General features: G+C 46.8%; 90 protein-coding genes, 1 rRNA gene, 1 pseudogene and 1 riboswitch (1 of these 93 running past the window's edge). Of the genes and pseudogenes, 62 read left to right on the forward strand and 30 right to left on the reverse strand.

Going from position 1 to position 115343, the window contains the following annotated elements; genetic code table 11:
- The 4 genes from rrf to ABIE27_RS14900 all read left to right on the forward strand — a co-directional run.
- Window positions 1–85, forward strand: a 5S ribosomal RNA gene (gene rrf, locus ABIE27_RS14885); the annotation flags it as partial.
- Window positions 86–321: 236 nt separating this feature from the next.
- On the forward strand, window positions 322–945 hold the full coding sequence (locus tag ABIE27_RS14890) for a deoxynucleoside kinase (protein WP_123062891.1): 624 nt from the start codon (window positions 322–324) through the stop codon (window positions 943–945).
- Window positions 942–1598 carry a deoxynucleoside kinase gene (locus ABIE27_RS14895; RefSeq protein ID WP_123062892.1) on the forward strand — a complete coding sequence of 219 codons (657 nt, stop codon included), beginning with the start codon at window positions 942–944 and terminating at the stop codon, window positions 1596–1598. Before ABIE27_RS14890 ends, ABIE27_RS14895 begins: the two co-directional genes overlap by 4 nt.
- Window positions 1599–1863: 265 nt before the next feature.
- Window positions 1864–2346, forward strand: a complete 483-nt coding sequence (locus tag ABIE27_RS14900) for a hypothetical protein (RefSeq protein ID WP_429350831.1) — start codon at window positions 1864–1866, stop codon at window positions 2344–2346.
- Between the two features lie 117 nt (window positions 2347–2463).
- Here the strand turns inward: ABIE27_RS14900 and ABIE27_RS14905 are convergent, their stop codons facing one another.
- The 4 genes from ABIE27_RS14905 to thiM form a co-directional block, all read right to left on the reverse strand.
- Complete coding sequence (locus ABIE27_RS14905; RefSeq protein WP_429350832.1) at window positions 2464–3207, reverse strand: MerR family transcriptional regulator; 744 nt, start codon at window positions 3205–3207, stop codon at window positions 2464–2466.
- A 317-nt stretch (window positions 3208–3524) separates the two neighbouring features.
- Complete coding sequence (thiE, locus tag ABIE27_RS14910; RefSeq protein ID WP_429350833.1) at window positions 3525–4190, reverse strand: thiamine phosphate synthase; 666 nt, start codon at window positions 4188–4190, stop codon at window positions 3525–3527.
- On the reverse strand, window positions 4190–5002 hold the full coding sequence (gene thiD / locus ABIE27_RS14915) for a bifunctional hydroxymethylpyrimidine kinase/phosphomethylpyrimidine kinase (protein ID WP_123062896.1): 813 nt from the start codon (window positions 5000–5002) through the stop codon (window positions 4190–4192). Before thiD ends, thiE begins: the two co-directional genes overlap by 1 nt.
- Entirely contained in the window at window positions 5002–5811 is an 810-nt protein-coding gene (gene thiM / locus ABIE27_RS14920; RefSeq protein ID WP_429350834.1) for a hydroxyethylthiazole kinase, read from the reverse strand. Before thiM ends, thiD begins: the two co-directional genes overlap by 1 nt.
- 186 nt (window positions 5812–5997) lie before the next feature.
- A riboswitch (TPP riboswitch) is annotated at window positions 5998–6100 on the reverse strand.
- A 230-nt stretch (window positions 6101–6330) separates the two neighbouring features.
- Between thiM and ABIE27_RS14925 the strand changes: the two genes are divergently transcribed.
- From ABIE27_RS14925 to ABIE27_RS14955, 7 genes and pseudogenes are all read left to right on the forward strand, one after another.
- Window positions 6331–7212: a radical SAM/SPASM domain-containing protein gene (locus ABIE27_RS14925; protein ID WP_123062898.1), complete on the forward strand. Its 882-nt coding sequence runs from the start codon at window positions 6331–6333 to the stop codon at window positions 7210–7212.
- A 246-nt stretch (window positions 7213–7458) separates the two neighbouring features.
- Window positions 7459–10299: an S-layer homology domain-containing protein gene (locus ABIE27_RS14930; RefSeq protein WP_429350835.1), complete on the forward strand. Its 2841-nt coding sequence runs from the start codon at window positions 7459–7461 to the stop codon at window positions 10297–10299.
- A 338-nt stretch (window positions 10300–10637) separates the two neighbouring features.
- Window positions 10638–11306 (forward strand): pectate lyase, encoded by a 669-nt coding sequence (locus ABIE27_RS14935; RefSeq protein WP_192895056.1) that lies wholly within the window; start codon window positions 10638–10640, stop codon window positions 11304–11306.
- A gap of 851 nt (window positions 11307–12157) precedes the next feature.
- A pseudogene (locus ABIE27_RS14940) lies at window positions 12158–13063 on the forward strand (HAMP domain-containing sensor histidine kinase); the annotation flags it as partial.
- A gap of 39 nt (window positions 13064–13102) precedes the next feature.
- Window positions 13103–13795, forward strand: a complete 693-nt coding sequence (locus ABIE27_RS14945) for a response regulator transcription factor (protein ID WP_123062902.1) — start codon at window positions 13103–13105, stop codon at window positions 13793–13795.
- Window positions 13796–13915: 120 nt separating this feature from the next.
- Window positions 13916–15427, forward strand: coding sequence for an S-layer homology domain-containing protein (locus ABIE27_RS14950; RefSeq protein WP_429350836.1), 1512 nt, complete (start codon window positions 13916–13918; stop codon window positions 15425–15427).
- 9 nt (window positions 15428–15436) lie between these two features.
- On the forward strand, window positions 15437–16138 hold the full coding sequence (locus ABIE27_RS14955) for an ankyrin repeat domain-containing protein (protein ID WP_429350837.1): 702 nt from the start codon (window positions 15437–15439) through the stop codon (window positions 16136–16138).
- A gap of 140 nt (window positions 16139–16278) precedes the next feature.
- Here the strand turns inward: ABIE27_RS14955 and ABIE27_RS14960 are convergent, their stop codons facing one another.
- Entirely contained in the window at window positions 16279–17241 is a 963-nt protein-coding gene (locus ABIE27_RS14960; protein ID WP_123062904.1) for a copper amine oxidase N-terminal domain-containing protein, read from the reverse strand.
- Window positions 17242–17519: 278 nt separating this feature from the next.
- Between ABIE27_RS14960 and ABIE27_RS14965 the strand changes: the two genes are divergently transcribed.
- From ABIE27_RS14965 to ABIE27_RS14990, 6 genes are all read left to right on the forward strand, one after another.
- Window positions 17520–19943, forward strand: a complete 2424-nt coding sequence (locus ABIE27_RS14965) for a PQQ-binding-like beta-propeller repeat protein (protein WP_161556852.1) — start codon at window positions 17520–17522, stop codon at window positions 19941–19943.
- Between the two features lie 154 nt (window positions 19944–20097).
- Window positions 20098–20925 carry a methionine ABC transporter ATP-binding protein gene (locus tag ABIE27_RS14970; protein ID WP_429350838.1) on the forward strand — a complete coding sequence of 276 codons (828 nt, stop codon included), beginning with the start codon at window positions 20098–20100 and terminating at the stop codon, window positions 20923–20925.
- Window positions 20922–21593: a methionine ABC transporter permease gene (locus ABIE27_RS14975; protein WP_123062907.1), complete on the forward strand. Its 672-nt coding sequence runs from the start codon at window positions 20922–20924 to the stop codon at window positions 21591–21593. Before ABIE27_RS14970 ends, ABIE27_RS14975 begins: the two co-directional genes overlap by 4 nt.
- 51 nt (window positions 21594–21644) lie before the next feature.
- Complete coding sequence (locus ABIE27_RS14980) at window positions 21645–22481, forward strand: MetQ/NlpA family ABC transporter substrate-binding protein (protein WP_429350839.1); 837 nt, start codon at window positions 21645–21647, stop codon at window positions 22479–22481.
- Between the two features lie 199 nt (window positions 22482–22680).
- Window positions 22681–24669, forward strand: a complete 1989-nt coding sequence (locus tag ABIE27_RS14985) for a methyl-accepting chemotaxis protein (RefSeq protein WP_429350840.1) — start codon at window positions 22681–22683, stop codon at window positions 24667–24669.
- A gap of 377 nt (window positions 24670–25046) precedes the next feature.
- Window positions 25047–28130, forward strand: a complete 3084-nt coding sequence (locus tag ABIE27_RS14990; protein WP_429350841.1) for a response regulator — start codon at window positions 25047–25049, stop codon at window positions 28128–28130.
- A gap of 19 nt (window positions 28131–28149) precedes the next feature.
- Here the strand turns inward: ABIE27_RS14990 and ABIE27_RS14995 are convergent, their stop codons facing one another.
- Both ABIE27_RS14995 and ABIE27_RS15000 read right to left on the reverse strand, forming a co-directional pair.
- The gene (locus ABIE27_RS14995) at window positions 28150–28824 is read right to left on the reverse strand and encodes a response regulator transcription factor (protein ID WP_123062910.1); all 675 of its coding nucleotides are present in this window, start codon (window positions 28822–28824) and stop codon (window positions 28150–28152) included.
- A gap of 73 nt (window positions 28825–28897) precedes the next feature.
- Window positions 28898–29746: a helix-turn-helix transcriptional regulator gene (locus tag ABIE27_RS15000; RefSeq protein WP_123062911.1), complete on the reverse strand. Its 849-nt coding sequence runs from the start codon at window positions 29744–29746 to the stop codon at window positions 28898–28900.
- Between the two features lie 148 nt (window positions 29747–29894).
- Between ABIE27_RS15000 and fabF the strand changes: the two genes are divergently transcribed.
- Window positions 29895–31133: a beta-ketoacyl-ACP synthase II gene (gene fabF, locus ABIE27_RS15005; RefSeq protein ID WP_429350981.1), complete on the forward strand. Its 1239-nt coding sequence runs from the start codon at window positions 29895–29897 to the stop codon at window positions 31131–31133.
- An 81-nt stretch (window positions 31134–31214) separates the two neighbouring features.
- Here the strand turns inward: fabF and ABIE27_RS15010 are convergent, their stop codons facing one another.
- Both ABIE27_RS15010 and ABIE27_RS15015 read right to left on the reverse strand, forming a co-directional pair.
- Window positions 31215–32447: a nitrate/nitrite transporter gene (locus ABIE27_RS15010; RefSeq protein ID WP_123062912.1), complete on the reverse strand. Its 1233-nt coding sequence runs from the start codon at window positions 32445–32447 to the stop codon at window positions 31215–31217.
- 34 nt (window positions 32448–32481) lie between these two features.
- The gene (locus ABIE27_RS15015; RefSeq protein WP_429350842.1) at window positions 32482–32685 is read right to left on the reverse strand and encodes a hypothetical protein; all 204 of its coding nucleotides are present in this window, start codon (window positions 32683–32685) and stop codon (window positions 32482–32484) included.
- Between the two features lie 319 nt (window positions 32686–33004).
- Here ABIE27_RS15015 and ABIE27_RS15020 point away from each other — a divergent pair, with 319 nt between their 5' ends.
- The 5 genes from ABIE27_RS15020 to ABIE27_RS15040 all read left to right on the forward strand — a co-directional run bounded on the left by ABIE27_RS15020 (window position 33005) and on the right by ABIE27_RS15040 (window position 43949).
- Entirely contained in the window at window positions 33005–35314 is a 2310-nt protein-coding gene (locus ABIE27_RS15020; RefSeq protein WP_429350843.1) for an FAD-dependent oxidoreductase, read from the forward strand.
- Between the two features lie 41 nt (window positions 35315–35355).
- Complete coding sequence (gene nasC, locus ABIE27_RS15025; protein ID WP_429350844.1) at window positions 35356–37482, forward strand: assimilatory nitrate reductase catalytic subunit NasC; 2127 nt, start codon at window positions 35356–35358, stop codon at window positions 37480–37482.
- A 318-nt stretch (window positions 37483–37800) separates the two neighbouring features.
- Window positions 37801–38220: a hypothetical protein gene (locus ABIE27_RS15030; RefSeq protein ID WP_123062916.1), complete on the forward strand. Its 420-nt coding sequence runs from the start codon at window positions 37801–37803 to the stop codon at window positions 38218–38220.
- A 36-nt stretch (window positions 38221–38256) separates the two neighbouring features.
- A complete protein-coding gene (locus tag ABIE27_RS15035) occupies window positions 38257–43230 on the forward strand; it encodes a DUF4132 domain-containing protein (protein ID WP_429350845.1) in 4974 nt (1657 codons plus the stop codon).
- Between the two features lie 266 nt (window positions 43231–43496).
- Complete coding sequence (locus tag ABIE27_RS15040; protein WP_123062918.1) at window positions 43497–43949, forward strand: GNAT family N-acetyltransferase; 453 nt, start codon at window positions 43497–43499, stop codon at window positions 43947–43949.
- Window positions 43950–44190: 241 nt separating this feature from the next.
- Here ABIE27_RS15040 and ABIE27_RS15045 read toward each other — a convergent pair whose 3' ends face one another.
- The 6 genes from ABIE27_RS15045 to ABIE27_RS15070 form a co-directional block, all read right to left on the reverse strand.
- Window positions 44191–44982, reverse strand: coding sequence for a formate/nitrite transporter family protein (locus tag ABIE27_RS15045; RefSeq protein WP_123062919.1), 792 nt, complete (start codon window positions 44980–44982; stop codon window positions 44191–44193).
- Window positions 44983–45232: 250 nt separating this feature from the next.
- Window positions 45233–45646, reverse strand: coding sequence for a hypothetical protein (locus ABIE27_RS15050; protein WP_123062920.1), 414 nt, complete (start codon window positions 45644–45646; stop codon window positions 45233–45235).
- Window positions 45646–46167 (reverse strand): hypothetical protein, encoded by a 522-nt coding sequence (locus ABIE27_RS15055; protein WP_123062921.1) that lies wholly within the window; start codon window positions 46165–46167, stop codon window positions 45646–45648. Before ABIE27_RS15055 ends, ABIE27_RS15050 begins: the two co-directional genes overlap by 1 nt.
- Window positions 46168–46193: 26 nt before the next feature.
- Window positions 46194–46412 (reverse strand): bacteriocin immunity protein, encoded by a 219-nt coding sequence (locus tag ABIE27_RS15060; protein WP_123062922.1) that lies wholly within the window; start codon window positions 46410–46412, stop codon window positions 46194–46196.
- Window positions 46413–46463: 51 nt separating this feature from the next.
- Window positions 46464–46766 carry a hypothetical protein gene (locus ABIE27_RS15065; RefSeq protein ID WP_429350846.1) on the reverse strand — a complete coding sequence of 101 codons (303 nt, stop codon included), beginning with the start codon at window positions 46764–46766 and terminating at the stop codon, window positions 46464–46466.
- A gap of 84 nt (window positions 46767–46850) precedes the next feature.
- Entirely contained in the window at window positions 46851–47843 is a 993-nt protein-coding gene (locus ABIE27_RS15070) for a zinc-binding dehydrogenase (RefSeq protein ID WP_429350982.1), read from the reverse strand.
- 223 nt (window positions 47844–48066) lie between these two features.
- Between ABIE27_RS15070 and ABIE27_RS15075 the strand changes: the two genes are divergently transcribed.
- The 4 genes from ABIE27_RS15075 (at window position 48067) to ABIE27_RS15090 (ending at window position 51540) form a co-directional block, all read left to right on the forward strand.
- Window positions 48067–48912 carry a LysR family transcriptional regulator gene (locus ABIE27_RS15075; protein WP_429350847.1) on the forward strand — a complete coding sequence of 282 codons (846 nt, stop codon included), beginning with the start codon at window positions 48067–48069 and terminating at the stop codon, window positions 48910–48912.
- Window positions 48913–48926: 14 nt separating this feature from the next.
- Window positions 48927–50066 carry a threonine aldolase family protein gene (locus ABIE27_RS15080; RefSeq protein WP_429350848.1) on the forward strand — a complete coding sequence of 380 codons (1140 nt, stop codon included), beginning with the start codon at window positions 48927–48929 and terminating at the stop codon, window positions 50064–50066.
- A 90-nt stretch (window positions 50067–50156) separates the two neighbouring features.
- Entirely contained in the window at window positions 50157–50630 is a 474-nt protein-coding gene (locus tag ABIE27_RS15085; protein WP_123062926.1) for an SMI1/KNR4 family protein, read from the forward strand.
- A gap of 34 nt (window positions 50631–50664) precedes the next feature.
- Window positions 50665–51540 carry a LysR substrate-binding domain-containing protein gene (locus tag ABIE27_RS15090; protein WP_429350983.1) on the forward strand — a complete coding sequence of 292 codons (876 nt, stop codon included), beginning with the start codon at window positions 50665–50667 and terminating at the stop codon, window positions 51538–51540.
- A 6-nt stretch (window positions 51541–51546) separates the two neighbouring features.
- On the opposite strand, the gene ABIE27_RS15095 is transcribed toward ABIE27_RS15090, so the two are convergent.
- Both ABIE27_RS15095 and ABIE27_RS15100 read right to left on the reverse strand, forming a co-directional pair.
- Window positions 51547–52536 (reverse strand): aldo/keto reductase family protein, encoded by a 990-nt coding sequence (locus ABIE27_RS15095; protein WP_342554343.1) that lies wholly within the window; start codon window positions 52534–52536, stop codon window positions 51547–51549.
- A 106-nt stretch (window positions 52537–52642) separates the two neighbouring features.
- Window positions 52643–53674, reverse strand: a complete 1032-nt coding sequence (locus ABIE27_RS15100; RefSeq protein ID WP_123062928.1) for a PocR ligand-binding domain-containing protein — start codon at window positions 53672–53674, stop codon at window positions 52643–52645.
- A gap of 367 nt (window positions 53675–54041) precedes the next feature.
- On the opposite strand from ABIE27_RS15100, the gene ABIE27_RS15105 reads away from it, so the two are divergent.
- The 7 genes from ABIE27_RS15105 to ABIE27_RS15135 all read left to right on the forward strand — a co-directional run bounded on the left by ABIE27_RS15105 (window position 54042) and on the right by ABIE27_RS15135 (window position 65297).
- Window positions 54042–55181 (forward strand): glycerol dehydrogenase, encoded by a 1140-nt coding sequence (locus ABIE27_RS15105; protein ID WP_090917434.1) that lies wholly within the window; start codon window positions 54042–54044, stop codon window positions 55179–55181.
- Window positions 55182–56951, forward strand: a complete 1770-nt coding sequence (gene dhaK / locus ABIE27_RS15110; protein ID WP_429350849.1) for a dihydroxyacetone kinase subunit DhaK — start codon at window positions 55182–55184, stop codon at window positions 56949–56951.
- A gap of 492 nt (window positions 56952–57443) precedes the next feature.
- A complete protein-coding gene (locus tag ABIE27_RS15115; protein ID WP_429350850.1) occupies window positions 57444–59591 on the forward strand; it encodes an alpha/beta hydrolase family protein in 2148 nt (715 codons plus the stop codon).
- Between the two features lie 561 nt (window positions 59592–60152).
- Window positions 60153–61334 (forward strand): alanyl-tRNA editing protein, encoded by a 1182-nt coding sequence (locus tag ABIE27_RS15120; RefSeq protein WP_429350851.1) that lies wholly within the window; start codon window positions 60153–60155, stop codon window positions 61332–61334.
- Window positions 61335–61354: 20 nt separating this feature from the next.
- Entirely contained in the window at window positions 61355–62698 is a 1344-nt protein-coding gene (locus ABIE27_RS15125) for a DUF1963 domain-containing protein (RefSeq protein ID WP_429350852.1), read from the forward strand.
- A 137-nt stretch (window positions 62699–62835) separates the two neighbouring features.
- Window positions 62836–63294 (forward strand): GNAT family N-acetyltransferase, encoded by a 459-nt coding sequence (locus ABIE27_RS15130; protein WP_123062933.1) that lies wholly within the window; start codon window positions 62836–62838, stop codon window positions 63292–63294.
- Between the two features lie 644 nt (window positions 63295–63938).
- A complete protein-coding gene (locus tag ABIE27_RS15135; RefSeq protein WP_429350853.1) occupies window positions 63939–65297 on the forward strand; it encodes an amino acid permease in 1359 nt (452 codons plus the stop codon).
- Between the two features lie 134 nt (window positions 65298–65431).
- Here the strand turns inward: ABIE27_RS15135 and ABIE27_RS15140 are convergent, their stop codons facing one another.
- On the reverse strand, window positions 65432–66412 hold the full coding sequence (locus tag ABIE27_RS15140) for an alpha/beta hydrolase (protein ID WP_429350854.1): 981 nt from the start codon (window positions 66410–66412) through the stop codon (window positions 65432–65434).
- Between the two features lie 16 nt (window positions 66413–66428).
- Window positions 66429–67043 (reverse strand): TetR/AcrR family transcriptional regulator, encoded by a 615-nt coding sequence (locus ABIE27_RS15145; RefSeq protein WP_429350855.1) that lies wholly within the window; start codon window positions 67041–67043, stop codon window positions 66429–66431.
- A gap of 104 nt (window positions 67044–67147) precedes the next feature.
- On the opposite strand from ABIE27_RS15145, the gene ABIE27_RS15150 reads away from it, so the two are divergent.
- The 4 genes from ABIE27_RS15150 (at window position 67148) to ABIE27_RS15165 (ending at window position 71758) form a co-directional block, all read left to right on the forward strand.
- Window positions 67148–67417, forward strand: a complete 270-nt coding sequence (locus ABIE27_RS15150; RefSeq protein WP_429350856.1) for an anti sigma factor C-terminal domain-containing protein — start codon at window positions 67148–67150, stop codon at window positions 67415–67417.
- A gap of 414 nt (window positions 67418–67831) precedes the next feature.
- A complete protein-coding gene (locus ABIE27_RS15155) occupies window positions 67832–69181 on the forward strand; it encodes a hypothetical protein (RefSeq protein WP_429350857.1) in 1350 nt (449 codons plus the stop codon).
- A gap of 15 nt (window positions 69182–69196) precedes the next feature.
- Window positions 69197–69676 (forward strand): hypothetical protein, encoded by a 480-nt coding sequence (locus tag ABIE27_RS15160; RefSeq protein ID WP_429350858.1) that lies wholly within the window; start codon window positions 69197–69199, stop codon window positions 69674–69676.
- Between the two features lie 327 nt (window positions 69677–70003).
- Entirely contained in the window at window positions 70004–71758 is a 1755-nt protein-coding gene (locus tag ABIE27_RS15165) for a methyl-accepting chemotaxis protein (RefSeq protein WP_123062939.1), read from the forward strand.
- Between the two features lie 103 nt (window positions 71759–71861).
- Here ABIE27_RS15165 and ABIE27_RS15170 read toward each other — a convergent pair whose 3' ends face one another.
- Entirely contained in the window at window positions 71862–72767 is a 906-nt protein-coding gene (locus ABIE27_RS15170; protein WP_429350859.1) for a LysR family transcriptional regulator, read from the reverse strand.
- A 141-nt stretch (window positions 72768–72908) separates the two neighbouring features.
- Here ABIE27_RS15170 and ABIE27_RS15175 point away from each other — a divergent pair, with 141 nt between their 5' ends.
- Window positions 72909–73952, forward strand: a complete 1044-nt coding sequence (locus ABIE27_RS15175; RefSeq protein ID WP_123062941.1) for a 2,3-butanediol dehydrogenase — start codon at window positions 72909–72911, stop codon at window positions 73950–73952.
- A gap of 195 nt (window positions 73953–74147) precedes the next feature.
- Here the strand turns inward: ABIE27_RS15175 and ABIE27_RS15180 are convergent, their stop codons facing one another.
- A complete protein-coding gene (locus ABIE27_RS15180) occupies window positions 74148–74663 on the reverse strand; it encodes a GNAT family N-acetyltransferase (RefSeq protein ID WP_123062942.1) in 516 nt (171 codons plus the stop codon).
- A 179-nt stretch (window positions 74664–74842) separates the two neighbouring features.
- A complete protein-coding gene (locus ABIE27_RS15185) occupies window positions 74843–75610 on the reverse strand; it encodes an AraC family transcriptional regulator (RefSeq protein WP_429350860.1) in 768 nt (255 codons plus the stop codon).
- 210 nt (window positions 75611–75820) lie between these two features.
- Between ABIE27_RS15185 and ABIE27_RS15190 the strand changes: the two genes are divergently transcribed.
- The 6 genes from ABIE27_RS15190 (at window position 75821) to ABIE27_RS15215 (ending at window position 83353) form a co-directional block, all read left to right on the forward strand.
- Window positions 75821–78139, forward strand: a complete 2319-nt coding sequence (locus ABIE27_RS15190) for a glycoside hydrolase family 127 protein (RefSeq protein WP_123062944.1) — start codon at window positions 75821–75823, stop codon at window positions 78137–78139.
- Between the two features lie 141 nt (window positions 78140–78280).
- Window positions 78281–78511, forward strand: coding sequence for a Uma2 family endonuclease (locus ABIE27_RS15195; RefSeq protein WP_345789250.1), 231 nt, complete (start codon window positions 78281–78283; stop codon window positions 78509–78511).
- A gap of 167 nt (window positions 78512–78678) precedes the next feature.
- Entirely contained in the window at window positions 78679–79065 is a 387-nt protein-coding gene (locus ABIE27_RS15200) for a hypothetical protein (protein ID WP_429350984.1), read from the forward strand.
- Between the two features lie 656 nt (window positions 79066–79721).
- Complete coding sequence (locus ABIE27_RS15205) at window positions 79722–80453, forward strand: hypothetical protein (RefSeq protein WP_429350861.1); 732 nt, start codon at window positions 79722–79724, stop codon at window positions 80451–80453.
- A gap of 12 nt (window positions 80454–80465) precedes the next feature.
- Window positions 80466–82154, forward strand: coding sequence for a vWA domain-containing protein (locus ABIE27_RS15210; protein ID WP_123062946.1), 1689 nt, complete (start codon window positions 80466–80468; stop codon window positions 82152–82154).
- 59 nt (window positions 82155–82213) lie between these two features.
- Entirely contained in the window at window positions 82214–83353 is a 1140-nt protein-coding gene (locus ABIE27_RS15215; protein ID WP_090917471.1) for a toxic anion resistance protein, read from the forward strand.
- Window positions 83354–83443: 90 nt separating this feature from the next.
- On the opposite strand, the gene ABIE27_RS15220 is transcribed toward ABIE27_RS15215, so the two are convergent.
- The 4 genes from ABIE27_RS15220 to ABIE27_RS15235 form a co-directional block, all read right to left on the reverse strand.
- A complete protein-coding gene (locus tag ABIE27_RS15220; RefSeq protein ID WP_429350862.1) occupies window positions 83444–84058 on the reverse strand; it encodes a hypothetical protein in 615 nt (204 codons plus the stop codon).
- Between the two features lie 111 nt (window positions 84059–84169).
- Window positions 84170–84484, reverse strand: coding sequence for a hypothetical protein (locus tag ABIE27_RS15225; protein ID WP_123062948.1), 315 nt, complete (start codon window positions 84482–84484; stop codon window positions 84170–84172).
- Between the two features lie 129 nt (window positions 84485–84613).
- On the reverse strand, window positions 84614–85651 hold the full coding sequence (locus tag ABIE27_RS15230) for a cupin domain-containing protein (RefSeq protein ID WP_429350863.1): 1038 nt from the start codon (window positions 85649–85651) through the stop codon (window positions 84614–84616).
- Window positions 85652–85741: 90 nt separating this feature from the next.
- Window positions 85742–86335 carry a TetR/AcrR family transcriptional regulator gene (locus tag ABIE27_RS15235; protein ID WP_123062950.1) on the reverse strand — a complete coding sequence of 198 codons (594 nt, stop codon included), beginning with the start codon at window positions 86333–86335 and terminating at the stop codon, window positions 85742–85744.
- Between the two features lie 195 nt (window positions 86336–86530).
- Between ABIE27_RS15235 and ABIE27_RS15240 the strand changes: the two genes are divergently transcribed.
- On the forward strand, window positions 86531–87289 hold the full coding sequence (locus tag ABIE27_RS15240) for an SDR family oxidoreductase (RefSeq protein WP_123062951.1): 759 nt from the start codon (window positions 86531–86533) through the stop codon (window positions 87287–87289).
- Window positions 87290–87518: 229 nt separating this feature from the next.
- Here ABIE27_RS15240 and ABIE27_RS15245 read toward each other — a convergent pair whose 3' ends face one another.
- Window positions 87519–88553 carry a LacI family DNA-binding transcriptional regulator gene (locus ABIE27_RS15245; protein ID WP_429350985.1) on the reverse strand — a complete coding sequence of 345 codons (1035 nt, stop codon included), beginning with the start codon at window positions 88551–88553 and terminating at the stop codon, window positions 87519–87521.
- A gap of 448 nt (window positions 88554–89001) precedes the next feature.
- Between ABIE27_RS15245 and ABIE27_RS15250 the strand changes: the two genes are divergently transcribed.
- The 4 genes from ABIE27_RS15250 (at window position 89002) to ABIE27_RS15265 (ending at window position 94128) form a co-directional block, all read left to right on the forward strand.
- Window positions 89002–90291 carry a sugar ABC transporter substrate-binding protein gene (locus ABIE27_RS15250; protein ID WP_429350864.1) on the forward strand — a complete coding sequence of 430 codons (1290 nt, stop codon included), beginning with the start codon at window positions 89002–89004 and terminating at the stop codon, window positions 90289–90291.
- A 60-nt stretch (window positions 90292–90351) separates the two neighbouring features.
- Complete coding sequence (locus ABIE27_RS15255) at window positions 90352–91707, forward strand: carbohydrate ABC transporter permease (RefSeq protein ID WP_429350865.1); 1356 nt, start codon at window positions 90352–90354, stop codon at window positions 91705–91707.
- Window positions 91704–92540 (forward strand): sugar ABC transporter permease, encoded by an 837-nt coding sequence (locus tag ABIE27_RS15260; protein WP_123062954.1) that lies wholly within the window; start codon window positions 91704–91706, stop codon window positions 92538–92540. The genes ABIE27_RS15255 and ABIE27_RS15260 overlap by 4 nt, the downstream gene beginning before the upstream one ends.
- A gap of 295 nt (window positions 92541–92835) precedes the next feature.
- A complete protein-coding gene (locus ABIE27_RS15265) occupies window positions 92836–94128 on the forward strand; it encodes an MFS transporter (RefSeq protein ID WP_123062955.1) in 1293 nt (430 codons plus the stop codon).
- 148 nt (window positions 94129–94276) lie between these two features.
- Here the strand turns inward: ABIE27_RS15265 and ABIE27_RS15270 are convergent, their stop codons facing one another.
- Window positions 94277–96433 carry an alpha-amylase family glycosyl hydrolase gene (locus ABIE27_RS15270; protein WP_429350866.1) on the reverse strand — a complete coding sequence of 719 codons (2157 nt, stop codon included), beginning with the start codon at window positions 96431–96433 and terminating at the stop codon, window positions 94277–94279.
- A gap of 501 nt (window positions 96434–96934) precedes the next feature.
- On the opposite strand from ABIE27_RS15270, the gene ABIE27_RS15275 reads away from it, so the two are divergent.
- From ABIE27_RS15275 to ABIE27_RS15285, 3 genes are read left to right on the forward strand one after another with little or no spacing between them, the layout of a single operon-like run.
- Window positions 96935–98332 carry an alpha/beta hydrolase gene (locus ABIE27_RS15275; protein WP_240036652.1) on the forward strand — a complete coding sequence of 466 codons (1398 nt, stop codon included), beginning with the start codon at window positions 96935–96937 and terminating at the stop codon, window positions 98330–98332.
- A complete protein-coding gene (locus tag ABIE27_RS15280; RefSeq protein ID WP_429350867.1) occupies window positions 98329–99753 on the forward strand; it encodes a hypothetical protein in 1425 nt (474 codons plus the stop codon). Before ABIE27_RS15275 ends, ABIE27_RS15280 begins: the two co-directional genes overlap by 4 nt.
- A complete protein-coding gene (locus ABIE27_RS15285) occupies window positions 99750–101102 on the forward strand; it encodes a class I adenylate-forming enzyme family protein (RefSeq protein ID WP_123062958.1) in 1353 nt (450 codons plus the stop codon). Before ABIE27_RS15280 ends, ABIE27_RS15285 begins: the two co-directional genes overlap by 4 nt.
- A gap of 364 nt (window positions 101103–101466) precedes the next feature.
- Here the strand turns inward: ABIE27_RS15285 and ABIE27_RS15290 are convergent, their stop codons facing one another.
- A complete protein-coding gene (locus ABIE27_RS15290; RefSeq protein ID WP_429350868.1) occupies window positions 101467–103239 on the reverse strand; it encodes an alpha-glycosidase in 1773 nt (590 codons plus the stop codon).
- Window positions 103240–103458: 219 nt separating this feature from the next.
- Window positions 103459–104034 (reverse strand): hypothetical protein, encoded by a 576-nt coding sequence (locus ABIE27_RS15295; protein ID WP_123062960.1) that lies wholly within the window; start codon window positions 104032–104034, stop codon window positions 103459–103461.
- A gap of 481 nt (window positions 104035–104515) precedes the next feature.
- Here ABIE27_RS15295 and ABIE27_RS15300 point away from each other — a divergent pair, with 481 nt between their 5' ends.
- From ABIE27_RS15300 to ABIE27_RS15340, 9 genes are all read left to right on the forward strand, one after another.
- Window positions 104516–105535: an ABC transporter substrate-binding protein gene (locus tag ABIE27_RS15300; protein ID WP_123062961.1), complete on the forward strand. Its 1020-nt coding sequence runs from the start codon at window positions 104516–104518 to the stop codon at window positions 105533–105535.
- Between the two features lie 96 nt (window positions 105536–105631).
- Complete coding sequence (locus ABIE27_RS15305) at window positions 105632–106645, forward strand: FecCD family ABC transporter permease (protein ID WP_429350869.1); 1014 nt, start codon at window positions 105632–105634, stop codon at window positions 106643–106645.
- Window positions 106642–107685 (forward strand): FecCD family ABC transporter permease, encoded by a 1044-nt coding sequence (locus ABIE27_RS15310; RefSeq protein WP_429350870.1) that lies wholly within the window; start codon window positions 106642–106644, stop codon window positions 107683–107685. Before ABIE27_RS15305 ends, ABIE27_RS15310 begins: the two co-directional genes overlap by 4 nt.
- A gap of 13 nt (window positions 107686–107698) precedes the next feature.
- Window positions 107699–108526, forward strand: a complete 828-nt coding sequence (locus ABIE27_RS15315) for an ABC transporter ATP-binding protein (protein ID WP_123062964.1) — start codon at window positions 107699–107701, stop codon at window positions 108524–108526.
- Between the two features lie 407 nt (window positions 108527–108933).
- Window positions 108934–109956, forward strand: a complete 1023-nt coding sequence (locus ABIE27_RS15320) for a hypothetical protein (RefSeq protein ID WP_123062965.1) — start codon at window positions 108934–108936, stop codon at window positions 109954–109956.
- A 140-nt stretch (window positions 109957–110096) separates the two neighbouring features.
- Window positions 110097–111452: a diaminobutyrate--2-oxoglutarate transaminase gene (locus ABIE27_RS15325; RefSeq protein WP_123062966.1), complete on the forward strand. Its 1356-nt coding sequence runs from the start codon at window positions 110097–110099 to the stop codon at window positions 111450–111452.
- Window positions 111446–112900 carry an MFS transporter gene (locus tag ABIE27_RS15330; protein ID WP_123062967.1) on the forward strand — a complete coding sequence of 485 codons (1455 nt, stop codon included), beginning with the start codon at window positions 111446–111448 and terminating at the stop codon, window positions 112898–112900. The genes ABIE27_RS15325 and ABIE27_RS15330 overlap by 7 nt, the downstream gene beginning before the upstream one ends.
- On the forward strand, window positions 112857–114590 hold the full coding sequence (locus tag ABIE27_RS15335; protein WP_429350871.1) for an IucA/IucC family protein: 1734 nt from the start codon (window positions 112857–112859) through the stop codon (window positions 114588–114590). Before ABIE27_RS15330 ends, ABIE27_RS15335 begins: the two co-directional genes overlap by 44 nt.
- On the forward strand, window positions 114565–115343 hold the start of the coding sequence (locus ABIE27_RS15340; protein WP_429350872.1) for an IucA/IucC family protein. 1252 nt of this gene lie beyond the right edge of the window; the window shows 779 of its 2031 coding nt (coding positions 1–779); it begins with the start codon at window positions 114565–114567; its stop codon lies off the right edge, out of view. Before ABIE27_RS15335 ends, ABIE27_RS15340 begins: the two co-directional genes overlap by 26 nt.

The raw sequence follows: 115343 nt of genomic DNA on the forward strand, positions 1-115343 counted from the left end.
ACCCATCCCGAACACGACCGTTAAGCCCTCTAGCGCCGATGGTACTTGGACCGCAGGGTCCTGGGAGAGTAGGACGCCGCCAAGCAAAGCAAAGACACACTTGATGGAAATCAGGTGTGTTTTTTTGTGTGGACGATTAAGCTTAAGCTAAGTGATAGAAGCAGTTCGAGTTATGACACGAAATAAGGCTGACGAAACATCCTTATTTTGACTTGTTTTATACATAAAATACTGTCTTTCCATTGTGCCAAGCTGTGATACAATAGGTGAGGTCTATATAGAAACGGAACACGCATAATTACGAGGAGGAACCGGAACACCATGAAATCAGCCCCGTTTATAGCTGTTGAAGGCCCAATTGGAGCGGGGAAAACAACGTTAGCTACGATGCTTTCCCAAGAATTGAATCTTCCATTGGTTAAAGAAATTGTCGAGGAGAACCCATTTTTGGCCTCCTTTTATCAAGATATCGACGAGTGGAGCTTCCAACTCGAAATGTTTTTTCTGTGCAACCGATTTAAGCAACTAGAAGATACCGGTGCCCAATTTATTAAACAGAACAGCCCGGTCATTTCGGATTATCATATCTATAAAAATTTGATTTTTGCTGAACGTACCTTGAAAGGAACGAAGCGGGATAAATATCGCCAAATTTATCATCTTTTAACGGATGACCTTCCGAAACCCAATCTGGTGCTTTACATTGAAGCTGAGCTGGATACATTGATGTACCGAATTAATAAACGCGGGCGTTCCTTTGAGCAAGATATGGCCCCTGCTTATATGGAGCAGTTGATTGCCGACTACAAAACAGGAATGGAGTATTTGGCCAATGGCATGAATCCTCCAGTTATTCTCAAGATTGATGCGGAGCAGCTTGACTTTGTGGAACATCCTGAGCACTTCAGACAGATTGTTAATCAAGTAAAGGAGCTTATCATATGAATAACTATGGCATTCCAGCGAATGCATTAATTACAGTAGCAGGAACGGTAGGGGTAGGGAAATCCACACTAACGGCAGCACTTGCAGATCGTTTGAATTTCAAAACGTCGCTTGAGCAGGTTGATCATAATCCGTATTTGGAAAAGTTTTACCATGACTTTGAGCGCTGGAGTTTTCATCTGCAAATTTATTTCCTCGCTGAACGCTTTAAAGAACAGAAAAAGATTTTTGAATTGGGCGGTGGTTTTGTACAGGACCGCTCCATCTATGAGGATACGGGCATCTTTGCACAGATGCATGCCGATCAGGGCACGATGTCTGCTACCGACTTTGAGACTTATAGCAGCTTGTTTGAAGCGATGGTGATGACGCCTTATTTTCCGCACCCGGATGTTCTAATTTATCTGGAAGGCAGTTTGCCATCGATTCTGAACCGGATTACCGAACGCGGACGTGAAATGGAGATTCAGACAGATCGCTCGTATTGGGAGCACATGCATGAGCGCTATTCCGTGTGGATTAACCGGTTTACAGCTTGCCCAGTACTGCGCTTGAACATTGATGAATATGATGTGCATGATTCGGCTTCAGTCGATGCTATTCTGGAGCAGATTGCGGCTGTTATTAAGCCTTCCAAAGAAGCACAGGTATAATTTAAGTATTTATCCTCTGTAGGACAAGGTTAGGAAAAATAGACATCTCTTTTACAGTGATTCAGGCTGTGGAAGGGGTGTCTTTTCGTTTTTTACATAAGGTGATTCAAATATAGGATTTTAGATGATCAAGCTATATTGGAATATGTATGTATATAGGTATTAAAATACAGAAAATTGTTGAAATTTGAAGCTTTTTGTGGTTTTATAGGAAAGGTGAATTATGGAAATATAGTATAAGCATGACTCAGGAGGGAAAGACATCGTGGAAGAAAAGCAAGGAGTAAAGATTGGAATGCCGATCATCGGTGGTTTGATTGCTGCCATACTGGGAGGTGTGGTATGGGCTGCGATTGCAGCTATGACGGAGTATGAGGTTGGTCTTATTGCGATACTGGTTGGCGTGCTTTGCGGGTACGCTGTCGTGTTGTTTTCAAACAAAAAAATCGCAACGGTGCACAAGATTATTGCTGTAGTTTTTGCGTTGGTGGGTATCTTGCTCGGTAAATACTTGACGGTGGTATATTTTACATCTGAATTGTTTACCGATGTGAGCTTGCTGACTTTGGTGTTTGACGAAGAAATGATTGGTGCGTTTACAGAAACGATCCAAGAATATTTTAGCGAGCCTACAGACTGGTTGTTCATCGTTTTGGCGATTGTATCAGCTTGGCAAATTCCAGGCCGTATGGCGAAAACAAGCATGGCATCCGAAGCATCGACTTCGGATCAAGCACCAAGAGCGTAAGCAAGGTGCGAAGTTCTCGGAGTGGACATAGATATAAGTATGGTTCACATTGCGGCCGGGATCGGTAGAGACGATCAAAAAGGACGTAACTCCTCAGGGGTTACGTCCTTTTTGATGCTATTGGTTTTGATCGGCAAAAACAGCCATGGCATTACACATGAATTGTGCTAGCCCCTCCCCAAACTGATCAATATTCCGCGTGAAACGCTCGTCATCTACATACATTTGGCCAAGAACTTTGAAGGCTTCTGGAGAATAGCTCCCCAATTGATTCAGAACCATGTACCACTGTTTAATCTCGGCCTGTGCTTCGGCAGATTCGGGTGCTGTGTGGCTGATGGCTGACAATCGTCTGAAAATATCATTCATCTGATCAGACAGTTCTTTTTGTTTGTCAGCAGGCGGGTCCTTTAATTTCTGGTGTGCCTCATTGACGGCATGGTCACCCCAGCGTTGACGGGCTTCGTGTTCGTACGGATTGTGACTAAAATCAAAGCCCTGAAATTGTTCTCTAGGGGTCATTTCAATCTCTCCTCTCAGATGTAGTACGGTTTTATCGATAGTGGCAATCATTTGATCCAGACGCTGTCGTTTTTCCAGCAAAATGAGTTTGTGCATATGCAATGCTTCCTCCGCATCAAAGGCGGAGTCATCTAAAATGTTTTTGATTTCTTTCAGCGAGAAGCCGAGTTCTTTGAAAAATAAAATCTGCTGAAGTCGTTCCAGATTGGCATCCGAATACATTCGATATCCGGCAGGAGTGATCTCATCTGGAACAAGCAGCCCGATCTCGTCATAGTGATGCAGTGTGCGCACACTGATCGAAGCAAGTTCGGAGACTTCTTTCACTTTCATGGCCATGGGTGAAACCTCCTTACACCATGAATTGTACAATGTCACGTTACGTGAGAGTCAATAAGTTAATTTTGTGATGGAGGTGACGTTTATATTCGAGGAGAAAGAGTATGTGAAGTCATGTTGGAATGGGAATGTGACGATGGAGTGAGCAGAGTGATGATATACATTTGGGCGAGACTGATGTGAGGGGGCGTGGGAAGGATGCAGAGAGCGTGCAGGAATGGAGAACGCACGAAATGAATAGCGGTAGAGATGAAGAAGGATGTGACACCAAGTGGTTGCATCCTTCTTCATGAGTGGGGCTTGGGAGCATAGCACGGCTATGCCTGCTCCGTGCGGGTGATCGCAGCGAGCTGTGCAGTCGCTGCGTGCACATCGGCCGCGCCCGCGATGGCGGAGATGACGGCTATGCCGTCGGCTCCTGCCGCCATCACGGCGGCCGCGGTATCGGGCGTAATGCCGCCGATACCGACCACCGGAACTGCGATGCCTGCGGCGCGCAGTTCCGCAACCCCGGCGGGGCCCAGCACAGCGTGGGCATCCGCTTTGGAGCGCGTCGGGTACATGGGCCCGACGCCAAGATAGTCTGCGCCCGCCTGCACGGCATGGCGGGCTTCAAGGGCGGAGTGGGCGGATACGCCAAGCATCCGCCCTTCGCCGATGCGGGCGCGTACCAGCGCCGCGTCCGCATCCTCCTGGCCGACGTGCACACCGTCGGCCTCTACCGCCACAGCCAGCTCGACATCATCGTTCACGATGAACGGTATCCTGTGCTGGCTGCACACCTCACGAAGCCGCAGCGCAAGCGCTAAGCGGGCTTCGCCTGTCAGGGCACCAGTTCCCTTCTCGCGGAACTGGAACAGCGTGATGCCGCCAGTGATCGCCTGGCGGAGCACCTCCACCGGGTCACGCGTCGTATTGACGCTGCCCATCACCAAATACAACTGCAGCGCGCGGCGCACCGCTTCCGCATCCCATCTACGCATCAGCGTTCACCCCGCTGTCTGCGTTGGTACGCAAAGTGATTCGTCGGCCCGTGGCCAGTCCCGAATCCCAGCTCATCTTCAATGGCTGCCTGAATGAATGCTCGCGCGGTCGTAACGGCAGCCAGAATAGGGGAACCCTTTGCCAGTTCCGCCGTAATGGCAGCAGAGAACGTGCAGCCGGTTCCGTGTGTATGACGTGTCATTACACGAAGGTTCTCCAAATAATGAAAGGAATGCCCGTCATACAGGACATCGATAACCATACCGCTTCCCGGATCATGTCCTCCTTTAATCAAGGCATACGTTGAACCCATCTGTACCAATTGCTTTGCGGCTTCCTCACGCTCACTCAGGTTCCGAATCGACCTCCCAATAAGCAGTTCGGCTTCAGGGATGTTAGGTGTGATAAGCAAGGCAAGGGGGAGCAAATCCTGGGTGAGTGCTTGCACAGCCTCCTGCTGGAGCAGGGGTGCACCGCCCTTGGCAACCATCACGGGATCAATCACCAGATTAGACCAGCTGTGCTGCTGACATTTTGCCGCAACAAGACGAATAATCTCGGCACTATATAACATACCTGTCTTGACGGCACGCGGCTGAAAGTCGGCTCCCGTTGAATCAAGTTGCTGGACAATGCCATCGTAATCAATCGGAAAGACGCCTTGAACCCCTGTTGTGTTCTGCGCGGCGATTGCAGTAATAACCGTCATCCCGTATACACCAAGTTCTTGAAAGGTTTTGAGGTCTGCCTGAATTCCTGCACCGCCCCCGTTATCGGACCCGGCAATCGTTAACGCTTGAGCAATATTCATCACATACCTCCACGAGTCTGACGAATTTGTGCATGCTCGGAGAACAGCGAAGGTGTCATCTGCGCCAGTTGATTTAACAATTCAATCTGGAAGCTGCCCGGCCCCTGATGAGCCGTTCGTGCTGCAGCCTGTTCAGCGGTTACACCGTAGGTTGTAACAGCCTCGACCACACTGTTCAGCATATCGTTTCCCGGCTTGGCGATTGCAACAAAAGCACCAATCACCGAGCTTAGCAGACAGCCTGCACCGGTAACTTGGGTAAGTAATGCATGTCCGTTGCTTGTTAGGAAAGTATGATATCCGTCTGTAATAATATCGTACTGGCCTGTAATGACGACAATACAGTCAAGCTGCTGCGCTGCCCGCTCGGCAATGCCAATCCGGTCCCCCTCGCCAACCCCGGCATCCACACCTTTGATATTCCATGGTACACCAATGACATGGGCGACTTCGGCGACATTACCTCTTAATACCGTAAGACGAAGCTCACGAACCAGCATTTGTACCGTATCCGTACGATATGCTGTGGCTCCTGCACCAACAGGATCAAGGACAACAGGCACATGATGTGCATTAGCCGATTGTCCGGCTAAACGTATCGCTTGAACGACCTTTTCATCCAATGTGCCGATGTTCAGAACCACCGCTCCGGCCATGCGAGCGACGTCAGCGACTTCTTCATGGGCATAGGCCATAAACGGAGAGGCTCCAAGGGCAAGCAGACCATTTGCCGTAAAAGGAGCAACCACAAGGTTGGTAATATTATGAACCAAAGGATTGAGTGAACGTACACGTTCAAGATAAGACATCGTCATTTCCTCCTTGTTTCGAATTTTATTTTGATTGGCTAGTTTCTCGGTCATCAAGCAACCAGCACATAAGTAACCACATCGCCAAAATACAAAAAAAGCCCCGCCCATTTCCGGAGAAATGAGCAGAGCTATACGTTTTAACTGAAGTTGATCCCCATCAAGGATAGAGATCCCCCACTGCCACTAAAAGCCGCTCCACTTCCCTCCGCTGGTATAACCCAGATCAGGTTCAAAGGGTCCGAATCGTCGTATTCGTCTCAGCCGCAAGGCTCCCCCAGTGCAAATGTACAAGATATGCAGTTATGTACTCAGCATATATCCATCTTGACTTAATGTAAATAGGGCGGGGACTTAAGTCTTGAAATGGGGATAAAAAAATACACTGGACTTTGTTACTGATCCGCTGTTCTGATTTACCTTAGCTCGTTAAACCGATATAATGAGGATTGGCTCATATGGCCGTACTACGAATGAGGGCAGGACCGATGTTCCTCCCGGCAGAATGGGGACCCTGAGTTGAAAACGTTCAAGAAAGTATATATTGAAATTACGAGCATCTGTAATCTGGCATGCAGCTTTTGTCCACAAACGAAGCGAGCCAAAGGATTCATCGACCCTGAAGTCTTTAATAATATATTGGATCAGATCAAACCACACACAAAACATATTTACCTGCACGTCAAAGGGGAACCGTTGCTTCATCCCAAAATTGACCTGCTGCTGGATATGGCTCATGCCAAGGGATTTAAAGTAAACATTACGACCAACGGTACGCTACTGCCGAAGACACAGCATAAATTATTGGGTAAACCTGCACTGAGACAGATGAATTTCTCGTTGCACAGCTTTGACGGTCATGAAGGTTCTACCGATCGTGACGGATACTTGCATAACATCTTGTCTTTTGTTCGTGAAGCCGTGAAACATAACGTCATTGTCTCGTTCCGACTATGGAATCTGACGCAGGATAACTTCACCAATGCTCAGATGAATCGAAATCGGGAGACGCTTGAGGTGCTGGAGCAGGAATTCAATCTGGATTTTCGCATTGAAGAAAAGGTTGTTCCGGGCAGCGGCGTAAAAATTGCACCCAACGTATACCTGAATCAGGATCATGAATTCCAGTGGCCAAGTCTCGATGCACCTGAAGATGATGGAAAAGGGTTTTGCCATGCACTTCGCAGTCAGGCAGCTGTGCTGGTCGATGGAACCGTGGTTCCATGCTGTCTCGATGGAGAAGGTGTCATCAACCTTGGAAACATCCATGAAAAGAATTTTTCCGATATTGTGGATGGAGAGCGTGCGAACAATCTGGTATACGGTTTTTCCAAACGGGAAGCTGTAGAAGAACTTTGCCGCAAATGCGGATACCGCCAGCGTTTTGGAGCAGGAGCCTAAAATCATACGACAGATAACTCAAGTGTGTTATTCGGTAATATTCCGAGTAGCACATTTTTTTTATTATTAGGAAATAATAGGCAGCATTCGATTCATGATTTCAACTATTATGTAAAATGATAGTCTATTAATCTTGTTTTTATAAATTTACATGGTATTATTATCCTATTGATCATAAAGGGGGAGTAGTACTAAAGTTACATTTTTTGTGTTAATAACGGACGTTTAAGAGGAGTGTGTCGAGTTTTGAATTCAAAATGGAAAAAGTTTAATCGAAAGTTGTCAGTAGTACTCTCTACATCATTGATTGCCTCTATGTTTTCTATGCAATTGCTAGCCTCGGCGGAAGTGACCTCATCATCTGTAACGTCATTTAAGGATCTTGAACAATCGTATGCCAAAACAGAAATTACGAAGTTAATTGAAAAAGGCATTTTATCTGGATTTGCGGATGGAACATTTAAACCCTCAGATTCAGTAACACGTGCTCAATTGGCAAAGATTATGGTGGGTGCGCTTCAATTAAAGCCTGACTCTACTGTAGCTAGTTCCTTTAAAGATGTGGACCAATCCAAATGGTACGCTGGCTATGTATCTGCACTCGTTCAATCTGGTGTTGCCCAAGGAACCTCGAAGGATACGTTTTCTCCAGATAAAAAAGTTACGAGAGAGGAACTGGCTGTATTCTTCGTAAGAGCATTCGGCTGGGAAACAAAGAATGCACCAACTCAAACAACGAAACCACAGCTCGCTGATATGGATAAAGTATCAGATTGGGCGAAGGATTCTGTGTCACTCGCATATCAATCCGGATTTATTAAAGGTATTGTTCAGAAAGACGGAACAACAACGTTTAATCCAACGGGTGTAGCGGATCGACAAGCATTGGCAAGACTTGCTTATGAGTTTGTCATGAATAAGTCTACATATGAACAATTTATGATTCCTGCGAAGACAGAAGAAGGTACGGACAATTCCAACCCCACAAAACCAGAAACAACGAAGCCTTCTGAAAACAGCAATAAAGGTAACAGTAGCAACAATAGCTCTACCGGGGATAATGGAAACAATAACAACACAGGTGGAAATAATGGAGGAGGTCAACAAACTTCCAGCAAAAACCTCACTTCTCCAGGCACATACACTCTGGGTAACGTAACTGGTAATGTCACGATTGGTTCTCAAGGTGTAATTCTGAAAGACACTAAGATCAATGGTAACCTTCAAGTTCTCGAGTCTGTAGCTAATGGTGATGTTACACTTGATCACGTTACGGTTACAGGAACAACTAGCATTAAAGGTGGAGGACCTAACAGTATCCATGCACTGAACTCTGTTCTTGCGACTGTAATTGTAGATAAGGCAGATGGAAGTGTTCGTTTGGTTCTGGAAGGTGCGAGTGATGTACAACAGATTGAAATCAAGTCTGGAGCCATCGTAAAGAATGATTCCACAGGCGATGTTGGTCCAATTGAATTAACAGACTCTATTCCACATAATGCTGCGGTAGTGTTGAACGGAACGTTTGACTCTATAATGGTTCATGCAGAGCAGATTTCAGTAGAGTTTGGAGACAACTCTAGCATCGGGAATCTCGAGGTGTTCCAACAAGCACTGAATACGGTTTTCAAAATCAATCAAGGTGCAACCGTAAATCGCGCGATACTGGACGCTATTGTACAATTCTCTGGAGCAGGTGCGTTAACTTCTGCACAAGTCAATGTAGAGGGAAGTGACTTTAGCGGGCTTCAACAGCATCCAAGAATTGAAGCAGACCCTACAGTGACTAGTTTGGTATACTTACCTGAAATTATTGATCTTTCAGCTGTAAATGCAACGAAACAAATTGTACTTACAGGTGTAACAGGCTCAGCGAACAAAGATGTGACATCTCTTGCAAGCTGGGAAGTGGAAAATAACGGCATTGTCACTGTAAATAACTCTGGTAAAATTCAAGCTGTAGCTAACGGTACAACCGTTGTGAAGGCTAAATATGGAGAGTATCAAATCCAAGTTCCAGTGACTGTTGCAGTATATAATGAATTGACACACCCAAGACTTGAAGGGGTTCAGGTTACAAATGGAAGTGCTAAACTGACATTTACCAATGGATTGGATGTATCTGAACTGACTGCTGAAGACTTTGTGGTACATGCATACTATAACGGTCAAGAGCGGGAACTAAGTAATTTACAGTATCACAATGGGGAATTTACATTTAGCCCTATCGATAGCTACGGTTCCACATTGTACATTACCGTTGATTCCAATACGGACAAGACTCAGTTTGCAGGAAGCCAAAGTGCTTCTGTAAAACTTACCGGATTCGGTGGACGTATTAAAGATGTCGCTGGAGCACCAGTAGCCAATTTGCAGATTTCTTTCAGAAAAGGTCTGGATAACAAAACGGGTGAGATTGTTGGTACGGTAACGACAGACACTTACGGTAAATATTACATCAATATGCAGCCAGGCATCTATACAGGTGAGCTTGGAGGCGGAGATACAAAGTACATTAGAACATATCTTATTGGTGTATCGGCAGTAAATGTAAATAACCAAAATGAAAATCAAACAGCTATTGAAATTCCGGCAGCTAATGAAACACGTTTTGTATTAACCTGGGGTAAAGATCCGGCAGACCTGGATTCACATCTTATCGGCCCAGCAGGTGATGGAGGAGTGTTCCATACCTACTACGCGGATAAACGTTATTATTATGATGACGAACTTATGGTAGATCTGGATCTGGATGATACTACATCTTATGGACCAGAGACAACCACGATTCGCCAATTGCTTCCGGGAACGTATACCTTCTACGTACATCATTATTCAGGCACGAGTACAATCAAGATGTCTGGTGCTAAAATTGATGTATTCCACGGAGCTGTTCCAACGCCAAGTGCAACCTACACGGTTGAAGAAGGAAGCGGAAATGAATTGTACTGGATCGTTCTGAAAATGATTGTTGCTGAAGACGGTACAGTGACTTATGAAACTGTGAATCAATTTACGAATGTTAATCCGCTCCATACGCTAACACCAGAATCTTCTTCCCAAGAAACAAACGAAGCAGGGGAATAAGATAATCTTTGGTTAGACGAAGTATATTTAGAGAACTCCCTGTTATTTTAAAAACAGGGGGTTCTTTTTTAGGTTAAAGATGATATCCAGACAATAAAGACGGCATATTCGAAGTTGATATCAGTGTATATCAATGTAAAAACAGAATATATAAGTGAGAACAATGTAGAGAGAATGCTAGAAAATGTAAATCTGATCTCAAGATTATTCCTGTAATATTCCTTTTTTTGTAGGATTAGTACAGGTTCCGGGATGCGAGGTTCTTTGCTTCTACGGTTCTGTGGGACAAGTCTGTGACTTGTAAACTAATCCATTCATATTAAGGGAGGATGTTAATGATGAAAAAAATGTTAACGCTATTGTTGTCCGCCGGTCTGGTCGCTTCCATATTTGGTGTTATGCCTGCAGCGGCTGCGCCAACGGTTGTAAACTCAACGATTGTTGTACCTAAGGGCACGACGTATGATGGACAGGGGAAAACCTTTGTGGCGAATCCTTCTACCTTGGGTGACGGTTCTCAAGCGGAGAATCAGAAGCCGGTCTTCCGGTTGGAAGCAGGCGCTACACTGAAAAATGTCATCATTGGTGCTCCAGCGGCAGACGGTGTGCATTGTTATGGTAACTGTAATATCTCTAATGTGGTATGGCAGGATGTGGGCGAGGATGCGTTGACACTGAAATCATCTGGAACGGTTAATATTACTGGTGGTGCAGCATATAAAGCGTACGATAAGGTATTCCAGATCAATGCAGCAGGCACAATTAACATTAAAAACTTCCGTGCCGATGATATCGGCAAGCTGGTGCGGCAAAATGGAGGCACAACATTCACGGTCAACATGACTCTTGATAATTCCAATATTTCGAATGTAAAAGATGCCATTATGCGTACAGACAGTAGCAGTTCACAAGGGCGAATTACGAATACACGTTATTCCAAAGTGCCAACACTATTCAAAGGATTTGCTTCGGGTAAAACGAGCCAGTCCGGTAATACGCAGTATTAAACTACACTGAACGAAATGCTCCAAACCATGTGGAGTGGATGCATTAACGGGGGTGTAGCTGTCGTAGAATAGTCGCTAAAGTCACGAATCTAATCATTTATGGATTTAACTATTCATCGTTTTAATACGTACGTTGCTTATTCAATTAAGCCATGTGCATCATACAGGGCGAAGCAGAGGAAATACTGCTTCGCCCTGTTTCTTTATGTTGAACGTAAAGTGACAATCTTATAGTTATCCTGATTTGCATATGGGCAATAGGAAGCATCTTGTGATAACATGTGCACTAACTGTACCAATCGCATGGTTAAGAGGGGATACATATGTCAATTCGCATCAAAATGCTACTTTCGTTTACAGGCATGCTTGTCATCAGTCTCATGTTTATTTTGCTTACAGCGAGTCTGTATACCATTGCGGCAACGGGGGATTTGCAAAGTTTTCGGGATATATACAAAGTTCATTATCAGATTAATCCTCTCACGGAGCAGGGAGAGGCGATCTTTCAAGAGATGAAGTTTACGGCGAAAAGTAATCCGGACGAGCTGCAGGACAAGGTGTTGCTCCGTGAGTTTGATATGAAGCTTCGAGCCGAGAAATCCGGGCTCTACGTAAGACGTGAGAACAGTCCGATCTTTGAATCGCGGACATTCCACCAACCCGGACTAGGACAGGCACTTCCTGCCTATGATCTGAACAACAATCAGATTCGAAGCACATTTAATATCGGTGAGCGCTTCTACGCGTACGCCAAGTTTGATTTTCAATATTCCGATGGAGAACGAGGCAGCATCTTTGTTATTCGGGAGAGAAGTCCCTTTGCAGAACTGACGCGCAAGCTGTTACCTGTGATGTCTCTTCTGTTGATTGGTGTCCTGATCATCGCTAACCTGCTTCTATTCCGCTGGATTACACGCAGTTTCATTCAACCGTTGCATCAGCTCCGAAGTTCGGCTGAACAGATCAAAAACGGTAATTTGTCTTTCAAGCTTGAACCGGCCTCCAATGACGAAGTTGGACAGCTTAGTGAGGCATTTGAGAGTATGCGGAATCAGTTGCAGCGATCCAATGAGTTGAGACAGCAAGATGAGATTAACCGCAGAGAGCTGATCTCCAACATTTCGCATGATCTTCGCACACCGATTACTAACATTAAGGGATATATTGAGGGGATTCGGGATGGGGTAGCGAACACACCGGAGAAGATGGACACTTACGTGAACATCATTCACTCCAAAGCGGTTAGTATGGATAAACTGGTGGATGAATTGTTCTTGTACTCCAAACTGGACTTGAACCAGGAACCCTTTGTGTTCAATCCGATAGATCTGGTTGATTTTATAGAGGATAGCATTGAGGAATTGCGATATGATCTGGAGGATAAGGACGTATCATTGGATTGGCATAACCGAACCTCAGGCTCCGTGGTGTCCGCTGTGGATCTCGATAAATTGCAACGCACAGTGGTTAACATCGTAGAGAATGCACTGAAATATATGAATGATGACGACAAACGACTCCGCATTATACTTGAAGCTGATCAGGAGTGGAACACCATGACATTCCAGGATAATGGGAAAGGGATATCGAAGGAAGATCTGCCTCATATATTTGAGCGTTTCTACCGAGCCGAGCAGTCACGCAACTCGTCTACGGGCGGAAGCGGTCTTGGGCTGGCCATTGCCCACCAGATTGTAGCTGGACATGGTGGTTTAATCTGGGCAGAAAGCAAGCTGGGCGAAGGCACCAGCATCCATATTCAATTGAAACGGCTCATAGATGAAAGGGGAGAAGCCATGACCGATATTCTAATCATTGAGGATGAAACGACTATTGCCGAACTGGAGCGGGACTATTTTGAACTCCACGGATTTACGGTCGAGCTGTGCCATAACGGGGATGAAGGTTTGCGCCGTGCTTTGGACGAGAACTATCGACTTGTCATCATAGATCTGATGCTTCCAGGTATGGACGGTTTCGAATTATGCAGACTCATTCGAGAGGAGAAGGAAGTGCCGATCCTCGTTGTTTCCGCGAAAAAAGAGGAGATTGATAAAATCCGCACGTTTAATCTCGGTGTCGATGATTTCATTACGAAGCCGTTCAGCCCAAGCGAACTGGTCGCAAGAGCCAAGGCTCACTTGACCCGGTATGAGAGATTGCTTGGCAAGAGCAGACCTGCCGAACAGGATGAGATCCATATTCGCGGACTTCACATCGACAAAGGATCACGCCGTGTATTTTTGAACGGAGAAGAGGTGGCTATCACCACCAAAGAGTTTGACCTGCTTGTATTTTTGGCGAGTCATCCGAACCGCGTGTTCAGCAAATCCGATCTGTTCGAACGAATCTGGGGCATGGAATCGAATGGCGATATTGCAACGGTGACGGTGCATGTTCGTAAGCTGCGTGGGAAACTGGAGAGTAATCCGAAACATCCGGAATATATCGAGACGGTCTGGGGTGCGGGTTATCGTTTCACCGTATAAGTTTAGAGAAAGATTCGACGCAGTTTATATTTTGTTAATATATTCGTCCTTTGGAGTTTCTTTTTATCCCCTACGCTATAGATAGATGCAACAACTACCTACAGAGGGGAAGAACATTTCATGAATCTTACAGCTCGTAAACTAGTAGCACTATTAACCATAACCGCATTGGGAACAGCGACGCTCCCATTCACAACACCTCAAGCTCAGGCAGCTGGCTTCACAACTTCGATTTCCGCTACGGCGACACAGCTTACTAATCAACAGGTGCAGGCGGCCATTAAAGAACTGAACGGTCTGGGGATCATGAACGGATATAGCGATCAATCGATGGGTGAGCTTCGGGCGATCACGCGTGCAGAGTTAGCTTCATTGATGTATAGAACATTTGATTTGCAGAACAAGACAGGAGACATTGCAGCAACGATAACGGATGTTCAGGCGAATGCTTGGTATGCACCGTATGCTCTGAAAGCAGTGGAGATGGGCATCATGCAGTCCGTGGATGGCGAGTTCCATCCTCAAAGTCTGGTAACTGATGCGGAGCTGGAAGAGGTCGTATCTAAAGCATTAAATCGGGATGTGAAGTCCGTACACCATTGGATGAGTGCTTTCTATGAAGAAACGGGCTCTGTGACACGGGGCGAAACGGCAGTGTTGCTGCAGAAGGCGTATCAAGCCATTCCTTCGGATCAAGTCCGCATTGAAAGTATCAAACCGTTGAATAACATGACGCTCGTGATCACTTTGGACAAGCCGCTTACGGCAGAAGATGAAGTGTTTGCCAAATCCCGAACAGACTTTGCACTCAGCGGGGGACTGACCTTAACCAATATGCCTCGTTTGAAAACAGGTTCTGTTGCTACATACATCGTGCCGACATCCGTTCAACAAGCTGGAGAAGCGTATACTCTGACATATAATGGTCAAGATGCTGGTTCATTCAAAGGCAGTGACGTTAAAGTAAATATGACTCAAGTGCGCCAGGTCACGAATGATACGTTTGAGATTGAAGCTTTAAAGGAAAACGGAGTAGTGGATTACGGTTATATTATTTCGGCATACAGCGCTGGTCGTGGGGCTAATGCCTTCATTCTGAACGATCAGGAGCAGGCAGACGGCAAAACATATCAAATTATTTCTTCCATGCAGGGAAGACAAGTTACAATTACGCCGGAAAATGGTGAACCGATCATTGCCAAATATGTTCCGTTTACTCAATCAACAGATGGCAGACAAGAACCCAAATTCCGATTGCCAGAAGGTCAGATTCTGAAACCAGGGGTATCTTATACTGTGACTTCTGAGTGGGCCAATATCGAACAAGCTTCGTTTACGGCGAAATCGTTTGATTCATTAGTCGTTGAGCGTGCCCAAGTTGCAGGGGAAACGGCCGTTGAAGTGACACTTGCCCAAGATCCGGGAGATGAACTATTCTCTGGACGGAGTGTTACCCTTACAGCGCCGGATGGGCATGTCCTGACAGCTACGTATAAATATTCGAGCCGGAAAGGTGCAACAGGAGTATTTGAACTTGCGAATGGAGAAAAGCTCATCTCTGGCACAACCTACACGCTGAACCCAGTTGGCGATTGGAGTGTCGCATCATCGGTTACGGTGGTACAGCAGTAAGGAGGACCCATGAACAAATCCTTGATGCTGATCATTCTGATTAGCAGTGTACTGTTCGTTCAAGGCTGTATGCTTAACGAAAAAAGTAACCCAAAGGAGGGAAGCCGTATGGCCTCACTAAATCAACAGTTATTCAGTGCAGCCGAAGCAAAAGATACCAAGAGTATCGAAAAGCTCATTCAGGAGGGAGCCGATGTTCAGGCTCGGGATCAGAGCGGAAGAACGGCCCTGATGATTGCGACGTACAATCGGGATACCGCATCTGTGCAAAAGTTGATTGAAGCAGGTGCGGATGTTAACCAGCAGGATGACATGTTGAATAGTCCGTTTTTATATGCGGGTGCTGAAGGGTATTTGGATATTTTGAAGCTTACTATTCAGGCAGGAGCAGACCCAGCTATCACAAACCGTTACGGGGGAACAGCGCTCATCCCCGCTTCGGAGCATGGATACGTCGACGTGGTTCGAGAGCTGCTGACCAATACCACGGTAGATGTGAACCATGTGAATAAATTAGGATGGACAGCATTGCTGGAAGCGATCATTCTAAACGATGGCAACGAACGGCAACAGAAGACCATTGAATTGCTTATTCACCATGGGGCTGATGTTAATCTGGCTGATGGCGATGGTGTGACTCCCCTCCGTCATGCTAGAGCAAAAGGCTTTAAGGAAATTGAAGCTATTTTGTTGCAAGCAGGTGCAAAGTAGTGACACGCTAGTGCTACGGGGCAAACTGGAATCTGCCAGGGAGTAACTGAAGAAACAAGAAAAAACAAGAAAAAACAAGAAAAAACAAGAAAAAACGGGATGGAGCAGCTTTGGCTGTCTCATCCCGTTTTTGTTGTGAATTATTTTTCCTCAGGCACCTCAACCATAACCTTGCCTTTGGCTGGAGCAGCAGAGCCGCTTGCAATAGAGCCTGCCTTGTTTGATATCTCGTAGGCAGTTTCCTCCAGCATGAGGGAGTACTTGAAGGATACGAGTGTTTTACCAGCGACAGAAGGACGGGTTCCTGCTTCGGAAACGGACTTGGTTTTAATAAAGAACAAATCGCCCAGAGTTCCCGCTTGTTTACCCAGATTAGCCTGCCATTTCAGCATGGCATTGCCGTTTGTAATTGTATAATAGCTGACCAGATCATTATCCTCAATCATGAAGAAGCGATCCTTTTTACCTTGTTCAAAAATATAAACTGTTGATGAATCTACTGGCCCGAGCGGATTTTTCACCTGTAGGCGCGGTTGGCCGAAACTTGAAAGCCGCGGCAGTTGCAACGCTGCTTCACGGGCTGCCGTCAAATCGGAACCGTTGTAATCCTTCACTACGGAAGCATTGGTGGTGTAAATATAAGCTTCCTTGGCAGCCTGATTCCAGCGCACTTGTGCGCCAAACGTTTCACCAATGGCACGAAGTGGAAGCATAGCTTTTCCTTTGACCAAGATCGGAGCCGAGGACAAGGAGACATTTTGTCCATTCTTTTTCATCGTTTTACTATCGGGTGTCAGCACGTATTGGTCACTGCCTGTTTTGATGCTGATTTGTTTGCTCTTATTATCATAACCGAAAGTGTAATCCCCGAGAAACTGCAGTTCAGTCAGGGCAATGTACGTGACTCCTTGGCGGATGACCACATCGTATTCTGCAGGCATATTGTTAATATAAGCCATAGGTTTTGTTGTAGCGGCTGCTTCAGCAACCGTAGGCGTGAACATTGCAGGAGCTACTCCTGCGGTCAGAATGGAGGCGGCCAGCAGCATTTTCCATTTTTTCTGCTTCCAAATTGAGTTGTGTGATAGTGTTGTGTTTTTCATAATCAATCTCCTTTCAGATCATTAGACGGACTGATTATCCCAAAAGTTGCATATTAATGGAACATCCACAAGATATTAACCTAATTCCTGTATATTAAACTGTAAAGTGAGGACGTAAAATAAAAGCTCAGTTTAAGGGAGGCACAGATCCTGTGAAGTTGGACATACAATAGAGTAGAGGGGATATGATTTTTCCAAAATTCATTCGGAAAACAGGTAACTTTTTAAAATTGGGAGCGTCTTATATGGAAATAACTTCAATTGGAGGATGAATGTGCGTGAAAAAGGAGCCTAATCAGAACATACGGGGTTATACTCGCTGCGTTACCTTAACGGGAATAACTGTGGTACTGCTAACAGGATGTATGATGCCAGATCCCCAAACGGATGCAATGGGCGGACAGGCTCAGGTCTCAACAACACAGGCAGCTGATACAAAAGCTCCAATTCAAGTCTCCGATACGATTTTTAACGACTTAGCGTTGCCCGATTCATCAACCTTGCTTTCAGCGGAGCAAATTTCCGCCAAGATCCCCTACAAAAAGGGAGAAGGAGTACCACTCAGAGAGGGCTTGCCTCTTTTCAGTGGCCGAAAGGATAACCGCGTTGCAGTAGATCAGATGAAGGTTACATATCTCACTATACCGAAGGAAAAGTATATTTTGACTGGGGTCCAGGGGGAGTGGTTGCAAGTCAAGAACCAGCAGCATGATAGCTACTGGCTTCCTGGATGGTATGCAATTAAACAGAGTAACGCCATAACGAAAATTGCCCCTCGTACATTCACTGTTCGAACCGACAGTAAACTATACCTCACCCCGGACAGTACTATAACTTGGCCTTCCGACGAGGCGCTATTGAAGAAGGCGCTCATCGTGGCTGAGTGGAAGGATTGGGTCGGCGTGTCCATTGCTCCCCGGATCTGGAGCAAGGAATGGACAGGTTATCATCATGTGCTGCTTTGGATCAAGAAAAAGGATGTTACAGGTCAAATGCCTGTTTCCGATGGATGGTTTGCAAGTGAACCATCGTTATCTATCGCTATGCTCCGCCATCTGGTAGATACCAAGCTGGATCAGACGACGACCACCAAGCAGGTTGCCGAGTGGTTAGGGGAGCCGGATTGGAAGGAGCGGTCCAGAAATCTGAATGAACCAGGTGATCCGATGCGGGTTAGACAGACCTGGAGATATGAGCGGCATGACGCACATCTATTGTTAACATTTAATAACAACGGCAAGCTGACAGAGATTCGCTGGAATATGCCAGCGAGTCAGGATAATGAGGCAGATATCCAAAGTTACGAGCGTATGGGCACGTTTACTTATTTCACTCAGGTTGCTGTAGGAAAGTCTCTCCCGCCAACGCTGCCCTGGAAACCGGAATGGGTGAATCAGGGAGATTTGAACTATACCTTTTTAGAAGCGGGTACAGATGATGTACTCCTCATGAAGGGAGATGATGGCGGGTTTAGCGGCATGCATTATGATGATTCCTACTATGCGCTGGATCGACATACAGGGAAAATGCTCTGGAGAGTGCATAACGGATATGGTCCTGCTCAAGCCGTTGTAAATACGAAGCGGGATGCCGTTACACTCTATACAAGTTATGACACGGATCGTAAGCAATATCTGGATCGTGTGCGCCATATCAACCTGAAAGACGGAAAGCTTCTATGGGAATATAAACCTGAAGTACGAGATAAACGGAATAACAGTTCAAACAAGAAAGATACAGCTGACGATACGGTATGGTTGAACGGCATCAAGGCTGCTCGAAACGTAGTTATTGTAGATATCACTGCGGCTGAAGGTTCCAGTAATGGGTGGATTCATGTGCTGAATAGCTCAAACGGTAAACGGTTATGGAGCAAGAAGTTAACGAAAGGATATCAATTAGTTAATCGAAGTGCCGATGAGCCTTATGTTCTGTATCAGGAGAAAAATCAGCTTGTTGCCGCAGATCCTTTAACGGGACGCACGGTTTGGCAGGTTGAATCTGAACCATCCGCGATAGATCATATCGAGAACGATTCCTATTTTGATGGCATCCATCGTTATGATCCGTTTGCCTCAGCCCCCCTTGGGCGCTGGATGTTGCTGGATGATCAGTGGGTGCTGCTTGATCTGACTTCTGGTAAGAAACGATCTCTAATTCCTGCACGTACAGGTCAGCAAATAGAAGTGCTGAATGATGGTATGGTGCTGATTCGTCAGAATCAAAAAGGAAATATGTACGGTGATTACGGCGAATATACAACCTCCTTATTTGATCTAGGTACAGGAAAGATTCGCTGGACGGTTAATGCGAAAATTGAACGCGGACTTCTAGAGGCAGATCAACTATATGTCATTAGAAACGGATATCCTGCCGCAGTGGATTATCGTACCGGGGAGACACGGTGGGATACACAAGAATCTGTTGGAGCAAACCAATATTCGACCAATCAGGGCAGTTACCTCATCATTGGAGATCATTTGTTGCTTCCTCGAAATGAAGACTTACTTGTGATGGATAAAAAGGATGGGAAGCTGTTAGGGCGTGTGCATGATGTAGTCATGGGGACTCCGGAACATCGGGATCGGGATGCGAAGAATGGCATGATCAACCGAATGGATGATATGGTTTTCGTTGGATCAGCTAATGGACGTTTCCGTGTCCTTCCAGCACATCTCCTGGAAGGAGAGAACTCTTTTTAAAAGCTTGTCTGAGCCGCCATGTTGTTTTATTATAAATGAACAGGATTGCTCGCGCTCCGGTTATCGGCTGTGCGGGCTTTCTTCATGTGTTCTTGAAAGATTCTTGGGAGATACTTGAAGGAACCATACACGATCATTCACGGGAGGAATCTCCATGATTTCATTATATGGTGTGAGCAAACGGTTCAACGAGCGCGGTTCCCGTGCGGATCAAGGATTCGAGGCCTTGCGATCCGTCTCGCTTGAAATAGGTAAAGGTGAGATTCATGGCATTATTGGTTCCAGCGGGGCAGGAAAGTCGACCTTGCTCCGGATGCTGAACGGTTTGGAACAGCCTGATGACGGAGAGGTTGCCGTCAATGGTCAGCAACTAACCGGAATGAACGAGCGAGACTTGCGTCAGGCACGCAGATCCATCGGCATGATCTTCCAGCATTTTAATCTGGTCAGCAATCGCACGGTGCTGAGTAATGTGAGTATGCCGCTGGAACTGGCGGGGAAATCACGTTCACAGCGGCGAGAGCGAGGCTTGGAAGTACTACAATTCGTCGGACTGGAGGACAAAGCGAACCAGTATCCGGCACAGCTGAGCGGAGGACAGAAGCAGCGCGTTGCCATTGCCAGAGCGCTTGCCAGTCATCCAGCTGTTTTGCTCTGCGATGAACCAACATCTTCGCTTGATCCGCAGACAACAGGCGGAATATTGGATGTTCTTCGTCATGTGAACGAAACGATGGGGGTGACGATTGTTGTTGTTACCCATGAGATGGAAGTGGCTCGTCGATTATGTCACCGTATTACGGTGATGAAAGAGGGGCGAATTGTGCGTACCCTATCTGAATCGGAAGTTCGCAGTATCCCGGCTCCTCAGCCGGACATCCTCACTTCACTGCTTGCAGATGACACTCTGGGTGCAATAGGAACCGAAACGGGAACGGGAACGACAGCACAACGTTTGGTGGAACGGGAGGACAAGCGATGATGTTACCTGAGTCGGTGCTTAAATACCAGCACGAAATCTGGCAAGCCATCGGAGAGACGTTTGTGATGGTGGGAATTTCTATTGCAGCTGCCGTTCTGGTCGGATTGCCTCTCGGTACGTTATTGTACTTGTTTCGTAAAGGGCAGCGATACCAGAATCGAGCCTTGTTCACGGTTCTGGGCAGTCTTGTGAATATCATTCGTTCCTTTCCATTCCTGCTTCTGGTCGTCTTCATGATCCCGTTCACTCGCTTGGTTGTAGGAACATCCATCGGTACGTTAGCTGCAACGGTGCCTCTGTCGGTCATAGCTATTGCTTATTATGCCCGTCTGGTTGAACAGGCTCTACTCGATGTGCCTAAAGGTGTCATTGAGGCGGCCTCTTCTATGGGAGCCTCAACTGCGCAACTTGTGCTTAAATTCCTGTACGTGGAGGCAAGGTCTGGTCTTGTGCTGGGACTTACCACAGCAACGATCAGTTTTGTTTCCTATTCTACGGTAATGGGAATTGTGGGCGGCGGCGGTGTGGGTGATTTCGCTATTCGTTACGGTTATCAACGCTTCGAAACGGAAATTATGATATTTACAATTGTTATCATGATTGTGCTGGTGCAGATGATTCAATTTACGGGCAGTCGGCTGTCTCGCTGGCTGGATCGCAGATCCTGAGAAACCTACTAAAAACGACTACTGATTACACAGAGAAGGGGTAAACATCCAATGAAAGCAAAATTAATGCTCATGTTGCTCGCGGTTATGCTCGTTGTATCCGCCTGCGGTAAAAAAGAAGAAACGCCTGCTGCTGAGGGGGCGAAGCCAGAAGCACAAGCCGGGCAGGAAGTCACACTGAAAGTCGCAACGTTGATTCCGCCAATGACGGATGTACTGGATATCGTTAAACCGCTCCTTAAAGAGGACGGCGTAAACCTGGAAGTTGTAGTACTGTCGGATAACGTACAGCCGAATACAGCACTGGCGAACAAGGAAGTGGATGCGAACTTCTTCCAACACGTGCCGTACATGCAACAGTACAACGAGGCGAACAATGCAACTCTGGTTCCTGTTCAGCCCATCTACAACGCGATCTATGGCGGATACTCCAAAACGTACAAGTCCATTGATGAACTGCCAGAAGGTGCAACGATTGCGATCGCTAATGATCCTTCAAATATCGGGCGCTCCCTCGTCATGCTGGAACAAAACGGCCTGATTAAACTCAAAGAGGGTGTAGGCTTTAATGCGACACAAGCGGACATCACAGAGAACAAAAAGAACTTCAAGTTCAAAGAAGTAGATTTGCTGATGCTTGCCCGCATGATGGATGATGCAGATTTGGTAGCTATGACTCCTGCCTATGCAAGCCCGCTCGGTCTGACACCAAAAAAGGATGCTTTGCTGACCGAGAAGGACGATTCCCATTTTGCGATCACGTTGGTAGCTCGTGAGGATAACAAAGACTCCGAAGCCATCCAGAAGCTGGCTAAACGTATGGCCGGCCCTGAAGTGAAAGCCTTTTTCGAAAAAAACTACGCAGATATAGCCATTCCAGCATTCTAAGGTACAGATCAGTATAGAGATTTGAACATGGAGATCCGAGCAAATATGCTCGGGTCTTTTTGGTTTTGATCTGACTTCTGTTAACAACTATTTAGAAACTTAATAGAATCGGAGTTAAATTCGTTTAACTTAGTTAATATTTTTTTTGTATGTTGGTACAAATATCAATTTAATATGGAAGAGGTAGAGTGAATTGTCGTTGAAAATCAAAAAAACAGGTTGGTTAGGAAAGAATGTAACCGATTTTAAGGTCAAACTGATCATGTCCTTCATGATCTTTTTGGCGGTCCCTTCCATCACTATAGGTGTATTGTCTTATAACAATGCCAAAGAGGAAGTAACGAAACAAATTCTACTTAGTGCAGAGGAAAACGTGAATTTAGCTAATAGTACGATTGATTTAATCATCAATGTGAAACGAAAGCAGGTTGAATATTATGCGAAGGTGTTTACTGCAGACACCATGAAAAATTCAGAAGCAAACATGCTGGAGGAAATAAAGGGATTCATCGGACAGAACCCGGATGTAGTTCTTGTCAGTGTAGGTGATCAAAATGGCAAATATATATCTTCTTCGGATACAACTACCCCACAAGATTATGATCCGCGAACCAGACCTTGGTATACAGAAGCAATGAGTCAACCTGGTCAGGTTATCGTCACAGACCCTTATACCTCCGCAGAAACGAATTCGGTTACGGTTTCAATTGCAAAGGCATTGGACGACCGCTCTGGTGTAGTCAGTCTTGATCTGGATCTGAATGATATTAGCAGTAGTATAAGTAAGATCAAGGTAGGGGAGCAGGGATATATGGTATTGCTGGATCGTAGCAAAAAGTATATCTATCACCCGAACAGCTCAGCTGGATCAGAGGTGAAAGAGTCATTCTGGGCAGAGGTATTTGATAACGAATCAGGCACATTTGATTATGACTATAATGATCAACCCAAGTTTATGTATTATTTAACGAATCGTTCAACGGATTGGAAAATCGCAGGTACGATGTTCACCTCCGAGGTGGATGAGGCGACAGCTCCGATTCTGCATCGTATGATGATTGTGCTGTTATCTTGCCTTGGAGTTGGGGCTGTAATCATCTGGCTTGTCATGCGCTCCATTATTAGACCGATCAGAGAATTGAAAAATCAAGCGATACAAGTGAGTGAAGGAGATCTGACACAGACTATTGTAAGCAAGAGTTCGGATGAACTTGGTGATCTTAGTGACGCTTTTGGCAAAATGCAGACGAATCTGCGCTTGCTGATCCAGAATGTAGAGCATAGCGCAAGTCAGGTTGTTTCCTCATCAGAAGAGATGACGCAGAGTGCAGAAGTGACCAGTGCCGCGAGTGAGCAGGTGGCCAAAGCTATTCAGGAAATTACGCTGGGAGCCGAGAAGCAAATGCATGGAATTGAGCATAATCATGAGGCCATTCGCGAAATTACGTCTGGTGTGACCAATATTGCGGAGAGATCCATTCATGTGTCCGAATTAGCCAAACAGATCACGTTACAGGCAGAAGAAGGTGGCAACACGGTTAAGCAGACGGTAGATCAGATGAGATCGATTCAAGAGACCGTCTTACAGATGAGTCATATCATTCAGACTTTGGATGAACGTTCTGAGCAAATCTCGGCCATCACAGAACTGATGGGAAATATGGCGAAACAAACGAATCTACTGGCTCTGAATGCGTCGATTGAGGCTGCACGTGCAGGTGCACACGGGAATGGGTTCGCCGTAGTAGCTGGGGAAGTTCGCAATCTCGCAGAGCAATCCCAGCAGTCTGCTCAAGATATTGCTGCCCTGACGTCTGCTGTCCAGAAAGATACATTGGAATCCGTTGATATGATGAAGAAAGTGGCATTAGAGGTCGAACAAGGCATGGAGGTTTCCACTGAAGCTATTCAGAAGTTCGAACGTATTCTGGAGAGTATGCGCGAGACCACACCTCAGATTGAAGATATTGCGGCCACATCCCAGCAGATTACGGCTGGAGTGCAGGAGGTTGGAGCTGTATCGAGTGAATTGGCAGGAATTGCTTCAGCGAATGCCTCAACTTCGGAGGAGGTTGCCGCCTCATCGGAAGAACAGCTGGCTTCGATGGAGGAGATATCAGCTTCTGCAAGAAATTTGTCAAGTATGGCAGAACATCTGCAACGTCTGATTCAACAGTTCAAGTATTAGGGAGCCGAGAGGCTCTTTTTTTACATTTTGTCTGGTAATTTCGGGGAAGTTTTTGGAATGCATATCGAAGAGTAAATGTTAGAAGAAAGGAGGAAGGATTGGGGAGAAATAAGGCAATATCCGCATTTGAATAAGGGGGAGACGCGTAATATGATTTGATTATTGCGGAGATACAATTGGCCAATCTGGCCTGTCTTTTCGTATATTAAACAACGCTAAAGTCGTAACTTGGATGGTGAACTTTGCTACGCGATCTCGTTTTAAATTTTACATTAATTTTAATTTTCGTCTTCCTCATTCATCACTATCTGAATCAATCGAGTAATCGGCATAAGCCATCATTTACCTCTCGCATGATCATTGGGATAGCGATGAGCATGTTAGGCACTGCGTTGTATTACTTCTCCATTATCTTGGATGATGGCACGATGTTAAGCTTTAGATTCATCGCTTATCTGCTTGCTGCTTATTATGGCGGAGGAGGAACGGCGTTTATCACCTTTGCAGGTTTGTGGATATTTAGAATCAATGCAGGATTCTGGCCATCGATTGAAAACCTGAATTATGCGATGTACGAACTTATTTTCGTTCTGGTTACCTCACTGAATTTCAGATGTATTCGCAGATTTGTACACCAATGGTTATCCGGCTCGCTACTACTGCTGTTTGCTTATCAATTCACGATGTCTATGACATATCCATCGACACTCCTCAGCCATGGGATGACTTTGCTTTCTCAAATTCTATGTATGCTACTGGTTATATTGTTCATCTATTTCCTCAATCAGAATCATCAGTACAGACATCTGGTGATTCAAAAAGAGCAAGAGATGCTGGAGATGCTGCGCTGGCAACCAGGGTTTACGTTCAAACTACGAAAGGTGAACGGGAAATTTGAATTCCTCCTGCTCGAAGGGGAGATGTTGTCTCATCTCGGTATGGACATGCGAAGTCTAGAGCAAAGCTTCCAATTGGGAAATATTAAGGCTCTGCCCCCAGATAAAATTCAATTTCTGAAGACACAATTCAACCGCGCCTGGAGAGGCGAACGCTTTTTTTTCGAAATTGAGCACAAAGGAAACTACGCTCTGGTTAAGCTGGGGCCTTTTCTGGAGGGCACGGTGGTGAAGTATGTCATTGGGTATGGACTTGATATTACAGAACACCGAGCTGTCAGGCGAAGGATTCAGGAAAGTGAGGAGCGCTATCGTTTGCTGGAGCGAGTGTCCTCCAATTGGGTTGCAGGATTGGACAGTATGGGCAACATCGTTTCCATTAACCAGAAATTTCTCGATGTCCTCCAGGCGGAGCGGCAACAGGTTATTGGTCGTGCGCTTGCAGATTTGCTGGTGATGGAAAAATCAGATTGCTGGGTTACCGTTTTACAAGAGGTTATCTCGTCTAAAACTAATCATGAGACGGAACTGACCTTCCGGATCGGAGAAAGTGATGAATTGCATGTTCGCGTTCATCTTTATCCGCTCAAGTCATCCGGTTCTAGTGAGCAAATTAAGGCTGTCTTTCAAGATATGACAGATCAGTATCGCTGGGTGAAGGCAGATAAGGCTAGTCAGGCGAAGAGTGAGTTCCTAGCTCTGATGAGCCATGAGTTGCGGACGCCACTGAACAGTATCACCAGCTTCAGTTCCTTGCTGCAACGAACACATCTTACTCCTCAGCAGCAGGACTATCTGGGCAAGATCACCGTATCCTCGCAATCTTTACTTGCATTGGTCAATGATATTCTAGATTTTTCGAGAATTGAAGCAGGTATGTTTAATGTGGAGAATGTTCCCTTTTCCCTGGAGGATGTATTTAAACGAGTGGCAGATCAGATTAGTACGTCTATCGGTAACAAAGATATTAAGATCATTTTTCATACCGATCCCGAGCTGCCTTTAACGGTAATTGGTGATCCGTTCCGGTTGGAGCAGGTTCTTATTAATCTGCTTAACAACGCCATTAAATTTACGGATGAAGGGTATGTCATATTTCACGCAGAGGTAATTACACTTGAGGATAAACATGTTGAAGTTCGGTTCGAGGTGGAGGATACCGGGATTGGCATCTCCCCCGAACAGATGGAGCGTTTATTTGTTCCTTTCAGTCAGGCCGAACCATCGACCTATCGAAAGTACGGAGGCTCTGGCTTGGGCTTGGTCATTTGTTATCTCCTGATCACATCATTAGGCGGCAGTCTGCAAGTGGAAAGTATACTTGGTGAATATAGCATGTTTACATTTGAGCTGGTGTATGAACTGACAGAAATAGAGGATCGTTCTTTCCTGCCAACCTATCCATTATTATATGCAGTGAATGATGTGATGGTTGTGGAAAGAGACAGAAGAGTTGCAGAAAACCTGGAGCAGATGTTGCGCTCATTTGGTCTCAGGCCCCAAATATATTCTTCTTTTCATGAAGTGCTGGACAATGGTAACTATGATTACGAGAGGGATGAATCGTCTTCTCTCCTGATCATGCTCGATATGGATATGAAACATGTACACGATGATCCGAGCTGGGAGCGATTAATGGATATGCTGCATAGTACCCGGATTCATGTATTAGGGTATAAGCGTGGAGTTAGCGAGAATGCTCTTGCCATCAAGCAGAATTCTATTCATCCGAAGGCAGTCCTGTTTCAGCCGATTACCCGTGTGGGGCTGTTTGAAACTTTGCTGACATTGCAGGATGGAGAAGTACAGAATTTGAGCCAAATGATAATTCAGGATGAATCCTCAGATCGAATGAATCAGGGAGCCATTTTGGTGGCAGAGGATCATGAGATTAATCAGATCGCCATTCGGGCGCTGCTTCAGCAGCTGGGATTTGAAGTGAAAGTGGTGAAGGATGGAGAAGAGGTACTGAGAGAACTCCATGTTCAGCCGTGGAAGCTGATTTTAATGGATTTGTTCATGCCGCTAATGGATGGAATAGAAGCTGTTAAACACATTCGTCAGATGAGACAATACGATCACTTACCTGTTATTGCACTTACGGCAAATAGCGTGAAGAAGGATCATAAGGTATATATGGAGGCAGGTATGAATGCCGTTCTGACGAAACCGATCCATGAACAACAGCTTCAAGATGTACTAGCAGCCTGGATTGATCTGAAGGGATTGCATGAAATCAGGGGGATTGATACGGATAAAGCTCTGAAACAGATGGATAACAAACCGCACATTTTGCAGTACGCGTTGAATAAGTTTGCTTTAGAATACAGCGGGTTTGAGCAAAAAATTCAGACTTATCTTGAGCAAAAGCAAATGAATGAAGTTGTGCGGAGTACACATTCTCTCAAAGGTGTTGCAGCTCACCTGCATGCTGTGAAACTGGTGCAGGCCGTTATGCATCTGGAATCACTTCTGTCTGTTCCATCCTTCGAAGGGGAGTTGACCTCCATCCTGCAACAGGTACAGCAAGAAATTGATCATATTTCAGAGTCACTACCGTGGTAAATATGACTAGCAAAGGTGCCTAAGGTGTGAATTTATACCCGACCCCCCATATGGTTTGAATATATTGGGGGTTTTTCGGGTTATCTTCAATTTTTTTGCGGAGTTTCGTAATATGTACATCAATCGTCCGATCATTAATGTAGGCATCTATTCCGCGAATGGCCTCAATCAAAGCGTACCGACTGAACACTTTGCCAGGATTCAGCACAAACAGCTTCATGATCTCAAATTCGGAAAACGTAGTTTCAACTCTGCGATTGTTCAGCAGGATGGTTCTGCGTGCCAGATCAAGGCTTAACCCTGTTTCGGTTTCGGTCATTAAAGAGTTTTCCAATAAAGCATAGCGGCGCAAAACGGCCTCAATGCGTGCCTTGAGTTCCTGCATACTGAAAGGTTTACAGACAAAATCATCGGCGCCGTCGGTTAAGGAACGAATACGTTCGGACACATCAGTTAACGAAGAAATGACAATCATCGGTAGGGAGGTATGCTCACGCATGATTGCGCATGGATTTTTCCCACCTGAATCAGGTAACATCAGGTCTATCAAAATGATATCTGGTCTGGTTTCAAGCTGCGAAAGTGCACGCCCCATGGTGTCCACACGATATACTTCGTAGCCTTCACCTTGTAAATACAGGGATAAAGTGTCACCCAGCATGTTGTCGTCCTCTATAATAAGCACTTTAGTCATGGTGTTCCTTTCTGAATCCACGTTATATAGGTATGTTAGTAATGGATGTCGCTATCCCTGGCAAGTAAGCAGTTCAGGATTCAATACTTCGATCAAGCAGTTGCATGAGTTTACGCTCTGTCGCAGTTTCTGGTGCGGGTGTATAAATGCTGCATCGCAAATCGGAATTGCCTTGAATCTGTAATGAAGTTAGATCAAACAACATTTTTCCTGCTTTCGAATGTCTGAATTCGATCCATACATCGGGAGCGCTGCTTACGCTGCTTTGTTTCCACAACGCTTGAAAATCAGGGTGGCGATTTATCATATCATCCAAAAATAAATTATACCATTCATCGTCGACATAACGACCATAATAGCCACGAAAAATAGATAAAAATCCGCTGACGAAGTCCTCCCAGTTCACTGCAAGCCTACGCAACTCTTTTCGATCAAATACCAGACTGATCATATTCCGCTGCTCTAAGGGGATCTGTTCAAAGTTCATAAAAACTTGAGCAGCAGCCTCATTCCAGCCGACAATGAAACAGCGCCGATCAGAGATAATGGTAGGACAATAGCGCAGTTCCTGCAAGATTTTCTGCAATGACGAGTGAAGTTGAAGCGTGTCTGGTTCCGGTACGGGCAGATCTGAATAATGCTCCATCGCTAGTGAGAACAAGTATTTACGTTCATCCACAGTGAGTCTGAGTGCAGAAGAAATGCTGTCCAGTACAGCATGTGATACCTGGATGCTTCGTCCTTGTTCCAGCCAGGTATACCAGGTCGTGCTGACGTTAGCCAATTGGGCGACTTCTTCTCTCCTTAACCCGGGTGTTCTTCGCCGGCCTCCGGCAGGCAAACCAACAGATTCCGGAGAGAGTTTGGAACGCTGTGTTTTTAGAAAAGTGGATAACGCTTGTAATCGAATCGCATCACTCAATGGATCACCTTCATTCTGTTTATCATGGTAGTCATTATACTATGATAAATGACAACTTGTAATAGGATATACAGAAATGGCACTATGAATGCATAAGCATCAGGAAACTGAATGAAGAACTTTACAAGGGGGACAAACCGGGATGAGTATAGAACGTGTTGTGATTACAGGAATGGGTGTGATTTCTCCGCTTGGCAATGATGTAGATACATTCTGGAACGCCTTGAAGGAAGGCAGATCGGGAATTTCTCCGATTGAGCATCTGGACAGCGCATTGTATAAAACGAGAATGGGCGGATTGGTTCGTGATTTTGATGGTGAAGCTCGTTTTGGACGTAAAGAAGCCAGGCGTATGGATCGGTTTGTACAATTTGCTGTTGCGGCAGCAGATCAGGCATTATCGGATTCAGGTCTAGTGCTGGAATCGCTGGACAGGGAGCGGATAGGTGTATATATTGGCTCAGGGATAGGCGGTATTCAGACCTTGATGGCTCAGGGAAATGTCTTGTCGGAACGCGGAGCATCGCGAGTTAGCCCAACACTTGTTCCCATGATGATATCCAATATGGCGGCAGCCACCGTTAGTATGAGATTCGGCTGCTGGGGGCCAACGCTCTCTCCGGTAACGGCTTGTTCCATTGGCAACACAGCCATTGGTGAAGCGTACCGGCTGATTCGCCACGGAGGAGCAGATGTTATTTTTGCCGGAGGCACAGAAGCAGCGGTCACAGAGATATCACTTGCGAGTTTTGGTAATGCAACAGCGTTATCTACCAGAAACGAAGCTTGTGCAGCGGCAAGCCGACCATTTGACGCAGGCAGAGACGGGTTTGTTATGGCCGAGGGGGCAGGGATCTTGGTCGTGGAGGCTCTGTCTCATGCACTGGCAAGGGGGGCAAATATTCTCGCTGAGGTTATCGGATATGGAGCCACTTCCGACGCGTACCACATGGTAGCTACTCATCCCGAAGGGCGGGGAGCTTATCTTGCCATGAGAGCAGCGTTGCGGGATGCGAAGCTGGAGCCTCGGGATATCGATGTGATCAATGCTCATGCGACCAGTACAGAGGCGGGTGATCTTTCTGAAACGAGAGCGATAAAACAGCTTTTTGGCGAACTAGCTTATCATATTCCCGTAACAGCGAACAAGTCCATGACAGGGCATATGCTTGGTGCTGCAGGGGGAGCAGAAGCGATATCTCTCGTTCAAACGCTTCGGCAAGGCATTATACCGCCAACCATTAATCAGGAGCAGAGAGATCCCGAATGTGATCTGGATTATGTCCCAAATGTTGCGAGAGAAGCAGTCTTGCAGACGGGCATATCCAATTCTTTTGGCTTTGGCGGACATAATGCGGTTATTATTCTTCAGAAATATTCAGCATGAGCAGAAGGGTTTGAATAAACGGGTGCAATAAAACAAACAGCGCGGCCATATGGCTGCGCTGTTTCATGTGTAGGCAGGGGATCAAGACGTCAGTGAAGTTGAATCCGCAATGCCTTTGCTACTTCTATTCAGCCAGCTTACCCGCCAGCGGGACTGCATGAAGAGTACAAGGCACATGGAAGCAGCAGCGATGAGACTTAGAATGACAAACCCTGGCGTGTAAGATTGATACGTGCTATACAGTTGACCCAAAATGAGTGGCAGTGCGTAACCTCCCAAACCTCCGGCAGCACCTACGATACCTGTCATCAGACCAATCTCGTTGCCAAAACGTTGAGGAACCAGCTGGAATACAGAACCATTCCCGGCTCCAAGGCACATCATGCCGAGAAACAACATGGCGATGACTACCGGAAGCGGCGGCAGGAAGGATACACCCAGAAGCATGATGCATGCGCCGGAGTACAAGAAGGTAAGCATCCGGGTTCCACCGATTTTATCCGCCAGAAAACCACCAACTGGCCGGAAGAAGCTGCCTGCAATGACACAGAATGTCGTAATGTCAGCGGCATGAACGGCAGAAAGGCCATATTGGGTATTAAAGAAGATGGTCAGATAATTACACAGTCCAACGAAACCGCCAAAGGTGACACAATAGAAGGCACAGAAGACCCAGGCATCTTTTTGTTTAAGCAACGTTCCATACTGAGAAAGCTTTTTGGGTTCTGGGCGATGCGGACTGTTTTTGGCGAAGATGGAAAAAAGGATAAAGACGATAACAATCGGGATGATCGCGAGTCCGAAAACAACTTCCCAGCTGCCAAAATGAGTGGCCAGACGATTGGCAAACAAGGTAGCAAGAACGGTTCCGCTATTACCTGCCCCGGCGATCCCCATAGCAAGGCCTTGATGTTCTTTAGGATACCACTGGCCCGCAAGCGGCAGTGCAGCTGCGAATGAAGCGCCCGCTACGCCGAGTAAAAGAGCTACGACATACAGCTGGCTGAGGGAGTCCACCCATAACCAGCCTAATAACAACGGAACTAGCGTGAAAAGCATACCGATCTGAGCGGTTAATTTGGGACCAATATAGTCGGACATGAAGCCAAGCACCAGCCGCAGGATGGAACCCCCGAGAATGGGCAGGGCGACCAGATTTGCTTTTTCCAATGGGGTCATCGGATAATCCATAGCAATAATAACAGCGAGCGGACCGAGCATACCCCAGATCATAAAACTGATGTCAAAATACATAAATGCTCCGAACAGCGTAGGCTTATGCCCGCTTTTCCAAAAACTTTTGCTCTCTACCATTCCTCATCGCTCCTCATCCAAGTAGGTTCTTTTTTTATGTCTCTAATGCTTCGTTCAGGCAGAAAAAGGCCGCAAGCCGTCCTGAACTAGAACGATTTGCGGCCCCGTTGCCGACAGGCGGTACACGTCTTTGTGCTCCCGCTTCTGAGATGATCACATCGCTGTGATTTTGATTCAAATTATAAAAAGGGAAAAACGTAATGTCAACAAAAATAACATTAAATTTTGAAATAATCATTTTTTAGTCTGATGTTTGAAATTTCATGTCAAATTAGTTGACATATATTTTGAATTCAATTAATCTGAATTTAATAAGAATCTACACAATGGCGTGTAGAACTCGGAGGCAATGGTGCCCCTTTTCCCCATACGGAGAAGGGGTTGTTGTGTTTTCAATCGGAGAAGGGGTTGTTGTGTTTCAATCGGAAAAGAGGTTGTTGTGTTTTCGATCAGAGAAAGGGTTATTGTGCTTAATTCAATAAGAGGGTTGTGCTCTTAGAATCAAAGAGAGTTGTTTCTGTTTAGTTTGCAGATGTGAAAGGGATAGGGGGCAGCCCATGAGTAGAAAGAAACTGGTGGTTATCGGCAATGGCATGGCTGGAGTGAAATGTGTGGAAGAGATTATCAATCTGGAGCCGGATATGTATGAGATTGTCATCTACGGGACGGAACCTCGCCCCAATTACAATCGAATTATGTTATCCAAAGTACTCCAAGGTGAGCATTCCATACAGGATATTATCATCAATGACTGGACCTGGTATGCCGAGCGTAATATCCGGCTGTGCACAGGTGAGACGGTTCACCGGATTGACCCCCGTACGAAGTTTATTGAGACGGAAACTGGCAAAAAGGAAACGTACGACATATTGATCCTCGCGACAGGATCTTCTCCATTTATTCCGCCAATCCCGGGCATCGATAAGGAGCGAGTCATGTCTTTTCGGTCAATCGACGACTGTACTCGTATGTCAGATTACTCCAGAGAATACCGCAAAGCGGCTGTCATCGGCGGTGGTTTGCTTGGGCTGGAGGCTGCAAGGGGACTGCTGCATCTGGGGATGGAGGCAGTGGTGGTCCATAATGCACCTTATATTATGAACCGACAACTGGATTACGAAGCTGCAGCGATGCTTCAACGTGAGCTTGAGGATCAGGGCATGTCCTTTCTTTTGAATAAAAATACGCAGAAAGTTACCGGACGTTCACAAGCGCAGGGGCTGCTTTTCACAGATGGATCGAAACTGGAGGCACAACTGGTCATTGTCGCTGTCGGAATTCGGCCGAATGTGGATCTAGCCAGGAGAAGCGGCATTGCTACACAGCGTGCTGTTGTGGTTGACGATCATATGCGTACCAGCGTGTCTGATATATATGCCGTGGGGGAATGTGCAGAGCATCGGGGGATTAGTTATGGTCTCGTAGCGCCGCTGTATGAGCAGGGAAAGGTGCTGGCACGCACATTATGCGGACAGGAGGTACCGGGTTATGCTGGTTCTGTTCCTTATTCTCAGTTGAAAGTATCGGGTGTAGATGTTTTCTCGGCAGGAGAGATCAGCGGCGAAAAGCTGGAGACGGCAATTCAGCATTTGGATGGTATTCAGGGAACGTATAAAAAAGTGCTGATGCAAGCTGGCAAGGTTCGAGGTGCCATTTTGTTTGGAAACACGGTCGAGGGCACAGCCCTACTGGGCTTGGTGCAGCGTGAAGCGGATGTGGCTGAGCTTGCTCCCAAAGGAGATGCATCAGATCCTGCAGTGACAGCAGCAGCTGCGCTCCCAAGCCAGGAGACAGTCTGTGCGTGCAACAATGTAACCAAAGCAGCGATCCTAAAAGCTATTCAGGAGCAACGCCTGGAAACGGAAGAACAAGTGAAACAGCAAACCAAAGCTTCAGGTTCATGCGGTGGTTGCAAACCTATGGTGGCCGCACTGCTGAAACACGCTAAATGTGTGGAACTTGGAGGTGTCAGCACAAGTACTGAATCAGGCAGTACGGAGGAGAAGCCTGCTGTGCTTCCTGTATGTCACTGTACGGAGATGAGCCACGCAGAACTGAAGCATCGGGTGAGCGTGATCCTGGAGACATATGCAAAAGAAGTTAACATTTCGAACGTTGCATCCGGAGTCCTTCCATTGGAAGACACACAGATCCATTCACTGTTGAAGCAGCTGAACTGGCATTCGGAACACGGGTGCCCGTTATGTCTTCCTGCAATTCGCTATTATGTTTATGTTTCAGGATTAATGCTGTCCTCTACAGAAAATGAACTGAGAACAGAACTGAAAACAGAACTTAACCAACTACAAATGGAAGATTTACAAGTGGAGTTGGAGATGGAGCAGGAACATCATCAGAGCATTTACATCTATTCGGAGCGACATGTATCATCATTGGCTTCTAATATTACTGCAAGCGAGCTGGAGACGAGACTTCGTACCGATTGGGAAACTGCAATAATGCCTTCCGAAGTGAACATCGCTATTGCTTGGGATTCTCGATCCCCGGTGAATGCGCTGGTTTCCGATTTAGGACTGCAGGTTTCTCCGGCTGGATGGGAAATTTACGTCGGAGGTCATGCTGGGCATCCGGTGAAGGAAGGCTCCCTGCTCGGGACAACTGAATCAGAGCAACAAGCGTTCATTCTCGCATCGGCCTGTCTGCAATGGTATCGACAAACGGCTTGGTTTGATGAACCCTTATGGATGTGGACGGAACGACTGGGGATGATGTCGATTCGGGAAACGCTTTTGGATACACAATTCCAACGAGAACTTACGTTTAATCGTGCACAGGAGCGCGAAATGGATGCAGAACGTAGAGCGGAGATACTTTTGGAAAAACCCATTGCCCAGGTGAAAGCTTGAAGGCTCAAATGAATAACCCGGAAAGGTAGGAGAGTATGATGATGGACGCGGTAAATACAGAACAAGCTAAATCGAGATTATATGTAAAAGAGACCCAGTGTCCTTATTGCAGTGTGCAATGCAAAATGTCCGTAGAAGAGCTTGCCGCTCCCGTTGCAGGTCAGAAAGTGGCGGAGTATACGGTTCAAGGTGTGCCTAATAAGGCTTCGCAGGGCCGCTTGTGCGTGAAAGGAATGAATGCTCATCAGCAAGTGTTCAGTTCCGAGCGTTTGATGTATCCGCTCATTCGCCGTCAGGGGGAATTGGAGCCGTGTTCATGGGATGAGGCAATACAGACGATTGCAGATCGGTTACAACAGCTTCAAACGACGTATGGTTCTGATGCCGTTGGCGTATACGGCGGAGGCTCGCTGACCAACGAAACAGCGTATCTGCTTGGGAAATTTACCCGCGTGGCACTCGGCAGCAAGTACATCGACTATAACGGCCGCTTCTGCATGTCAGCAGCAGCTTCTGCCGGAAGCAAAGTTTTCGGAATGGATCGGGGTTTGACATTTCCGCTCTCGGACATTCCTAAAGCAACATGTATCATTCTGGCAGGAACGAATGTAGCTGAGTGTCAGCCAACGTTATTACCGTATTTTAATGAAGCCAAGGAGAATGGAACGTTTATTATTGTGATTGATCCTCGCAAGACAGCAACGGCAGCCATTGCCGATCTTCACCTTCAGGTCAAACCGGGTAAGGATGCACTGCTGGCTGACGCAATGCTGAAGGTAATTATGGCTGCCGGCTTGGCTGATTCCAGCTTTATTCAGAAACGGACGACCGGATACGAACAGCTTGTGCAGGAGATGGAAAGTCTCAACCTTGAGCAGGCCGCAAAAGCATGCGGGGTTGAACTGGACTTGATTCGTCAGGCGGCACTGGCTTATGGAGAAGCTCATACTGGCATGATTATGACGGCACGCGGAGTGGAGCAGCAGACGGATGGGCATATGGCTGTTCGGCATTTTTTGAATCTGGTGCTCGCGACTGGCAAAATCGGAAGAACAGGCTGTGGGTATGGTGCCATTACGGGGCAGGGAAACGGACAAGGTGGACGAGAACACGGGCAAAAGGCAGATCAGCTTCCAGGTTATCGTTCCATTGAAAATGAGGAAGATCGTGCGTATGTAGCATCGGTCTGGGGGATAGACCCGGCTCTTTTGCCGGGCAAAGGTGTATCGGCTTATGAGATGATGGAACGAATCCATGAGCAGGAGATTCGTGCATTGCTCGTGATGGGCTCTAATCCGGTCGTTTCGAATCCAAATGTACGTTTGGTGGAGGAGGGACTGCGCAAGCTTGATTTTCTGGTCGTAGCCGATATGTTTCTGTCCGAAACGGCCAGATTGGCCGATCTTGTCCTGCCCGTAACCGCTTATATGGAGAATGAAGGCACACTCACCAATCTCGAAGGGCGTGTTCTCCTGCGGGAACAAGGAAGGCCTGCGCCGGGAGAAACGCTAGACGATTGGGACATTTTGTGCCGGATTGCTGAGAAACTGGGCAAAGGTTCGTTGTTCCAATATGGGAAGGCTGAGGATATCTTCAATGAATTGCGAATCGCGAGTCGTGGCGGGGTGGCGGATTACTATGGAATTACCTATGAACGACTGCGAAACGAACAAGGAGTGTACTGGCCTTGTCGTTCCGTAGATGAGCAGGGCGAGGGAATGTTGTTTCATGAACGATTTGCTCATGTTGACGGAAAAGCTACATTTACTCCAGGAGCAAGTCAAGGGTGGGATGATGTTTCGGAAGCTTTTCCCTTGATTCTAACGAATGGGCGTATTCTCGCTCATTACCTAACAGGTGTGCAAACACGCAGAAGTCCAGCCCTTGCTGCTCGTGAGTTAGAGAACTATGTGGAACTGCACCCGTCAACCGCAGCTCGTCATCGCATCCGTGACGGAGAGTGGGTAGAGGTTCAGTCGGCCTATGGTAGCTTCACTGTCCGTTCGCGAATCAAGGCATCCATCCGCGAGGATACGCTGTTTGTGCCTATGCACTGGGGAGGGATTCAGAATGTGAACCGCGCAACAAGGCCTGATCTGGATCCTTTCTGCCGAATGCCTGGATTCAAGACAGCGGCCGTGAAGATTCAACCGCTACGACTGGTCTAACCATGAATTGATGCAATATTCCAAGAATAAATAGCCGCCCATCTCATGTCGTTTTGCGGGATGGAGCGGCTTTTTGCGTTTTATACGCAATTGGGCTTTAGTTCGCTAGTTCGATGGAAACATGAATATTGGCCCATGAAAGGAGTGAGCGATTTCGTTATGATATTCATTAGGGGTACATATGTACGCATTCGTTCTGTTTTGCAAGATACGGCTACAGGGTATTAACTGTTGAAGGATAAGGAATCTATATATTTGTAATAAAATGGTTTTTTTTAAATGAGTTTTGATTGAAGTAATGAGAGGAGGAATGAGGCATTGAATGTATGGATTACAGTGAAAAGTCTGGGCAAGCGCAAACCGGCTCTTGCAAAACAAGCCGCTGAACTTCCGGAAACAACAAGCACACTTCGGCTGCTTATCGAGAACATGGTTGAACAACAGGTGAAAGCTTTTCGAGAGAGGAAGGACGCGGCGGGGATGCTTGTCTATCTGATGCCCGAGGAGATTGACGCGCAGGGTGCTACGGGAAAAGTAGGTTTTGGCATGATGCGTGGCGAGGGCGTTCCCGATCTTGGGGAGGCGAAGGAAGCCGCGATACTTGCTTATGAAGACGGGCTGTACAAAGTATTTCTGAATGATGAAGAATTGGAAGACTTGGATCAGCCATTGAAAATAGAGGATGGAGCTCATGTAACCTTTATCCGCTTCACGATGCTAGCCGGACGTCTGTGGTAGGGAGAACAGAAGCAGTATGACAAGGAGGAGAACAGGATGAATCAGGAAGATCAGGTACAAGCATATATCGAGGGATTGCAGGAAAAAGCAACGACCCTCACAGGGACCAAGCTGGAAGTAGCTAAATATATGATAACGTTGGCAGAGTCGACGTACTTGCGTGGGGATGAAGAGGACTATTTTCAAATGGAGAGACAGCTGATGAGCCTAGCATTAGAGAATCAGCAGCCGTTATTCCAGCCGATTCTTGAGGTGCTTGAGCACCTGACCTCTGACGGGTTTGTTGCCAGATTCCGCTATATTGCTGAAGGTGCGACGCTTTACCCTTATAGTACAAGCTATGAACGCAGACCTTTCAGAACATCCGATCCAAGACAACATGTCATTCATGTGTTACGCAAACTGCTCGGTTTATTCCGAATGGAGGCTAGAGGAGTTAGTTTGAAGGAGTATTTGACCGTTCGTGAGCAAAATATGCTTCATCAGCATGAGTTCCGTGCGGTACTGCCGGATTGTATTGCTTATGAACTGGATCATTCGAACATGGAAGTCAAGCAGGCACTGCACGATATTATTTATGGCGATAACCAGACTGCATTACTGACGGGTGAAATGATCAAGGGCATCTTTATGAGTGAACAGGCCGATGCGTATCACATGGTGGGTGAACTCTTGATTGCAGCAAGACTGCAGGAAGGGCTTCGCCAGAGCATTGTGGAACGAATGGACGAAGGTACGTTAGAAGCGTATATTTACATATTAAAAATCATTCTGGACAACAATCTGATTCGATTCAGTTCCGTTGTAAGAGCCTTGGGCGTATGGACGGGGATCGGGATTGAAGCAGCCAACCAGCGTGTGGCAACACAATTGCTTGAGCAGATCTATGAAGCGCTTGTGCATGAGGATGTTCGTGAGGCGTGGAGACAGGAGAAAAACGCTAATAAACTGTACATCAGCCTGTGGGCAACAGCGGTCATTGAAGAGAATGATTTGCAACCTAAGGTTACAGAGATCATGGACCAGGGCGAGTTGTACCAGAAGATTGTGGCTCAGTACGTTCTGGCTAACAGCCAGTACCTGGGGCTTCGTCTTGCTATGGCACGTAATCATCTGGGTGTGCAGCATCCGGAACTGATGCACTGGGTTGTGAAAAATTATACGGCGGCGTATTCGCACAATTGGAGCTTTGAAGAGGGAGAGCACCAACGTAGTGTCTATGTACCTCGCTGGGATGTGCTTGAAGATAAACAGGCACGCCGCCATGATTTTGATCAGTTTAAACAGATGCTGGATTTCATTCCTAAGGGCGGTTCAGGCGGGCCTTCAGGTGTGCTGGATTTTGTGAACTATCAGATCAATAGTGATGACGTCATCAAAAAAATGTTGTATTTGGCTGCTTATGATATGGATGCGGACTGGATTGCTGAGATCATTGCTCTCAAGGATCGATTAAGCCCCGAAATGCGCGGAGAGCTTCTGTCGCAGTTTGTGCAAGAGCCTGATAACGAGGTGCAGCGCCAGTTTGTGTTTGAAAGTTTGTCTGATAAAAGCATGAGTAACCGAGAAAGTGCATTGCAAAAAGTGAAAAAGTTGGTATTAACCGAAGATGAGCTACAGCAGATGGAAGTACTGTTAAAACTCAAAACGGGATCTCTCCGGCAAAAGGTGATTCAAGCCCTGTTGTTGCAACCTGTTGAGAAGTTGAAGGATTCGGTTCAACGATTACTAAAAACGAAGAATGAGCTGCAACGTCTGGGTGCACTTGAACTGTTAACGGAGATTAAAACGGATACGGCACGTGTAGAGCAACTGGAACAGCTCAAGCCATTCGCAGAGGAACTAGAGAAGCCTACAGCCAAGGAAAAGAAGCTACTCGACAAACTATTGGATGAAGGAAGTCGTTACACAGCCTCCAATGGATATGGTTTATTTGACCCGAATCAACGGCAACCGCTGTTGGATGAAGAACGTGACCTTTCTGGCTACAAGCCAAAGGATATATTTAATGGTTCTCTGGATAAGATCAGTACTTTCCTAAAGGGATTAAATGAACTGGTTCATGAGCACAGGGATCATGAGTATGTGGTGGAGTATTATGCAGGTTACAAAGATACGTTGCTCATTGGAACCAGCCTTCGTTCCAAAGTTCCTTATGCCGATCGGTCGAAAATGAAACAACTGGATCAGTTTCCGTTGGATGAAGTGTGGAAGCAATATTTCGAGCAAAACGGTCTAAGCAGTTTAGAACTGCTACAGCTATATGTCGAACTGCAGTTAGGCAAGCTGAACAGCACATTGGATGAACATTATTCTTTTTATCGAGAGCAGTATGATTATGACAAATTAAGAAAGATGCCATTACTAGAGGGTTGGCGCAAAATATTTGCCGAACAGACCTATCCATTGAATGAGATGGTGAAGCTGCACGAGGTGATGGGCGCACTGCCTTATAAGGATCAGGTTCATGCATTGATCTCGGCTGCATTTCTGGATAGTGATTCAGCTGAAATCTTCGAGACCGCAGAAAAGGCATGGGCTTCCATTATTTTAAGTATGCCTGCAGAGCAAATGGAGAAGGAAATGGGGATGCTTCAGATTCTGACAGACCCATGGAAATATATCGTCCGGAATGCCGTGTATGACGACGCGAGCTTCAAGCGATACTTCCAGACCTCGTATCAATTTTCTCACCTGGTAGAGCCTTATCATCCGTTGTCCCTCCTGTCACTCGACGATTTCCTGCGAGCCTATCAATTAGGACTGATTGATGATCAGGAGATCTACCGTCAACTGATGGTCGGACAGTCCCGTTATCTGTTCATCCGTGACATGACTTCAGCGCGTACAGAGCAGATCAAAGATGATCCGAAGCTGATTCATCTGCGCGATACGGTGGTCAATCGTATTCTGGAGATTGAACTGACCCGGGGGGAACTATCCACTGAAGTGAGTAACCTGGCTATGAAACTGGAACGCATTGAGGGCATGGAACATTGGGTGCATCTGGTTGCTGCCATGGATCAGGATACGTTTGTTCGTGGGTATATTTATAGTTATGGTGAAGGGAATACAACGCGTAAAGAAATGTTCAGTTATCTGATTAAGCATTGTCATCCACGGGCTGGGGAAGATGAGCAGTTGCTGGCGGAATTGCTCCACAAGTATCCGGTTAAGGAGAAAAAGCTGCTGGAGGCTGCAATGTATGCACCGCAATGGATGGAACTTGTGGCGAAACATCTAGGCTGGAAAGGGCTTCGTAGTGCGGCTTGGTACTTCCACGCTCACATTAATGAACAATTCAGTGCGGAGAAGGAAACAATTGTTGCGCATTATTCTCCAATTACGCCGCAGGACTTTAATGATGGGGCCTTCGATATCGCCTGGTTTGAAGAGGCTTACGCTGCGGTTGGAGAAGAACGATTCAACCTGCTGTACGATTGTGCCAAATATATCTCCGGCGGAGCCAACCATCGCAGATCACAATTGTTCGCAGATGCTGCGCTTGGCAAACTCAGTCTGAAGGAAATGCATGATTCGGTAGCAGACAAGCGGAATAAGGATCACTTACTGACCTACAGTCTGATTCCGCTGGCAGAGGAACGGGAACGGGATGTAAGAGAACGTTACGACTTTATCCAGAAGTTTCAGTTGCAGAGCAAGCAGTTCGGGGCGCAGCGGCGCGCGAGTGAAGGATTAGCTTCACAGATTGCGCTGGGCAACCTTGCGCGGAACGCGGATTATGCTGATGTAACACGTCTCATGTGGGATATGGAAGCGCGTAAGCTGGATGAGGTAAAATCTTATTTCGAACCGCATACACTGGATGACGACACGACGGCTCAACTCGTCATTGATGAGGAGGGACAGTCTGATCTCGTCATTGTCAGCAAAGGCAAAGTGCTGAAGTCCGTTCCGGCTCGTCTCAAAAAGGACGGATACATTGCACAGTTAAAAGAATTAAAGTCTGATCTGACCGATCAGTATCGACGCGCTAGACAGGAACTGGAGCGTTCCATGACGGCAGGCACGACCTTTACACGTCAGGAGATCGCGAGTCTGATGCTCAATCCAGTTATTCATCCTCTGCTCAGGACGTTGATCTTCAAGTCAGGTGAAAAGCTTGGAAGATTTGATGCTGCATCCAGTGGATTGCTTGCTCCGGGCACAGAGGGAGTTACTTATGCCTTGAAGGAAGAGGATCAGTTGCTAATTGCGCATCCGCTGCATTTGTATGAGAACGGTAAGTGGAGTGAATTCCAGCGTGATCTGTTTACTCGTCAGGAACGTCAGCCGTTTAAGCAGGTTTTCCGTGAACTGTATCTGCCGAATGAAGATGAGCTTGCTCAAGGTATGGTTTCTCGCCGCTATGCAGGTTATCAGATTCAGCCGAATAAAACGGTAAGTTTGTTGAAAAGTCGTCAGTGGACGGTAAGTTATGAAGAGGGATTGCAAAAGGTGAGTTATGAGCATAACTTGATCGCTAATCTTTATGCCATGGCGGACTGGTTCTCTCCAGCAGATACGGAAGCACCTACGCTGGAGACCGTTCAATTCTATGATCGTCGTACGTATAAACCTGTAGAATTGAAGGATGTACCGCAGGTGTTCTTCTCTGAGGTCATGCGTGATATTGATCTCGTGGTTAGCATCGCACATGTTGGCGGTGTGGACCCAGAGGCAAGTCTTACGACCATAGAGATGCGACATGTCATTGTGAATGAGTCTTTGCGTTTGCTCAAGCTGGATAATGTGCGTTTGGACGGGAATTATGCACGAATCGATGGTGGACTGGGTGAATATGCCGTTCATTTGGGAAGCGGTAATGTCTTCAAGCAGGCCACTGGTGCAATGTATATCGTGCCTGTGCATAGCCAGCATCGGGGACGAATCTTCCTGCCATTTCTGGATGAAGATCCAAGAACCGCCGAGATTCTGTCCAAGATCGTACTGCTGGCTGAGGACAAGAAAATTAAAGATCCGCAGATTCTTGCACAGCTTCAGCAATAAAGATATATGTGTAGCATTAATGTACTTGAATGATTATAGACCGCCTCACTTGGGGGCGGTCTATTGGTTATACCATTTTTTAATGAGAGAAGCAGCGGTGGAATCTATGGATTGGCTATATAATGGTGTTGTTTGCAGATGTTGAGGATGACAGGATATGTTAAGATATACGCAGGAATCAAGGTGCATACGAATCGGTACATGAGTAAGTATGAATGGGATTCTGCGCTACATTATGTTTTCAGGCAAAGGAGAGTGCACAAGACATGTTAATGGTACCCTATCGGGAGCAGGATCACCCCAAGTTAGTAGCCATCTGGGAGCGTGCTGTTCGAGCAACACATACATTTCTGGAGGAGCATCACATTCTGTTTTATAAAAAGATGGTCGGTGAAGCTTTGGAATTCAAACAAGTCGAGGTCTGGGAAGTGCTGGATACCGAGCAAGAACCTATTGGTTTCATCGGTCTGGATAATAGCTTTATTGAGATGTTGTTTGTGGACGAGCATTTTCAGGGACAAGGCGTTGGGCGATTTCTGGTTCATCAAACGATGAAAATGAAGGGCAATGAGCTTAGAGTAGATGTGAATGAGCAGAATGAGGATGCAGCCCGGTTTTATGCGAAGATGGGATTTGTACAAACAGGACGCTCCGAACTGGACAGCTCAGGTAATCCTTTTCCGTTGTTACACCTGGAAATGAAGCGAGCAGGGGCTTAATTAGGTGGAAACGTCTGTCAGGCTTGAGTGAGAATGGTTTAAGATGCTTCTTTGAATGACTTAGCATGTTTAGTTCGGTGCAGCTATTCATCAAGCCTGTCGGGTAAGATGACGACAGGTAAAGGTAAAAACCCCGGTGGTAACTCCTGTATGGGAGGCGCTGCCGGGGTTTTGGGTTTTCCTTACTGGTGAACCGCGGTCATTGAACCGGGCAGGAAGGGGGCTTTTTTCCAAAATAACATTAATGTGCCTCTTCATCGTCCAGGAACGGTTTGTTCACTGCATAATACATGAAGCCCATCAGCAAGACGCCACCTACCAGATTACCAAGCGTCACAGGCACCAGGTTGTGAATCACACCACCGAACGAGATCGTGCCAGGGTGGTTTAACACAAGCGCAATCGCAAACGTACACATATTCGCAATGCTGTGCTCATATCCCGAGATGAAGAAACAAAACACAAAAAGCATCATGGCAAACATTTTGGCGCCATTCTCTTTCATAAACATCGGTACGAAGAACGCCAGACACACAAGCCAGTTACAGAGGATTCCGCGGAAAAAGAGCTGCATCGCTGGCGCTTCCATTTTGTGCTCGACTACACTTAACAGAAAACCGTTGACTTGGGCTGAATCAAACAGTCCCGTCAGGTAGATCAGCAGGGCAAACACCGCCGCACCCATCAGATTTCCGCTATAGCTCGCAATCCACAACTTAACCACTTCAAGCCAGCGCAGCTTTTTGCGTAACGCCGCATAGGTGTAATAGAACGTATTGCCTGTAAATAAGTCACCGCCGCCATAGGCAATCAAAATAATTGCCGCACCGAACGTAATGGCTGCCATAGGGTATGTAAACGGTGAATTCTCCATATAGAAGAAATTGCCCGTCTTAAAAGCCACGATGACTCCGAAGCCGATAAACATGCTGGCCAGCATGGAGCGTGACAGGTATCGCAGCAAACTTTGCTTGTAGATTTTGTGTTTCTTCATAGCAAGTTGCTCGACACCCCGTAAACCTTCCGTTTCCATAATTCGCCTCCTGTATGTAATGAATCATCCAACTTTTCTACATTATACCTGTAATTTGCTTCAATAGTTGACCGAAATGAAAGAAATTAAACTATACATCATTAGATCGCCGAGAATGCCGAAGGCTGGCGTATGTACGATCCTACAGAAAACATCAAGATGGCAACTTTAACACAGAAGCACTTAAAGCAGAATACTTAATGTATAAACAACTCATGTAAGGTACCCTTCCACAGGGGAAGGGCTTAAACTATTCGGGATCAAGTTCCCTCTTGTATTGCTCTACGGGAAAAGGAAACATGCAGCTCTGCCAAATGTCATTCAGCTGTGCTTCTGTCCGTTCATGTGGAACATGCTCTTCGGTGTAAGAGCGCTCCAACTTATCGCGCATAAACGCTTCCGCACGGGGACTAGGGCGAGAGTGAAACTGTTTGGAAAATTCGCCGTGAACGTCTGCCTCTCTCAATTTGCTAAGAGCACTATTTAATAAGGGACTGCCCGCATACAATAAAGATTCAGTCTCTTCACATTCGAACTTGAGAAAAAGAAGTGCCTTCTGAATGGCATGAATCTCGCCTTGAGTAAGATGTACTGCCTGAGTCGTTTCCTCTGTTAAATGTTCACCAGCTTGCTCTGGTGATCGTTGTTCATCACTTGAGTTCATTAATCATCACGTCCCGAGATAGATTGAAGTTCCCGTGCTGCCGAAGCACCGAAGTCGGGATGCGTTTGCAGTGATTCCAGCGCCAGCACAGCATGCGGGAGATGTTTGTTTGCTTTTACAATATCAAAAGCAGCACTTTGAACCAATATGAAGGCTTCCGATTCAATGACCTCCTGAGCCAGTCGAATTTCAACCTCGGTAACAGGGAGAAGGGCTAACGCTAGTAGAGCATAAATCTGTACATCCTCGTCTTCTTCCGGATTGCGTACTAGCTGTCCTGCTGCTTCACGGATGTTAGACAGGAGGGGAGAAGTTCCTGCCATACCGAGGGCACGCCAAGCTTCGATACGTACTAAATCTTCCTCGTACGTATTCATACCAAGAGCAAGGACTTGCGCAGTGAGTTCAGGATCATGTAATTCGATGATCTGACGAAGTGATTCCTGTTTTTCCTCTGATGTGGCTGAATCGAAATGAGGAGATCCAACTGCATCATGTTTTTCTTTATCTTCATTAGACATGTATATCATTCACCTCCTGAATAAGTTCAAGATTGGGGTGGGAGTTGAATTGGGCGTGCTTGGAGCGCTTCTTCTACGATCTGCTCCGCGGTTAACTCACGTTCGTCCCAAAAAATCAGATTGCTAACCTCCGCATAAGGCAACGCCTCCTGCACCTCTGTTAACATATCATCCAACTCTTGCTCAGTTCCTTCCGCGTTCATAATTTTGCGAACTAATACGACGAGATGTTCATGATTGGACATTACAGTACCTCCTGAATGTTGAATTAAAGAAATAAGTTGGGGTAAGCCTGCTTAATCCGACATGGGCTGATCCCATGGATCAAATTTCACGAAAATGGGCAGCAGTTTCGGTGCTAACATGAGATGTAGCGCATCTGTCTTTGGCACCGTATAAGAGATGATATAGTCCCCAAAGTGCGGCTGATATTCAAAGTGTGCGAATGTGACCGTTTGATCTGGATACTTGGCGGCTACGTATAATGTTGCAGCCCCTCTAGCCAGCAATTCCTTCACCAGAGGGATCTGAGCAGTAAGCATGATTACGATGAGTGCAACGATAGCGTGTTTCATGTAACGTTTAAGAAAATGAGTCAAAGACAAAACCCCCTATCTGATGACCATGTCCAAGCATTAGTCTATCATTGATAAGGGGAAAGTTCATGATCACAAGGTCGCTGTTTAGTGCATCGTAATAGCGATATTACCGAACTGCTCGCCTTTTTCCAACCGTCCAAAAGCCTGTGCCGTATGTTGCAGTGGATAGATGCTATCTACTACAGGATGAATCTTATGTTTATCTACCCAATCCAGCATCTGCACAAACTCTTCACGGCTGCCCATAGAAGTGCCGATCAAGCTGATCTGTGGAAAAAAGATCGAACGAATCGGCAGATTCAGATCATCGCCGGAGCTTGCGCCAAACATCACGATTCGTCCGCCTGGTCGGATGATCTTCTCGTATTTGGGAAACATCGCTTGTCCAATACTGTCCAGAATGATGTCCACAGGCTCATGAGGATTCATCAAGTTATTCCAGTTCGCATGACTATCCAAAGCTTGATCAGCCCCAAGACGTAAGGCCTCGTTTCGTTTAATCTCACTTCTGGATGTTACGGTTACCTTCGCCCCTGCAGCCACAGCCATAAGCAGAGCATACGTAGCGACGCCGCCTCCAATGCCAGGAATGAGAATATGCTCACCTGCTTTCAGACCGCCACGAGTGAACAGCGCACGATAAGCAGTTAGCGCGGATAGAGACAGTACACCAGCTTCAATCCAGGAGAGATGTTCAGGTTTGGATAGCACATTGCTGGCAGGCAGCGTGATATATTGCGCTAGTGTTCCATCCGAAGGGCCGCCGACGATACCTGGAACCACAGGCACATCTGCGGTATTTTCCCAGCCGAGCGTCGGGTGAATGATGACTTCTTGGCCTATGGGGATATGTTGCACGTCTTCGCTAACTTCCACCACAATGCCTGCCCCGTCCGATCCGGGAATAAGCGGAGTGTCTTGAGGCGTACGATCTGACATAATGAAGAGATCCCGGTGATTAAGCCCAGCGGCGCGAAGCTCTACAACGACTTGTCCGGGGCCAGCTTCAGGTGTTGGACATGTTGAATATTGAAGACCTTCAAGGCCGCGATGACCTGAATGTATAATTGCATTCATCGTTTTGGATACGTTCATGGATGTTACCTCCCTGTAGGATATCGGTTATTGTGTCATCGTAGTTTTCTAGTAAAAGAGATAGACTACGCTTTACCGAGTCATTGTACAGGTGAGAAGGAAACACGTAAAATAAACAGAAATGAAGGTCAGTATCATAATTAATGATAGATAAGAAACGTTCATATAAAAACAAGCAGGTGAAGAGCACATGGATGCAGGTGATTTGAAGATATTTCAGGCGGTTGCCCGCGAAGGCAGTATCAGTAAAGCCGCCATTGTACTTAATTATGTGCAGTCCAACGTGACCACACGGATTAGACAATTGGAAGCGCAGCTTCAGGTACCGTTGTTTCATCGCTCTAATCGGGGGATGCTGCTCACTCCAGCAGGGGAGAACCTGCTGGGATACGCAGATCGAATATTGGAATTATTAGATGAAGCAGAGCAGGCCGCACAGGAAGGAAGCCCACCGTCGGGAAATCTTCGTTTGGGTTCGATCGAGACAGCAGCTTCTCGTTTCCTGACACCGCTTCTGGCAGAGTACTGCGCATGTTATCCGGAGGTACGTTATTCCCTTGTCACAGGTGGCACACACGAGCTGAATCAGAGGGTTATCGTGCATGAATTACATGGTGCTCTGGTGTATGGCCCCGTCGAACATGCGAAGCTGAAATATATGAAAATATACGACGATGAACTGGTGCTCATTGTTAAACCGGGCGAACATGACATGTCAGCGCTGCTCAACAGACCGATGTTGTTTTTTGAGGTTGGATGCAGTCATCGTACTCAGGCGGAGGATTTTTTGAAGACCCGAGGGGTTCATTCATTAAACGTTATGGAATATGGGACACTCGATACCATTATCAATGGCGTCACAGCCGGGTTAGGCGTATCCTTGCTGCCCCGTTCTTCGGTGGTTCAAGCGGCATCCAGAGGTGAGGTGCAGATTGTATCATTGCCTGACCCGTATTCTCGTCTGGAAGTAGGATTTGTTTATGCTCATGGTGAACATATATCTAACGCTCTTCAAGCTCTAGTGGAGATTATGACGGTACCGGAACAGTAAAGGAGAGGTTGATTTTGTATAAACGTACAGGCACTGAAAAGGATCATGATGTAGAACAAAATAACAAATTAACGCTTGCCGACGCATTCGGTCAGGCGGCGTACATTGTAGGCGGGCACGGCAGCCGCAAAGTGAAAGTGCTGCAGGAGGCGCTGGAACAGGTAGATGGAGAAACATTCAGTGACCACTACGGTCACGGTTCAATTATTGATGAGTTCCAACAGGAAATGGCAGATGTGCTAGGGAAGGAATCGGCGGTTTTTTTTCCAAGCGGCACGATGGCGCAGCAGATTGCACTTCGTATCTGGTGTGACCGGGCAGGTATCAAGCGAGTTGCGTATCATCCACTGTCTCACCTGGAGATTCATGAAGAAGATGGGCTAAAGGAGCTGCATCAGATCGAAAGCATTTTGCTGGGCGAAGCGGATCGTTTGATTACACTGGGCGATGTGAGAGGAATGAAGGAGAAATACGCCTGTTTGTTACTTGAGTTACCGCAGCGTGAGATAGGCGGGCAACTGCCGGCTTATGAGGAACTGGAGGCGATTTCGGCGTACTGCCGTGAGCACGGGATCAAGCTGCATCTGGATGGAGCGCGGCTGTTTGAGATCACACCTTATTATGAGAAAACACCTGCGGAGATTTGTGGTTTGTTTGATAGTGTATACATCTCTTTTTACAAAGGTATTGGCGGAATTGCGGGAGCTATTCTTGCTGGAGATCCGGACTTCATGCAGGAATCCAAGGTGTGGAAACGGCGGCATGGCGGGGATCTGATTGGACTATATCCCTATATTCTCAGCTCTCAATATTATTACAATGGACGTATTGGCAAAATGGGACATTATTACGAACAGGCCAAGGAACTGGCGTCACTGTTTAATGCATGCTACGGGATTCGCACGATCCCTGAAATTCCCGTCTCCAATATGTTTCACATTCATTTTGCACTTGCCGCTTCCGAAGTTGAACCACTGCTTGTGCAGATGGCGCAGCAGTTTGATATCGCGATTACATCGTATCTGAACAAAACCGGAGGTAACAGTTGCTTATTCGAAATGTCGACAGGGGATCGATATGATCTGGTGCCGCAGGACAAGCTGCAGGCCGCGCTGACCTGGCTGGATGGGGCGCTGCAGAAACAGTTGTTGTAGGGAGTCATCGACGTTGTAAAAACTTTGGGTGAGATTTGAATTACTATGGTTTCGAATTATGTTACATGACCAAGGGAGGGAGTTAGCCAGATGAAAGCTTCGGAACTGGAACCGATTCGAGAGTTGTTGGTGCAGGCATATGGTACAACGATGGGGCAGGGCAGTAAACCTGAAACCGAGCAGGACATCGAGAGTTTCGAGCAAAAATACCAAGTGAAGCTTCCAGCGGTATATCGCGCGCTGCTGCTTGAATTTGGAGCATGTAACTTCGGTGATCCTGCCTTATTTTCTGCCAAAGAGCTAGACTGGGCGTATCCCGAGTTTCTGGATGCGTATCGAGAGTACGAGAAGGAATACGACCTGCCTAGCGGGCTGAAGCTTTTTCCAATCGGCGGATTCGGTGAGGGCAGTATTGCCGTTTTGGATGAGACTTCTGGCAAAGTGTTAATGCTCATTCATGACGACGCGAGTGATCTTCCTTTGCGTGAAATCGAGCCAGACTTCTATAGACTGATGATGTTACTGGCAGAGTCTGCAATTTGGGTGGAGAAGCAGATGAAGTAACGGGGAGAGGTGCATGGGAGGTGTATCAGGTGTGATGGATATTCGTAAATTACGCTACTTTATCGCCGTGGCGGAGGAACTTCATTTCCACCGTGCGGCTGAAAGATTAAATATGACTCAACCGCCGCTGAGTCAACAGATTCAAAATCTGGAAGAAGAACTTGGCGTAAAGCTGTTGGAACGTACGAAAAAGACGGTTAGGCTAACACCTGCAGGAGCCGTGTTTCTGGATCAGGCAAGACTAATTTTAGCTCAGCTTGAACGATCTATCCAGCTTACACAGAAGGTTGACCAAGGCGTCGTTGGTCATATAACGGTAGCTTTTGTGGATTCGGCTTCAGGCAGTATGATGGTCGATGTGCTAAGGCGATTTCGGGCAGTGTACCCACAGATCGAAATTACACTACGTGAGATGACATCTTATGAACAACTGCAGGCACTGCAAGATGGACAAATCCATATTGGATTTTTACGATATCAGGAGCATACGCCAAATGTATGCTTTCAAATCTTCCAGGAAGAAACGTTAATGGTGGTGGTTCCAGACGATCACCCTTTGGCAGAGCAGATTCAAGTGTCGATTACTGACTTGGCGGAAGAGGATTTTATTTTGTTCCCTAGCCATCTGGGCACACCGTTTCATCGTCTCGTTCGGGAGTACTGCAGGGAGCATGGGGTAGAACCGCGAATTACGCAGGAAGCCATCCAGATGTATACGATTGTGAACCTCGTTGCTGCAGGTATGGGAGTGTCCATTGTTCCTTCTTCGGTGGAGGTGTTTCAGCGCAGAGGTGTGGTATTTTTACCTTTAATAGAAAAACCGCCCTCCGTACCCTTATACATGGCATGGCGGACGGACATTAATCAGGGTGTGATCACCCGTTTTATACACATGGACAGGAGCGACTAATCTACATTAACCCGTCAGGACAGGATTCCTCTCAATCCATTTTCCTAATATTTCATCAATTCGAGTGAGGATATCCTGATCCAGTTTCACACCGGAAGCTTTTACATTTTCCAGTACTTGTTCTGGCCCGGATGCCCCAATAATCACTGAGCTGACATAAGGATGATGAAGAACCCAGGCAACAGCGAGTTGAGGAAGAGTCAGACCTAGTTCCTTCGCTAGAGGAAGAAGCTGTTGTACAGCAGTCAGCACATCATCGTGCAACCAATGACCGGCGAGCTTGTTGAAGAATGGTTTCCCTGCTTTGGCTGCTGCCCGTGATCCGGGCGGCACTGCTGAATACGGAAGGTATTTACCCGATAGTATGCCTTGAGCGAGTGGAGACCATGTAATCTGTCCCAGACCTGCTTGTACGCTTGCTGGCACAACTTCTTGCTCAATTACACGCCATAACATCGAATACTGCGGCTGACTCGCGATGAAAGGTACACGCAACTCTTTAGCTAGTGCGGAGCCTTGCTCAATCTGAGCAGCTGTCCATTCGCTAACCCCGATATAATGAACCTTGCCTTGACGAACAAGATCAGCAAACGCAAGGAATGTCTCTTCCAGTGGAGTGTGTGGATCATAGCGGTGAGCGTAATAGACATCGATATAATCCGTTTGCAATCGTTGTAATGAAGCACTGCAGGCTTCCATAATATGTTTGCGGGAAAGTCCTCTGTTATTGTGACCTGGACCGGTTGGATGACAGACTTTGGTGCATAGTTCAATACTCTCTCTTGGTACTCCCTTGAGAGCCTCTCCCAACACAGTTTCCGCCTTGGTATTCGAATATACGTCTGCCGTATCAAATGTCGTAATACCTGCCTCCAATGCAGCTTGGACACAAGCTTGTGCTGTTGGATCGTCAACTTGTGATCCATGTGTAATCCAGTTGCCCAGCGAAATCTCACTGACGGTTAAACCGCTGTTTCCCAATTTGCGATATTCCATTTGTCATGCCTCCTTACTCATCTGGACTTCATTGTAGCAAGTGCAGATGATCAGGTGAAATATCTATTAAGCACATGATTGATATGAAAAACATATCACAGGTTAATCAGCTCTCCTGAATATATTTACGATAGAGGGCAGGCGTGATTTCCTCGAACTTTTTAAATATTTTAATAAAATACCCCGCTTCATTAAATCCCAACTCATCGCTGATCTGCGAAACAGGCATGTCTGTGACCTCCAGCAGCTGCTTGGCCCACTTGATTTTGAGCTTGGCGAGATACGTGGTAAAATTTTCACCCGTCTCCTTGGCAAATAATCTGCTGAAATAGCTTGGACTCAAGTGGCACAGATCGGCTGCCTGCTTTAGCGATACTTGTTCGCTCTTATGGCTATGGATATATTCAAAAGCAGGCTGGAGTACCGGATTGAGACTCTCTGTATCACTTGGACTATTTTTGAGATAAGCATCCGCAATGGCATTGGTCATCTCCTTTTTGATCGACTCGATGTTACGGATCGAATACCCCGGCAGGATGGTGGACAAGTTGACGGATTCCTGATTGCCAGAAGCTTTTTCGAACATCTCCACCAGCAAGTTTTTGTTCAAGGCTTCCTCCACAATATAGTTGCAGAGCAGCGACAGCATATTCGAAATCTTCACAATCTCCTCATACGTCATGACAGGTAATTGGTCGTAATCTGCCTGCAACTCCTTCATTTTCGCATCATGCATCGGTACGTTTTTGGACGTCACGATCTGCTCCAGATCGCTCCCCTTCTCGGGATCGGCCAGTTTGACTTGTCCAGCCATCACCGCGCCAATATATTTCCCATCAATGGTAATTGGAATCGCAATATCAATGATATTGAAATGACAGAGATAAACGTAAGGCTCGTTAAGGCGAACAGCCTCCAGACCGCCGCGAGAATCACACTTTTGACAATAGGGAAGGAGCTCGGGGTCTTTGCGAACGTTCTGGCAGAATGCTTGACAGCTGCTATGGCTGGTAACGGGTATGCCTTTATAATCGACGGTAAGAATGGCAAGTTTGGTGACGGTGGCAAGGGAATCTTGAAGGCGTTTCCACTTGTCTAGATCCAGTATTTTATTGATGTGCAGATATTCTTTAATCATGTGAAAAACCTCCGTAGCAGATCGAACTCATCGATCGGAGAGTCGTTAAAAAGTTAAAAGTTGTACATATTAAGACGTGAACAGGACGGGTAATGGAAAATAGGAGGTCAAAATTCAACCATCTCATGACAATAACATACCACGATTATGCGAAAAAGCAAAAAATTACGATTGCAAATTATAATAATTTGTTATCAAAGTCCACTGTAAACGTCTTGTTTCTGCGTTATATTTAGGTCAATTGCAACAGTTAAAATTTGATGTAACACGGAGCAAGGCCGCTTCACCTTTGAATTTCAGTTAAGAGGGACGAGTGCTGCCGCGCAAAACATTCTATTAAATCTACTTTTAGGAGGCATATCATATTATGAGAAAAGCATTTATCAGCCCAACCAAATACGTGCAAGGCGAAGACGAATTGTTGAACCTGGGTTATTTCGTAAAATCCTTCGGAGATTCTGCATTGTTGATTGCACACCCGGATGATGTACAGCGTGTCAAAGCCAAGCTGGATGCAACAGCAGAAAAATTCAATATCACGTTTGTTGAAAGCGGTTTTAGAGGTGAATGTTCACGTGAGGAAGTTGCTCGTTTGCAAGAAATCGCGAAAGAAAAAGGCTGCACATGCACGATCGGTCTCGGTGGCGGTAAAGCCATTGATGCCGCGAAATGTGTTGCTGAAGGCGATGCACTGATCATCTGCCCAACGATTGCAGCAACAGACGCACCGACAAGTCACTCGGCAGTATTGTACACACCAGAAGGTTCTTTTGACGATTACGCATACTTCAAGCAAAGCCCAAGCGTGGTGCTCGTAGATACAACCGTTATCGCTAATGCACCAACACGTTTCCTCGTATCCGGTATGGGAGATGCATTGTCCACATACTTCGAGGCAAGAGCAACAGCGAAATCCTATTCCCGTGTGAATGCAAGTCTGCCAATGGGTTCCCGCGAAGGGTACACGCCTTCTGCTGTAGGAACCAACGCAGCGCTGGCGCTTGCTAAATTGTGTTACGAAATGCTGCTTACGGACGGCGCCAAAGCAAAAGTAGCGAGCGACAGCAACGTGGTAACTCAAGCCCTGGAAAACATCGTAGAAACGAACATCCTGTTGTCTGGTCTTGGATTCGAAAGCGGCGGTCTGGCTGCAGCTCACGCGATTCACAATGGTCTGACGGTTCTGGAAGGTACACACCACTATTTCCACGGTGAAAAAGTATCCTTCGGTACGATTGCACAGCTCGTACTTGAAAATGCACCAACCGAAGAATTGCACCAAGTGATGGACTTCTGTCTTTCCGTAGGATTGCCTGTAAGTCTTGCAGATATCGGCGTAGAAACCATTACACAAGAAGAATTGTTGAAAGTAGCAGAGATTGCGTGCATTCCAGAGGAATCCATCCACGCGATGCCATTCCCGATTACAGTTCCTGAAGTAGCCGCAGCGATTGCAGCAGCTGACCGAATCGGACGGGAGTACAAAGCTCGCCAGGAGGCAAAATAAATGAAAAAAATCATCAACCAGGCTGAACATGTTGTCATGGAAATGTGCAACGGGATTGCGCTCGCGCACCCGGAGCTGGAATTCCTAAAAAAATATAAAGTGATCAAACGCAGAGAGATTCAAACTGACAAAGTCAGCCTGATCAGCGGCGGCGGCAGCGGTCACGAGCCAGCACATGCAGGTTATGTGGGTAAAGGTATGCTGGATGCGGCTGTGTGCGGAGATGTATTTGCATCCCCTTCCCAAATCCAGGTTTATCAAGCGATCAAAGCAACGGCAAGCAACAAAGGTACACTGCTTATCATCAAAAACTACAGCGGCGACATGATGAACTTCAAAAACGCAGCACATCTGGCTGAAGAAGATGGCATCAACGTGCAATATGTACGTGTGGAAGATGACATCGCTGTGCAAGACAGCTTGTACACGGTAGGACGCCGCGGTGTAGCTGGAACTGTTCTGGTTCACAAAATTGCCGGTGCCGCAGCAGAAGAAGGACGCAGCCTGGAAGAAGTGAAGGCTGTTGCCGAGAAAGCGGCGCAGAACGTGCGTAGTATCGGCTTTGGTTTCACTTCTTGTACGGTTCCTGCCAAAGGAACACCAACCTTCGAAATTGCGGAAGACGAGATGGAGTTTGGCGTTGGTATTCACGGTGAGCCTGGTATTCGCCGGGAGAAAATCGTCTCTGCAGATGAGCTTGCAGGACGTATGGTTTCCGCATTGCTCAAAGATATGAAGCTGGATCAAAATGCGTCCGCCGAGATCGCTGTGCTTGTGAACGGTTTTGGTGCGACCCCTCTGCAAGAGCTGTACTTGCTCAACAACTCGGTTCAACGTGAGCTTGCAGGACATGCAGGTCTTAACGTAGCGACGACATTTGTAGGCAACTACATGACCAGTATCGACATGGCAGGTGCATCAGTTACCATTCTGAAGCTTGATGATGAATTGAAAATCTTGTTGTTTAAGGAAAGCGACACACCTGCGTTTAAAGTGTCCGGCCCTCCAGTGGCGCAAGTTGCTTACTCCGAAGCGCTGGAAGCGGTTGTGACTGAGGATGCTCCAGTATCTTATGAAGTGCAGACGGATGCGTCAGCAGCTGTTGTTGAAAACAATCAGTTCTCACTGGATAACATGGTTTACCTGATCGATAAAATGGGCGAGATCATCATCAAGAACGAAGTACCGTTCTGTGAACTGGATTCCCATGCCGGTGACGGCGATTTCGGAATGAGTGTAGCCAAAGGCTTCCGTCAATTGAAGCGTGAGTGGAACCACATCGTTAACGAAGAGAAAAAAGATATCGGTTCATTCCTCGATGCATGCTCTCTCGTCATCATGGAGTATTGCGGCGGAGCATCCGGCCCAATCTGGGGTTCGGCATTCCGTGCAGCGGGCAAAGCGGCAGGTGAGAAACAACAGTTGAATGTCGCTGAGTTTGCTGAAATAATGCAGGCAGCGGTTCAAGGCATTCAAGCAACAGGTGAACGTTCCTTCGGACGCGGTGCAGTTGTGGGTGACAAAACGCTGATCGATGCACTCGTTCCATGCGCAGATGCCTGGACGCAAAGTGCAGCGTCTGGCGACGACTTCAAAACTGCATTTGCCAAAGGTGCAGCAGCAGCGGTTGATGGTGCGAAGAAAACGGAAGATATCGTAGCACGTATGGGACGCGCAGGTACGGTCGGTGACCGCAGCCTAGGATATCCGGATGCTGGCGCGTATGCGCTGGGTGTTATTTTCACCGAACTGTCCGAGTCTTTGAAGTAAGAGAGGATTCATTGAATTTGCTTGCATGACGATATAGATTATACAGAACGATACAGATATGAACTGACACAGGTGACGGCGCCGGAGTCCGGCGTCGTTATGTGTGCTTTTTTTAGGCCATATTGAGTCAATATTTACATGTACTCATTTACATCCAATTCGAATAGTTAAATTTAGATTTATTGTTGGCTTGTATTGTTAACTGCATTATGACATGCTGTTTCGCTCATTTCCTTGAGGGAAGCGTATGCATAGTGATATCTATTTATCTATATAATTTGAACTAAAGATTTTACACAGTCCACTCTGATGACAGAAGAACCTTCCAATCGCTGTTATCCCCAGATTTTTTGGATTCCCTTTTCCAAAAGGAAAAATCCGGTGATAAAGCCGAGCGCTTCGCTTTTCCAGGTTTTTTCTGTCCTCTCCGTTATTGTGTAAAAGAATAGTTCAAGTTATATCGCATTTTATATTACTTAAAGGAGCCAACCAATGAGAACAGTCACATCATTCTTGAAGAAACCGCAGGGGTTGCTGGTTTTATCACTCGTTCTGGTCATTTTCGGCAGTTTGTTCGCCGGCATGTTCAACACATCCTTCTATTCCGTTAAGGTTAAAGAGATCAAATTCAAGGCCGATCACGGAACATTATCGGGTCTGCTGTACATGCCGAAAGGCGCGGGCGCTGATGATAAAAGGCCAGTAATTATAACAACACATGGTTATTTGAACACGAAAGAAATGCAGGATGCACCTGCCATTGAGATGTCCAGACGTGGTTACATCGTGCTCGCACTTGATATGTATGATCACGGGGATTCCCGCTGGAGTGCACCTATTCCAGTGAAAGATATGTTCGGCACATTCTGGATTTATTCGCAATTCGATGCAGCTAAATATATCTATGATCAGGACTTCACGAAAAAGGATGACAAGGGTAACGCGTACGTTGCCGTTAGCGGTCACTCCATGGGCGGATTCTCGACACTGCTCTCCATGTACATGGATGAGATGACTTCACTGCAAACAGGACACCGCATGATCTATACAGGGATCTCTGTAGGCGCGGATTATTCGTATGCAGCAGCCGTGGCTCCGCAAGATCAGCTACAAGCAGCTTTTGGAAGCCGTACAGTGGGTATGATTGCGGGTAAGTATGACGAGTTTTTCTTCAATAAATCCGACGAAGAGAAAACAGCCGCTGAAAAAGAAATCAAAGGTACCGTGATGCGCAAGGATTTTGCCGCAACGATTTCGGGTAAAACATTCCTCGGACTGGCAGCAGATGCGCCAAGAGCGGAAACGGACAAGTTTACAGAAGTACAGTCCGGAGACCTGTTAGTGGATGGCAAAGTAGTACGCCCTTCGCAAACGGGCGAGCACATCATGTTCACACCGAATCAGACTCACCCGTGGAACCATTTTTCACCAACGACAACGGGACATCTGATCGACTTTTACGCGCATGCTTTCAATGGGGTAACTTCACCGAACCAGACCAATGTAAATCTGGGATCGGGAAATCAGATCTGGTGGGCGAAGGAAGCCTTTAACTTTGTAGCCTTGATCGGTTTCTTCCTGATGATTGTACCGTTGATTACGTTGTTGCTCAGATTGCCATTGCTGCGTAAAGCGGTTAGCAGCGAGATTGCAACAGTATCCGCTGCCGTAAGCGGCAAGCAAAAAACAATGTACTGGCTCGCGATTGCGTTCAGCACGCTGATTCCGGCCATTCTTTTCCCAACGCTGATGGATAAATCGGCAGACGGATTAAATGTATTGCGTATCATTGCTCTGATCGTGTTGATCGTAAGTGTGCTTGGTGCAGTCATTGGATTTATCTTGGCTGGAAGCAAAAAGAATGATTTTGCGGCAAGCCGCCGGATGAAAAACATGGGCGTAGGCAGCGTGCTGCTGGCCATTGTATCTCTGGTCATGTGGGTTGTGTTTAACTATGCGAGCAAAATTGTCGTTACAGGCACATACTTCAATGAACCAACGACGAACCAGATCGTATACTGGGCGCTGGTATCGGCATTGATTATGATTCTGGTGACCTTTGCATTCCACTATTTCTCCAAAAAAGATGCAGGTACCCGTTTCAGTGATTACGGAATCAGCTTGAATATCGGAACAATCATTGCCAGCCTTGTAACAGCTGTACTCGCTATTGTAATCGGGTATGCACTGCTGTTCGCGGTACAGGCGATCTTCGGAACGGACTTCCGTATCTGGACATTTGCGGTACGTACGTTTGAACAGGCACATTTCGTGACTGCACTGCGTTATGCACCACTGTTCCTGATCTATTACTTTGTGAGTGCCATTGCTCTGAACGCCAATACGCGCGGCAAACGCGGCGGTATGTTCCTTGCTATTGTACTGAATGTGGGCGGACTGGTATTGTGGATGCTGGCACAGTATGGCAAAGACTTTATGACAGGTGTGGCGCTGTATCCAACTCAAGCACTGAACGGCATCCTGTTGTTCGCACTGGTGCCATGTCTGATCATTGCTGCCGTATACGCACGCAAATTGTTTGAAAAAACGAACAATGTATGGCTCGCGGCATTTGTTAATACGTTGCTGTTTACAATGGTGACAGTGGCCAATACCGTCCTCTTCTGGAACTTGGTTTAATGTGAAAAAAGATATGGCGTGGCTTGTAGATTACACTGCTCACTCCGATTGCTGACTATGCTGGTTGTGGTAGACACATGGGAACGTTACAGCCAAAAAACCTTTCGATCGCCCTTATCCCCGGATTATGTTGATTGATCCCCTGAAGGGAACAATCCGGTGATAAGCGTCTGCTTCCGATGCAGCTTTCATGCAGAAAGCTTTTGAGCGAACGCTATGCTTCTCCAGGTCCTTTTTGTCTGCTTCGTTCTTGGTGTCTACAGGCGAGCATTAGTCTTCCATCTCCGTTCCGGTGTAATCGATCGGGACGTCCATATCCAACGTTTTCAGATTAAACGTTGGATAGTAAAAAGACCGTTCTGTAGGCTTGGCTTACAGAGCGGTCTTTTTATATTGAGTAGACCGGAACCAAAGAATTTAATAGATAGCTTATCATTTGCAAGATGATCTCAATTGCATAGATGTAGAGATAGAAGTGGCAATATTGGCTTTCGCTATGGGAAATAGTGTAATCTGAGAGTAGATGTAACTTACTTGAACGAGAAGGGACGAATCCATTCAATGACTCAAAAAATTTACTATGACGCTGCTTACACGCGCGAGTGGCATACACATATTACAAATCGAGTGACGAAGGAAGATGCCATATACGTTACGCTCGCCGAGACGGCATTTTATCCGCATGGAGGCGGGCAACCGTGTGATCTAGGACAGATTGGCGGCATTGCAGTTCTGGATGTGAACTTGGAAGACGGAGAAGTATGGCATAAGCTGGAGCGTTCCCCGGAGCAGGATGAAGTGCACTGTGAGCTGGATTGGGAGCGAAGATTTGACCACATGCAGCAGCATACAGGGCAGCATTTGTTGTCAGCAGTTACGTTGAAGCTAACGGATGCCATGACACTCAGTTTTCACCTGGGCACGGACTACGCAACGATTGATGTAGCTGCAGAGACTCTCAGCGCAGCACAGCTGGCTGAAGTTGAGCAAGAGGTGAATCGGCAGGTTGTCCGCAATGCCACGATTCATACGTCCTGGGTTACTGCCGAAGAAGCCGCACGTTTGCCTTTAGTGAAGCAACCGACGGTGACGGAGGACATTCGCATCGTGGAGATTGAGGGTGTGGAGTACAATGCTTGCGGTGGTACACATGTGGCGGCTACAGGCGAGATAGGAATCATTAAACTGCTGAAAACGGAGAAGATCAAGAGCAACACACGAATTTATTTTAAATGCGGTACCAGAGCTTTGAACGAATTCACAGCAATTCAGCAGGTTTTGAACGGCATTACGAGCAAATTAAAGACAAGCCGGGACGAACTTCTGGAGCGTATTGAGAAAACGGAACAGGAGCAGAAACAGCTGCAAAGCGAGCTGAATGCTGTCAAATCTACCAACGATGCTTACTACGCACGGGAGCTGCTTGCGGCACGGGAAGGGCTGGTCATTGCCCAGATTTTCGAGGACAAATCACTCAAGGACATGCAGAGTCTTGCTGCCAAACTTACGGAAGAGCATGAAGGTTTGGTGCTGTTTGCCAGTATCTCGGAAGCGAAGGTGGTGCTGGCACAGAACGGGCAGCCTGCGGAATGGGCGTGCGGACCTTTTTTCAAAGGCAATCTTGGAGCGTACCAGGGCAAAGGCGGCGGCAGTGAGAAGATAGCTCAGGCAGGATTTGCGAGCAGTGAGGATGCGCTTGCGTTTTACGAATTCACCAAGGAGCAGCTTGGACACCATTCCTAAAGGTTGAAGGAGGCGGAAGCATGGCAGAACGTATCCCGTGTATACGCAAAGGATGCGACCATATGATTTTACCAGCAACAGCGGCTAAAACGGGTGGGTATTGTATGCCTTGTAAACAGGAAATGGAACGGGAGGCACACCAGCGTTATATTGAAGCGAATCGGCGAGATGTCGATCTATATGAAGGCATTACGGATGCGGTGCATATTCTGAAAATCATGCATGAACCTCGGACATATAACGAACTTATTCGATATGTACCGTATAAATACTCCATGGAACAAGTGTATCTGTCCCTTTCGGCAGAGCAACAGCATGAGATGAAGTGTTACGCAATGGATTTGATCCGCTCAGATGACGAGGATGGCGGTAAGGATATCTTGCTGTATCTTGTTTGTTATCATGATCTGCCCTTGACAGCGGAAATTCCCGAACTTTTGGAGAGGGATATCGTTTATCCAGCTGTTCTGTTCAAAAGCGCCTCTGGCGAGACGCGAGATCATCTGATTCAGCAGGTGAACAACGATAAGGAGAATCGCAACCACTTTCTGATCATGCTAGCCTATATCGGTGACGATGCTGTTGTGCAACAGTTCTGGCAGTGGAAGCAGTCTCCGCCCGAATGGGCTGGCGAGCTATATGTCGAACCTGAGTGTTATACGTTGCAGGCGGGTTGGGAGTTAACAGAAGAAGGTCAACGCAGAGAATTGTTCATCACCCCGAGTTATTCATTGTATGAAGCAGGAGACAGTGATGTAGAAGGAAGCGAGAGTGTGAATTTGGAGGGTTCTCCGATTTCTTTGCTTGTGCCAAGCTCCAGTCTTTGTCCATGGTGCGGTAGTTCATTTATCAGCTTAATGAATTTACATGTCAAACATCCATCGCTTCAGTCTGTTCATTGGAACTCTCCACAACTTGATGTGCATACCTGCTTGGTATGCAGCAGTTACAGCGTGGTGTACATGGAAATGGATGCAGAAGGGAAACCGATCTGGAGCAAGCATAATATGAAGCCTGATGGATTTGATGATATCGACGTTGAAGAGATCAGGGTCGATGTTTCGGGACTTGTATCGAGTACTCTAGATGATTCGGTACAGCGGCGTCTGTTCCATATTGCGCCCAAACCGCGCCAGCCTTTTCATGGCAGTGAATGGGCCATGGAACCTTCTCTGTCCCAGGTTGGAGGTCATCCTGGTTGGGTACAGGATGCAGACTATCCTTCATGTCCGGCATGTTCTGTTACGATGAAAGCCATTGGACAGCTGGACGGTGAGATGATCCAGGAGAATGGTGAAGGTGTGTATTATATGTTTGGCTGCGAGCCTTGCCAGATGACAGCAGTATCGTATCAGCAGTCATGATGTTATCCGTCCACTTTCCAAGCGTCTTCCAGCAAGAAATCGCTGTTGTCATAAAACCTGACATCATTGTAATATATAATCATTGATCAGCTTCGTGGAGATAGATAAATTACAAAATGTCGGCAGGAGTGGAAACGATGGATATTAGAGTGGATGATTTGAGTGGGGATCAGGTAAAAGCACTAATCGCGGAGCATTTGTTAGGTATGGCGGCGGATTCCCCACCAGAGAGCATACATGCTTTGAATCTGGATGGGCTGAAGAAACCCGAGATCACATTTTGGTGTGCATGGGAAGGCAATGAGCTACTTGGCTGCGGAGCCATTAAGGAACTGAACGCGGAGCATGGTGAACTGAAATCGATGCGTACAGCTTCCGCTCATTTACGCAAAGGGGTAGCACGCCATATTTTGACGCACATCATTGCAGAGGCGACAACTCGCGGATATCAGCGCATCAGCCTGGAAACGGGTTCGATGGATTCTTTTATACCGGCACGCAAGTTGTATGAAGACTTTGGTTTTAAATATTGCGAGCCGTTTGCTGACTATGTTCTAGACCCAAACAGTACATTTATGACCAAAGTGATTGAATAACAATATAGATGATGAATTTAAAATGGAAACAGCCAGTCTCTCCAGTATAGGGAGTCTGGCTGTTTGACGTTTATCTGAGCGTGTACGCTAGCATTTCTTTTCCACCGTTTCAGTCTATTTGAAGAAAAATGAAACATTTGATACAGTTCATACAGCGTAAAAAGTGGTAAACTAAAATTCGGGATTTGAACGCTGTGACGCACCAAAGAATGGAGAGTGCGGGAAAATGCTCTACTGGTGGTTTGAAGGAATGAACCCATTGTTCGTTGGATTCGTATTGTGTCCCATATTGGCTGTGATTCTGGGTGTGTGCTGGTATGCTTCGAAATGGTGCAGTAGGACAATTGCTTTGGGTATATCTCTTTTGCTGCCTTTGCTGTATATCACCAGTGATTGGGGGACGTTCACCGCCAATCTGGATGCATGGCTACTTTATGGAATAGGATATAGCTTGGTTACATGGGGAACATATCGATTACTTTGTGCAGTTATGGGGTATAAATCATAGGCATGTCATAAGTTTGGGATGAATTGGCCATACAGAATGGGTGGGCTGTTTCATCATGGATAGGGTATACTGGACTTTATATTGCTCAAAAATAGACAAGGATTACAGACGTTTTTGTACCTCAGGAGGATTTCAATTGGCTCAGACTCAGACGGAAGAATCATTACAGAAAAAATTAAAACCCAGACACATTACCTTTATGGCAATGGGGGGTGTCATTGGGACAGGCATTTTTAAAGGTAGTGCAGGCACGATTGGACTTGCAGGTCCAGGTGTCATTGTGACCTACATTTTTGCCGGACTGCTATTACTTGTGGTTATGGCTGCGATGGCAGAGATGGCTACGGTGTACAAGAACAGAAATATGAAAGATTTTGTACAGGAAGCGTTCGGCAGCCGAGTTTCGTTTATTATGGGATGGATGTACTGCTTCTTGTGGTTATCGGTATGTGTCATCGAGGTCATCGCGGCGGGCAGTTTCCTGCAATATTGGTTCGCAGATGTACCGCTGTGGATGCTCAGTCTGGCGTGTGCTGCATTCATCATACTGGTGAATCTGCTCAGCGTTGGTGTGTTCGGGGAATTTGAGTTTTGGCTGGCCGGGATCAAAATTGCGATGATCATTATTTTTATCGTGCTCGGGGCTGGGCTGATCTTTGGTATTATTCCAAGTGACAACACACCATACCTGCAAAACTATACACAAGCTGGCGGGTTCTTCCCGAACGGATGGACATCGATCTTCTCGGCGCTTCTTGTTGTTATGTTCTCGTATGGAGGGTCGGAGCTAATCGGTCTGACCTTGACGGAAACGGAAAATGCGGAGAAAGTGATGCCCAAGATCGTAGGCAATTTCATGTTCAGAATCATTTTATTCTTCACGTTGCCGATTCTGATTATCTGTGGTCTGATTCCTTGGAACGAGATTGGGCCGGAAAGCAGCCCGTTTGTACAGGTACTGGCGTCTACAGGTTTGCCGGGTGCTGCGCATATTATGAACTTTATTCTGGTAACGGCGGTGCTGTCCGCAGCGAACTCGGGCATCTACGGAGCATCTCGTATGATGCATTCCATGGCTGTTGGCGGGGAGGCCCCTAAAGCACTCGCCAAAACCAACCGCAACGGAAGCCCGATTAATACCTTGCTGGTGTGTACCGTTGTGTTGCTGGCAGGTTCCATGTTAGGACTGTTTGCCCAAGATCAGCTGTTTAGAGTGTTGCTTGCTGTTCCGGGTTTTGTCGTGATTCTGGTCTGGATCTGCATCGCTGCTTCTCAGCTTAAATTGCGTAAAAAGTATCCGGTTCAGCCTACATTCAAAGTGTGGGGATTTCCTTACATCACCGGAGTAGTTGTCTTGATCCTGAGCGTCATTGCTCTAATGTTTGTGTTTGATGAAGGCAACCGGTTCAGTATTAGTATCTGTCTTAGTGTACTTGCATTGCTGACGATATGGTCTTTGATTCGATTCCGCAAGATGAATAGCAAATCAGCTTAAAGAGACTAAAGTAAAAAGAAGGTACAGATGATCTCATATTATTGAGATGTCTGTACCTTTTTTGATAAGCATATCTATGTTGTTTCTTAGAAAAAGATGATGTCTGATTATACTGCTGACGTTAACAGATTAATTTATTTGCCTACATACTTATCCATAAAACGGTCCACTCTTGCAAAATACTCCGTTGGATAATGATTGATAGCATCAATGTGTTCGGTATTTGCTGGATACCATACCTCTGCATTAGGATTATCCTTCAAGTTCTCAAAGATCTTTTCTGAATTTGTATAACTGATCTGCTGATCCCCAGTACCGTGAATGAGCATAACCGGTTTATTTTGCATCTTCTTGACCGCATCCATAGGCGACACAGAATCAAGATCAATGTCAAATGCCCAATTAGCCATCCATGTGGAGGTATAACCGAATGGAAATGCAGGTAATCCAGAGAATACAGGCAGACCCTCTCTTAAAAATAAACCGGCATTACGAAACGGACTATCTGCTACAACCGCTTCGATATCATCACTTTCACTTGTAGCTAGCAGGGACGTAGCAGCTCCCATAGAGAAGCCAATAACGCCAATATGTTCGCCTGCCTGGCCTCTGGATTTCAAATAGTCAACAGCTGCAAGCAGATCATATTTCTCACGCAGACCAAGTGTGATCATCTCGCCATCGGATTTACCTTGTGCGCTGAGATCAAAGGCCAATATATTATAACCTTTCGGGATGAAATGCTCTGCCAACTTTGGCGTACGTCCCTTGACGAGGCGATTACTTGTATATCCATGCACGACAATAAGCGTTTTGTTACTTGCTTTGCCTGAAGAAATGTTTGCCGGGAAGAAGGTCCCTCTTATCGTGTTATCACTTTTTAAACTCTTGAATTCAACGACCTCATAGGGTGTTTGATCCATGTTCAATTCATAACTGACATCGGTATCTCGTGGATGGTGTAACAGGATGTCTACGACTTTATAAGATATGAAGAACACAACAGTTAAAATAAGTACGAGGGCAATCGTCAGGCTCCATAATAGTTTCTTATGTTTTTTAATGCGATTTTTAAATGTCGAATCGAGTTCGATCGACGGTTGTTGTTGCTTCATTTTATTTCCTCCAGTGTTAGTTCGTGCTGTGTTGCACGGGGGCAAACAGATAATAGGCATGTGCCTTTAGATTTTCCCATTCCGGATGATGAACAATATCTTCTCCGAGTGTTAACGCTACCCCATTTAAGAAAGAGATATAACTTCGTGAGATCATGGCCGGTGAGAAACCTGGGTTGAATTCCCCCAGGAATTGCCCCTTTGCATAAACGCATTCAATCGTATCTGTCATTACTTTTATACTGTCCAGAACCTGTTGAGTAAGCTCCGGGAACCTGATTCGTTGTCCCAGGACAGATTGGACCAGTCGTAACTCATTGGTGTAAGAGTAAATATGGTTGAATTGTTCTTCTACCATGTTTTCAATCAATGCTGCTGGTGATTCATCTTGTTGAAGCATAGCCAGTGATTTCTTCTGGATATCTTCAAGCGGTTCCAGGACAGCCGCATGAAACAAAGTTTCTTTAGTTGGGAAGTATTGAAATATGGTTCCGGAAGTCACACCGATATTTTTAGCAATAAGAGCCGTTGTGGTGTTTGAGTATCCACTTTCCGCAAACAAGACGACAGCTTCTTCCAAGATGCGTTTACGCCGCTCAAGCCTTTTCTCTTCATTCACAGTTCTAGCCACAAAAATTCTCCTTTCTCTTATCTGTACATTAATTAATTAACTGATCAATCAATTAATAATATAGCCGAATCTATCTTATATGGCAATAGTGAGTTTTGATTTTGATGTACATATGCCGGTCAGCAAAACCGACAGAAGTGAATGGCAAGTCGTTTTTGGATGCTTTGGAACAGGGGAGACATCTTCAAGGGTTATATCATTATGAGTTCAACCGAATCTACGATTATTTGAAAAAAGATAAAAAAGAGCCACAAGAGAGCGATATTCGCATTCTGGGTGTCGTGGTGACGGGAACAGCAAAACAGCTGCAGTCCCTGAATGGTCAGCCATATCTCAGAGGGGTAACGTTGGGCGCTATAGTGGACAAATATTAAGTTTCCAGGTTCAAACTTTCTTAGAATATTTCTTGATCATTAAAGGAGTGATGATGAAAAATGAAGGATCTCGGCGCATGCGCCGGGATTTTTTTGTAGATTGGGAGCGAGGGGGTATCTAGGTTACAAAGATTGTTACAAATAGGGCGTACTGGGGGTAATAGGAACTAAAAGATTAAGACCTCAGTCTCTACGAAAAGAAATTCAATCCAGTTATACTGAAACCTCATGTGCTGGTGGATGAACTGGCATATATGAAACACAGAATCTTCGTGTAACAACGAAATACATAATTAGAACAATATCGATAACGAGGTACACCATGACAACGATTAAAGTAACCCCGGAACAGCTATTGTCCGTTTCAAAACAGTTCGTCACACCCAAAGACAGATTACTCAGATGAATAACGTCTTGAAACAACAGCTGTTCGAAATTGAAAGGCAGTGGAACGGGAGCACTAAGGAACGATTTTATGCTGATTTCATCGCGGCGCAACGAGTGATGGACAACTTCAGTTCACTCTCCCTCTCGATTGCCAAAACGCTTGAAGGACATGCGGAGAAATTCAGACTGGCGGATCAGCAGACTACGCAATCCTACGATGCCAATTGTATGCCGCCTCCACCGGATGAATGCCGGGCTCCCACTGTAGACAATCGTAATGCTTTTCAAAAATCGGTGGATAGTTTGAAAGAACTCGGTACTGGTTTTATGCAGGCTGCAGATGACCGATACCAGAAGCGTTACGACAGTGTCGGCGGATTTCTGGACTATTGGACGTTTGGTATCCCAAGTGGTCTGGTGGAAGGTTACATGGATAGAGCGGATAAAGCCTTTAATTCTGCCAATGATACAGACAATTGGCTGACGTTTGGCATCCATGGTACAATCCGTGAAGCGATATTCCCCACGAATGCCTGGTCCAGCGAGCACTGGGCCAATATGATGGGCATGGGAGGCATGATGGTCGGCGGTGGACTCACCGCCAAGATGATCAAACCTCATAATCTACTGACATCGTCAGGAGGCGGTACTAAGGTTAGTGTTTTGAACCAACGGCCGGGAACTGGACAGATGACGGGCGGTTTTAACGGATTTAAAGACCCGCGTCTTCAAGTGATGGACAATATTGCGGAGAGTAAAAAGGCCCGGGAATCCTCTAAATTCTCTGAATTTGTGGAGAAGGAACAGGAGATTGGTAAGGGAACAGGGAGTACTGGCTATATATTAGATCCTGTTCAAATGAGAAAATATATAATTGTACCAGAAGATGGATTCCAAGCTCTTCTTGAGAGAAAATACATCGAAATTAGAAAATCAGGTGTTGAGTATATTGGAGTAGTAGCGAAGAATACGAATTTAACAGAGGAACAGATTTTAAGGATGAAAAAAAATCTGTTCTTAGACAGAAAACAATTATCTGTATCTGGTAAACCATATGAGGAGTTGTACTTTCAGGCAGACGCAGATATTGCATACGCATGGCAGAAGGCTCAAAAGAACGCACTAACTGAAAAGGAAATAGAATGGTTTAAAAAACTAGCCAATCATGAGCTTAAAGAAAAGCAATATATGGATGGTGGTATGCCCTTAAGAGATCCGTCTACATGGAATAATGACACAAAAAGATTTGATCCCGATCCTTTAAAAAATGCACACGATAAGGCAAATATAACAGATCCCAATCCAACAGCATCCTTCCCAGGCTATGATTCTGGTTCAGATTTTATTAAACATATGGATGGTGGGATTGATTATTAAATATGAGGTGAGAGCATGTATCTTAAACAAGCAATTGTAAGGATAAATAATATTGATTGGAGCTTGGTGGGCGGTATTGCTTCTAAAGTGGAGGCTGACTTGGCATGTGAATTCCTGCGAAGATTGGCTTGTTTTTTCAAAGAAGAGGGGATCAGTCCGATAAAACCTTTAGTTGCTGACATAGCAAAATTACTAGGTGATACTGAAGAAGTTGAGGTATCGGATTATTGCAATTCAGAAGTTGTTGAGTTTTTAGGAGAAAATATATATGTGAAAAATATTATTCAATATTATTTACATCTTGCTAAGTATGCTGAAGAACGCCCAGAAACATATAGACATTTGAATGTATATGAACCTTTGATTAAAATTCTTGAAAGGAAGGGGCTGTTTGTTCTTAGAATAAATGCTTTGGATATTGTGAACGGATCACATATCCCTTTAGAAGACTGGTATGAAAATTTTGTGAATATGAACTCCCTTGAAATAGATTAGTTAGAGGAGTTTACTGTTTGATTACAGAAACGACCCCAAAGTACAATCCGATAAAGATGATAGAATCTTAAAGAAAACCTCCAACTACCATGTTGGAGGTTTTCTTTGCCTGAAATCCTCTAAAAAACCTCGCTTCATAACTCTTTTTAAAGTCCCTAATACCAAAGCTAACACGGAAATGATAACGTTTTTATGTAAATCCAATATTTTCTTGCGTAATTCGACATATTCATATACTATTTTCCCATACTTAGTGCTTCAAACATATGTTTTTTGGGTACGGCCTAGTCAAAAAGGCTTGGGTTCGTGGGGAGGAAGAGGGAGCAAATGATCGGTTTTTTCAGGAAACGTCTGGTTGTGCGTATTGCGGCTATTGTTACACTGGTCATTACGATTATAGCAGCGGGAAGTATGCTGACGCAGATCGCTAATGTGAAACTTGCTGCGCAGGGGGCTATCACGAGCTACAATATTCAGATTGCCGAGAGTTATGTGAAGCAACTGGATACTGCAACATATGTGGAATTTGCCAAGGACCCCAAGGAAAATGAGGAGTATCTCCGTATTCGGGATGAATTGGACGATTTCCGAGTGCGTATTGGTGCTATGTATGTGTATTTCGTCAAAATTGACGATAAAGGAACTCCACTGATCATGGTGGACGGAATGAAGGATGCGGATAAAGCTTCAGCAATCAACGAAGTGACGGACATTCCTGCAGATGCGGTGCAGAAGTTGCTGCAAGGGGAAACAGCAAGTTCGCCGATTATTAATAATCCAGAGTATGGTGATTATATTTCTTCCTATGCTCCAATTCTAAATAGCAACGGTACTCTTGCAGGTGTGATTGGTATCGATACAGGGATTTCTGTTATCGGAGGTATCGAAACCGATATTTTGAGATCAAGTCTGCCGTTGTATGTGATCCTGTTGCTTGTTACTCTTGCAGGTATTGCTATAGTGATGTGGTTTATCGTTAGAGGACTGCGCCCTCTACATCCGCTGAAATCGAGTGTGGAAAAGATGGCACAAGGTGAGCTTGCCGAAGCAAATCGCATTTTGACAGCCTATCGTTTGAAGAGCAAAGATGAGATCGGAACAACGTATCAGGCGATGATACATATGTCAGGAAATTTAAATAAAATGGTAAGTGATATGGTTGGAGGGGTAGCTTCAACAACCGAATTGTTATCCGAATCCACGAAAGAGTTTAATCGGAGTACGGAAGAAATGCTTGCCATGAGTAAAACAGTGGATCGTGCTGTCGAGGAGATCAGACAAGGTGCTCACACGCAGAAGCAAAGCGCAAGTGACAGTGCACATGCCATGGAAGAGATTGCAAAAGGCATTAACGATATATCTGAATCCTCCAATGTGGTGTCAGATGCAGCAACAACGGCACTGGCTACGGCGGAGTCCGGGCAGCAGCGCATGACGGTGATGAAGAAACAGATGGAAAACATCTCCGCAGTATCTGGAGAGGTCACCTCGATGGTGCAGGTGCTGAACAACTATTCTACTGAAATTGGTGGTGCACTGCATACGGTTCGTGACTTCGCAAGTCAAACCAAACTGCTCGCGCTCAATGCCTCCATTGAGGCCGCGCATGCGGGTGAGCATGGAAAAGGTTTTGCCGTTGTGGCGGAAGAAGTGAGGAAACTTGCGGAAGCCTCCAGTTCGTCTATGGAACGAATCTCGGACTTATTGCTTCGTATTGAACAGGAGTCACAGCAGATTGGTTCCCGAATGGGGGTTACTGCTCAGGAGATTGGTCAGGGCGTCATATTTACAACTGAAGCGGAGCAGGCATTCTCACAAGTCGTGGATGCGTTCCAACTGGTTACCCAGCGCATTCAGGAGGTTTCTGCTGCAGCTGAAGAAATTACGGCCGGTTCGGAAGAGGCGGCAGCTTCGGTCAACACCATTTCACAGATTTCTGCAGGCGTGTCAGATCACTCGGATGAGATCTACCGTTTGATGCAGGATCAATCGGTGATGTTCCGTAAGGTGGCCGAAACGTCTACGATGCTGGAACAGCAGACGCATGAGATGAGTGAAGCAGTGAAAAAGGTGAAGGTGTAAGTGAAGCGGCAACTAAATTAAGAGGAAATAAGTAAAGTGCTCCGCCACATGGCGAAGCGCTTTTTTTGCTAGGGGCATATCACCTATATGCATGAACAGCAGATCATAGATGGGCGAGTTCAATCGCTTGTTTGAAGCGCTTGGAAAATTGTTCCGCCGCAGCTGCAGCCTCCCTGAATTCTGTCTGCACGAAGCCGATCTGCATTTTAGGCTGCTGGATCTCGGTAATTTCGACCATCTTAATCAAACCATCTTTCCAAAGCGGATGTTGATGAAAGGAAAAATCATGCCCGATGGTCGCGGCTATACTATTGGTTAATACGGTGCTGATAGCCTCCGAATTATTGGTCTTGAATAAGATGGATAAAGGCCCATATTCGTAGGTGAACTCCTGCAGAAAATCCTCAATGAAACCGTCCCGATATAACGCAAGGTTATATTCTTTTAGTTGATCAGGAGTCACGCGTGTGTGCTTGGCCAGTTCAGACAGTTGATGGGTGCATACAACAAGCTTGCTTGAATACATCGGTGTGAAATGCAGCCCATCCAATTCGCGCAGCTGTTTTGCGTAAATGGCGATAAAGCCCAGATGAGTTTTATTGCTCCGGATGTCCTCAATGATCTCCATCGAACCCTTTTCTTCAATCGATAACCTCAGTTGCGGATGATCCCGTTTCATATCGGCAGCCGATTGCACCAAGTAAGGCATAACACTCGGAAAAGTAGCTACGTGAAGATCGCCGGTCAGCGTAGATGTCGTTGCATTTAGCGATTTCAATTCATCGATTCGCTGTAAAATGTCCAGTGCTTTGGCGATAAATTGTTTACCCTCCGGTGTGGGATGAGTGCCTTGTCTGGATCGCTCGAATAAAACCAGCCCCAGTTCTTTTTCCAGGCGATGAACCGATTGGCTGATCGCAGATTGCGTGACATGGAGATGCTCCGATGCGGCGGAGAACGATTGTGTTTTGGCGATTTCGACAACGTATTCAAGCTGTTCCAGATTCATGCGATCATCCCTTTTTGTCATTAGTATAAGTAATGTTAACATAAGTATCTATAAATATGAATAATGGGTGAATAGCGATATAATATATAGACAAGCAGGACATTCTTGTATTAACAGTTTAGATAAAAGGGGATGTACAGGATGAAGGCAGCAGTATGGTATGGTCATAAAGACGTGCGTGTGGAAGACCGCGAGGTTCCGGTTGCACAGTCGGGTCAGGTGCAGATCAAAGTTGAGTATGCCGGAATCTGCGGCAGTGACTTACACGCATATCATCATGGCGTAGGTATTCAAGAAGGAGAAAATCACCCGCTCTCAGGACAAAAAGCGCCGCTGACACTGGGACATGAGTTTGCGGGAACAGTAAGTGCTCTAGGTGATCATGTAAGCGGTATCAACATTGGCGATCGCGTAGTGGTGGAACCTCTCTACCATTGTGGAACGTGTGAGTACTGTATTCAAGGTAGATACAATCAGTGTACTCAATTTGGTTTTGTCGGATTGAACGGGGATGGCGGTTTTGCCGAATATGTAGTAGTCGAAGCATATATGGTGCACCCGATTCCAGATCAAGTTTCCTTTGAAGAAGGGGCACTGGTAGAACCAACTGCGGTTGCTTTTCATGCCGTACGACACAGCAAGCTGAAAGTGGGAAATAAGGTAGCTGTATACGGGGCAGGGCCGATTGGTTTGCTGACGATCTTGTCAGCCAAAGCGGCGGGAGCATCTGAGGTTTACGCTGTCGATGTTTTCGAGGATCGTCTGGAACTGGCAGCTAAACTTGGCGCAATTCCGGTAAATAGCAGTAAGGTGGATGCAACACAGGTCATTACGCAGCAATCGGGTGGAATTGATGTTGCGTACGAAGCAGCTGGCGTGCAACCGACGATGGACAGTGCTGTGTCAGTGATTAAAAAAGGTGGGGAAGTTGTGGTAATCGCCGCGATTCCGAACCCGCTTCACGTAAACTTCTTCGACATGCTGGTAAAAGAAGCGAATCTGACAGCTACACTGGCGTACCGACACATCTTCCCTGAGGTCATCTCACTCATTGCTGAAGGCGCACTTGATGTGAAGCAGGTAATCACCAAAAAAATTAAGCTGCATGATGTTGTGCAGGACGGACTTGAGCTGCTGATGAGCGATAAGAGTCATGCGAAGATTCTGGTTGAGATTGGCGGTTAATCTCAGGTTCGAGATACTAACCTTGTAACGTTAAGATATCAGGTTTAAACGAGAGGGCTGTTCCTCTTGTCATCTACAGATGGCAGGAGAGCAGCCCTTTGTTTCATGGGTATAAAGAGACGTAACATTTTCCAGAATGTACGATTACTTTGGATAGGCCTGGTAAGTCCGTATTATATGTCGTCCGTTAAGGCCTTATTTTATCTCGTAACGATAGCAGATTGCCTGCCCTCCGCCCTCTACGGGACTGAACTCCTGATCTTCAATAAAGCCAAAACGTTCATATAACCGGATGGCATTCACCATCTGACCACCGGTATAGAGATAAACTGCATTTTTGCCCAGCTCCTTCGTGGATTCCACACACCGCTGAAGCAGTTCACGGGCAATGCCATGTCCTCTCCACTCGGGATCAACACCCAGCAGACGAATAAATGGATAATCAATCGGCAGATCAAAATTGGGATAGGCTTTATGTGCTGTTTCAAATAACTGAACAGTACCGACAATCCGATCTTCGATCTTGGCTACCCATAATTCAGTCAAGTATGGATTGTCCACAGATTCACGGATATCTTTCAGGTAGGCTTCCCAACGATCCGATTGTTCAAACGAGCTCTGGTATTCCGCGTAACTGGCAACCAGAATGTCAACAATCTCAGCATGGTCAGCTGGAGAAGCAGGATGAATCGTAATGGCAGCCGTCGTCATGTCTAAATTCTCCTTTTCTTATGAGTAAAGTAGGGAATGAACTTTCCTTGCATTATAACATAGTGAATTCAAGCTAAGATATTGGAATGTTCTATAAGAACTTTTAACTTTTCTATATCTTATTCTAGGTTGTTTGAAGCTCCTAAGGATATCAGGCTAAAGGTGAGTCCGTTCTTAATCTATAAACGATTCAGCTGTGTACTGTATAGGTGATTGCGATATTCGGTCGGCGTACTGGCCTCGTGCTGCTTGAAGGTGCGCAGAAACAGCTTGTAGTCACTAAAACCGCATTGGGCTGCAATCTCCTTCACACTGGCGTTGGTATTGAGCAACAATCGTTTGGCACGGCGCATGCGTTCGGTGAGGATATACGTTTTGAGTCCGATCCCTTTTTCCCGCTTCACCATTTTGGAAATATAGTCCTTGTTGAAATTAAAGTGCTCCGCAATCTCACTCACCGTAATATTCAGATGCAGATGGATATCGACCCATTTACAGATGTGATCCACCACGGCGTTATGCGGGCGATAGTCTGTGCGCAGATTACGTTCTATTTCTTTGAGAAGTAATAGCGCAGCAGCATCCGCCTCTTCGGACGAGAAGGAAGATACATGCAATAACTGCTTAAACAGTTGATTCGCCATGGAAGGAACCTGAATGGTTGAATGGGTTGGAAAATCAACAAATAAGCCTGGCGCTGTCCCGTAATGCATCCAATAGAAGCTCACAGGTGTATCACTGATCTGGTAACCATAATGCGTTCTGCCCGCCTTTAAAAATAAAAGATCATCCGCATGAACAACGTATCGTTTGTCATCCTCAGCAATATACATCTCACCTTCCAGCATCAAAATGTTCTCATGAACCGGCATGCTTCGCCGCATATGACTCCAGTTACCCTCTGATATGAATTTTCCACATAAATAGTGCTCCACTGGTTTTGACATAGGACGGATTTATCCACCTTTTCTTGGATTCTGAGTCTGCTGTAACTGTAGTTTATTTGATAATATGAGGACATTCAAGGGTGGATTCTAGATGGCTGAGATAAGTTCTGGCCTAAGTACAACACGGATTTTATCCTTTATTGCTGAATTCAGACCTACTGAAAAAGAAACCATTTGAAGTTTATTACATATGCCAAAGGAGCGAGCCGCATGATCGATACGAGAAAAGGATTTCTGGGCCCCGCACAGGTTAACTTGCTGAAAGGTCCATTTCAAACGTCACAGCATATCGGAGAACGCTACTTGTTATCACTGGAGATCGACCGCTTTCTGGCTCCATGTTATGAAGCCCACGGGTTAACACCTCGCAAGGAACGTTATGCAGGCTGGGAGTCACGCTCGATTAGCGGACATTCCCTCGGACATTACATGTCGGCCCTCGCGGTGACGTATCAGGCAACGGGGAATTCCGCCTTAAAGCAAACGCTAGATTATGCTGTGAGTGAACTGGCGGCAATTCAACAGACGACGGGCAGCGGATATATCGGAGGTTTGTCGGAAGAGGCTTTCCGGATTGCTTTTCGTGCGGAACATATCGGTGGATTCAACATTGGTGAATATTGGGTTCCGTGGTACAGCGTGCATAAAATCTATCGCGGTCTGATTGATGCTTATCAAATGACGGGCAATGAGCAGGCGATTGAGGTGGTTACACGTTTTGCGGATTGGGCAGTGGAGGGACTGAACTCCATGACCGAGGAGCAGATTCAGACGATGCTGCTATGTGAGCATGGCGGGATGAACGAAGTGTTTGCCCAACTATATGGGATTACAGGGAACGCAGCCTATCTACAGGCGGCCCGGCAATTTACACATCAACTCATTCTGGAGCCGCTCGAGCAGGAGCGGGATGAACTGCAAGGAAGGCATGCCAACACTCAGATTCCGAAAGTCATTGGCGCAGCCGAAATCTACAATCAAGACCCTGTACAGACATCGTACCGGACAGCGGCACAATTTTTCTGGAATACAACCGTGAAGCATCGTTCTTATGTCTTTGGCGCGACGAGCATATCCGAGCATTATGAAGCAAAAGGCATGGAGAGCCTTGGCATCAAAACCGGGGAGAGTTGCTGTACCCACAACATGATGCATCTGACGAAGCAGGTGTTTGCCTGGAACCCGGACAGTGCTTACATGGACTATTATGAGAACGCTGTCTATAACCATATCCTTGGCACGCAAGACCCGGATACGGGCAACAAGACGTATTTTGCCTCTACGTTGCAAGGTCATTATAAAATCTATGGCACACGTGATACGGCCTGGTGGTGCTGTACCGGATCAGGCATGGAGAACCCGGGAAAGTATGCGGAGGCAATTTATTATGAGGATGAACAAAATTTGTATGTGAACTTGTACATCGCATCCGAACTGGAATGGGCTTCACAGGGACTGGCATTAAAGCTGGAAACCGACTTCCCCTATTCGGAAAAAGGGTCCCTGACAATCACCGAAGGCAGCGCCTCGGCTTGTCTAAGGCTACGCGTGCCCTCCTGGCTCCAGAAGCCAATGACGGCAACAGTGAACGGGGATTCGGCCCAGTCGTATACACGTCTGGAACCCGGCTACTTGTCCATCGACCGCACCTGGTCAGCGGGCGATGTCATCACCATTACGCTGCCGATGGCACTGCGCAAATATACAGCCCGGGATGATGCCCACAAGGTGGCATTCCAGTATGGCCCGATTGTGCTTGCTGGTGCGCTTGGCAGCGAAGGGCTTCCCGAGGATACCATTATCGACGAAACTGCACTGAATCCGAAGACGGCTCCGGTTCCTATCATCCGAACGGAAGAAGTGGATGTGAGCAAGTGGATCAAGGTTGTCGATAAAGAGACGCTTACATTTGAGCTTAGCGAGAAAGTGACGTCCACCGGAGAAGCCGTGAAGTTGATCCCGTTCTATGATGTGCATCATGAATTCTACACGGTGTATTGGGCGTTGAATGATGAAGGGGATGCGCTGGAGAAAGCCCTGAACGATATCACCGTCGATAGCGTGCAGCCAGATGGTCAGCAGGATGAGATCGGGCATCGACTGGAGAGCAATTGCCGCGCAGAGCAGTACAATGGCTCCGGTACAGACGGGCGTAACAGGTTGTATATGTGGCGTGAGGCATACGGGGTGAAAGAAGCGGCATTCAGCTACCGCTTGGCTGTAGAGCCGGATGCTTTAAATCATTTGTGCGTAGCCTATTGGGGCGGGGATTATCTGCATTTTGACCGAGAGGGTATTCGGTATGAGCGGCAGTTTAACATTTTGGTGCAAGATGTTGTTGTAGGGGAACAGCGCATTCATATGAACAAGATCGGCGAAATATTCCGTGTCAGCTATGAGATCCCGGAAGAAATCACGAGAGGTAAAGAGAGTGTAAAGGTAACATTCCAGGCAATTGGGGACAAGGGCTGCGCGGGGAAAGTAACGGAGGTTCGCACAACACGCAGCAGACCGGATTTTTTAGTGTGAGCGTCCAGTAACAACAAATCATCTGTTCGATGATTGATATGAAATGAAGTTATTCCAGTGATATAATGGAAGCAGTGCATGTGCATACTATAAAATTACGAAACAAAATGTACACAAGTAACTAAAAGAGGAGGTGGAGTCGTGTCAAAACCTGATAATACTGGCGTTTACCGCTTTGAGGACTGGTTAACCTGGGATGGAGCATGGGAATTGATTAATGGAAAGGCATATAATATGTCTCCTGCGCCTACCTCCTTACATCCGTTTATAGTGGGCGAACTGCACTTTGCTTTACGAACGTTTTTTCAGAATCGGCAATGTTATGTATTTGTTGCCCCCTTTGACGTTTTTTTCAGCGAAAGTGAGCAATAGGACATGCCCGATCATGTCGTGCAACCCGATCTTTCCGTGGTATGTTCCAATGATCAGATTTCCAAAAGTGGTTGCCATGGAGCGCCTTCGCTAATCATAGAGGTGTTATCTCCTTAACGGCACTTAAGGATTTTAATGAAAAATTTAATCTATATCAGAAATTTGGCGTGAATGAATATTGGATTGCTGATCCAGGTAATCAGACGGTTCACGTGTGTATACCCTTGAGGATGGGCGATATCAGACGCGCCACTTGTTCTCTGAAAAGAAACGATACAATCCGTATTATATCCCGACCTGAGCATTTCGCTGGATGTACTCTTCAAACTTGGATAAGTCATGTTGATCATATTAGCGTCCCAGCACATGTTCGAAATTCTAACGATCCGTACGGAGCTTATTTGGGCGATTTAGGCATGTTGAGAAATCTAACGATCACCAGCGACGCTATTTTAGCCAAAACGGCCTCAAATCAATGGAATCACATCTCAAATGTGAAAATAACGTTTCTCATGATCGTTACATTCTGGGCTGGACTAAAATACACCAAATAGCGTCATCTGTGATCGTTAGACTGATGATGGGTAGTGAGTAGGTCGGATGCGGATGTGACGAACAATAACGTACACAAGACGAAATGGGAGTATTCGCCGTTTCGTCTTTTTGGCATGCAATTCCCTCAAAAAATCTCATTCTCGCACCCCATCCTACTTATCCGCTTAAAGACAAGTCTATATAAAAAATGACACGCAACCTGATTTTCCACGTATTACCGGATAACATTTCATTTACCGCTAACGCACCTCTGTAGCTCCTGGTTGTGCAGCGGTTCTTCTAATCTAGAAGCTGTGAGCTCGTTTTGTTTTGTCCCTGAAAAGGATAATGGGATAAGCTCTATCCACGTATATTACTATTAAGAGCGCTGCTCCGACATCATAGCTTATGGAGTACCCATATCTGCGCGAGTTTTCTTTTAAATATCAGGTAAGAATCATTCAAAAATCATTCAAAAATCACTCGGAGATTACTCAAACTTCAAGTCAAACATCTCCTTTTATAGCGCTCTAATATTAACGTAAATATCCCTTACCATTTTCCAATCCTATCCACCTGAGAGCGTTCACATCATGTACAATAAGAAGATGAGAGACAGGGAATATACGACATTTAATCCTAATATCTAACATGAAAGGAGGCCTTAGGATCGACCATGACCAGGTACATACAATTGTTTGGGCTCATCATTGGCATCGTGGCCGTGAATGTTCTGGCCTTCTCCCCAGGTTTTGCCGGACTTGGATTCGGAGAGAGTGCATTCCAGACCGCGCTTTCCGTGACGCTGCTCTTTGGCAGCGTACTTGCACTTTTCTATGGCAGTTACAATTTATTGTTCAAACAGCCGGTCGTTTTGCCTGTGAGACAGATCGAAACCCATGAAGATTATGTAGAGGCTTTATCTTTTTACAGACGCATCAAAATCCTTGAAGAAGATATTACGCTCGGGTTGTCCCAACTGAACCGGATGAAAAAGAAAAAGGAAACCCTGATGAACGTGCTTCATCAACGGTTTGATCCCGGCGAGCTGAGCTTTAAGAAATTCGCTTCGGTCACGGAAGAGGTGGAGAAGCTGTTATATCTGAACATTCGCAGCATACTGAATCGACTGAACGTCTTTGATGAAGCCGATTATGCCAGCATGATGAAAGCCAAATCCCCTACGATCCCGCAGAAGCTTTTTCAGGAAAAAACGAAAGTGTACAACGATTACCTGACCTACGTGAAGGACTCGCTTCACACGAATGAAGAGATTTTATTGAAGCTGGATCAGCTGTTGCTGGAGATTTCGCGCCTGGACAGCTTCGAAGCCGGAAATATTGAGCAGATGCCTTGTATGCAGGAGATTGATCAGTTAATCAAGCACACCAAATTATACAGACAGTGAGGGGTTGCACCTATGGCAAAGAAGGGAAAGTTTTTTCTCATATCCATGATCATGTTAGTCCTAGTATTTGGTCTTGTTTATGGAGGAATCACACTGACATCGAACTTTGGCAAGTCTACCACACAGGTCACGACCGAAAATGCAGGTAAGGAACTTGGCAAATTGTACGCGGACATTGCACCAGCTACAGCAGAACCGGTGAAAGGACAGATTGACCTCGATCCCGTGGATGTTGCAGAATCCTTGCCGGACATTTCAAAATTCCCGGTTACAGTGGAGAACACGACCAATGATTTCGTTGAAATCTTCTCCTCCACCGAGAAGTCAGGCAACGGTGTGGATGGATGGTTAACCGAGGTTGCAGAGGCTTTTAACCAAGCGAACATCACGGCTGGCGGCAAACAGATATCAGTTAAAATCCGTAATATTGCTTCCGGTACAGCCACGGATTACATCAAGTCCGGCAAATATGTGCCCGATGCCTTCACACCGTCCAATGAGCTGTGGGGCGAGATGGTGGAGGCCAGCGGAGTGAAGACCAAGCTCATTTCGAAGCGGCTTGTTGGCAACGTGCCGGGAATCGTCATCTCCAAAGCCAAATATGATGCACTTGTGAACACCTACGGCTCCGTGAATGTGAAAACGATAACGGAAGCCATTGCAAATAATGAGCTTACGATGGGATATACCGATCCGTTTGCGAGCTCCACTGGACTTAATTTCCTGGTTACCGCATTAAATACGTATGACAGTGCCAATCCGCTGGGCGAGAAAGCCATCCAAGGCTTTGAGAAATTCCAGGCGAATGTGCCATTCACAGCGTCCACCACGATTCAGATGCGGGAAGCGGCCAAGTCGGGCAGACTGGATGCTTTTGTACTGGAGTATCAGACCTATGTGAATACGGCCGATCTGAAGAGCGGATATGTGTTTACCCCATTCGGTGTAAGGCATGACAGCCCGCTGTATGCCCTTGGTCAACTGCCGCAGAACAAACAGGAGATCATCCAGAAGTTTGCCGATTTTGTCACGCAGGATCAGTATCAGAAAAAAGCAGCAGAATTCGGCTTTAACGGTCTGCAAGATTACAAATCCGAGCTGGCTACGGTAGATGGTGGAACATTGCTGTCCGCGCAGAAAGTCTGGAAAGAGAAGAAAAATGGCAGTAATCCAATCGCAGCAGTATTCGTAACGGACGTATCCGGGAGTATGGCGGGGGAACCGCTCAACCGTCTTAAAGAATCTTTGCGCAAAGGCCAGAAGTATCTCGGTACCGACAACAGCATTGGCTTGGTTTCTTACTCCAGCGACGTGACCGTGAATCTGCCGATTGCGAAATATGATACGAACCAGCAATCCATGTTTGTCGGAACGGTGGATAGCCTGCAAGCGAGCGGGGGGACGGCGACATTCGATGGCATTGTGGTCGCGATGAAAATGCTGGAGGATTACAAAGCAGCTAACCCTAACGTGAAACCGCTGATTTTTGTTCTGAGTGATGGCGAGACGAACGAAGGACATTCGCTCAAAGATATTCGAGACCTGGTGGAAACGTACAAAGTACCGATCTACACGATTGGATATAACGCCGACATCAAGGCGCTGGAGAGCATCTCCAGCATTAACGAGGCAGCGAGCATTAATGCGGACACCGACGATGTCGTCTACAAAATCGGAAACCTGTTTAACGTACAGATGTAAGTCTATATTAACGTTCATATGTAAGCAGATACGGATGTAACTAAAAGGGGGAACTGCGAATGTCGTTTACGATGGAAATACCGAGCCAGAAGGAAATTCAGAAGGTGATTGAAGAAGAGATCAAACCGGTGCCCGCCGAGGTGGCGGAACTGCAACAGGTAGCCACTTCGAATGTGGATATGATCATGAACCTGGACCTCGAATCCCTGGAGAAGCGCAAAGAAATTTTGCAATCCATTGACGGCTTTGGCATGAACACGATGCGATCCTCTTCCGAGAAAAACGCGCTGCTTCAAGTCTCCGTTGGACATCTGTCCAAGACGGGAGACGAGGGCGGTCAGGTCGCCAAAGGTTTGACCGAGCTGCACATGCAACTGAAGGATCTCGACCCGAGCGTGGTCGATTTCGCCAAAACCGGCTTTCTGGGCAAGCTGTTCAACCCGCTGCGCGCGTATTTCCTCAAATACCAGAAAGCCGACGCCGTCATCGCCGATATTGTCGTTTCACTCGACAAGGGCCGCGCCACGCTGCGTAACGACAACACCACGCTTGAGATCGAGCAGCAGAGCCTGCGCGAACTGACCAAGCGGCTGCAGAAGGAGATTCAGCTTGGTATGCTGATGGATGAATCCATTGATACACAGATTGAGACAGCCAAGGTGCGCGGGGAAGATCCCGAGAAGGTGCGTTTTATTACCGAGGAAGTATTGTTCCCGCTCCGTCAGCGGGTCATGGATCTGCAACAGATGCTGGTCGTTAACCAGCAGGGAATCATGGCGATTGAAGTGGTCATCCGTAATAACAAGGAACTCATCCGCGGTGTAGACCGGGCGAAAAATGTGACGATCTCGGCGCTGAAGATTGCCGTCACCGTTGCCAGTGCATTATACAACCAGAAGATTGTCTTGCAAAAAATCGAGTTGCTTAACCGTACTACGAATGATCTGATCGCCGGTACATCCAAAATGCTGAAGGATCAGGGGACAGCCATCCAGAAGCAGGCTTACGAGGCAAGTATCTCAGTGGATACGATGAAGCAGGCTTTCACGGATGTGCTTTCCGCCCTGGACTCGATTTCGGTTTACAAGCAGGAAGCCCTGCCTAGAATGCGCGAGACGATCGGTCAGTTCCGTGAACTGGCGGAGAGCGGGGAACAGCAGATTCAGCGATTAGAAAAAGGACAGAAGCTTGGTCTGTAACCAATCAATGAGAATAACCAGAAAAAGCAACCATTCCCTAATGACTAGTTAAGGATGGTTGCTTTTTTTTGCGATGATTGCATACAGGCATTACTCGTACCCGATTTTGTCAGCATACGCTAACAATGACTCAGTAACTTGGTCGAGAATAACATCGGCAGCTTTAACTTTAGCATTACCTTGTTGAAGGATCGTGTAGTTCACTTTGTTTTTGGAAACAGCTTGTTTGTAAAGCATATAACCTTCAAGCTGCATATAAGTTCCTTTGATGAAGGAGGTATGAATTTTTTTGATTTCTGGGTTGTTGGATTGAATCAGTTTTGCTTTGGAGACGAATTTGGTATAATTCGGAATCACCGTATTCGTCAGCTTGAGAAACATCGATTTTCGATTCGCTGAAGATACGGTGCCACCTACACTACTCAAGGAATCAATGGCTTTAGACTCATAGGGCTCGATAGCAAAAATCTGATCCAGATATTGTTTTAATTCCGCTTTTTCCTGAATAAACTCATCTTCTGCCTCAGGCTCTTCTGTATCGTCTATTAAATCTCCTTCAGACTGATTTTCGTCCGCAAACTCGTCCTGATCCCAATATGTAGAGAGTTCTTCTTTGGCAGCATTGGCTTGAGGAGCAGGAAAGAGAAGCACCCCGCCAAGCAAAATGAAACTGGTCATTAATGAGATAATACTTGATCTTTTCATGTGAAATGTCACCTCCTTTTATCCTATTTCTGCACTCCTCTATAGTATACATGAAGCCGAGTGGGATTTCCTAGAACTAAAGGTGAAAAACGGTTGGCCCGCAAATTCGGGTCAACCGTTTTTTAGACGCTGCATATAAACAACATAGGGGATAACCAGGACAAGAAACAACAGAGCTACAATGAGGGATAGGAGCAGACAGCTATTAACGAGCATCCAGGCGCCCATTGCCGCGCCAATGACAAAAATATACCAAGATAGTGCCAACACAGCCCGCTCGGACGCGGGAGCTCTGCCACGTGCAGCAAGCAGTACAAGAACGGACGATAACAAAAGCCGGGAAAATCCCGGCTCCAAACGTTCTATCGTGTGTCCGATCCTCTCGTTATTAACTTTCGGGGAAGACGAGTCATGTACGGAATGCATAGGCATCTGTCCTCCATTTTCAGGTAACCATCGGGTTCGCTTAATCTCGCTTAAGTTTAAGTTGCCATTCCCTTAACTGAGCTAATCTCCGGAAATGAACCTTGCAACACTCACGTATAGCCTTCTTTGTTATTTTCCCTTGTTCTGATCCGGTGCAATAAACAACGTATCGTCAGGGAGCTGTTCAGCTTCCTCGCGGGACATGCCCAGATTTGTGGAGAGCACGTCTACCGGATTGCCCGCGATCCATTCACTAAGATCAATGGCTTCATAATGTCCACTGTTGAATCCAATGAGTACACGGCAGACATCATCACCCGTATTTTTGATGTAATGCCCCGCACCCATCGGAGCGTAACCAATGTCTCCAGCTTCAAACTGCTCCGTTACGGCCTGGCCTTCGGCAAGAAATACCGTCATCTCTGCGCTGCCGCTAATGTAATACTGCCACTCATCCGCGTTTGGATGCCAGTGCAGTTCCCGCAGAGCGCCCGGTTGAAGCTCGATCAGAGAGCCTGCCATCGTGGTGGAGATCGGGAAGTCTTCGACGGTTACCGTACGCTGCGTACCGCCGCCTGGCGCGCGTCGTGGCTGTTTGGCATGCAAGGGATAACGATGCGGCGCGGTAAGTTCCGAGTTGCGGCGATAAGTCGCAGAGGGGGAACTGTCATCCGGTACCGGACCTTTGGCAAAATAGGCTTCGCCCTGATTCAGTTTGGCAGCCTGCTCTGGCGTAATACCGAGATTCTGAGCCACGATGTGATCCGGCGTCTGAGTCAGAAAATCAGTAATACTGAACGTGTGATCCTCCGAAAAATCCCCATTGTCAAAAATCAAAATGAAGTGGCATTCGTCCGGTCCCAGCCCCTGAATGGAATGACCGTATCCGCGTGGGAAATACCATACATCTCCGGGTTCAAAAGTATCTGTATACGCATGTCCGTCGGGATGGATAACGGTGGTGCGGCAGGAACCGCTGATCACATATGCCCACTCGGCCGCATTCGCATGCCAGTGCAGTTCACGCATGCCGCCTGGCGCAAGGCGCATGGATACTCCCGCAATACCGATGGATGCGGGGAAGTCATGAACCGAGGCTCCGCGAGTGATGCCGCCGGGACCGGTACGGGGTTCTTTTTGCTCAAGACGATACTTGAAAGATTTCATCATCATTCCTCCTGCTTCAAATTTGAATTCACGAGACAATGTGTAAATAATTGAATAAGGGATATAGTATTATACCCATATTTTGAGAAATTATTCAGTTTTTAATCGTTGTGCGGGCGTGTAATGAATAATTTTAAATAACTCTTCCGCCATGTAAGTGGGACTGTGTTTGAAATCCTGTCTAATCCACTCCATGATCATGCCAAATATGGCGTGAGACTGATAACTTGCGAGCAATTCCGGGTTAATATGGGGCGGGAAAATATGATTCAGATCCTGCAACGATAGATCACGCAGCACATCACAAATCATACGCTGAAAGCTGGAAGAAGCTTCGGATTGCACAGCGAGTGTGTAGAATTGGGCGTGCTGATGCACATGTTCGAAGATGGTAATGGCGGAAGAGGGCATAAGACCCACCTGAAATTCCTTCATTCCCTCATAAGGCTTCCGAAATGAAGTCACCAGATCCTGAGTCACATCATGCAGGATTTCGTTGAACAGGTCTTCCTTGTATTGATAATGTCTGTAAAAGGTTCCCCGGTTCAGATCAGCTTGCTGAACAATATCCGAGATGGAGATTTCCTTGAAATTACGTTTCTGCATCAAGTGAAGGAGAGCTTCCTTCAATGCGGCTTTGGATTTGCGGATTCGTCGATCCATCGCGTCTGATGTTTCGGGCATTGGAATTCCTCCCAGGTGGGTATTTATAAAAGATAACGTACAAACAGGTGACAGCCTGTTGTTTAACGTACAATGGGACAAGTTTTTACTGATTGTATCGAAAAGCTATGACTTATTATACTAAGGATAAGAGATAATGAACATTTGTTTGTTATCTTTGTGTAAACGAATACATTTTAAAGGAGACATAGACAAATGAAACTTCAAAATAAAGTGGCCATTGTCACAGGTGCAGGATCGGGAATGGGGAAAGCCATTGCCACATTGTATGCACAAGAAGGGGCCAAAGTCGTGGTTTCCGATATCAATGAAGAAGCTGCTCAGGCTGTCGTTCAAGAGATCGAGGCAAAGGGTGGAGAAGCATTCGTGCTGCTGGCTAATGTAGCGAAAGAGGAAGATGTGCAGCAACTTATTGATCAAACGGTGAGTAAATACGGTACAGTAGACATTCTGGTCAACAATGCGGGTATCATGGATGGGATGGAGCCAGCTGCGGATATTAGCGATGAGCGGTGGGAAAAGGTTTTTGCGGTGAACACAACAAGTGTGATGCGCACCACACGTAAAGTACTGCCAATCTTCCTGGAGAAACAGCAAGGTGTTATTGTCAATATTGCGTCAGCAGGTGGCTTGCATGGTGGACGGGCAGGAGCCGCATATACGGCTTCCAAACATGCTGTGGTGGGCTTTACCAAAAATACAGGATACATGTATGCCGAGCAAGGCATTCGTTGTAATGCGATTGCACCAGGAGCCGTTGCGACGAACATCGGCGCATCCATGACAGGTATTAACCCGTTCGGTGCGGGACGGCAGCAACAGGGGATGGCGATCAACCCACGGGTAGGAACGAGTGAGGAGATTGCTAAGGTAGCTTTGTTCCTCGGATCGGAAGAGTCCAGTTTTGTAAATGGTACCGTCATTACGGCTGACGCAGGCTGGAGTTCGTACTGATTTGTTGGCAGATCGTGCCTTGGGGTAGAAAATAGTTCTGCCGTTTAATAATTACAGAAAAAGAAAATTGATGAAAATAAAGTAAGGAAAGAAAAAAGAAATTTAAGCCATAGAAAGTAAAGGGAAAGCCGCAGAAATGCGGCTTCTTTGACATGTGTGCTCGTCGTATATCTTGTCTAAGTTAAAAAAAGACAAACGTTTGCACTTCACAAAAGATGAGGTAGAGCGCTTAACTCAGGAAGGGCTTTGCCTTCAAATATAGGGAGGACTCACGTACAATCAGGCGGTGCGGGATAATAACCGGGTTCTGAGCGAGAGGCTCGTTGCCAAGAATTTTTAGTAAAACCTGAACTGCGGTATACCCGAGCTGATAGGTTCCAATATCAATGGAACTGAGCGGAGGTGAAGCAAGTTCGGACAACGCGATATTGTTAAAACTGACTACACTGATATCCTCGGGGACCTGATATCCCAGCTCCGCGAGTGCCCTTAACACACCAAAAGCGACATTATCATCGATAACTACAATGGCGGTAGGCCTGTCGGGCAGCGACATAAAAAGGGACATCGCCCGGAAGCCGCTTTCCTGCAGGAATTCACCCTCTACAATCCAGTCGTTAGTGGCCGTTAACCCGGATTCTTCAAGAGCCTTCCGATATCCACGCATGCGATCATGCGATAACGTAATATCCGGCGGGCCGCTCACAAAGCCGATGCGTGTGTGTCCCTGTGCAATAAGATGCTGCGTTGCATCATACGCGGTCTGCACATTATCGTTGTCAACCATAGGTGCATTCGGATGTGTCTCACTTCGGCCAATAAGCACAAACGGGAATTCTTCCTCTTCGAGAAAAGAGATGATAGGATCGTCCCGTTTGGAACCGAGCAACAGAATGCCGTCGACCCTGCGACCATGCACGAGACGGGAAATGGCCTGTAATTCATCATCGGAGGACGTCTCGGTGGACAGCAGTAATTCATAGTTGTTACGAGTCGCGTGGGTAATAATGCCGCGCAACAACTCTCCAAAGAAATAGTTTTGAAAAAGCTCCTCCGCAGGACGGGGCAGCATAATTCCAAGCGTCTGCGTTGTTTTGGATACAAGGCTCTTAGCCATCATATTGGGATGATAATTAAGCTCTTTCATAATTTGTTTAACTTTAAGAGATGTTTCCGTACTGATTCTGGGATGGCCTGAAATCACCCGTGACACTGTAGAAGGGGAAACACCCGCCAATTTGGCAATATCCTTGATCGTAATCATGTAAAAAACCCCTTCTGATTCAATCATTTCAACATTCTCCTATGGTAATGCAAAGGGTACCAGAAATCAATTGTTAACTCGTTAACCCAGAATGCAAGCAGAGCAAAATAAAGGAAGAAAGAGTTAGATCAAGGAAATAGGGAATTACTGTGAACAAAATTCAGGATATGGTTAAATTTGAAGGAATACAGCTTGTGCAAACGTTTGTACAAAGAAAGTTTGATATTGTATGATGTGGTATATATTATAGCGCTTACATCAGTGGATTTACATACTTTTAACTTATTTCCCCTTACATATCGGATACCTCAGTGACATTGTCTTTCATTTTGAGCAAACGTTTGTACAATAGTTCACATGGAACACAAATCCTGACAATCTACGGCGTTTAAAGGGTGAAAAGCGCAAAATTTTCTTGAACTACAAAGAGGGAAAGGGGACATTTCACATGAGAAAATGGCAAGGCGCAGTTCTGTCCATCGGAATGGCTTTTACGCTAGCTGCATGTTCAACCGGAGGAGGAGGCAATTCTACTCCGGCAGCGCCAAGTGATAATCCAGAGGATACAGTTCAGCTGACTGCTGAGAATCTCCAGCCGGAGGAGGGCGCGACACTGGTCATCTGGGAGGATAAAAACCAGAGCAGCTTTATTGAGCAGCGAGTCAAAAAATTCGAAGAAAAATATGGTGTCACGGTCAAAATGGAGGAACTGCCGCCAACAGATCAGGTAACCAAGTTAACGACAGACGGCCCTGCCGGGCTTGCTGCGGATGTCGTTGTGTTCCCGCATGACAAGATTGGCAGCGCCTCGGAAGCAGGACTTATTTTGCCTAATGATATCTTCGAAGCCGAAACTACAGCCAATACCAGCGAGAATGCGCTGAAAGCGGTGACGTTCAAAGACATTTTATACGGATATCCGTACAGCGTCGAAACGTACGCCCTCTTTTACAACAAAGCCTTGTACCCCGAAGCACCGAAAAATTTTGATGAAATTATCGATTTTGCCAAAACGTTTAACAATACCAAATCCAATCAGTATGCGCTGATGTGGGAATTACAACAATTCTATTATAACTATGCTTTCCTTGCATCTCAGGGTGGATATATCTTTGGGGACAACGGGATGGATAGCAGTGACCTCGGTTTGAACAACGAAGGAGCGCAGAAGGGGGGAGAATTCCTCCAAAAGTTGAAGGCTGAAGTGTTGCCGCTCAAGATGGGCGATGTGAATTACGATATCAAAAAAGGACTGTTCTCCAGCGGCAAGCTGGCCATGGATATTAACGGACCTTGGACCATTGCCGACTATCGCAACGCCGGAATTGATTTTGGAGTTGCTCCGCTTCCCGCTATTGATGGCAAGCCAATGACTTCCTTCTCGGGTGTGAAAGCCTATTACGTCAATGCGTTTACCCAGTATCCTAATGCTTCCAAGTTGCTGGCCGCATTCCTCTCGAACGAAGAAGCCCAGATGGAGAACTTTGACATGAACGGTACGCTTCCGGCGAACAAAAATGTGGCGGGTAACGCCAAAGTTCAGGAAGATCCGATTAACAAAGCCTTCCTTGAACAATTCAACAACTCGACACCGATGCCTTCCCTTCCAGCCATGGACAGTGTATGGGGACCGATTTCATCAGCCATTACCGACATTTGGGATAGCGGCAAGGATGTCAAAGCCTCACTCGACAATGCTGTGAAACAGATTAAGGAGAGCCTGGCTACCACACAATGATGACGAAACAGCGATGACACGATGAACGATGAATGATACCAAACGGAGAGGAGGGAGCATATGCGACAACAGCATGTCCCGGTGTCTGCCCAGCCCAATAGGGAAAAGCAGCACCGGATGACAGCAGCCATATGCTCCATCATACTGCAAGGTCTCGGACAGTTATACAACCGGCAGTGGATTAAAGGCATTGTGCTGCTGCTGCTGGAGGGAGCAGGACTCGCGTACCTGCTTCCAAGGCTGTCCCAAGCGGTATGGGGAATATGGACACTGGGGGAGAATACACAGCGTTTCGTGAAAGTGAATGGTTCAACGGTGCTTCAAAAGGGCGACCATTCCATCTTTTTGCTGCTTGACGGAATTATAGTGCTGCTGGTCTTTTTTGTGTTTGTGCTTGTTTACATCCTGAACATCCGGGATGCGTATATGACCGGACTTGCAAGAGAGCAGGGGAAACCGACGCTGGGAGCCGCGGCAACGATGCGCAATGTGATGGACAAAAATTTTCCGTATCTGTTCCTGTCCATCCCGGCACTCGGTATTCTGTTTTTTACAATCATGCCGATTCTGTTCACCGTTACGATTGCGTTTACGAACTATGCAGCACCGGATCATATTCCACCAGCCAAACTGGTGGACTGGGTAGGGTTCAAAACGTTTACGGATCTGATCCAGCTCAAATCCTGGAGCCAGACGTTCTACGGGGTGCTCACCTGGACAGTCATCTGGGCAGTCTTGGCGACAGTAACGACGTACTTCGGCGGAGTGCTTGTAGCTTTGTTAATTGAACAGAAAGGCATCCGCTTCAAAAAGTTATGGCGTACCATTTTTATTTTGCCTTATGCCATTCCACAGATTATCTCGCTGCTGCTGATGCGTAACCTGTTCAACGGTCAGTTTGGTCCGATCAATACGTATATGCGAGCCTTCGGACTGGAAGGATTACCATGGCTGACGGACCCATTCTGGGCCAAGGTTACCGTCATTGTCGTCAACATGTGGATCGGTATCCCGGTCAGCATGGTGCTCATTTTGGGCGTACTTACAGCTATTCCGCGTGATCTGTATGAGGCAGCCGAAGTAGACGGCGCTTCTGCGTTCCAGAAGTTCAAAATTATTACGATGCCGTTCATTTTATTTGCCACGACACCGGTGCTGATTATGCAGTTTGCCGGGAATTTCAACAACTTCAATGTCATTTTCCTGTTAACGAACGGTAATCCGCTTCGCGGAGACTATCAGTATGCAGGGGCAACGGATTTGCTGGTGACCTGGCTCTACAAACTCACGCTCGACAATAATAAATTCAACATGGCTTCTGCGGTAGGTATTATCATCTTCCTGATTATCGCTACCTTCTCCATCTGGAACTTCCGCCGCTCCAAATCATTCAAGGAGGAGGACATGATCCAATGAAGAAACGCAACAATCCGATTCGTTTGATACTCAGTTACGTGCTTTTGCTGATCATTGCCGTCGTATCCGTCTATCCGGTTTTGTGGATTTTTCTGTCGTCCTTACGTCCCGGTGCGGCATTGTTCAGTGAACGCTTATGGCCGGAAAGCTTCACGCTGTCCCATTATGGAGAGCTGTTTAACAATCCGGCCTTTATGTACGGCAGATGGTATATGAATACGCTGAAAATAGCCTTCTTTACGATGATTTTCTCTACATTAATGGTGACGCTAGGGATGTACGCGTTGTCCCGGTTCCGTTTTCGGGGGCGTAAAACGATTCTGTCCACCATGCTCATTCTGGGCATGTTTCCAAGCTTCATGAGCATGATTGCCATCTATATTATTTTGTTGCAAATCAAACTGCTCGATACACATGCTGCGCTTATTCTGGTCTATTCCTCTGGAGCGGTGCTGGGCGGATTCATCGTCAAAGGTTTCTTTGACACCATCCCGCGCAGTCTGGATGAAGCAGCTCGTATCGATGGCGCAAGCCATCTGCGTGTGTTCACAAGTATCATTCTGCCATTATCCAAGCCGATGCTAACATACGTCGCTTTAACCAGCTTTACGGGGGCATGGATGGATTTTATTTTTGCCCGGCTCGTGCTGCGTACCAAGGAAAACTGGACTCTGGCCGTAGGCATGTGGGATCTCGTAAACCGCTATCAGGACAGTAACTTTACGATGTTTGCAGCGGGAGCTGTATTGATTGCTATTCCAATTACCCTGCTGTTTGTATTCCTGCAGCGTTTCCTCGTTCAGGGTCTGACAACAGGGGCGTCCAAAGGTTAATATCTCTCTATGGACTCGAAAGATTAACATTACTCCATGGCATACCAAGGGAAAGATCACTCACTCCTGTGCCGTCAACAACATAGTAAGTCGCAATATGGGCAAGATGAGCCACACTTGCGGCAATTCACCAGGCACTTCCGCAACGTCATGTCTTCGTCGACTGGCCACGCTTCGGAAGTGTCTGCTTGTGCTTAGAGGTACGGAGAATGAAATCCAGGCTGTCTAATTCAGGGTTCTGATTAAGGCTTGCTTGTTTAGGGCTTCTAATGAAAAAAAAGGAGGAACGTGATGTATGAGCATGAACCCTTCCAGTGAGCCCGAGGCTGCAGCTAAAGCCTATCCAGGGGGACAAGCTATTCTGCAGAGCAGTGAAGCTCCGCGCACCCTATGGCGTAACAGGACGTTCCGCAGAATCCTGTACGGGTACGGCATATCTGTTTTTGGCGACTGTTTTAATAGCATTGCCATCAGTCTGTGGGTACTTCAGACGACAGGCAGCGCCAAGAGTATGGCTGCCATACAGATCTGTAATATGGCAGTCAGCTTTATATTTGGATCGGTGGCGGGCACAGTTGCCGATCGGCTGGATCGGAGGAAGCTGATGCTGGCTTCAGATGTGTTTCGCGGTGTGATCGCGCTATTGATTGCGGTTAGCCTGTTCAGCTGGCATGTACCTTTCCCTGTATTGCTGTTATTGCTCTCTTTATCGATGTTTTCAAGCCTCTTTCAGGCACCGGCATTTCATGCTTCCGTTGCTAGTATGGTCGGCAAGCAGCACATCCAGCAGGCAACGGGTACCATTCATCTGGTGGACAATCTGGCTCGTATCAGTGGTTTGGCTGCTGCCGGGGTCGCTGTAGCTGCATTTGGCGGTTTTGTCGCCATCCTGATTACAAGTGCGACTTTCCTATTGTCTGCAATCTGTGTGCTGCTGGCAGGGCGTTTCCCGCAGGTGATGCGTACCAGTGGCGACCCGAAATCTTTTGCGCAGGCGTGGCGCAGTTCATTTGCTTACATCTATCGGAGTCCGCTCATTCGTTCCATTGTATTACTCAATCCGTTGCTGCTTCTCTTTTTTATGTCGGCCATGATGCTCATTCAGGTGATGGCCGTTAACGTATGGAAGGCGAATCCAGTTCAATTTGGTTTGATCGAGACCTGTATTCCTCTAGGATACATGATTGGATCAGGAGTGTTGATTGCTTCGGGAAAAAGATTGAAACATCGCGGGCGCTGGGTCTTTATCGGCCTGCTTGTGTTAGGACCTGTTTATATGCTTCTGGCTAATGTTTCTTCGCCTCTCATGGCCTTGCCGCTTATCATAGGTGGAGGAGCCATGTTTGCCTGTTGCACGATGTTGACCCAGATTATGCTTCGCACCGCCGTACCGGATGAGATGCAGGGGAGCGTTTACGGTGTCGTTGGCACCATTACGAGTACAGCGCCGATCCTGGGCCTGACGGTAGTCTCGATCTTCGCAGATCACTGGGGCGCCGCTACGGTCTTGGAAGGCGTAGGAATATTGCTGCTTGCCACGGGGATCATTGCAATTACAACCTTAAAGTCCATTCGAACCTATACTTAGATATTCATCCCAAGGAAGATAGAAATTTTTTTCAACGAGAATTAGACGAAACATCCTCTGTTACTGAGCCGATCACATAGCAAAACCCGGAGCATACGCTGCATTTGCGTATTCCGGGTTAGCTTGTGTATTCAAGGATATGAAGTTCTTACTGCCAGTTTACCGTAACGGTGGCTGTTCCGCTTGCCGGTGTGGTGAATGTATGGTTAGAACCGCTCTCCCATGTAATCGTTGAACCGTTTTTCTTGAAAAACTTGAACTCCAGCTGTTTGCCTGCCGGTACGCTGACATCATAGTACCAGGTTGGGTATTGATGAATGACCTGATTGAATGCTGGTCCAATGGCAGTGGAACCGGTGCTCCAGTTACCAAGCTCGGCTACGTTGCCTGTCAGATAAATGTTCTGTCCAAGCGTTGTGGACGCATTGTTTACGACGAAGCGAACCGTAACCTGATCGCCGGTCAGGATGGTGAAGTTGTTATATGCATTGCTGTTTACCCCGTTCGCAGCAACTTTGACTGCATAGTTGCCAGCGGCAACGGAAGGGATGGTTACTTTAATCTGCGTATCTTCCCAAGACGTAATCGCTGCTCCGGTAACCGCTGTGGTGCCGAAGTAGACCGTGCCTTTTGTCGAGCCGAATCCACGGCCATCAATTGTCACAACATTACCGGGTTTCCCCATAACCGGCCCAACATGACCGATGGTTGGTGTCGTTTCGGCTGTTGTGTATTGCCATACTGCCGTTGCGCCCGCGGCAAGGGTGAAGTTGTTAATGCTGCCGTTCGTGGAGGTGACGTTATTTCCGTTCAGCACACCGCCAAGTACATCCGTGTATGAGCCTGTAGGCAGGGAAGTACTCAATCCTGCAATGCTTGCTGATGTGGAAAGATTGCGGTTTACAGCGACGACGGCTACACTCTTGCCGAATTTGCGCTCATAAACATATACATCATTGTTAATCCAGCGCTGCTGTGTGGAACCGTAGGCAATGGCCGGATTGGATTTGCGCAGAGGCGCGAGTTTGCTGATGACGTTAAATGCTGTAGTGGATTTGGAGAAAGAAGGCATTTTGGCCCGGTTATCCGGATCGCCATTCCCCGTCAAATACTGTTCAGTACCATAGTAGATGGCAGGCACACCACGTGAAGTCAATGTGAAGGCCAAAGCCTGCTCCAGGCGGCGATTGTTGACCGCACTTGTTTTGAAACGATCCATATCATGGTTGTCGATGAACGTCACCTGATCGTTCACTTGGTTGTAGTCCGTAGCTGTGCTGTTAATCATGGAATCCAGAGCGTACATGTTGGACGTGTTATCACGGAACACATTACGCACCGCAGAGTTAAAACGGAAGTCGAGCAGGCTCATACCAGACTTGTTAGCAAAGTCCGTGTTATCTGCATCGGATGCAGCTGATCCCAGGAACCATTCTCCAAAAGTGAACACAGGTTTGTGTGCGTAGATGGAGGACATCCAGCTCTTTTGCCAACCGAGAGGCATATGTTTCACCGCATCCACCCGAATACCGTCGACGCCCGTATCAAGCCACAGTTTGATCGCGTCTTTGAAGTATTTGTCGATGGTCGCATTATTGTGGTTGAAGTCGGCCAGGTCATACAGATTTTTGTAGATGCCGTTCTCCAGAGAAGAGAAGTCAGAGCCGCCATTGTGATGGAAATACCCGTTGGTATCATTGGTATAACCGCCTACCAGTGTACCGTTATCGTACAATCTGCCGTTTTCGGCAAAAGAGGTGTCGGTTTCCATCGCTGGAGAGGTATGGTTCGGTGCGAAGTCAATAACGATCTTGATGCCTTTGGCATGAGCCGTCGTAATCAGGTTCTGAAAATCCGCCATCGTGCCAAAGTATGGATTTGTCTTTTTGAAGTCCCGAGCCCAGTAGCCGTGGTAGGCAGTATTGGTTACACCGCTATAGTTGATCGTTGCAAAAATATTTTCGACAGGCTGGGAGATCCACAACGCTGTGACACCCAGATCACTGAAATAGTTATCGTTGATTTTGTTGATTAACCCTTGCCAGTCTCCGCCGCAGTAGAGCTTCAAATTGCTGCATGTTGCATCATAAGCGGCTCCGGTAGGATTGTTGGAAGGATTGCCGTCCAAAAAGCGATCCGTAAATACTTGGTAGATCACATCTGTACTGAAGCTCTGCTTGTTGGTCACGGCGGTGTCCGGATCGGCGTATATAGCAGAAGCTGGCAAGAACGGCAGGGCGCTGCCGGCAAGCAAGCCGAGGGTCAGTGTGGTGCTGAGGAATGCGCGTTTGGCCATTTGAAACATGGTAATCCACCCTTCGTGAATGTAGTAGTTTTTTGATAAACAACCAATTGGCTTTGAATTGTAGCGCTTACAATAGTGCAGGTTGATTCACTGAATTGTTTGGATTCCTCCTTTCGGGCGTAAACGCAGACAACCCCGGTATCTCCTTGGGGAGTTACCGGGGTTGTCCTAAACCACTGGGGTTTAAAAAGCATAGCCCTCGAGTTATGATCACAACGCTATCGTAAGAAAATTTGGTTTTTATGTCAATAACTTTTTTCTAAGCATTTTTTTTCTATTTTTATATTTACAAAAGTATCCCGCTCGATTTAAACTATTCGCAGATTCATCAAATTAAGGGCTATGCATTCCGGATCAGCTTGTAATTCGGCTGACCTATCCGGGACAACCCCGTCTCTCCTGAGGCGGGGTTGTTTGTTGTCACCAAGATTTCACAGCAGGATCCGTGGGAGGTTTTCTTACTTATTTTGTTCTGAGGGAAAAGGAAAAGAGAGGCGGTTGATGGCAGTGAGCACAGGATCGGTTATAGAGTGTCTGAAAAACATCCAGGCAACGCAGCTTGGCAACAAGCGAAACATTTACGTATATCTTCCGCCAGGTTATGAGGAGCAGGTTGAACGGTATTACCCGGTGTTGTACGTACATGCAGGACAGCGGGCTTTTGGGCCCTCCAGTCCGGGGAATGAAACGTGGCAGCTTGACCTGGCAGCAGATGAACTCATCTCTGCTGGCCGGATTGAACCTATCATTATTGTTGCCATAGCCCACGTTCGTCCGGTTACCCGCAACGAGTTCTACCACTACGTTGACGCTGAGCAGGAAGCAATCGGCATAGGAGGCTCTGGAATTGAATACGAGCAATTTATTATGGATGAGCTTAAACCGATGATTGATCAGCGATACCGGACAAAGAGAGATAGAGATTACACGGGATTACTCGGTTCCTCGGCAGCTGCATTATGCAACTTGCATATCGGGATGCGTCATCCGGATGTGTTTGGCAAGCTGATCATGATGTCTCCATACTTTGTGGATGCACAATTGGATGAACAAGCAGAGTATGGACTGCGGGAGAAAAAGATGTACCGACTGCCGGATACCATTCCGGATGTGAACATGTGGGTGGATATTGGAGACACCGAAGGATTATTCTTGCCTGAACAGGTAAGAACAGTCGTACAGGAGATGCTGGATCGGGGAGCAAATATGAAAAAGCTGGCTTACTTCGAGCAGTCGGATGCGTGCCATCAGGAAGCGGATTGGGGAGCGCGTGTACAATTGCCCCTGTTGCACATGTTCGGCCAAGAAGGGCAACCCGCTTCACTGGAGCTGTATGGCAGAGATGTCATCGGACTGAAAGGTGGGATGCAGGTAAGGGTTCAGGCGCGGCTCCAGTGTGATAATGGGCTAAGTCAGACATTGCTAGGCGGAGAGTATGCTTCAAGTCATCCCGAAGTTCTTCAGGTTCTTGCAGATGGTACGCTGATTCCCCGTGCCACAGGGAGTGCTGTGATTACACTGAAATCGGGTGATTTAACGGCTACACGAGATTACAGTGTTATATCTGAACTAACCCCCGTTGTACAAGTATGTATGCAGGCTAAGCTTACACCAACATTCAGATCATCGGAGCCATGGGAAGAATTCATCTACGGCGGGATGGGCATGAAGCTCATGCATACAGGTGATGGTCACTATGAAGGCTGTTATCATCTTCCGCGAGACAGCGGCTTCTCGTTCCGTTTTACCCGTGGTTTCAGGCAATTCGAGACGGATCAGGAAGGCAATCCCATAGCCAACCGAGTATTTCGTGCAACCGAAGACATGTCTCTCCACTATCATATTCAGGCTTGGGGCAGTACATCTGCCAAAGTAGAAATAGGAGGCTCACTCAAATGATAATCCATTCCTTCGCTCCAACACTGGACATCCCTTACTATTATCCATGCAATTTCCCTCTGATCCATGAAGTGCTTGAGCGGCAGGGCTCCTTGTCAAGTCTTGCCATGCTGGCAGCCAGCCGATTGTATACTCTGCCATCATGCGAAGATAATGGCTTGGTAAAGACGTATTTTCACAAGCTGGATTATGAGGAACCGATCTGGAAGATCACTAACCAGCGGGAGCTGGGCAGCTTTGAGGAAGGAAAAGTACAGATTCGGCGGCAGCTTGAAACGGGCAGGCTTTTTTTGGCGACAGGCACCAGCTACCATCTTCCTTACTGCGACGATTATCACAACCCTGAGTATATTAACAAACATGTCAAACAAGGCTCACGACATTACCTGATGGATCATTGGCTTGCCGTGTATGGCATGGATGAAGACCATATGTATGTATATGATCCTGTTTTTTACAAGTTTAAAGGCAAGGTGGAACATGCGGCTTTTCATGATTTTTGGAGAGGGCATCAGACCATTCCTGAACTTGCGGGTGTTAAACGGAAGGAGACGCTGCGAACCTACGGAACAACGGACATTCAGGCAAAAGCCCTGCTGGATTCGCAGGGTTATCGGGAGATGCTGGCACAAGCACTGACTACTCAGGTACATGAATTTTTGACAGGTAGAACGGTCACGGAGGGAACTCGGCGTTTTTATTTTGGACATGCTGTATCTACGAGTTTGATCGAGGCGCTGGAAGGAAATGCAGGAGGGAATGCAGAGAGCGAAGCCCGAACTTCGGGTTTGCTTTTTGATATGCGGTGGAGTCGATATTATTTCCGGGATCTGCTCAAGGAGTCTGCTGAGTGGCTGGGTGCACCGCTTGACCAGTATGCCAAAGAATATGAGAACATCATTCTCCGGTGGGAAAAGGCGAATAACCTGCTGCAGGTAGGACGGATTAAACAGCGCGAAGGGTGGCAAGCACAGTTGTCAGGCGCCGTGCAAGAGCTGGTCGCAGATGAATGGTATTGGTATGAGTCCTTCAGACGAGCACTGCCTCAAGCTTCCACATATGCGCGGCAATCCCAAACAGATATAGACAACGAAAACGAACACAAGGCAGCTCTGTTACGCATTGTACTGGATAGCTGCCGGGAATTGAATGCATATCATAACACATTCATTGCGTTGGATGAGGGCGGTAATGCACCACTATATGGCCGGGATGGACGACTGAATTCACTGGAACTGGTGTCATTATTAGCTGTGGTGGAGCAGGGCATTGAAGAGCATTGGGGAAAAGGCCTGGGGGACGCTCTTGCCGAGATTGCTGCTGCTTCCTTGCCGGAAAGCCCGTATCAGACGGTAGGCTCGCTGGTGAATTATCTTGCACAGCATCAGACCTTGGGCAGTAATGGGGAGGGTGTGAGATGATTGATTTTTTGCTAGAGCGATTTACCGCTCACGGACAGCACCCGGCGTTTATTTGGGAGGATCAAGAGTACAGTTACGAGTGGCTGGTTCATCAGATTTTTCTTATGGGAGAATGGATCAAAGGAGAGGGGATATCCGGGCGGGTTGTCACATTGGAAGAGGACTATTCTCCTTATGCAGCATCGGCAATGCTGGCATTGCTTGGAGCAGGGTGCATTGTGCTTCCGATCGATCGTAATTTGGTCGAAGCGAAACGGGACGAGTACGTAAAGTTGGCACATGTAGCTGTGCGCTTGGGGGTAGATGAAGGCAAGCTCTTGGTGAGACAGGTATGCAAGACTCATGAAGAAGAAGCGATGCCATCCATCTTGAATGAATTGCGACTGGAGCAGATTGGCGGATTGGTTCTGTTCTCCTCAGGATCTACGGGAGTGAGCAAGGCAACGGTTCACCGGGCAGACCGGTTGTTACAGTCCTTTCGACGGCAGGTGCGTCCGCTGCGTACCATACCCTTCATGATGTTTGATCACATCGGCGGGGTGAACACAATGCTGCAATCGCTATCCAGCGGCGGGTGCCTGTGTATTGTGGTGAATCGTACTCCGGAGGAAGTGTGCCATACCATTCAGAAACATCGTGTACAGGCGCTGCCCGTATCCCCAACTTTTATGAATTTGCTGCTTCTGGCAAAACAAGATGAGCATTACGACCTTTCCAGCCTGGAAGTGGTCTCTTATGGCTCGGAAGTAATGCCTGAGTCGGTTTTGGATGCATGGACTCGGCGTTTTCCGAGGATCAGGACGATTCAAGCTTACGGCATGTCCGAATTGGGGATTTTACCAACACGCTCCAAAGAACCGGGATCGCTGTTATTTTCCATTCAGGATGAAGAGGTGAAGTGCCGCGTTGTGGACGGTGAACTGCAGATTCATACCGCAACGGCGATGATGGGTTATCTGAATGCCCCTTCTCCTTTTACAGAAGACGGTTGGTTGCGAACAGGAGATGAGGCAGTGGTGGAGGGAGGATATATCCGCATTCTGGGTCGTCGTTCCGAGATTATTAACGTAGGTGGCTGGAAAGTGTACCCTGCTGAAGTGGAGAGTGTGCTTGAAGAGATGGATGGCATTGAAGCGGCGGTAGTTACGGGAGAAGTGAGCGGGATAACAGGCCAGCAGGTGAAAGCGACAGTACGGCTTGCTAACCCCAGTTCACTAAAAGAGCTTCGCAGGGCTATATGGGCTTATTGCCAAGATAAACTGCCTGCATACAAAATTCCGCAGAAAATTGTGATCACAGAAGAAGCGCTCGTCAGCTCCCGTATGAAAAAGGTCAGAAAGCAGGTATGATCGCCGCGGGATCATGCATAACCGTTTTATCAGAGGATGATCAGGCTGAGATTGCTCGCTAAATCGTTTGATTGATAAACTAGAGAACGCATAAATCCGAAGGGATGTGCGTTTTTTTGTTCATACAGGAGAGGCGTTCCTTCAGAGGCAATTGTCTGCTTTTTTATACCAAAAAGGGCCGGACGTTATTCACGTTCAGCCCTTCGGAATCTTCCCCATTCATATTTAGCCCTTGGAGATCCAGCCTGCATTATTTAGTAAAGGAAAGGGAAGCATGGGATGACTCACAGCATGTTGCTAGTTAAGTGCACAGAAACACAGCAAGGATTAATAGCAGACATAGGCCCCCCCCCCTTTACCAAAATCATGCTTCTGCCGGCTGTTTCACCTCACATTGCAACAAAGAGAAGCCGTATGCGCCGAGATCCAAGGTCAACTTGTTCTGTGTTGCCTCAACCGAAGCCGCAGTATACAAGTCGCGCCATACATTATGATCTCCCCACCCAAGCTCCAGTTTACGAGGCTCATCGCTGGCATTGATCACCAGCAGCATGCGTTCTCCCGTTTCCGAATCCATACGTTCCATAGCAAGGCACGGATCGCCCGTTTTGGCATAAACAATCTTTAACCCCGCGCTGCGCAATGCTGGATGTTTCTTTCGTACCTCAATCGTATGGATGAAAAATTCAAGCAGTTCCCGGTTCTGTTTGCCCACGTCCCACTCCATACATTTGCGGCAGCCCGGGTCATATCCACCGTCCAGTCCGATCTCATCTCCATAATAGACGCAAGGCGCACCCGGATAGGAGAAAAGCAACGTTACAGCCAATTTCATTTTGCGCATATCCCCATCACATAACGTCAACAACCGCGGAGTATCGTGGCTGCCCAACAGGTTAAACGCTGCTTCGGTAACCGGTTGGGAGTACGAAGCAAGCAGTTTGCCAATTTCGTTGGCGAATCCGAGTCCATCCAGCTTGCCATGCACGGCATAATCCAGTACGGAGTTGGTAAAAGGGTAGTTCATGACTGCATCGAACTGGTCGCCTTGCAGCCACATTAATGAATCATGCCAGATTTCACCGAGCAGATAAGCATCGGGCTTGATCGCTTTGACCGTCTGACGGAACTCACGCCAAAATTGGTGATCCACTTCATTGGCAACATCCAGTCGCCAACCGTCAATATCCATCTCTTCAATCCAGTAGCGTGCAACCTCAAGCAGGTACGCTTTGACATCCGGGTGCTCCGTGTTGAGCTTCGGCATGAGCGGCTCAAAGGCAAAGGTTTCGTAGGTCGGAATGCCATCCTCAACCCGTGGCGGCCAATCCTTGATGTAGAACCAGTCTGCATAAGGGGAATTAGCGCCATTTTTCATTACGTCGACAAAAGGAGGAAACTCTCTTCCCGAATGGTTAAATACAGCATCCAGAACGACTCGTATACCGCGAGCATGACATGCGTCCACTAGCATTCTCAATTGTTCATTCGTACCAAACTGAGGATCAACCTTCAGATAATCGGCGGTGTTGTATTTATGGTTGGTCGTGGCCTCGAACAATGGACAGAAATAGATGGCTGTGATCCCGAGTTTACTAAGATGATCCAGATGATCCATCACGCCTTGCAGGTCTCCGCCAAAGAAGTTGGTTGGTGTAGGCGTACCACCCCAAGGTTCAGCATTTGCTGGCGTCAGAGAGGGGTCACCATTCGCAAAACGTTCGGGGAAAATCTGATAAAAAACAGCATCCTTAACCCATGCAGGCGGTTCAAAAATATCAACCGGATTCATAAATGGAAAATCAAACATTTCCAATGGATGATCCGGCAATGACTGCTCAAATCCTCGCTCGGTCATCCACACAGAATCTTCCCCTTGAATTAGTTGGAATGCATAACGTAGTCTGCGGTAGGGCGGAGATGTCTCGGCTTCCCAATAATCAAACATTTCGTCCCGGGCGAAAATCCGCATAGGAATATGCGTGATCGTCCGATCCCAGGCATATTTATCTCCTGTAATCGCGATGACCGAATCCAAATCCCCTCGTTTGGACCGCAAGCGAAGATGCATGGTTGTGCGATTATACGCATAAGACCAGTTCAGTTTGGGACGATGATAAATCGCTTCTAAAATCATGGATATCACTCCTTGGCACATAAGTTAAATGCAAGATAAGGCTAGAGAATGCCGTGGAAAACGCCGTAGAAAACGCAAAAAAGGCACAACCTCTCATGTTCACGAGGTTGTACCTTTCGGCAGCATAGCCTTTTGATTATACGGTTATTATACGAATTATTTCTGCAAAAGAAAATACTTTTTTTCCTTAATTATCAATTTATTATGGAGCCGAGTACATTACATCTGGAATCCCAGTTGCTCTCCGTATGTCTTCACTTCTTTAAGGTACTGCTCGATGCTCTTTTTACCCGCAGCAATCTTGTCATTACCCTGCTTGAGGAACGTGCGGTTTACTGTTGTTTTGGAAACAGCCTTTTTGAACAATTGATAACCTTCCAGCTGTGCGTAGCTGCCTTTAATCAATTTGTCATGGATTTTTTTCAACTGGGTATTCTCCGGTTTGATCTGTTTCAGCATGGAAACATACTTTGTGTAATTTGGGATAGCTGTGTTGTTTAACGTCAAAAAGAAAGATTTGCGATTGGAGGAGGTGATGTATGTGTTTCCGCCTATGGCGCTCATAGCTTTTGTTTCATAAACAGCTGCTGCCTCCAAAGCATCCAAATAATCCAGAAAATCTTGATCATCCGCTGTAAGCTCTTGTTCTTCCTGGTTAATTGTCTCTTCCGTGTTTACCTCATCCGAAATCACAGTGGAATTGTCTGCTGCCGCAGTATAATGCCCTGTTGGAAGAATTACACCGCCGATCAACACCATGCTCATCAGGATCGAAAGAATCCAATGTTTTTTCATAATACCCGTCCCCTGTCTTTATATATGTGATTTTATTCCAAGGGATAATCTAACATAAGAAGAGTTTCATTCACAGGAATAATTTAGGAATAAATTATGGATTAAAGAAGCCGACTCTAAGTCCGAAAAGTAGAATGTATTGTAAAATTATTCATAAATATAAGATATGGATGTATAAATATTAATAATTTGTATAACGTCACATCATGAAATAAAAGGATAGCTCAAGGTTATATTTTGCCCAGAAGAAGTAGGCGACATTTGACATAAGTGGTTACATAACCGTTTGATAATATTGATTTATATTATATGCATTCACCTCAAATGTGCATATATAGCAGCGTTTCTAGAATAAATGAAGCTGGATATTAAACGTAAATATTTTTCCAAATAAGTGCTTGTCTAAATCACCCAACTCCATTACAATACAATTGATAATGAGATTCAATATCATTTAGAGTGAGAAGGGGAGACGAGTTCCATGTTTCGATTCAGCAAAAAGTTATATATTTATGCAGCACTTATTCTTATGATTTCTCTGCTGGCTGGCTGTGCTTCAGGGGGAAATGCGGGTACAACCAATACAGCAAGCTCAGCAACAAGTGGTAAAAGTGCTGAAGGCAGCACGGAGGGAGATAAAGCTGTCAAAGCAACAGACGAGACTCGGGTAATCAAACATGCGATGGGGGAAACAAAAATCACGGGAACTCCGCAACGAATCGTGACACTGTTCCAGGGTGCGAATGATGTCGTCGTTGCACTTGGCGTGAAACCGGCAGGTGTTGTGGAATCATGGGTGCAGCAGCCGGTTTATGAATATCTGCGTAAAGATCTGGATGGTGTACCGCAAGTAGGTCAGGAATCCCAGCCCAATCTGGAAGAAATCAACAAGTTGAAGCCTGATCTTATCATTGCAACCAAAATCAGACATGAGGAAATCTATGATCAGTTGTCACAGATTGCGCCAACAGTAGTAACCGAAACGCTGTTTGACTGGAAAGAAACATTGAAGATTGCCGGGGAAGCCATGAACAAAACAGAGGAGTCGAATAAGCTGCTTGCCGATTGGGAGACGCGTGTCGCGGATTTCAAAGAGAAAATGGGTGACCGTCTGCCGATTGAAGCAACCATTACCAACTTCAGAGCCGATCAGGTTCGTATTTTCTACATGGGATATGCAGGTAAGATCCTGAAAGAACTTGGTTTTACAAGACCGGCTGGCCATGATGAAGATAAATGGGGTGTTGAACTGACATCCAAAGAGGCTATTCCGGATATGAATGCAGATATGATTTTTAATTTCAATTCAGGTACGGATACGGCAGCAATTGAGAAAAATTATCAGGATTGGACAAGCAGTCCGCTCTGGAAAAACCTTGATGCTGTGAAAAACAACCAGCTGTACCAGGTCGATGAGGTGGCTTGGAACATGGCAGGCGGATATACATCAGCCAACATGATGCTGGACGATTTATACAAGCTCTTCAACCTGAATAAATAATAACCGGATTAGGATCTGCCATGCACCAGAACTTTCGTTAGCGAAGTGTAGGGGCAGGCAGGTCCTGTTTCACTTCACAGATGAAAGAGTGAGAGTATGTTTCCCCTTTTTACCAAGGCGAGTGCCAAAATATACGGGTTGGTCGGATTGTTCATTCTTACGTTGCTCGCAGCAACCGCCAGCATGATTCTGGGACGCACCCCTATTACGTTTCACATGTTATGGGATGCGGTTCAGTCCTATGATGATACATCAGTGGAGCATGTGGTGTTACTGACAGAGCGATTGCCACGCACGGTTATTGCGGCTGTTGTAGGGGCAAGTCTGGCTGTTGCAGGCGGACTGATGCAGGCGCTGACACGTAATCCACTGGCTTCCCCGAGTGTGTTCGGGATCAACGCGGGTGCGATTTTCTTTATTGTTATTGCTGTTGTTATATTGTCCGTGTCTTCCTTAACCACGATGATGTGGTTTGGGTTTGCCGGGGCAGCCATATCGGCAGCTATTGTATATGGTTTGGGTTCACTGGGGCGTGATGGCCTGACTCCAATCAAAATTGTTTTAGCGGGTACTGCTATTTCAGCCTTGTTTGCCTCCTTTACCCAAGCGATTCTTGTGCTGGATGGCACAGGGCTGCAGGATGTCCTGTTCTGGCTTGCTGGTTCGGTAAGTGGACGAACGCTGGAGATGCTCTATCCTGTTCTACCTTATATGGCGGCAGCCGCACTGGTGTCTTTATTTATGGGCAGAGCCATCAATTTGTTATTAACAGGGGATGACATTGCCAAAGGAATGGGACAGAACGTACTCCTGGTCAAAGTGATGATGGGAATCGTCACGGTAGTACTCGCGGGTGGTTCTGTAGCAGTTGCCGGTTCCATAGGTCTTGTGGGCCTCGTCGTACCGCATATTATGCGTGCTTTTGTGGGCAATGACTATCGCTGGCTTGTCCCGTATTGCTTCTTTGGTGGAGCGATATTGTTAATGTCAGCTGACGTCGTAGCAAGGCTGGTCATTATGCCGCAGGAAGTTCCGCTGGGTGTCATGACGGCATTAATCGGTGGTCCTTTCTTCGTATATATTGCCCGCAAGGGGGTGACGAAGATATGAAGAAGATGCTGACGTATCGGAATAAAAAGGACACGGTCTCCATGCAAGTGGAACGTAAGCCGATGGTTGTCATCGTCGTATGCCTCATTCTGTTTTTGACAGCCGGGGTGGTCGGAACCAGTATGGGAAGTGACTTAATTTCCCCGCTGGACGTCATTCAAACCATCTTTGGACTGAATGCAGGAGAGCATGATTTCGTCGTGCTGACACTCAGGCTTCCACGTGTGTTGTTATCTCTGCTTGTCGGGGCCGCACTGGGGATGTCGGGTGCACTGTTGCAGGGCATTATCCGTAACCCACTTGCCTCACCTGATGTCATCGGCATAACTGGTGGTGCTGCAGTGGCAGCTGTAGGATTTGTAACATTACTGGGTGGAGCCGTAAGCATTAAATTGCTGCCACTCTTTGCGGTTATGGGTGCTATGGTAACAGCATTCATCATTTATATCTTGGCCTGGAAAAAAGGAGTCAGTCCGATCCGGCTGGTGCTGATCGGTATAGGCGTATCGGCTATTACGGGCGCTGGCACGACGTTTATGCTGATACTAAGCCCGTTTTATACAGCAAGTCAGGCTTATATCTGGCTAACTGGCAGCATCTATGGTGCCACATGGACAGATATTCAGACGATATTACCCGTGATTGTCATCGTCCTGCCTCTTGCCATGTGGTTTGGCCGCAGTCTGAATGCACAGGAGTTCGGAGATGACCTTGCGACAGGGCTTGGCGTTACGGTGCAGTGGCATCGATCTGTGTTGTTATTATGCAGTGTGCTCCTCGCCGGGATTGCTGTGTCTGTCGCTGGTACGATTGGCTTTGTGGGTTTGATTGCCCCGCATATCGCACGAAAACTGGTAGGGCGGATGTTTGGCAGCTTGCTGCTGGTATCCGGCTTTGTAGGTGCTTTACTGGTATGCACAGCTGATCTCATTGCCCGAACGGCGTTTCTGCCGCTGGATATCCCTGCAGGCGTATTTACCGCAGGAATTGGAGCACCGTTTTTCCTGTATCTATTATTTAAGAATCGAAACCATTATTGAGGGGGAGAGAGCCGTGAGTATTCTGGAAGCCAAGGATCTTACCATCTCCTATGGAGCAGATCCGATTATAGAAAACCTGAACCTGACCATTCCTAAGGGAGAGATTACAGTCCTGATCGGCAGTAATGGCTGCGGCAAATCGACGCTATTGCGCACGATGGCAAGACTGTTGAAGTCCAGCTCAGGCACCGTGTTGCTGGATGGAGAAGAGATTGCAAAGCTGCCCACCAAAGAAATCTCAAGACGTATGTCTATTCTGCCCCAAGGACCAACGGCACCGGAAGGTTTGACCGTGAATCAGCTTGTTCGCCAAGGACGCTATCCTCACCAGACATGGCTTAAACAGTGGTCGCGTGAGGATGAGCGCATGGTCGAACTGGCTCTTGCATCCACACATCTGACGGCACTTGCGGATCGGCCTGTTGATGCGTTATCCGGTGGTCAGCGTCAACGCGCATGGATTGCGATGACCTTGGCACAAGGTACAGAAACATTGCTGCTGGACGAGCCTACGACATATCTGGATATGACACATCAGATTGATATTCTGGATCTGCTGTTTGAATTAAATGAACGAGAAGGGCGTACCATCGTAATGGTGCTTCACGACCTGAATCTGGCCTGCCGATACGCACATCATATTGTTGCGGTGCACAACAAGTCCATCTATGCAGAGGGTAAACCGGAAGATATTATCAATCGTGACCTCGTGCGAAACGTTTTTCAGATGGAGTGTGATATTGCTGTAGATCCGTTATTCGGTACACCAACCTGTATCCCGCACGGAAGAGGCAGGAAGCTGAATGAAACTCAGCAGCGTTATACACAGCTGGCTAGATGAACGGGAGCTTCGGGGCACCTGTTTGTCAAAGATACCCAGAATGCTGAATCGCTACGTTTGCTATGCTTTTTTGGAAAATGCTACGCCTAGAGCGTCAATGAAAATAGGCGTATACGTCATATTTTTACGATTATCCATCCTTCAAATATTCCTCAGTACCATCATCTTATCGTCATGGGGATAACGAAACAGGCAAGCAGAGGATTTGGAAACTCCATGGCTTGCCTCGTTTGTTATGCCTATGTATGCCACTATTCCACGATTACATAACCAAATCCCATCGAAAATAAATATATTTTTTTCCTAAAAAGTTTCATATTGACAACAGGCAAATAATTACCATAAAATAGATTTTGTGTGATACTGATAATCATTATCAATAAAATCAACCGATAGGAAGGTCGGATATGAATTTACTTCGTTCCAAAAGTTCCGTATTTCCAGAAGGTTTTGAGAATCTACAGAATCGGCTGATTCTGAACAAAGCAAGGGAGATGGGGATCGGGTGCGAGCTGCTGGTGGATGGTTGTGAGGATTTTCTACAACTGTCCTTGGAGCACAAACAGATCATCATTAACAAAACAAGAACTCATCGGCTACCGCTGATCGCAGGACTGCTTGCCAAGAATAAACAGGCATGTAATCTGATCCTGCATGAACAGGGGATGCCAGTTCCCCCGTATATCGTTGTAGCAGCCATGGGAGAAGAGGCCGAAGTTTTCCTCCATCAATACAGTTCCATCGTAGTCAAACCGCTGGATTCCAGCAGCAGTCAAGGGGTTACGCTGGATGTACGAACTGTTGCTGAGCTGGAAGCGGCAATACATCTCGCAACCCAGTATGGCAGTAGCATTCTGCTACAACAATATGTCATTGGAACCGACTACCGGGTGCTAATTATCAACGATCAGGTAGCGGCGGTTAACCAATACCGTCCTGTGTATGTGACGGGCAACGGTAGTTCATCTGTCCGTGAACGGATTGAAATGCTGAACCGGAACCGCATACAGGATACAGAGATTGGTGCGTACGAAGCTTTCCCCGCGATTGATCCCGAAAATACTCATTTGCTGGATACGTTGCGTAAGCAAGGTCTTGCTTTGAATGACGTGTCTCCTGTGGATCAGGAGATTGAGCTGTATGATCTCCGGAATTCGGCGGCCGGGAAGATCAGTGAATTTTACAGGGATTGTACGGATGACATTCACCCTGATAATGCCCGCATGATGATACAGGCAGCCCAAGCGCTCCAGATTGACGTTGCAGGTATAGATGTTCGCTGCAAGGACATCCGAGTACCTATTACGACGGCACAGGGAGGCATTCTGGAGGTCAACGCATTGCCGGATCTGACTCACCATGTGTATCCACATGGCGGCACGACAAGGGATGTTGTCCGTCAATATCTGGAGTATCTATTTCAGAGTTAACGGCTAACGCGTAATAAAGCGCTTGTTTCACAGGATGATGTGTTGAACTTGTTTCAGTATGTAATGGGTTGTCACAAATTCAATAACCAATGTACAGGCATTTTTTGACCTGAATCGATGATAAGGGGCGTTAGAGAGTTATGTCAGTAGAGGTACAGACGGAATACCTGAAACTGCAAAACGAAAAGGAGTCCAACGCACGAGCGTACCCAAGGCACTTTCCGCTCGTTATCAGCAAAGCTCAAGGTATCAAGATTACGGATACGGAAGGCCGTGAGTATTACGATTGCTTGGCAGGTGCGGGCACACTCGCGCTTGGACATAACCATGAAACAGTCGTTGGTGCTATTCGCGATGTTCTGGATCAGCAGATTCCATTACATACACTGGATTTGGCCACACCACTGAAGCTTTCGTTCATGCAAGAGATATTCTCTTTACTGCCCGAAGAGATGCGGGATACATCCAAAATCCAGTTCTGCGGTCCAACGGGGGCGGACGCGGTTGAAGCTGCAATTAAGCTAGTGAAACATGCCACAGGCGGGAAGTCCATTCTGGCTTTCCAAGGTGGATATCATGGTTCAACTCAAGCGACGATGTCGATGAGCGGCAATTTGAGTAAAAAAGAAAACCTGCAAAGTCTCCTGCCGGATGTGCATTTCCTGCCATTTCCCTATGAATATCGTTGTCCGTTTGGGGTTGGTGAAGGCATGACCGCCCGATTAAGTGCACAGTACATCGAGAACTTACTGGATGATTGCGAGAGCGGAATAGCTGCACCGTGCGGAGTGATCGTAGAAACCGTACAGGGCGAGGGTGGTGCAATTCCTGCGGATATCGAGTGGCTGAAAGAGTTGCGCCGAATCACTGCGGAACGAAATATTCCGCTCATTATTGACGAAGTGCAGACCGGCATTGCACGTACGGGTCGTATGTTTTCGTTTGAACACGCCGGCATTGTACCTGATGTCATTATTTGCTCCAAAGCGGTAGGTGGCAGTCTTCCCATGTCCGTTGTGATCTATAAGGAGGAGCTGGATCAGTGGAAACCCGGTGCGCATACGGGCACATTTCGTGGCAATCAGCTGGCCATGGCAGCAGGTCTAGCCACGCTGCGTTATATCCGGGAGCAGAATGTGATGCAGAACGTGCATCTGCGTAGCGAGCAGTTCATGGCAAGGCTACAAGCGATGAAAAGCCGTTTTGCCGAGATTGGTGATGTTCGTGGCCGAGGGCTAATGATCGGTGTTGAAGTGGTTAACCCGCAAGGCGGCAAGGATCGTCTTGGACATTATCTACAGCATGGTGAACTAGCGTCAGTCATTCAGCAACAATGTTTCCGTAATGGACTCATTGTAGAAGTCGGCGGACGTCATTCTGCGGTTGTGCGTTTCTTGCCGCCCCTGAATATTACGGAGAAGGAAGCAGGCGAGGTACTGGCGATCTTTGAACAGTCCGTATCGGAAGCCATTGCATTAACGGCAGCTTTATGCTGAGTGTATCGCTGCTTCGGCGGCACGCGGTTTTACTCGCCATTCTACTGGGAGCCTTCACGCTTGTGCTTACCAACAGTGCCTTTAACCTGCTGCTTCCGTATTTTATCGAATACTATGACATTTCCGCCACGGCGGGCGGCTGGATCATTGCCCTGTATATGCTCGCCATGACATTAACGATGCCGCTGGCTTCCCTGATCGTGGATCGGCTGGGGCGTAAACGGACGTACATGCTCGGTATTTGCATCTATGGGATATTTTCGGTGCTCGGAGCATTGCTCCATTCCTATATTGAAGTATTGCTGCTTGTAAGATTCATGCATGGTGTGGCGGCTGGCCTGATGATTCCTTTATCCCTTGTGTTGCTGTTTGATGTCTACGGCCCGGAGGTTCGGGGACGCATTACGGGTGCATGGGGACTGCTGCTGATGCTTGCTCCTGCGGCTGGACCGACCCTTGGCGGATTTATCATTCAGTATGGACGGCTGGAGATGCTGTTCTGGCTGAATGTACCCTTGGCTGTTTTTTCACTGATCGGCTGTGGACGAGTGATTCAAGCCTACACCCCGGCTCGCAGGAAAAAGTGGCATCCATCCAGTGTGATGCGGCTTGTTAGCGCAGTGGGTGCACTCAGTCTGGGCGTACAGGTGTACGCCAGCCCAGCAGTAGCTCCGTGGATTTCCTGGACATTGATTGTCCTTGGCATAGTACTGCTTATTCGTTTTATCCAGGTCGAGAATAAACGTGATGAACCGCTGATCCGTTATTCGTTGCTGCGGAGAAAAGGGGTATTTCCTCTTACCGTTCTGATCTCCACGATTCAGGATTGTGTCATGTTTGGCGTGATTTTTGCGCTGCCTCTGCTTTTTCAGGAGGTATTTCAGTGGTCTCCGGCGCTTTCCGGTGCTTTGTTCATTCCGCTCTCCATCTCCACGAGCCTGTTCATGTGGATCGGAGGAAACTTGCTGGATCGTGGACGGTCACTTCAGTTTATCGCTTGGGGCACATTGCTGGTATCGGTATCTATTTTGACGTTTGCCTTTCTGCCCATGGGGGCGTCCATAGGGATCATCGGGTTGCTGATGGCGTGCCGGGGCATTGGCGTAGGCCTGTCCGGTATGAGCATTTCTGCGATCGGGCTGCAGGCGTTACCTGAGGAAGACATGCATGAAGGATCGGTGTTGTCCACAACGATTGAACGACTGGCTTCATCGTTTGCGGTCATGGGCATGACACTGTATTACGATATGCGCTGGCAATGGCTCGCCGAACATGGCAGAGCGATTGAGCTGGCGAAATGGGGAGCCGTTAAAGAACTATGCGTCGGTCTTGGTTGCGCCATTCTGCTGACGTTACCTCTAGTCTTACTTATAACTCGAAAGAAGGTTGGCTTCATTGTTCAAAATGGAAAACAAACTCCGGCCCAAGGCGGAGCAACAGGCCGATGAGCATTCCTGCAAGTTGCTGCTGAACTGTTATATCCGTGAGCTTGGGCCGGAAAAAGCAGAACATATGCAGCTTAACCCGGATACGCTGACGTATACGATTGCTTTTCCAACCAGCCGTGTAAGCGTGATGGGGCTGCTATCCTACTACTCGGCAATGGGGGAGCATGAATATCTCAGCATGAACTGTAATGGACAAGCCGTGCATTACCGGGATCTGGTGCGCTGGATTGCGTCTGAAATTGCCTTAGATCCAGGCAGGGGAGCCGAACGCGTTCGTGAATTTACTCAAAAAGTGGAGAACAGTGTGGCTAACCTGACCTTGTATATTGAACAGGCGTCCGATCTCGGGATATATGACTACATTACCTCTGAGCAATCCCTGCTGTACGGTCATCCATTTCATCCTTTTCCGAAAAACTCCAGAGGTTTCACTGCCCAGGACGTGCAGCGATACAGTCCGGAACTTCGAACTTCATTTCAGCTCTGTTACATCGCCGTAAGACAGGATGTGTATACAGAGGAATGGGTGCAGCATGCGGACAAAATGGATCTGCATCAGCTTCTGGGAAGCCATGAATGGTCTGTTTCCAAAGAAAAGCTGGGCATGTATAGACTGTTGCCCGTTCATCCATGGCAGTATGCATACGTTTCACGTCTGGACGAGGTACAGTCATATATCCGTGAAGAGAAGCTGCTGCTACTAGGTAGCGCAGGACCGTTTGCCTATCCGACCTCTTCGGTACGTACAGTATACATTCCGGACTGGAACTGCAACATCAAGCTGTCGCTGCATATGCAGATTACCAACATGATTCGCACCAACAGTGCCGAGCAGATGCGGCGGACATTGGATGCGTCCAGTTATGTGTGGCAGCAGGGGTGTTTCGAAGCGGAACCATATACCCATATCGCATATGAGACAGGTGTAGCGACATGTAAGTTTCAGGACGAAGAACTTACCCGATTATTCACCGTTGCTTATCGTCCGATTGAGTTTGACGCTGCCAATACATATGTATTGTCCAGCCTGGTGGAGTCGCCGTTGCCAGGAGCTCCATCCCGCTTAGTGACCATGCTGTGTGGTAAACGGGATCATGCCGATGTCGTTGATCGCGACAAGGTCGAGCAGTGGCTGTCACGATATCTGAACTGTTCGCTGTTGCCGCTTGTGCGTGCGGCTGGAGAGAAGGGCATTCATTTTGAGGCCCATTTGCAGAATACGTTGGTGACGCTGGAGCAGGGCATGCCGGTTGCCTTTATCGTACGTGATCTGGAAGGGGTCAGTGTAGATGAGCAGTTGGTGGGTGGATGGCAGCGGTATGAGCAGGGGGAGATTCCGAATTCGAAACCGTCTGAGCTGTTACGTTATTCGCGTGAGAAGGCGTGGGCGCGAACCTCGTATTATTTTATCGTGAACCATCTTGGATCGTTAATTCATGTATTGGCTCGGGATATGAATGTGTCCGAGGAATACTTTTGGATACAGGTACGTAAGGTGCTTGAGGAAGAATGGGCACGAACAGGTAACGTTTATGTAGAGCATTTGCTAACTGCAGACGCTTTTCTAGCCAAACAAAATCTGGTGAGTTGTCTCACGGGCATTAGTCAAACTCCGGCTTATGTGCCGGTAGGTAACGTCATGAAACGTTTAGGGAGTGAAGCACGTGAGATTCGTGGAAATCGGCAATGAGGCAGAAGAGAAGAAGGGAAGTAAAACAGCAGAAATGTTAAAAACAGACGCAACTGCAACAGGCGGAACAAGTGGAAATAAGATTAACAGCACGAGTGAACAAAGCGAACAAAACGAATCAAATGAACCAAATGAACCAAATGAATCACACCAATCAAACATAGTTGAAAAAGGACGTAGAAAGCCAAATGACGGCGCAGTCCCCGTATACGTGGAAGTTCAGGAGCGGATCATACGCCAGGCACTGGAAGCGATGTGGTTCGAAGATATCTTGGATCGTCAGGTGAACGGGAGTGAGTGGTCGACCTGCGGTGTTACTGCATCAGGGGAATCCGTGGTGTATACGTGTGACGCAGAGCAGAAGTTTTCGTTTGGACGGGTGAAGGTGAAGGTCGGGTCGATCAAGCGCGAAGGCGTTGTCTGCACGGATCTGGATGTGTTTTTGGAAGAGATGGTGCTGAATCGTTTGCAGGGTGCGAAACTCACGGCATTTGTTCAGGAGTTGCAAGAAACGATGGCGAAAGACAGTCAGTGCCGGGCTTTGCTGCCTCTTCGCATTCCGGCAGAGGATCGTCACTACGATGCGCTGGAAAGTCATATGACTGACGGTCATCTGTATCATCCGAGCTACAAGTCCAGGTTAGGATTCTCGCTGAAAGACAATCTCGCCTACGGCCCTGAGTTCAATGCCGCTGTTCCGCTCATTTGGGTTGCGGTGAGAAAAGAATTGGCTCAAACGGCTACATCCGATGG

The sequence above is a fragment of the Paenibacillus sp. 4624 genome, assembly GCF_050435065.1.
GTDB classification, from domain to species: Bacteria; Bacillota; Bacilli; order Paenibacillales; family Paenibacillaceae; genus Paenibacillus; species Paenibacillus amylolyticus_D.

Coding starts and splice junctions, on each gene's coding strand:
- ABIE27_RS14890 (WP_123062891.1), top strand. CDS start 322: ATGAAATCAGCCCCGTTTATAGCTGTTGAAGGCCCAATTGGAGCGGGG.
- ABIE27_RS14895 (WP_123062892.1), top strand. CDS start 942: ATGAATAACTATGGCATTCCAGCGAATGCATTAATTACAGTAGCAGGA.
- ABIE27_RS14905 (WP_429350832.1), bottom strand. CDS start 3,207: ATGGCCATGAAAGTGAAAGAAGTCTCCGAACTTGCTTCGATCAGTGTG.
- thiE (WP_429350833.1), bottom strand. CDS start 4,190: ATGCGTAGATGGGATGCGGAAGCGGTGCGCCGCGCGCTGCAGTTGTAT.
- thiD (WP_123062896.1), bottom strand. CDS start 5,002: ATGAATATTGCTCAAGCGTTAACGATTGCCGGGTCCGATAACGGGGGC.
- thiM (WP_429350834.1), bottom strand. CDS start 5,811: ATGTCTTATCTTGAACGTGTACGTTCACTCAATCCTTTGGTTCATAAT.
- ABIE27_RS14935 (WP_192895056.1), top strand. CDS start 10,638: ATGAAAAAAATGTTAACGCTATTGTTGTCCGCCGGTCTGGTCGCTTCC.
- ABIE27_RS14945 (WP_123062902.1), top strand. CDS start 13,103: ATGACCGATATTCTAATCATTGAGGATGAAACGACTATTGCCGAACTG.
- ABIE27_RS14950 (WP_429350836.1), top strand. CDS start 13,916: ATGAATCTTACAGCTCGTAAACTAGTAGCACTATTAACCATAACCGCA.
- ABIE27_RS14955 (WP_429350837.1), top strand. CDS start 15,437: ATGAACAAATCCTTGATGCTGATCATTCTGATTAGCAGTGTACTGTTC.
- ABIE27_RS14960 (WP_123062904.1), bottom strand. CDS start 17,241: ATGAAAAACACAACACTATCACACAACTCAATTTGGAAGCAGAAAAAA.
- ABIE27_RS14970 (WP_429350838.1), top strand. CDS start 20,098: ATGATTTCATTATATGGTGTGAGCAAACGGTTCAACGAGCGCGGTTCC.
- ABIE27_RS14975 (WP_123062907.1), top strand. CDS start 20,922: ATGATGTTACCTGAGTCGGTGCTTAAATACCAGCACGAAATCTGGCAA.
- ABIE27_RS14980 (WP_429350839.1), top strand. CDS start 21,645: ATGAAAGCAAAATTAATGCTCATGTTGCTCGCGGTTATGCTCGTTGTA.
- ABIE27_RS14990 (WP_429350841.1), top strand. CDS start 25,047: ATGTTAGGCACTGCGTTGTATTACTTCTCCATTATCTTGGATGATGGC.
- ABIE27_RS14995 (WP_123062910.1), bottom strand. CDS start 28,824: ATGACTAAAGTGCTTATTATAGAGGACGACAACATGCTGGGTGACACT.
- ABIE27_RS15010 (WP_123062912.1), bottom strand. CDS start 32,447: ATGGTAGAGAGCAAAAGTTTTTGGAAAAGCGGGCATAAGCCTACGCTG.
- ABIE27_RS15015 (WP_429350842.1), bottom strand. CDS start 32,685: ATGATTATTTCAAAATTTAATGTTATTTTTGTTGACATTACGTTTTTC.
- ABIE27_RS15020 (WP_429350843.1), top strand. CDS start 33,005: ATGAGTAGAAAGAAACTGGTGGTTATCGGCAATGGCATGGCTGGAGTG.
- nasC (WP_429350844.1), top strand. CDS start 35,356: ATGGACGCGGTAAATACAGAACAAGCTAAATCGAGATTATATGTAAAA.
- ABIE27_RS15035 (WP_429350845.1), top strand. CDS start 38,257: ATGAATCAGGAAGATCAGGTACAAGCATATATCGAGGGATTGCAGGAA.
- ABIE27_RS15040 (WP_123062918.1), top strand. CDS start 43,497: ATGTTAATGGTACCCTATCGGGAGCAGGATCACCCCAAGTTAGTAGCC.
- ABIE27_RS15045 (WP_123062919.1), bottom strand. CDS start 44,982: ATGGAAACGGAAGGTTTACGGGGTGTCGAGCAACTTGCTATGAAGAAA.
- ABIE27_RS15050 (WP_123062920.1), bottom strand. CDS start 45,646: ATGAACTCAAGTGATGAACAACGATCACCAGAGCAAGCTGGTGAACAT.
- ABIE27_RS15055 (WP_123062921.1), bottom strand. CDS start 46,167: ATGTCTAATGAAGATAAAGAAAAACATGATGCAGTTGGATCTCCTCAT.
- ABIE27_RS15060 (WP_123062922.1), bottom strand. CDS start 46,412: ATGTCCAATCATGAACATCTCGTCGTATTAGTTCGCAAAATTATGAAC.
- ABIE27_RS15070 (WP_429350982.1), bottom strand. CDS start 47,843: ATGAATGCAATTATACATTCAGGTCATCGCGGCCTTGAAGGTCTTCAA.
- ABIE27_RS15085 (WP_123062926.1), top strand. CDS start 50,157: ATGAAAGCTTCGGAACTGGAACCGATTCGAGAGTTGTTGGTGCAGGCA.
- ABIE27_RS15090 (WP_429350983.1), top strand. CDS start 50,665: ATGGATATTCGTAAATTACGCTACTTTATCGCCGTGGCGGAGGAACTT.
- ABIE27_RS15095 (WP_342554343.1), bottom strand. CDS start 52,536: ATGGAATATCGCAAATTGGGAAACAGCGGTTTAACCGTCAGTGAGATT.
- ABIE27_RS15100 (WP_123062928.1), bottom strand. CDS start 53,674: ATGATTAAAGAATATCTGCACATCAATAAAATACTGGATCTAGACAAG.
- ABIE27_RS15105 (WP_090917434.1), top strand. CDS start 54,042: ATGAGAAAAGCATTTATCAGCCCAACCAAATACGTGCAAGGCGAAGAC.
- dhaK (WP_429350849.1), top strand. CDS start 55,182: ATGAAAAAAATCATCAACCAGGCTGAACATGTTGTCATGGAAATGTGC.
- ABIE27_RS15115 (WP_429350850.1), top strand. CDS start 57,444: ATGAGAACAGTCACATCATTCTTGAAGAAACCGCAGGGGTTGCTGGTT.
- ABIE27_RS15120 (WP_429350851.1), top strand. CDS start 60,153: ATGACTCAAAAAATTTACTATGACGCTGCTTACACGCGCGAGTGGCAT.
- ABIE27_RS15125 (WP_429350852.1), top strand. CDS start 61,355: ATGGCAGAACGTATCCCGTGTATACGCAAAGGATGCGACCATATGATT.
- ABIE27_RS15130 (WP_123062933.1), top strand. CDS start 62,836: ATGGATATTAGAGTGGATGATTTGAGTGGGGATCAGGTAAAAGCACTA.
- ABIE27_RS15140 (WP_429350854.1), bottom strand. CDS start 66,412: ATGAAGCAACAACAACCGTCGATCGAACTCGATTCGACATTTAAAAAT.
- ABIE27_RS15150 (WP_429350856.1), top strand. CDS start 67,148: ATGTACATATGCCGGTCAGCAAAACCGACAGAAGTGAATGGCAAGTCG.
- ABIE27_RS15160 (WP_429350858.1), top strand. CDS start 69,197: ATGTATCTTAAACAAGCAATTGTAAGGATAAATAATATTGATTGGAGC.
- ABIE27_RS15165 (WP_123062939.1), top strand. CDS start 70,004: ATGATCGGTTTTTTCAGGAAACGTCTGGTTGTGCGTATTGCGGCTATT.
- ABIE27_RS15170 (WP_429350859.1), bottom strand. CDS start 72,767: ATGAATCTGGAACAGCTTGAATACGTTGTCGAAATCGCCAAAACACAA.
- ABIE27_RS15175 (WP_123062941.1), top strand. CDS start 72,909: ATGAAGGCAGCAGTATGGTATGGTCATAAAGACGTGCGTGTGGAAGAC.
- ABIE27_RS15180 (WP_123062942.1), bottom strand. CDS start 74,663: ATGACGACGGCTGCCATTACGATTCATCCTGCTTCTCCAGCTGACCAT.
- ABIE27_RS15185 (WP_429350860.1), bottom strand. CDS start 75,610: ATGTCAAAACCAGTGGAGCACTATTTATGTGGAAAATTCATATCAGAG.
- ABIE27_RS15190 (WP_123062944.1), top strand. CDS start 75,821: ATGATCGATACGAGAAAAGGATTTCTGGGCCCCGCACAGGTTAACTTG.
- ABIE27_RS15205 (WP_429350861.1), top strand. CDS start 79,722: ATGACCAGGTACATACAATTGTTTGGGCTCATCATTGGCATCGTGGCC.
- ABIE27_RS15210 (WP_123062946.1), top strand. CDS start 80,466: ATGGCAAAGAAGGGAAAGTTTTTTCTCATATCCATGATCATGTTAGTC.
- ABIE27_RS15215 (WP_090917471.1), top strand. CDS start 82,214: ATGTCGTTTACGATGGAAATACCGAGCCAGAAGGAAATTCAGAAGGTG.
- ABIE27_RS15220 (WP_429350862.1), bottom strand. CDS start 84,058: ATGAAAAGATCAAGTATTATCTCATTAATGACCAGTTTCATTTTGCTT.
- ABIE27_RS15225 (WP_123062948.1), bottom strand. CDS start 84,484: ATGCATTCCGTACATGACTCGTCTTCCCCGAAAGTTAATAACGAGAGG.
- ABIE27_RS15230 (WP_429350863.1), bottom strand. CDS start 85,651: ATGAAATCTTTCAAGTATCGTCTTGAGCAAAAAGAACCCCGTACCGGT.
- ABIE27_RS15235 (WP_123062950.1), bottom strand. CDS start 86,335: ATGCCCGAAACATCAGACGCGATGGATCGACGAATCCGCAAATCCAAA.
- ABIE27_RS15240 (WP_123062951.1), top strand. CDS start 86,531: ATGAAACTTCAAAATAAAGTGGCCATTGTCACAGGTGCAGGATCGGGA.
- ABIE27_RS15245 (WP_429350985.1), bottom strand. CDS start 88,553: ATGATTACGATCAAGGATATTGCCAAATTGGCGGGTGTTTCCCCTTCT.
- ABIE27_RS15250 (WP_429350864.1), top strand. CDS start 89,002: ATGAGAAAATGGCAAGGCGCAGTTCTGTCCATCGGAATGGCTTTTACG.
- ABIE27_RS15255 (WP_429350865.1), top strand. CDS start 90,352: ATGCGACAACAGCATGTCCCGGTGTCTGCCCAGCCCAATAGGGAAAAG.
- ABIE27_RS15260 (WP_123062954.1), top strand. CDS start 91,704: ATGAAGAAACGCAACAATCCGATTCGTTTGATACTCAGTTACGTGCTT.
- ABIE27_RS15265 (WP_123062955.1), top strand. CDS start 92,836: ATGAGCATGAACCCTTCCAGTGAGCCCGAGGCTGCAGCTAAAGCCTAT.
- ABIE27_RS15270 (WP_429350866.1), bottom strand. CDS start 96,433: ATGTTTCAAATGGCCAAACGCGCATTCCTCAGCACCACACTGACCCTC.
- ABIE27_RS15275 (WP_240036652.1), top strand. CDS start 96,935: ATGGCAGTGAGCACAGGATCGGTTATAGAGTGTCTGAAAAACATCCAG.
- ABIE27_RS15280 (WP_429350867.1), top strand. CDS start 98,329: ATGATAATCCATTCCTTCGCTCCAACACTGGACATCCCTTACTATTAT.
- ABIE27_RS15285 (WP_123062958.1), top strand. CDS start 99,750: ATGATTGATTTTTTGCTAGAGCGATTTACCGCTCACGGACAGCACCCG.
- ABIE27_RS15290 (WP_429350868.1), bottom strand. CDS start 103,239: ATGATTTTAGAAGCGATTTATCATCGTCCCAAACTGAACTGGTCTTAT.
- ABIE27_RS15295 (WP_123062960.1), bottom strand. CDS start 104,034: ATGAAAAAACATTGGATTCTTTCGATCCTGATGAGCATGGTGTTGATC.
- ABIE27_RS15300 (WP_123062961.1), top strand. CDS start 104,516: ATGTTTCGATTCAGCAAAAAGTTATATATTTATGCAGCACTTATTCTT.
- ABIE27_RS15305 (WP_429350869.1), top strand. CDS start 105,632: ATGTTTCCCCTTTTTACCAAGGCGAGTGCCAAAATATACGGGTTGGTC.
- ABIE27_RS15310 (WP_429350870.1), top strand. CDS start 106,642: ATGAAGAAGATGCTGACGTATCGGAATAAAAAGGACACGGTCTCCATG.
- ABIE27_RS15320 (WP_123062965.1), top strand. CDS start 108,934: ATGAATTTACTTCGTTCCAAAAGTTCCGTATTTCCAGAAGGTTTTGAG.
- ABIE27_RS15325 (WP_123062966.1), top strand. CDS start 110,097: ATGTCAGTAGAGGTACAGACGGAATACCTGAAACTGCAAAACGAAAAG.
- ABIE27_RS15330 (WP_123062967.1), top strand. CDS start 111,446: ATGCTGAGTGTATCGCTGCTTCGGCGGCACGCGGTTTTACTCGCCATT.
- ABIE27_RS15335 (WP_429350871.1), top strand. CDS start 112,857: ATGGAAAACAAACTCCGGCCCAAGGCGGAGCAACAGGCCGATGAGCAT.